The 115343-nt window shown below is 31.9% G+C and carries 109 protein-coding genes, 1 tRNA gene, 1 other RNA gene and 1 pseudogene (2 of these 112 running past the window's edge); 75 read left to right on the top strand and 37 right to left on the bottom strand.

Translation table 11 applies throughout. The features are described 5' to 3' along the window. Positions 1-79, top strand: the end of a protein-coding gene (locus KAR88_RS03620; RefSeq protein WP_002776186.1) for a hypothetical protein. Its footprint begins 197 nt before the window's first position; only the last 79 of its 276 coding nucleotides appear in the window; its start codon lies off the left edge, out of view; the stop codon is at positions 77-79. On the opposite strand, the gene rnpB is transcribed toward KAR88_RS03620, so the two are convergent. Then, positions 77-401: RNase P RNA component class A (rnpB, locus tag KAR88_RS03625), an RNA gene on the bottom strand. The genes KAR88_RS03620 and rnpB overlap by 3 nt on opposite strands. 106 nt (positions 402-507) lie before the next feature. Here rnpB and efp point away from each other — a divergent pair. Next, positions 508-1077, top strand: coding sequence for an elongation factor P (gene efp, locus KAR88_RS03630; protein WP_002776189.1), 570 nt, complete (start codon positions 508-510; stop codon positions 1075-1077). A gap of 161 nt (positions 1078-1238) precedes the next feature. On the opposite strand, the gene KAR88_RS03635 is transcribed toward efp, so the two are convergent. Together KAR88_RS03635 and KAR88_RS03640 are read right to left on the bottom strand one after the other, a co-directional pair. After that, positions 1239-2324 (bottom strand): FUSC family protein, encoded by a 1086-nt coding sequence (locus tag KAR88_RS03635; RefSeq protein ID WP_002788234.1) that lies wholly within the window; start codon positions 2322-2324, stop codon positions 1239-1241. Then, positions 2321-3553, bottom strand: a complete 1233-nt coding sequence (locus tag KAR88_RS03640) for a glutamate-5-semialdehyde dehydrogenase (RefSeq protein ID WP_002804775.1) — start codon at positions 3551-3553, stop codon at positions 2321-2323. Before KAR88_RS03640 ends, KAR88_RS03635 begins: the two co-directional genes overlap by 4 nt. 70 nt (positions 3554-3623) lie before the next feature. Here KAR88_RS03640 and KAR88_RS03645 point away from each other — a divergent pair, with 70 nt between their 5' ends. Together KAR88_RS03645 and KAR88_RS03650 are read left to right on the top strand one after the other, a co-directional pair. Continuing rightward, entirely contained in the window at positions 3624-4559 is a 936-nt protein-coding gene (locus tag KAR88_RS03645; protein WP_042962449.1) for an NAD(P)-binding domain-containing protein, read from the top strand. Between the two features lie 225 nt (positions 4560-4784). Further along, the gene (locus tag KAR88_RS03650) at positions 4785-6116 is read left to right on the top strand and encodes an MATE family efflux transporter (protein ID WP_192801263.1); all 1332 of its coding nucleotides are present in this window, start codon (positions 4785-4787) and stop codon (positions 6114-6116) included. 22 nt (positions 6117-6138) lie between these two features. Here KAR88_RS03650 and KAR88_RS03655 read toward each other — a convergent pair whose 3' ends face one another. After that, on the bottom strand, positions 6139-7068 hold the full coding sequence (locus KAR88_RS03655) for a DUF2860 family protein (protein WP_002782905.1): 930 nt from the start codon (positions 7066-7068) through the stop codon (positions 6139-6141). 141 nt (positions 7069-7209) lie between these two features. Between KAR88_RS03655 and KAR88_RS03660 the strand changes: the two genes are divergently transcribed. Further along, positions 7210-8583 (top strand): replicative DNA helicase, encoded by a 1374-nt coding sequence (locus tag KAR88_RS03660; protein WP_002780905.1) that lies wholly within the window; start codon positions 7210-7212, stop codon positions 8581-8583. A 133-nt stretch (positions 8584-8716) separates the two neighbouring features. Here KAR88_RS03660 and KAR88_RS03665 read toward each other — a convergent pair whose 3' ends face one another. The 4 genes from KAR88_RS03665 to KAR88_RS03680 all read right to left on the bottom strand — a co-directional run bounded on the left by KAR88_RS03665 (position 8717) and on the right by KAR88_RS03680 (position 10802). Next, positions 8717-8857: a hypothetical protein gene (locus KAR88_RS03665; RefSeq protein ID WP_032685905.1), complete on the bottom strand. Its 141-nt coding sequence runs from the start codon at positions 8855-8857 to the stop codon at positions 8717-8719. Next, entirely contained in the window at positions 8820-9056 is a 237-nt protein-coding gene (locus KAR88_RS03670; RefSeq protein WP_052780969.1) for an EexN family lipoprotein, read from the bottom strand. The genes KAR88_RS03665 and KAR88_RS03670 overlap by 38 nt, the downstream gene beginning before the upstream one ends. 518 nt (positions 9057-9574) lie before the next feature. After that, positions 9575-9651: transfer RNA gene (locus KAR88_RS03675), tRNA-Ile, on the bottom strand. Positions 9652-9701: 50 nt separating this feature from the next. Further along, positions 9702-10802 (bottom strand): FtsW/RodA/SpoVE family cell cycle protein, encoded by a 1101-nt coding sequence (locus tag KAR88_RS03680; RefSeq protein ID WP_002780911.1) that lies wholly within the window; start codon positions 10800-10802, stop codon positions 9702-9704. A gap of 78 nt (positions 10803-10880) precedes the next feature. On the opposite strand from KAR88_RS03680, the gene KAR88_RS03685 reads away from it, so the two are divergent. The 17 genes from KAR88_RS03685 (at position 10881) to KAR88_RS03765 (ending at position 30451) form a co-directional block, all read left to right on the top strand. After that, entirely contained in the window at positions 10881-11846 is a 966-nt protein-coding gene (locus KAR88_RS03685) for an RluA family pseudouridine synthase (protein WP_002776205.1), read from the top strand. Next, positions 11794-13026, top strand: coding sequence for a fibronectin type III domain-containing protein (locus KAR88_RS03690; protein WP_002776206.1), 1233 nt, complete (start codon positions 11794-11796; stop codon positions 13024-13026). The genes KAR88_RS03685 and KAR88_RS03690 overlap by 53 nt, the downstream gene beginning before the upstream one ends. Beyond that, entirely contained in the window at positions 13026-14222 is a 1197-nt protein-coding gene (trmB, locus tag KAR88_RS03695) for a tRNA (guanosine(46)-N7)-methyltransferase TrmB (protein WP_002790045.1), read from the top strand. Before KAR88_RS03690 ends, trmB begins: the two co-directional genes overlap by 1 nt. Positions 14223-14270: 48 nt before the next feature. Continuing rightward, positions 14271-14936: an ABC transporter ATP-binding protein gene (locus KAR88_RS03700; protein ID WP_002776215.1), complete on the top strand. Its 666-nt coding sequence runs from the start codon at positions 14271-14273 to the stop codon at positions 14934-14936. Next, a complete protein-coding gene (locus tag KAR88_RS03705; RefSeq protein WP_002776224.1) occupies positions 14923-15729 on the top strand; it encodes an FtsX-like permease family protein in 807 nt (268 codons plus the stop codon). Before KAR88_RS03700 ends, KAR88_RS03705 begins: the two co-directional genes overlap by 14 nt. Beyond that, a complete protein-coding gene (locus tag KAR88_RS03710) occupies positions 15726-16928 on the top strand; it encodes a M23 family metallopeptidase (RefSeq protein ID WP_002786036.1) in 1203 nt (400 codons plus the stop codon). The genes KAR88_RS03705 and KAR88_RS03710 overlap by 4 nt, the downstream gene beginning before the upstream one ends. Before the next feature lie 51 nt (positions 16929-16979). Then, entirely contained in the window at positions 16980-17696 is a 717-nt protein-coding gene (pyrH, locus tag KAR88_RS03715) for a UMP kinase (RefSeq protein ID WP_002776232.1), read from the top strand. 13 nt (positions 17697-17709) lie between these two features. Next, positions 17710-17934, top strand: coding sequence for a DNA-directed RNA polymerase subunit omega (locus tag KAR88_RS03720; protein WP_002776235.1), 225 nt, complete (start codon positions 17710-17712; stop codon positions 17932-17934). Then, on the top strand, positions 17918-20113 hold the full coding sequence (locus KAR88_RS03725) for a bifunctional (p)ppGpp synthetase/guanosine-3',5'-bis(diphosphate) 3'-pyrophosphohydrolase (RefSeq protein WP_004284955.1): 2196 nt from the start codon (positions 17918-17920) through the stop codon (positions 20111-20113). The genes KAR88_RS03720 and KAR88_RS03725 overlap by 17 nt, the downstream gene beginning before the upstream one ends. Before the next feature lie 15 nt (positions 20114-20128). Next, entirely contained in the window at positions 20129-21334 is a 1206-nt protein-coding gene (gene tyrS / locus KAR88_RS03730; protein ID WP_002786039.1) for a tyrosine--tRNA ligase, read from the top strand. Then, entirely contained in the window at positions 21331-22422 is a 1092-nt protein-coding gene (locus KAR88_RS03735) for a nitronate monooxygenase family protein (RefSeq protein ID WP_002776244.1), read from the top strand. Before tyrS ends, KAR88_RS03735 begins: the two co-directional genes overlap by 4 nt. Beyond that, positions 22422-24392, top strand: a complete 1971-nt coding sequence (locus KAR88_RS03740) for an N-acetylmuramoyl-L-alanine amidase (RefSeq protein WP_002776246.1) — start codon at positions 22422-22424, stop codon at positions 24390-24392. The genes KAR88_RS03735 and KAR88_RS03740 overlap by 1 nt, the downstream gene beginning before the upstream one ends. Continuing rightward, positions 24389-26224 (top strand): bifunctional tRNA (5-methylaminomethyl-2-thiouridine)(34)-methyltransferase MnmD/FAD-dependent 5-carboxymethylaminomethyl-2-thiouridine(34) oxidoreductase MnmC, encoded by a 1836-nt coding sequence (gene mnmC, locus KAR88_RS03745; RefSeq protein ID WP_002776248.1) that lies wholly within the window; start codon positions 24389-24391, stop codon positions 26222-26224. Before KAR88_RS03740 ends, mnmC begins: the two co-directional genes overlap by 4 nt. 132 nt (positions 26225-26356) lie before the next feature. Beyond that, positions 26357-27496 carry a hydrogenase small subunit gene (locus KAR88_RS03750; RefSeq protein ID WP_002776249.1) on the top strand — a complete coding sequence of 380 codons (1140 nt, stop codon included), beginning with the start codon at positions 26357-26359 and terminating at the stop codon, positions 27494-27496. 5 nt (positions 27497-27501) lie between these two features. Beyond that, on the top strand, positions 27502-29217 hold the full coding sequence (locus KAR88_RS03755) for a nickel-dependent hydrogenase large subunit (protein ID WP_002776252.1): 1716 nt from the start codon (positions 27502-27504) through the stop codon (positions 29215-29217). An 11-nt stretch (positions 29218-29228) separates the two neighbouring features. After that, complete coding sequence (cybH, locus tag KAR88_RS03760; protein WP_002787327.1) at positions 29229-29921, top strand: Ni/Fe-hydrogenase, b-type cytochrome subunit; 693 nt, start codon at positions 29229-29231, stop codon at positions 29919-29921. Beyond that, positions 29918-30451 (top strand): HyaD/HybD family hydrogenase maturation endopeptidase, encoded by a 534-nt coding sequence (locus KAR88_RS03765; RefSeq protein ID WP_002780939.1) that lies wholly within the window; start codon positions 29918-29920, stop codon positions 30449-30451. Before cybH ends, KAR88_RS03765 begins: the two co-directional genes overlap by 4 nt. Before the next feature lies 1 nt (position 30452). On the opposite strand, the gene recR is transcribed toward KAR88_RS03765, so the two are convergent. From recR to KAR88_RS03780, 3 genes are read right to left on the bottom strand one after another with little or no spacing between them, the layout of a single operon-like run. After that, positions 30453-31028 (bottom strand): recombination mediator RecR, encoded by a 576-nt coding sequence (gene recR / locus KAR88_RS03770; protein ID WP_002776257.1) that lies wholly within the window; start codon positions 31026-31028, stop codon positions 30453-30455. Beyond that, entirely contained in the window at positions 31018-32268 is a 1251-nt protein-coding gene (locus KAR88_RS03775) for an ArsS family sensor histidine kinase (RefSeq protein WP_002776258.1), read from the bottom strand. The genes recR and KAR88_RS03775 overlap by 11 nt, the downstream gene beginning before the upstream one ends. Then, positions 32265-32936, bottom strand: coding sequence for a response regulator transcription factor (locus tag KAR88_RS03780; protein ID WP_002776259.1), 672 nt, complete (start codon positions 32934-32936; stop codon positions 32265-32267). The genes KAR88_RS03775 and KAR88_RS03780 overlap by 4 nt, the downstream gene beginning before the upstream one ends. Before the next feature lie 146 nt (positions 32937-33082). Between KAR88_RS03780 and dnaJ the strand changes: the two genes are divergently transcribed. Continuing rightward, positions 33083-34207, top strand: coding sequence for a molecular chaperone DnaJ (gene dnaJ / locus KAR88_RS03785; RefSeq protein ID WP_057030687.1), 1125 nt, complete (start codon positions 33083-33085; stop codon positions 34205-34207). Between the two features lie 139 nt (positions 34208-34346). Here dnaJ and KAR88_RS03790 read toward each other — a convergent pair whose 3' ends face one another. The 4 genes and pseudogenes from KAR88_RS03790 to KAR88_RS03805 form a co-directional block, all read right to left on the bottom strand. Further along, positions 34347-35597: a major outer membrane protein gene (locus tag KAR88_RS03790; RefSeq protein WP_192801262.1), complete on the bottom strand. Its 1251-nt coding sequence runs from the start codon at positions 35595-35597 to the stop codon at positions 34347-34349. A gap of 281 nt (positions 35598-35878) precedes the next feature. Beyond that, positions 35879-37222: a sodium-dependent transporter gene (locus KAR88_RS03795; RefSeq protein WP_002790053.1), complete on the bottom strand. Its 1344-nt coding sequence runs from the start codon at positions 37220-37222 to the stop codon at positions 35879-35881. A gap of 50 nt (positions 37223-37272) precedes the next feature. Beyond that, positions 37273-37884: pseudogene (locus tag KAR88_RS03800) on the bottom strand (MOSC domain-containing protein); the annotation flags it as partial. Between the two features lie 15 nt (positions 37885-37899). Continuing rightward, positions 37900-39600, bottom strand: coding sequence for a protein-disulfide reductase DsbD (locus tag KAR88_RS03805; RefSeq protein ID WP_060785225.1), 1701 nt, complete (start codon positions 39598-39600; stop codon positions 37900-37902). A 94-nt stretch (positions 39601-39694) separates the two neighbouring features. Between KAR88_RS03805 and ppk2 the strand changes: the two genes are divergently transcribed. From ppk2 to KAR88_RS03830, 5 genes are all read left to right on the top strand, one after another. Continuing rightward, positions 39695-40576, top strand: a complete 882-nt coding sequence (gene ppk2, locus KAR88_RS03810) for a polyphosphate kinase 2 (RefSeq protein ID WP_002776266.1) — start codon at positions 39695-39697, stop codon at positions 40574-40576. Between the two features lie 4 nt (positions 40577-40580). Beyond that, positions 40581-41771, top strand: coding sequence for a M20 family metallopeptidase (locus KAR88_RS03815; RefSeq protein WP_057992405.1), 1191 nt, complete (start codon positions 40581-40583; stop codon positions 41769-41771). Positions 41772-41852: 81 nt separating this feature from the next. Continuing rightward, positions 41853-43025, top strand: a complete 1173-nt coding sequence (locus tag KAR88_RS03820) for an efflux RND transporter periplasmic adaptor subunit (RefSeq protein ID WP_002787335.1) — start codon at positions 41853-41855, stop codon at positions 43023-43025. Continuing rightward, a complete protein-coding gene (locus KAR88_RS03825; protein ID WP_002787343.1) occupies positions 43025-44950 on the top strand; it encodes an ABC transporter permease in 1926 nt (641 codons plus the stop codon). The genes KAR88_RS03820 and KAR88_RS03825 overlap by 1 nt, the downstream gene beginning before the upstream one ends. A 1-nt stretch (position 44951) precedes the next feature. Next, positions 44952-46316 carry a TolC family protein gene (locus KAR88_RS03830; RefSeq protein WP_002787345.1) on the top strand — a complete coding sequence of 455 codons (1365 nt, stop codon included), beginning with the start codon at positions 44952-44954 and terminating at the stop codon, positions 46314-46316. Positions 46317-46386: 70 nt separating this feature from the next. On the opposite strand, the gene KAR88_RS03835 is transcribed toward KAR88_RS03830, so the two are convergent. The 4 genes from KAR88_RS03835 to KAR88_RS03850 are packed head-to-tail and all read right to left on the bottom strand — an operon-like array spanning position 46387 to position 50453. Continuing rightward, entirely contained in the window at positions 46387-47556 is a 1170-nt protein-coding gene (locus KAR88_RS03835) for a GDSL-type esterase/lipase family protein (RefSeq protein ID WP_002787347.1), read from the bottom strand. Then, a complete protein-coding gene (locus tag KAR88_RS03840; RefSeq protein WP_002787349.1) occupies positions 47546-48526 on the bottom strand; it encodes a GDSL-type esterase/lipase family protein in 981 nt (326 codons plus the stop codon). The genes KAR88_RS03835 and KAR88_RS03840 overlap by 11 nt, the downstream gene beginning before the upstream one ends. Next, positions 48527-49903, bottom strand: coding sequence for an MBOAT family O-acyltransferase (locus KAR88_RS03845; RefSeq protein ID WP_060785224.1), 1377 nt, complete (start codon positions 49901-49903; stop codon positions 48527-48529). 49 nt (positions 49904-49952) lie between these two features. Further along, a complete protein-coding gene (locus tag KAR88_RS03850) occupies positions 49953-50453 on the bottom strand; it encodes a ferritin (RefSeq protein WP_002786063.1) in 501 nt (166 codons plus the stop codon). A gap of 338 nt (positions 50454-50791) precedes the next feature. On the opposite strand from KAR88_RS03850, the gene KAR88_RS03855 reads away from it, so the two are divergent. The 14 genes from KAR88_RS03855 to hypA all read left to right on the top strand — a co-directional run bounded on the left by KAR88_RS03855 (position 50792) and on the right by hypA (position 66215). Continuing rightward, complete coding sequence (locus KAR88_RS03855; protein WP_002776282.1) at positions 50792-51787, top strand: substrate-binding domain-containing protein; 996 nt, start codon at positions 50792-50794, stop codon at positions 51785-51787. A 9-nt stretch (positions 51788-51796) separates the two neighbouring features. Next, a complete protein-coding gene (gene pstC, locus KAR88_RS03860; RefSeq protein WP_052780064.1) occupies positions 51797-52711 on the top strand; it encodes a phosphate ABC transporter permease subunit PstC in 915 nt (304 codons plus the stop codon). Further along, a complete protein-coding gene (pstA, locus tag KAR88_RS03865; RefSeq protein WP_002791807.1) occupies positions 52708-53796 on the top strand; it encodes a phosphate ABC transporter permease PstA in 1089 nt (362 codons plus the stop codon). The genes pstC and pstA overlap by 4 nt, the downstream gene beginning before the upstream one ends. Continuing rightward, on the top strand, positions 53793-54533 hold the full coding sequence (gene pstB / locus KAR88_RS03870; protein ID WP_002776307.1) for a phosphate ABC transporter ATP-binding protein PstB: 741 nt from the start codon (positions 53793-53795) through the stop codon (positions 54531-54533). The genes pstA and pstB overlap by 4 nt, the downstream gene beginning before the upstream one ends. 71 nt (positions 54534-54604) lie before the next feature. After that, a complete protein-coding gene (locus KAR88_RS03875) occupies positions 54605-57049 on the top strand; it encodes a hypothetical protein (RefSeq protein ID WP_002816764.1) in 2445 nt (814 codons plus the stop codon). A 2-nt stretch (positions 57050-57051) separates the two neighbouring features. Then, on the top strand, positions 57052-58368 hold the full coding sequence (locus KAR88_RS03880; protein WP_032584688.1) for an MATE family efflux transporter: 1317 nt from the start codon (positions 57052-57054) through the stop codon (positions 58366-58368). Then, positions 58344-58991, top strand: a complete 648-nt coding sequence (locus tag KAR88_RS03885; RefSeq protein WP_002804646.1) for a M48 family metallopeptidase — start codon at positions 58344-58346, stop codon at positions 58989-58991. Before KAR88_RS03880 ends, KAR88_RS03885 begins: the two co-directional genes overlap by 25 nt. Positions 58992-59032: 41 nt before the next feature. Beyond that, a complete protein-coding gene (locus tag KAR88_RS03890; RefSeq protein ID WP_088569549.1) occupies positions 59033-60553 on the top strand; it encodes a hypothetical protein in 1521 nt (506 codons plus the stop codon). Further along, complete coding sequence (gene hypF, locus KAR88_RS03895; protein ID WP_057040302.1) at positions 60534-62723, top strand: carbamoyltransferase HypF; 2190 nt, start codon at positions 60534-60536, stop codon at positions 62721-62723. The genes KAR88_RS03890 and hypF overlap by 20 nt, the downstream gene beginning before the upstream one ends. A gap of 77 nt (positions 62724-62800) precedes the next feature. Then, positions 62801-63544, top strand: a complete 744-nt coding sequence (gene hypB, locus KAR88_RS03900; protein WP_002793335.1) for a hydrogenase nickel incorporation protein HypB — start codon at positions 62801-62803, stop codon at positions 63542-63544. After that, positions 63544-63825, top strand: coding sequence for a HypC/HybG/HupF family hydrogenase formation chaperone (locus tag KAR88_RS03905; protein WP_002796838.1), 282 nt, complete (start codon positions 63544-63546; stop codon positions 63823-63825). Before hypB ends, KAR88_RS03905 begins: the two co-directional genes overlap by 1 nt. After that, entirely contained in the window at positions 63809-64900 is a 1092-nt protein-coding gene (gene hypD, locus KAR88_RS03910; protein WP_002776343.1) for a hydrogenase formation protein HypD, read from the top strand. Before KAR88_RS03905 ends, hypD begins: the two co-directional genes overlap by 17 nt. Further along, positions 64897-65871: a hydrogenase expression/formation protein HypE gene (gene hypE, locus KAR88_RS03915; RefSeq protein WP_002829761.1), complete on the top strand. Its 975-nt coding sequence runs from the start codon at positions 64897-64899 to the stop codon at positions 65869-65871. Before hypD ends, hypE begins: the two co-directional genes overlap by 4 nt. Continuing rightward, positions 65871-66215, top strand: coding sequence for a hydrogenase maturation nickel metallochaperone HypA (gene hypA / locus KAR88_RS03920; RefSeq protein ID WP_002776349.1), 345 nt, complete (start codon positions 65871-65873; stop codon positions 66213-66215). Before hypE ends, hypA begins: the two co-directional genes overlap by 1 nt. A gap of 107 nt (positions 66216-66322) precedes the next feature. On the opposite strand, the gene KAR88_RS03925 is transcribed toward hypA, so the two are convergent. Continuing rightward, on the bottom strand, positions 66323-67288 hold the full coding sequence (locus tag KAR88_RS03925; RefSeq protein ID WP_002776351.1) for a DNA polymerase III subunit delta: 966 nt from the start codon (positions 67286-67288) through the stop codon (positions 66323-66325). Continuing rightward, a complete protein-coding gene (locus KAR88_RS03930) occupies positions 67281-69215 on the bottom strand; it encodes a ribonuclease R family protein (RefSeq protein WP_052777446.1) in 1935 nt (644 codons plus the stop codon). The genes KAR88_RS03925 and KAR88_RS03930 overlap by 8 nt, the downstream gene beginning before the upstream one ends. A gap of 122 nt (positions 69216-69337) precedes the next feature. On the opposite strand from KAR88_RS03930, the gene ilvC reads away from it, so the two are divergent. Genes ilvC through KAR88_RS03955 form a run of 5 tightly spaced genes read left to right on the top strand, consistent with a single transcriptional unit; the run spans position 69338 to position 73417 of the window. Continuing rightward, positions 69338-70360: a ketol-acid reductoisomerase gene (gene ilvC, locus KAR88_RS03935; protein WP_002776360.1), complete on the top strand. Its 1023-nt coding sequence runs from the start codon at positions 69338-69340 to the stop codon at positions 70358-70360. Positions 70361-70362: 2 nt separating this feature from the next. Then, entirely contained in the window at positions 70363-71415 is a 1053-nt protein-coding gene (locus tag KAR88_RS03940; protein WP_002776371.1) for a divergent polysaccharide deacetylase family protein, read from the top strand. After that, the gene (dprA, locus tag KAR88_RS03945; protein ID WP_002776372.1) at positions 71405-72175 is read left to right on the top strand and encodes a DNA-processing protein DprA; all 771 of its coding nucleotides are present in this window, start codon (positions 71405-71407) and stop codon (positions 72173-72175) included. Before KAR88_RS03940 ends, dprA begins: the two co-directional genes overlap by 11 nt. After that, the gene (gene ruvX, locus KAR88_RS03950) at positions 72172-72552 is read left to right on the top strand and encodes a Holliday junction resolvase RuvX (RefSeq protein ID WP_002776373.1); all 381 of its coding nucleotides are present in this window, start codon (positions 72172-72174) and stop codon (positions 72550-72552) included. Before dprA ends, ruvX begins: the two co-directional genes overlap by 4 nt. Next, a complete protein-coding gene (locus KAR88_RS03955; protein ID WP_002776374.1) occupies positions 72542-73417 on the top strand; it encodes an RsmB/NOP family class I SAM-dependent RNA methyltransferase in 876 nt (291 codons plus the stop codon). The genes ruvX and KAR88_RS03955 overlap by 11 nt, the downstream gene beginning before the upstream one ends. A 222-nt stretch (positions 73418-73639) precedes the next feature. Here KAR88_RS03955 and msrA read toward each other — a convergent pair whose 3' ends face one another. The 4 genes from msrA to aspS are packed head-to-tail and all read right to left on the bottom strand — an operon-like array spanning position 73640 to position 77039. After that, positions 73640-74140 carry a peptide-methionine (S)-S-oxide reductase MsrA gene (gene msrA / locus KAR88_RS03960; RefSeq protein WP_002776375.1) on the bottom strand — a complete coding sequence of 167 codons (501 nt, stop codon included), beginning with the start codon at positions 74138-74140 and terminating at the stop codon, positions 73640-73642. A 47-nt stretch (positions 74141-74187) separates the two neighbouring features. Further along, positions 74188-74706 (bottom strand): inorganic diphosphatase, encoded by a 519-nt coding sequence (gene ppa / locus KAR88_RS03965; RefSeq protein ID WP_002776378.1) that lies wholly within the window; start codon positions 74704-74706, stop codon positions 74188-74190. A gap of 9 nt (positions 74707-74715) precedes the next feature. Next, positions 74716-75291, bottom strand: coding sequence for an adenylate kinase (locus KAR88_RS03970; RefSeq protein ID WP_002776379.1), 576 nt, complete (start codon positions 75289-75291; stop codon positions 74716-74718). Next, on the bottom strand, positions 75288-77039 hold the full coding sequence (aspS, locus tag KAR88_RS03975; RefSeq protein WP_002784258.1) for an aspartate--tRNA ligase: 1752 nt from the start codon (positions 77037-77039) through the stop codon (positions 75288-75290). Before aspS ends, KAR88_RS03970 begins: the two co-directional genes overlap by 4 nt. 92 nt (positions 77040-77131) lie before the next feature. Between aspS and KAR88_RS03980 the strand changes: the two genes are divergently transcribed. The 12 genes from KAR88_RS03980 (at position 77132) to mrdA (ending at position 87927) form a co-directional block, all read left to right on the top strand. After that, the gene (locus tag KAR88_RS03980; RefSeq protein ID WP_002776381.1) at positions 77132-77992 is read left to right on the top strand and encodes an NAD(+) kinase; all 861 of its coding nucleotides are present in this window, start codon (positions 77132-77134) and stop codon (positions 77990-77992) included. After that, on the top strand, positions 77992-79515 hold the full coding sequence (locus tag KAR88_RS03985; protein ID WP_002784256.1) for an AAA family ATPase: 1524 nt from the start codon (positions 77992-77994) through the stop codon (positions 79513-79515). Before KAR88_RS03980 ends, KAR88_RS03985 begins: the two co-directional genes overlap by 1 nt. Before the next feature lie 88 nt (positions 79516-79603). Beyond that, a complete protein-coding gene (locus tag KAR88_RS03990) occupies positions 79604-80848 on the top strand; it encodes a diguanylate cyclase (protein ID WP_002781652.1) in 1245 nt (414 codons plus the stop codon). Next, positions 80839-81651, top strand: coding sequence for a TatD family hydrolase (locus KAR88_RS03995; protein WP_002792206.1), 813 nt, complete (start codon positions 80839-80841; stop codon positions 81649-81651). The genes KAR88_RS03990 and KAR88_RS03995 overlap by 10 nt, the downstream gene beginning before the upstream one ends. Positions 81652-81653: 2 nt before the next feature. Further along, entirely contained in the window at positions 81654-82787 is a 1134-nt protein-coding gene (locus KAR88_RS04000) for a lytic transglycosylase domain-containing protein (RefSeq protein WP_002776385.1), read from the top strand. Next, complete coding sequence (locus tag KAR88_RS04005) at positions 82732-83571, top strand: septal ring lytic transglycosylase RlpA family protein (RefSeq protein ID WP_002776386.1); 840 nt, start codon at positions 82732-82734, stop codon at positions 83569-83571. Before KAR88_RS04000 ends, KAR88_RS04005 begins: the two co-directional genes overlap by 56 nt. Before the next feature lie 3 nt (positions 83572-83574). Beyond that, a complete protein-coding gene (locus KAR88_RS04010; RefSeq protein WP_002776387.1) occupies positions 83575-84063 on the top strand; it encodes an HAD-IIIA family hydrolase in 489 nt (162 codons plus the stop codon). Further along, the gene (locus KAR88_RS04015; protein ID WP_002776388.1) at positions 84054-84566 is read left to right on the top strand and encodes a hypothetical protein; all 513 of its coding nucleotides are present in this window, start codon (positions 84054-84056) and stop codon (positions 84564-84566) included. Before KAR88_RS04010 ends, KAR88_RS04015 begins: the two co-directional genes overlap by 10 nt. Positions 84567-84577: 11 nt before the next feature. Beyond that, positions 84578-85009, top strand: coding sequence for a lipopolysaccharide transport periplasmic protein LptA (lptA, locus tag KAR88_RS04020; RefSeq protein ID WP_002776390.1), 432 nt, complete (start codon positions 84578-84580; stop codon positions 85007-85009). Continuing rightward, the gene (gene yihA, locus KAR88_RS04025; protein ID WP_002781644.1) at positions 85006-85596 is read left to right on the top strand and encodes a ribosome biogenesis GTP-binding protein YihA/YsxC; all 591 of its coding nucleotides are present in this window, start codon (positions 85006-85008) and stop codon (positions 85594-85596) included. Before lptA ends, yihA begins: the two co-directional genes overlap by 4 nt. A 1-nt stretch (position 85597) precedes the next feature. Then, positions 85598-86092 carry a hypothetical protein gene (locus KAR88_RS04030; RefSeq protein WP_002784250.1) on the top strand — a complete coding sequence of 165 codons (495 nt, stop codon included), beginning with the start codon at positions 85598-85600 and terminating at the stop codon, positions 86090-86092. Continuing rightward, the gene (mrdA, locus tag KAR88_RS04035; RefSeq protein WP_192801244.1) at positions 86092-87927 is read left to right on the top strand and encodes a penicillin-binding protein 2; all 1836 of its coding nucleotides are present in this window, start codon (positions 86092-86094) and stop codon (positions 87925-87927) included. Before KAR88_RS04030 ends, mrdA begins: the two co-directional genes overlap by 1 nt. 32 nt (positions 87928-87959) lie before the next feature. Here the strand turns inward: mrdA and KAR88_RS04040 are convergent, their stop codons facing one another. From KAR88_RS04040 to KAR88_RS04075, 8 genes are all read right to left on the bottom strand, one after another. Then, complete coding sequence (locus tag KAR88_RS04040; protein ID WP_002781637.1) at positions 87960-89747, bottom strand: aminopeptidase P family protein; 1788 nt, start codon at positions 89745-89747, stop codon at positions 87960-87962. A gap of 84 nt (positions 89748-89831) precedes the next feature. Beyond that, entirely contained in the window at positions 89832-90389 is a 558-nt protein-coding gene (locus KAR88_RS04045) for a hypothetical protein (RefSeq protein ID WP_002776400.1), read from the bottom strand. Continuing rightward, positions 90389-91462, bottom strand: a complete 1074-nt coding sequence (locus KAR88_RS04050) for a hypothetical protein (protein WP_002831422.1) — start codon at positions 91460-91462, stop codon at positions 90389-90391. The genes KAR88_RS04045 and KAR88_RS04050 overlap by 1 nt, the downstream gene beginning before the upstream one ends. Continuing rightward, positions 91452-92327 (bottom strand): GTPase Era, encoded by an 876-nt coding sequence (gene era / locus KAR88_RS04055; protein ID WP_192801243.1) that lies wholly within the window; start codon positions 92325-92327, stop codon positions 91452-91454. Before era ends, KAR88_RS04050 begins: the two co-directional genes overlap by 11 nt. Further along, entirely contained in the window at positions 92324-93643 is a 1320-nt protein-coding gene (gene hslU, locus KAR88_RS04060; RefSeq protein WP_002776406.1) for an ATP-dependent protease ATPase subunit HslU, read from the bottom strand. The genes era and hslU overlap by 4 nt, the downstream gene beginning before the upstream one ends. Continuing rightward, complete coding sequence (gene hslV / locus KAR88_RS04065) at positions 93640-94182, bottom strand: ATP-dependent protease subunit HslV (protein WP_002776411.1); 543 nt, start codon at positions 94180-94182, stop codon at positions 93640-93642. The genes hslU and hslV overlap by 4 nt, the downstream gene beginning before the upstream one ends. Next, positions 94182-94625 carry a 50S ribosomal protein L9 gene (gene rplI / locus KAR88_RS04070; protein WP_057991517.1) on the bottom strand — a complete coding sequence of 148 codons (444 nt, stop codon included), beginning with the start codon at positions 94623-94625 and terminating at the stop codon, positions 94182-94184. Before rplI ends, hslV begins: the two co-directional genes overlap by 1 nt. 15 nt (positions 94626-94640) lie before the next feature. Further along, entirely contained in the window at positions 94641-95861 is a 1221-nt protein-coding gene (locus KAR88_RS04075) for an argininosuccinate synthase (RefSeq protein ID WP_002776416.1), read from the bottom strand. Between the two features lie 139 nt (positions 95862-96000). On the opposite strand from KAR88_RS04075, the gene KAR88_RS04080 reads away from it, so the two are divergent. The 5 genes from KAR88_RS04080 (at position 96001) to KAR88_RS04100 (ending at position 100232) form a co-directional block, all read left to right on the top strand. Then, positions 96001-96246 carry an RNA-binding S4 domain-containing protein gene (locus KAR88_RS04080; RefSeq protein ID WP_002776417.1) on the top strand — a complete coding sequence of 82 codons (246 nt, stop codon included), beginning with the start codon at positions 96001-96003 and terminating at the stop codon, positions 96244-96246. Then, positions 96243-96650 carry a tRNA (adenosine(37)-N6)-threonylcarbamoyltransferase complex ATPase subunit type 1 TsaE gene (tsaE, locus tag KAR88_RS04085; RefSeq protein WP_057037151.1) on the top strand — a complete coding sequence of 136 codons (408 nt, stop codon included), beginning with the start codon at positions 96243-96245 and terminating at the stop codon, positions 96648-96650. The genes KAR88_RS04080 and tsaE overlap by 4 nt, the downstream gene beginning before the upstream one ends. Further along, entirely contained in the window at positions 96643-97371 is a 729-nt protein-coding gene (lptB, locus tag KAR88_RS04090; RefSeq protein ID WP_002776419.1) for an LPS export ABC transporter ATP-binding protein, read from the top strand. The genes tsaE and lptB overlap by 8 nt, the downstream gene beginning before the upstream one ends. After that, positions 97371-98621, top strand: a complete 1251-nt coding sequence (locus KAR88_RS04095) for an RNA polymerase factor sigma-54 (RefSeq protein WP_192801869.1) — start codon at positions 97371-97373, stop codon at positions 98619-98621. Before lptB ends, KAR88_RS04095 begins: the two co-directional genes overlap by 1 nt. 186 nt (positions 98622-98807) lie before the next feature. After that, on the top strand, positions 98808-100232 hold the full coding sequence (locus KAR88_RS04100; RefSeq protein ID WP_002776421.1) for an anaerobic C4-dicarboxylate transporter: 1425 nt from the start codon (positions 98808-98810) through the stop codon (positions 100230-100232). Positions 100233-100266: 34 nt separating this feature from the next. On the opposite strand, the gene uvrB is transcribed toward KAR88_RS04100, so the two are convergent. After that, positions 100267-102240, bottom strand: coding sequence for an excinuclease ABC subunit UvrB (uvrB, locus tag KAR88_RS04105; protein WP_057037150.1), 1974 nt, complete (start codon positions 102238-102240; stop codon positions 100267-100269). 153 nt (positions 102241-102393) lie between these two features. Here uvrB and KAR88_RS04110 point away from each other — a divergent pair, with 153 nt between their 5' ends. Genes KAR88_RS04110 through ispG form a run of 5 tightly spaced genes read left to right on the top strand, consistent with a single transcriptional unit; the run spans position 102394 to position 106270 of the window. Continuing rightward, a complete protein-coding gene (locus tag KAR88_RS04110) occupies positions 102394-102624 on the top strand; it encodes a hypothetical protein (RefSeq protein ID WP_002776426.1) in 231 nt (76 codons plus the stop codon). Further along, positions 102614-102859, top strand: a complete 246-nt coding sequence (locus KAR88_RS04115) for a hypothetical protein (RefSeq protein WP_002776428.1) — start codon at positions 102614-102616, stop codon at positions 102857-102859. The genes KAR88_RS04110 and KAR88_RS04115 overlap by 11 nt, the downstream gene beginning before the upstream one ends. Then, entirely contained in the window at positions 102856-103302 is a 447-nt protein-coding gene (locus KAR88_RS04120) for a type II secretion system protein (RefSeq protein ID WP_002776437.1), read from the top strand. Before KAR88_RS04115 ends, KAR88_RS04120 begins: the two co-directional genes overlap by 4 nt. Further along, on the top strand, positions 103299-105137 hold the full coding sequence (locus KAR88_RS04125) for a primosomal protein N' (protein ID WP_002776439.1): 1839 nt from the start codon (positions 103299-103301) through the stop codon (positions 105135-105137). Before KAR88_RS04120 ends, KAR88_RS04125 begins: the two co-directional genes overlap by 4 nt. A gap of 59 nt (positions 105138-105196) precedes the next feature. Further along, positions 105197-106270: a flavodoxin-dependent (E)-4-hydroxy-3-methylbut-2-enyl-diphosphate synthase gene (ispG, locus tag KAR88_RS04130; protein ID WP_002776443.1), complete on the top strand. Its 1074-nt coding sequence runs from the start codon at positions 105197-105199 to the stop codon at positions 106268-106270. An 83-nt stretch (positions 106271-106353) separates the two neighbouring features. Here ispG and flgH read toward each other — a convergent pair whose 3' ends face one another. Then, the gene (flgH, locus tag KAR88_RS04135; protein ID WP_002787400.1) at positions 106354-107052 is read right to left on the bottom strand and encodes a flagellar basal body L-ring protein FlgH; all 699 of its coding nucleotides are present in this window, start codon (positions 107050-107052) and stop codon (positions 106354-106356) included. Between the two features lie 101 nt (positions 107053-107153). Between flgH and pta the strand changes: the two genes are divergently transcribed. The 3 genes from pta (at position 107154) to KAR88_RS04150 (ending at position 110428) form a co-directional block, all read left to right on the top strand. Beyond that, positions 107154-108659: a phosphate acetyltransferase gene (gene pta, locus KAR88_RS04140; RefSeq protein ID WP_072212063.1), complete on the top strand. Its 1506-nt coding sequence runs from the start codon at positions 107154-107156 to the stop codon at positions 108657-108659. Positions 108660-108672: 13 nt separating this feature from the next. Further along, complete coding sequence (locus tag KAR88_RS04145; RefSeq protein WP_002781587.1) at positions 108673-109863, top strand: acetate kinase; 1191 nt, start codon at positions 108673-108675, stop codon at positions 109861-109863. Between the two features lie 73 nt (positions 109864-109936). After that, positions 109937-110428 carry a hypothetical protein gene (locus KAR88_RS04150; RefSeq protein ID WP_002776453.1) on the top strand — a complete coding sequence of 164 codons (492 nt, stop codon included), beginning with the start codon at positions 109937-109939 and terminating at the stop codon, positions 110426-110428. Here KAR88_RS04150 and KAR88_RS04155 read toward each other — a convergent pair. Together KAR88_RS04155 and rsmH are read right to left on the bottom strand one after the other, a co-directional pair. Further along, positions 110416-111303, bottom strand: a complete 888-nt coding sequence (locus tag KAR88_RS04155; protein WP_002789913.1) for a hypothetical protein — start codon at positions 111301-111303, stop codon at positions 110416-110418. The genes KAR88_RS04150 and KAR88_RS04155 overlap by 13 nt on opposite strands. Then, positions 111303-112238, bottom strand: coding sequence for a 16S rRNA (cytosine(1402)-N(4))-methyltransferase RsmH (gene rsmH / locus KAR88_RS04160; RefSeq protein ID WP_002781583.1), 936 nt, complete (start codon positions 112236-112238; stop codon positions 111303-111305). Before rsmH ends, KAR88_RS04155 begins: the two co-directional genes overlap by 1 nt. A gap of 152 nt (positions 112239-112390) precedes the next feature. Here rsmH and KAR88_RS04165 point away from each other — a divergent pair, with 152 nt between their 5' ends. The 3 genes in view from KAR88_RS04165 to ftsZ are tightly spaced (at most 16 nt apart) and all read left to right on the top strand, a layout consistent with a single transcriptional unit that may run on beyond the window. Beyond that, complete coding sequence (locus KAR88_RS04165) at positions 112391-113878, top strand: peptidylprolyl isomerase (RefSeq protein WP_002781581.1); 1488 nt, start codon at positions 112391-112393, stop codon at positions 113876-113878. Beyond that, positions 113875-115263 (top strand): cell division protein FtsA, encoded by a 1389-nt coding sequence (gene ftsA / locus KAR88_RS04170; protein WP_072212064.1) that lies wholly within the window; start codon positions 113875-113877, stop codon positions 115261-115263. Before KAR88_RS04165 ends, ftsA begins: the two co-directional genes overlap by 4 nt. A 16-nt stretch (positions 115264-115279) precedes the next feature. Continuing rightward, a protein-coding gene (gene ftsZ, locus KAR88_RS04175; RefSeq protein WP_002781577.1) for a cell division protein FtsZ crosses the window boundary here: on the top strand, positions 115280-115343 show its start. 1049 nt of this gene lie beyond the right edge of the window; the window shows 64 of its 1113 coding nt (coding positions 1-64); it begins with the start codon at positions 115280-115282; its stop codon lies beyond the right edge, outside the window.

The raw sequence follows: 115343 nt of genomic DNA on the forward strand, positions 1-115343 counted from the left end.
ACTGATTGAACAAAAGAAAAAAACAAAAGCTGTTGAAATTCAAAAATTTCAAAAAGCGTTGACATATTTTAAATCTTAAAAAAGCATAGCGATAAGCCGAGTTCTGTCTAGAATGCTCATTTATCTAGTTTTGTTTTTGCAAACAAAATCAAGCGAAGGGTTAAAACAAAGACCTTAACCATCCCTTCTTGCTGCACATTGGGTTTACATAGCCGAAATTGTTGCCAAAATCGCTGGTAAGCTTTTACCTCACCGTTTCACCTTTTCCACTTTTGTGGTAGTTTTCTTTCTGTTGCACTGTCCCTTAGGTCGCCCTAGCCATCTGTTAGATGGAATGTTTGTCTTTTGCAGCTCGGACTTTCCTCTTCTTTTTTTAAAGAAGCGAGCATTTACTATGCTTTAAAGCTAAATTCTAACAAAAAAATGCTTATTTTATTATCAATTATATTGTGATATCAAATAATTTTTGTTAGAATTATAATTTATTTTTAATATAAAAGGAAAATTATGGCATCTTATTCAATGGGTGATTTAAAAAAAGGGCTTAAAATCGAAATCGATGGAATTCCTTTTAAAATAGTTGAATATCAACATGTAAAACCAGGAAAAGGTCCTGCTTTTGTGCGTATAAAAATCAAATCTTTTATTGATGGTAAGGTTTTAGAAAAAACTTTTCACGCAGGAGATAAATGCGAAGCTCCAAATTTGGAAGAAAAAACTATGCAGTATCTTTATGATGATGGAGAAAATTGTCAATTTATGGATACAGAATCTTATGAGCAAGTTGCAATCAGTGATGAAGATGTAGGCGAAGCAAAAAAATGGATGCTTGATGGTATGATGGTGGATGTACTTTTTCACAACGGCAAGGCTATTGGCGTGGAAGTTCCGCAAGTTGTAGAACTTAAGATTGTAGAAACAGCTCCAAATTTTAAAGGCGATACTCAAGGTTCAAACAAAAAACCTGCTACACTTGAAACAGGTGCAGTTGTGCAAATTCCTTTCCATGTTTTAGAGGGTGAAGTTATACGCGTTGATACAGTGCGCGGAGAATATATCGAAAGAGCTAATAAATAAAATTTTTACGCGTACAGATTTTTTTAAGCGCGTTTGATTTTATCGCAAAAAATAAATATCAAATTCAGCAAGTTTGTATAAATTAAGATATTTATGTAAGATTTTAAAATATATTATTTCAGCTTTTAATGCATGCAAGCTTAAAAGCTGAATTTAAAGAATTATTTACTTGTCAATTTTACTCTAAAAATGTATTTTGCAATGTATTTAAAATATTTTCTTAAATAAGCCCTATGAATAACAAAACCTCCTAAAAGTCCTAAAAGACTGCCTATGATAATATCTTGTAAGCGAGCGTGTATTAACATATCAACACTTAAGTTTCCAAAAGAAGCCGCCTCGGCCAAATAGGTCACATAAGGTGTAAGAAAAATGACAGCTAAGGCATAGTTTCTAACTACTAAAAATTCAATTATAAAGGCTAAAAACATCATTAAAAAGATAAATTCTAAAGGAGTGAATTTAATTCTTAAAAGCCACCATGCAAATAAAATTCCAACTGTTGTTCCAAGAATGCGTTGAAGTTGTTTTATCCAAACTGAATTTAAATTAGTCCCTTGTAAGATAACCGTTGTGCTAACTGCAACCCAATAACTTCGATCAAGTTCTAAAAATGTTCCTAAAAACACAGCAAAGCCAACAAAAAAAGCAATAATTATAGAATCCACAAAGATAACATCAAAACCTAAATTTCCATTTTTTAAAACGGGTTTGGGTGGAGAATTTTTAAAAATATAAATGACAGATACAGAGTATAAAAAAGCAGTTATATTAGCAATGATACCGCCTATACAGATTAGTCCCACTAGAAAAATATAATCTTTTGGCGGAAAAGGAAAAAATGAAGCTAGTAAACAGGAAAAAACGAAGAAAAAATATCCTGGCGCGCCTATATTATAATAGCGTATCAAAATAGAGCTAGCCATAGCTACTAAGCCAACTACAAGCGGAGAGAATGCAGGAAAAAAATGCGTGCAAAGTCCTATTAAAAAAGACAAACACAAACCAAAAGAGCAGCACATTGTAACAGCCATTCTATGATACATAGGTGTATTGGTTGTATAAACAAAAGCCATGATTCCTATTATAGCAATTAATCCTAAGTCCATACGATCATAATATGCAGCAATACTAAGCGCAAATCCAACTGCTAAGGCAAAGAAAAAAGGCATTTGCCAAACTCTTTCGGTTGGATTAAGTTGTATGATTTCTTTACATTGTTGTTTTAAAATTTTTCTTTTACTCATTTTCTTATCTGTCCTTCTCCACTGATTAAGTATTTATAGGTGCAAATATCTTCAACTCCCATAGGACCTCTTGCATGAAGTTTGCTTGTGGAAATTCCTACCTCTCCACCAAAGCCAAATTCACCCCCATCACTAAAACGAGTCGAGGCATTGACATAAATACAAGATGAGCGTAGAAGGCGTTGAAATTTGCCTATGTTTAAAGCATTGTTTGAGATTATGGTTTCAGAGTGTAAAGAGCTGTGTTGGTTGATATGCTCTATAGCCTCATCACAATCTTTTACCGATTTTATACTGATAGCATAATCAAGCCATTCTGTATCAAAAGTGCTTTCATCAGCCTTTGAAATTTCTAATTTTGAGTTTTTAAAATGTTCTAAGATATTTTCATGTGCGTGAATTTTTACCTTAAATTTTTCAAATTCAGGGATTAAAAGCTTTATAAAATCTTTAGCAATTTTTTCATGGATTAAAAGGGTTTCTAGAGCATTACAAACGCTTACTCTTTGGCATTTTGCATTAAGGATGATTTCTAAAGCCATATTTAAATTTGCACTCTCATCCACAAAAGCATGACATAAGCCTTTATCTTGTTTAATGAGTGGAATTTTTGTATGACTAGCAATTTCTTGTATCATGTTTGAACTTCCACGAGGGATGATCACATCAACCAAATCATCAAAAGCTAAAATTTGCATGATTTCATTTCTTTCATAAAACATAGCAAAACAATCTTGCAAATTAAACTCTTCTAACACTTTATAAACAAGATCAAATATGGCCGAATTTGTAAATTTTGCCTCACTGCCTCCTTTAAGTACGCAAGCATTGGAGCTTTTTATCATTAAAGCGATGATTTCAGCACTTAGGCTTGGTCTTGCTTCATAAATCACACTGATTAATCCTATAGGAATGCTGATTTTTTCTATCTTTAAGCCCGCATAATTAACCCAGCCTTTAGAAATTTTACCTATAGGATCTTCTAAATAAGCAATCTTTTCCAAAGCATCGCAAAGAGAAAAAATGCGTTTTTCATCTAGCAAAAGTCTATCTCGCATTGCTCCGCTTTTGGTAAAATTTGTCATGTCTTTTTCATTGGCTTCTAATATGATTTTAAAATTCTCTCTTAAAGCACAAGCTAATTTCAATATAATATTTTCTTTATCCTTGGGAGTTAAATTGAGCAGTTTTTGAGAATTTTTCTTAATATTTTCAAGTAAATTTCGCATTTTTAATCCTTTATTTACAAAAAACTTGATAAATTATACAAAAAATTTTAGAATTGAAAGGTAAATTTGAATGAAAAAAGTAGATTTAATTGTAGTAGGTGCAGGGCCGACAGGAATTGGTTGTGCGGTTGAAGCTAAGCTTAAAAATAAAGAAGTTTTGGTATTAGAAAAATCAAACAATATTTGTCAAACTTTGATGCAGTTTTATAAAGATGGCAAAAGGGTTGATATGGCTTATAAGGGTTGTGAAGGCACAAATCACGGACATGTTCCTTTTCAAGATGGAACCAAAGAAAGCACTATAGAGACTTTTCAAAATGCTTTAAATGAGCATAAAATAGAAGTTGAGTTTGGCTCTGAGGTAGAGAGTGTGAAAAATGAAAATGGAGTATTTTTAGTAAGTACAGGCAAGGGTGTTTATGAGTGTAAAAATATCATCGTAGCTATAGGTAGAATGGGTAAGCCTAATAAGCCTGATTATAAACTTCCTGGAACTTTAACAAAGATTATTAATTTCAATGCTAATTCTGTTTTAGGTGATGAAAAAATCCTTGTTGTAGGAGGTGGAAATTCAGCTGCAGAGTATGCAGTAGATTTAGCTAATTCTAATAAAGTAAGCCTTTGTTATCGCAAGAAAGAATTTACAAGATTAAACGATATCAATCTTAAAGATATTCACGAAGCTGGAAATTCAGGCAAAGTAGAATTAAAACTCGGTATAGATATAGAAGAACTTGAGGATGATAATGGTAAAGCTAAGGTGAAATTTAACGATGGCAGCAACGAAACTTATGATAGAATCATTTATGCTATCGGTGGTTCTACTCCTCTTGATTTTTTACAAAAATGCGGAATCAATGTCGATGATAAAGGAGTTCCTTTAATGGATGAAAATAAACAAAGCAATGTAAAAGGTATTTTCGTAGCAGGGGATATCGCAACTAAAAATGGCGCAAGCATAGTAACAGGCTTAAATGACGCTGTAAAGATACTTGCCGTAATTTAATCAAATTTGGCCCTTGGGCTGAATTTGACTTATTAAACTTTCAATATTATAATTTCTTTATTATATTTTAATTTTTAAATATTATCATGCAAACACAAGATAAAAACAATAAAAAAATCATACCGATAGAAACCTATCGCTTAGCTTTCTACATACTAGGACTTCAAACACTCTATTAGCTCCTTTTAAGATATTTGTATTGTTAAATATTTTAAAGGATTTTTTATGTCAAATATTTTTAGCACCTTAAGCCCTTTTAGGCTTTTTGTTAAATGTGCTGTGCCTAATGTAATAAGCATGGCATTTATTTCTTTTTATTATATTGTTGATGGAATTTTTGTTGGAAAATATCTAGGAAATGACGCTTTAGCAGCTTTGGCCTTGATTATTCCTTTTATTATGATATCTTTTGCTTTGGCTGATATGATAGCCATTGGTTCAGCTGTGCAAATTTCTATGCATTTAGGACTTGGGAAGAAACATTTAGCTAGAAAAATCTTTAGTTCTAGTATGTTAATTATCTTCCTTATTTCATGCTTGGTAGGTATTTTAGAATATCTTTTAAGTCCTGTTTTGATCGATTTTTTAGATGTAAATGAAGATATCAAATCAATGGCAAAAGAGTGTATGCTTGTATTTGCTTTGTTCGCCCCCTTTACTATGTGTTCTTTTGCTTTGGATAATTATCTTAGAATTTGCGGAAAAACAACTTATAGTATGACAATGAATGTGATTATAGCATTGAGTAATATAGTGCTTGATTATATTTTCATCGTTGTGTTGGGTTGGGGCTTGTTTTCAGCAGCTCTTGCGACTTGCTTGGGGCTTATGCTAGGCGGTATTTTTGGAATTTTTCCTTTTTTATTTCAGAATTTAGAGCTTAAATTTTCAAGTTTGTATATGAATATGAAGATTTTTAAAAACATAGTTTATAATAGAAGCAGTGAATTTTTTGGCAATATCTCGGGTTCTTTATATGGTATATTTGCTAATTTAGTTTTGTTAAAAATTTCAGGCACTCAAGCAGTTGCCGCTTTTTCTATCGTTTCGTATATTGATAATTTTATCATTATGCTTATTATCGCTATGGGTGATGCGATGCAACCTGCATTAAGTTATAATTATGCTAAAAAAGATTTTTCAAGGATTAAAGATATTTTAAAGGTAATGTTTTTTGCAGGTGCGATTTTATCTTTATTGTCTGTTGCAATGATATTTGTTTTGGGTAAGGATTTAGTAGGATTATTTACTCAAGAAAATGATCAAGAATTTATCATTTTTGCTTATATGGCTTTGATGTTGTTTTCTTTTAATTATCTTTTTGCGTGGTTTAATGTTTTAAGTGGTTCTTTTTTAACAGCGAGCAATAAAGCGAGTTTTTCTTTGATTTTAAGCTTGAGTCAAAATCTTTTTATTCCTTTATGTTTTCTTTTGATTTTATCTTCTATCATGGGCTTAAAAGGAGTGTGGCTTAGTCCATTTTTTGCTGAATTTTGTGTTTTGGTTTTAGCTTGTATTTTTGTTAGAAAAGTCTTTAAGAAACTATCGTTTTTATAAGGATAGTTTCTTTGGATTGATTTTAGAATTTATATCCTACACCTGCAAGTAAGATGTGATATGTTTCATCGTAAAAATCTATATCGCTATTTCTTTTTTCTAAGCCATAATTTGTAAAACCATAAAGTGAGTTATAGCCTAAGAATTGATTTTTTACGAGCTTGAGATTGAATTTTGTAATGCTACCATCTTGTTTTTGGTTAAAAATAGGATCGGTGCCATCTGTTTTGTATTGATTTAAGCTTAGGCTTGGAGTTAGGATATAATTTCTTGCAAAAACCAGATGTGTTCCTATTTTAAAGCCATATCTTGAGTAGCTTTGAGCCTTTCCATCAGCATCATTATAATCATAGTTTAAGCCTAAATTTAATAAAGAATAATTATAGCTTAATTCTAACTCATGATAATTTCCCTCTCGTTTAAGAGAAGCAAATTCTATACTTTCTTTATCTAATTTATTTTTTGCAAAAACATAAGAAGCGTTGAATTTTCCAAAATCACTTTCATAAAGTTGTGAAATTCTAAAGCCGTATTTACTTACATCGGTTTCTTCACGATTGCCTATAAAATAAGGATTAGCATAAGCTTTTTCTCTTAAAGATGAAATGAAAGAAAAAGAAGTGCTAAAGCGTTCTAAATAAGCTCTTTCATAACCCAAAGCAATACCGCTTAAATCCCTTCCGTTGTAGTTTTTAAGAAATACTCTATCATTATCGATTAAATTGCCATAATAAAGCTCAAGACCTATAAAAGGGATAGCAGCTGTATCAGAATTATCGGCATTGTATCCGCTTAGATAGTCACTATTTGCTAGAGGTGAGATATTGCTCTTAACATCTCTTACACCTACTCCTAGGCTTAAATTTCCGCTAAGACCACTTTGAAATTCTATGGATGAAGCTTGACTTACAAATAAAGAGGCCAAAGCAAAAGAAAATAAGGTTTTTTTCAAGATAAACTCCTTGATAGTTTTTATAATTAGAAATTTTATTGTAACTAATATTACTTTAATTTTTTATAAAAAGCTTATGTGAATTTTTAGATTCTTTTAGATAAAATCTTTCAATAAATTTTACTTAAAAAAGGAAAATAGGTGCAGCAAGAGCATTTTGATTTGGATTTAGAACGTGCAATCTTAAGTAGTTGTATTATGAGTGAGGATGCTTATTCTAGTATAGCAGGAGATATAGAACCTAAGGATTTTAGTCTTAAAGCTCATCAGGATGTTTTTAAAGCTATTATTGCTTGCGTGAATGCTGGAGAGCCTATATCGATTAGCTTTTTAAAAAAGCATAAAAAAATAGACGAGCAAATTTTAACCGAGATTATCGCAACTCCTTCGATAATAGATCTTCCCGCTTACGTCAATGAACTTCGCGAAAAGTCGATTAAAAGACAGCTTTTAAGCTTTGCCCATCTTTTGCCAACAAGGATCAATGATAATCGCGCAGTCAGTGAAATTTCTGATGAAATCGGCAAGGAAATTTTTAACATCACCAATCGTGTAAACACCAACGATATCAAAGATATAGAAATAGTCTTAAGTGAGCTTTTGGAAGAATTTAAAAAACAAAAAAGCCTTGAAAACAAATCCGTGATAGGACTTGATACAGGATTTGAAGATCTAAATACTATGACTAAGGGTTTTAAAGGCGGGGAGCTTATCATCATCGCAGCGCGCCCAGGTATGGGAAAAACAACTTTGTGCTTAAATTTTATAGAAAAGGTTTTAAGACAGGATAAAGGAGTGGTGATGTTTTCGCTTGAAATGCCTGCTGCTCAAATCATGCAAAGAATGCTTTCGGCAAAAACTTCCATTCCTTTGCAAAAAATCTTGACTGCGGATTTAAATGATAACGAATGGGAACGCATTGGCGATGCTTGCAATTATTATTCTAAAAAGAAATTATTTATCTATGATAGTGGTTATGCGACTATTACAGATGTAAGAGCGATTTTAAGGCGCTTAAAGGCTCAAGAAGAAAGTATAGGGCTTTGCGTGATCGACTATATAGGGCTTATGATGAGTAATTCTAATTTTAATGATAGACATTTGCAAGTCAGCGAAATTTCAAGAGGGCTTAAGCTTTTAGCAAGGGAGCTTGATATGCCTATCATCGCGCTTTCACAGCTCAATCGTTCTTTAGAACAGCGTGCAAACAAGCGTCCTATGATGAGTGATTTACGTGAAAGTGGGGCTATAGAGCAGGATGCGGATACGATTTTGTTTGTATATCGTGATGAGGTTTATAGGGAACAAGATGAAAAAGAGCGTGAAAATAAAGCGAAAGCCGAAGGCAAGCCTTATCAAAGAAATTTCATTCCTAATCCTATGCAAGAAAATGCTGAAATTTTAGTCGGCAAAAATAGAAATGGTCCTGTAGGGGTTGTCGAGGTTTTATTTTTAAAAGAAAAATCTTGTTTTGTGGATAAGCCACGATTTGAGAGTGTTGAATTTCAGGAGTAGGGATTAACTCTATAGGTCGAGCTTAATTTGCCATAAAGAAATTTAGAAAGAGAACAAAGTCAAAAGTCTAAACTAAATCAATAATAACTAAAGTCCAAAATACCCATAAACAAGCGGTTTTAATAAGAGGCATTCAAGATAAAAGCCCATTGTGTATTATGCTTAAAACGCCTTCTCCACTTTCAACCCCAAAAGCTAAATTTGGAGCAAGAAAAATTAAAAAAATAATCGCTAGTTTATTTCCATTTAAGAGCGTCTTTGTTGTAATTTTCATTTTTTCCAATTCCGTAAGGAACACGATTGTCGGTTTGCATTTCAACTGCCCATTTTGCATTAGAACAATCCCTTTGTTGAGTTTCATTCATTTTCTCCATTTTTTTACATTCTGCAACTCTAGCTTTAGCCTCATCTAAGTGTGCTTTATAATAATCGCTTGTTTTTGCTTTATCTCCACAACCTGCTAAAAAAGCCAAAGCGCCTAAACCAATTAACTTACTAAAATAAAATGTTTCATTGTTCTTCTCCTTGATTTGATATAGAAACAAAATATTTTAGCATTATTTTATTTCTATTTAAGAGCGTCTGAGTTTGATTTACTTCAAGTTTTTTTAATACAACCTGCATCTTTTATAAATTTATCCATTTTTACCTGTTGCATTATTCTTTGATTGCTAAGTAATGAGTAGATATGTTATTTTAATCTATAATAAGTGATTTTGATTTTTTGAGTGGTTTTTACAGTCTGCAATTTTTCATCAGGGTTTTGTTTAAGTTTTGCAATGAGTGTGGCTTTGTTTTAGAAAACTTTATATTGAAGTTTTAATTGTTGTTATGTATCATTAAATTTTTATCATAAAGAATTTTTAAAAAAGAGATTAAATTCTACTTTAGATTTGGAGTGTTAAATAAGTAAAGTATTTGTTTAAAATATTATTTGTTAATTGAATAAGTTTGATTTGTTTTTGGATTATATATGAAATAATTAAAGTAATGGTGGATTTAGCAGGACTCGAACCTGCGACCAACCGGTTATGAGCCGGTTGCTCTAACCAACTGAGCTATAAATCCGCCTTAATTTTTAAAGATAAAATTATATCTTATTTTTGCTTAAAATTATTTTATTTATTTTTATTGTCTACCCAAAAGTATCTAAAGGTAATCAAATGCTGTAAAATTCCAAAGAAAATCATAAAAATCGTAAAAGAACTTCCACCATAGCTAAAAAAAGGCAAAGGGATACCAACAACAGGCGCAAACCCTATAGTCATCGAAATATTTACCGCAGCATAAATAAAAATAAACAATGCTACGCAGTTTATAGCAACTCTAGCAAAATAATCATCCTTAAGCTTTTGATTTAAGCTTAGTAAATGAAAGATGAGTAGAGTATAAAGTAAAATCAATACAAATCCCCCCAAAAAGCCAAATCTTTCTATAAGATATGCAAAGATAAAATCACTTGTAGAGATAGGCAAAAAGTTAAAATGCGTTTGTGTAGCTTCATCTTGAGATTTTCCTATAAGGCCGCCATTGCCTATGGCTATCATGGATTGTGCGACTTGATAGCTTGGTTTTTCGGAGATAAAATCATGAATTCTTTGTTTTTGGTAGGGCTTTAACAAATGCGTATAAATGATGGGAGAGCTTATACCGATGGCGATGATGATACTAAGCCAAATTTTATAATGCACACCCATGATAAAAAGCACGCCAAAACCTACGATTAAAAGCACCATAGCACTTCCTAAATCAGGCTCTTGAGCGATCAATAAAAAAGGCAAAATGATAAAAAAACTAAGCTTTAGAAATTGTTTTAGTTTATAGCCATTTTTAGGCGGTGGATCTTGATAGATGAGATAAGCAAGCATTAAAATAAAACTAGGTTTAAAAATTTCAGAGGGCTGGATGGTAAAATGAGTAAAAGGAATTTCAAGCCATCTTTTAGCACCCAACTTTTCAACACCAAAAATATCTGTACTTAAAAGCAAAAAGATATTGACCCAATAAGCTATGGGTATAAGCCACATCAGTTTGCGAATAGGCAATAAAAAGAATACGCTAAATGCGGCAATTCCTACACAGGCATAGACAAATTGTTTTTCGGCTAAAAAAGCATTGGCTTCAAAGATTAAAAAAAACGAAATTAAAATAATAGGTACAAACAAAATAGGTTGCATATAATCAAAATGTGTTAAAATTCTTCTATCAGGTATAAACAAAATTTGCCTTCAATTTGTAGTATTAAAATATAATTATAAAATAAAACTCTAAATTATATAAAATTTTATAAGGAAAAAATGCAAACTTTTTTGGTTGATGAACCTTCAAGGCTCGATATTTTTTTAGCTAAAAATCTTCAGCAAAGTCGCAATCAAATAGCCTCGATGATAGAAAAAAACTGCGTTTGGGTTAATGATAAAATTCAAAATAAAAATTCATTCAAGTTAAAAGTCGGAGATAAACTTGTTTTAAATTTGCCACTTGTAGAGGAAGCTAAGCCTAAATTTGATATAGATTTTGATATAGAAATTTTATACGAAGATGAGGATTTGTTGGTTTTAAATAAACCTTCAAATTTGGTTGTTCATGGAGCAAAAAGTGTTAGGAGTGCGACTTTGGTGGATTGGCTTATAGAAAAACAATACACCCTTTCTACCTTAGGCGGAGAAGTGCGCGCAGGGCTTGTTCATAGGCTTGATAAGGAAACAAGCGGAGCTATATTGATAGCAAAAAATAATTTTACTCATCAAAAGCTTAGTGAGCAGCTTAGTGATAAAACTATGGGAAGAATTTATCTTGCGTTAATTGATTTGCCACTAAAAGAGGATAAAATTATCATAGATAAAGCTTTGATTCGATCCAGTGCTAATGCTATTAAAAAAATAGTTACAAATAGCTTTGTTAAGGGTTCTAAGGAGGCTAAAAGTGCTTTTGTTAACTTGGCAAAAAGCGAGGAAGTGAGTCTTATTGGGGCTAAGCTTTTTACGGGTAGAACGCATCAAATTAGAGCACATTTAGCTAGCATAAATCGTCATATTTTAGGAGATGAATTATATGGCTATAGGGGGAAATACGAGTGTAGGATTATGCTGCATGCGTATTTTTTGTATTTCATTCATCCTAGAAATGGAGAAAAAATATTTATCCAAGCTCCATTAATGGACGATTTTAAACAAATTTTAGAAAAAAAATTTATTTTAGGAGAGCTTAATGAAAAAATTTCACTTGAGTCTTTGCTTGGGTGCTTTGACTCTTTTATTTAGTGCTTGCAGTGTTTCGCAACTTTCTAATATAGGTTCAAATAAAGAACTTTTAGTCAATGAAAGCTTGCCAAAGATTAACAATCTTAAAAGTCTTAGTGATATTAGCAATATAGCGTTTGAATGGGATCCTTTATATGATGATAATATCAAAGGATTTTATTTATATCGCTCAAATGATGCAAATCCTGAATTTAAACTTGTAGGAACGATTAAAAATAAATTTCAAACCCATTATGTAGATGTTAAGCTTGAGCCAAATACAAAATATTACTATATGATGAGAAGTTTTAATGATCAAGGTCATATTTCAGAAGATGGAAAGGTGATTGAAGTAAAAACTATGCCAAGATTAGAGGCTATTCCTTTTGCACAAGCTATCACCAATCTACCAAGCCGAATTAAATTGATTTGGCGTCCACATCCAGATCCAAGAGTTGCTTCTTATATCATAGAAAGAGCTAAGGCAGATGGACAAGAATTTAAAAAAATTGCCGAGGTGAAAAATCGCTTGAATGCTGAATTTATAGATGAGGATTTAAAACCGGAGGAGAGTTTTAATTATAGAATTATTGCTGTTGGATTTGATGGGGTGCAAAGCCAGCCAAGTTCTATTTTAAATTCTACAAGCAAGGCCTTACCTCCTCAAGTTGAGCATTTAAATGCGAGCTTAGATGGAGCCAATAAAGTAGTTTTGACATGGGACGCTCCTAAATACAAAGATTTTTCGTATTATAAAGTTTATTCTACAAGTTCAAGTTTTCTTCCTTACACTCTTTTGGCTAAAACCGAGCAAAATTCTTATGAAGATATAGTTGAAGGTGCTGCAAAGAGTAAATACTATAAAGTAACCATGGTAGATATAGACGAGCTTGAAAGTCCTATGCCTAAAGATGGGGTAGAGGGTAAAACTTTAGGAATTCCATCTTCTCCTAGTATTATTTTGGCTCAAAGTACGAGTGATGGTATTGATTTAGAATGGGTGGATAATGACTCAAGAGCGGTTGAATACGAAGTTAGACGCTATGGCGGTGATCAAAATGCTATTTTTAAGGGTGTAAAAGAAAAAAGATTAAAAGATATTAAAGCTTTACCGGGTGTAGAATATAGCTATGAAGTGATAGCGATTGATTCTGTTGGTCTTCGTTCAGAGCCTTCAAAGAAAGTTAAGGCGAAGCAATAGTGCCAAATTTTAAAACTAGAAAACTTAAAGAAATCATTCTACCCTTTGAAAAAGATGGGATAGAATTTGTGTGGATGGCACATAATGATAATGTGAATTTAATCTACACAAGGGTCGAGGAAGAAAGCTTTTTTCTACAGATTAAAAAAGGAGAAAATGAATTTGTAGTTAAGGTAGATAAGCATACCAAACCTTCTAAAATAGCCTATTTACATAAGGCTTTATATATTTTTAAGCAATATTTTTGCGAGGATGTTATCAGCGAGGCTTTTGGTATAAAAAATAATGCTTTAGCCGAAAAAACTCCTTTGATTGCTAATGATTTTGAAGAAGTTTTAGAAAGACTTGAGGGAAAAATTTACATCGAAATTGGTTTTGGTTCAGGAAGACATTTTCTTTACCAAGCTAAAAACAACCCTCAAATTTTAATCCTTGGGATAGAAATTTATAATCCAGCCATCACGCAGGTAGCCAAGCTTGCACGCGCTCAAGGTATTGATAATATCTTATTAGTTCAAAGTGATGCTAGACTTTTGTTGAGTGTTCTTCGGTCTGATTCTATAGAAAAAATTTTCCTACATTTCCCAGTTCCTTGGGATAAAAAGCCTCATCGCCGTGTTGTTTCTAAAGCATTTTGCAAAGAATGTGCAAGAGTGCTTACAACCCAAGGGGTTTTTGAGCTTAGAACGGATAGTTATGAGTATTTTGACTTTACTTTTAAGGAATTTTTAGAATTCTCATCACCGCAATTTAGCATTAGAAAAAATGAAAATTTAGAAATTTCTAGCAAATACGAAGATAGATGGAAAAGACAAGAAAAAGATATTTATGATCTTTGGGTGTGGAATTTAGATAAAGAAGAAAAGAATGTTTTATCAGAAGAATTTGATTTTTCAGATATACATTTAAGTAAAAATGATCTGATGCTTTTAGAGAAAAATTTTGAAAATTTTACTTTAAAAAAAGAGGATTTCTTTTTGCATTTTGAAAATATTTATAAGCAAGGGGAAAGTTTATTATTAAAAATAGCTTTTGGTGCTTTTAATAAGCCTGAGCATTGTTATTTACATATAGGAGAGGCGATTAGTTTTGTTTTTAAAGAGCCTTTTAAGATACAAGAAAATTTAAAAGCTATAAAAGAGCTTAAGAAAAGTGTTAAATTTCACTTTAATATGAAACATTTTCTTGAAAATTAAGCAAAAATAAAGCATAATTTACGAATTTTGAAATTCAAAGAGGATGGGATGTCAAATTTAATTCAAGCGCATAAACTTTCTTTAGGTTATGATGAATTGGTTATTAAAGAAGCCAGTTTCACTTTTAAAGATGATGATTTTGTTTTTATTACAGGTAAAAGTGGAAGTGGAAAAAGCACTCTTTTAAAATCTTTTTACGGGGACTTAGAACTCCTTTCAGGGCAGCTTGAAGTATGTGGATCTTTCATGCGAAAGATTGGAAATTCAGAGCTTTTAAAATTGCGTCAGCAAATTGGTATTATTTTTCAAGATTATAGACTTATACAAGAATACAGCGTAGAAAAAAATGTGATGCTTCCTCTTATGATTAAAGGTTATAGTAAAAAAGTTTGTCATGATCAAGCAAGTAAGCTTTTAAAGCATGTAAATTTGACATTTAAAGCGGATAAATTGCCCAATCAACTAAGCGGAGGAGAGCAACAAAGAGTAGCTATGGCTAGAGCTTTAGCACACAATCCTAAGCTTTTGCTTTGCGATGAGCCTACAGGAAATTTAGATGAGTATTCTTCAGATATCATTTGGACACTTTTAAAATCAGCTAGAGAGCTTTTAGGTACTTGTGTTGTAGTGGTTACGCATAGAATTCCGAGCAATTTAAGACTGAATTATCGTCGTTTTAATATAGAAAATGGAAATATGAATGAAATTTTTTAAAACCCACTTATCTTTGATTTTGCCTTTGCTTTTTATGATGTTTGCTTTTGAGTTTATTTTACTTACAAATGCTACTTTAAGACATTATGAAGAGCTTGTCAATAAGGACTATAATATCATCGTTGCAAGCTCTGCTGAGCTTGATAAGAATGTTATCAAAACCAAACTTTCTTCCTTTTCTAGTTTGGAGCCATTAGATCCTAAAGATTTGATAGATCGTTTAAAAAACGATATTTCTGATAAAAATTTAAAAGTTTTACGAGATTCTTTACCTAAATTTTATAGCATCAAGCTTGATTATTTGCCTACACAAAATGAGCTTAATACCATTAAAAACCAGCTTTTAAGCATACCAAGTATTAGTAAGGTCGAGACTTTTGCTAAAACGCATGATAAGGTTTATTCTTTGCTTGTTTTGATGAAATTTGTATTTTGGTTGTTTTTATTTATCATTATCTTGCTTTCTTTTGTTTTGTTTTTAAAACAAATGAGAATTTGGCTTTTTGAACACACTGAACGCGTAGAGATTATGTGTTTGTTTGGTGCGCCTTTTTGGTTTAGATCTTTTATGCTATATAAGATTGTGGTTTTGGATTGTTTTATTGCTTTTATTATTTTATTTGTATTTTTTACACAAATTTATAATCTTTCTATAGTCCAAGATAGCCTAAAAGCGGTTGATATTATCTTGCCTCCTATTAATTTTATCGTGCATTTGGGCGTGATTTTTTTAGTGACTTTGTTTATATGTTTATTCTGTGTAAATTCGGTGATGTTTAGGGTGAAAAAATGAGAAAAATTCTAATTTTTCTTTGTTTTTTTTTATTGTCCAATGAAATGCATGCTAATGCCATTAGTGAAAAAACTAAGAATTTAGAAGAAAATAAACGCATTCAAGAGCAGGTAAATAAAAAGCTTGAAGATTTAGCCAATGATATATTAAGTGGAGAAAAGAGCTTGAAAGAGTTAAGTGCTCAAATTGAAACTCTTAATTCTCAAACTCTCAAGCTTGAAGCTCGAGCCAAGGCACAAAATAAAGACTTAAATTTACTCACAAGTCAAAACACAGATCTTTTGAAAAATAAAGCCAATATGGAAGGCAAACTTATAGCCTTGATGGCTAAGGATTTTGCCTATGATTTGCCTATACCGCAAGGTTATGTTGAAAGCAAGGAAAGTTTTATGGCTTTTGAGGTTTTGGGTGGCTTGGATAAAATTTTGCAAGATGAAATTTTTAAACTTTCTAAGGATTATGAAGATATAAGTAAATTAATCGATGATAAGCAAGAACAAATTAAAAAAATTAATGAAGATTTAAAAGATTACAATACCCAATTAGCAAAACTTCAAAATTTAAGACAAAAGCAAGTCAGTGAGATTAAAAAACAAAAAACCGATCGGGCAATTTATGCTAAAAAACTTGAGAATTTGCAAGATCAGCAAGATGAATTAAGAAAAACCTTAAATCAATTAAAAATTATAGAAAGCAAGCAAGAGGATAAAAAACAAAGTCAAAAAACTGCCAGCGATAGCAAAATTGTCAATAATACTCAAAAAATTCGCCAAATTGGATCTAGCTACCAAGGAAGCTCTACTAAGCGTTATACAGGTAAAAAAACTATAGCCCCTTTAGAATCGTTTACCGTAAAACAAAAATTTGGAAATTATATCGATCCTGTTTATAATATTAAAATTTTCAATGAAAATGTTGTTTTAAGAAGCAATAAAGCCGATGCTGTAGTGAAAAGTGTTTTAGATGGAAAGATAGTTTTTGCCAAAGATACAAGTATGCTAGCAAGAGTTGTGATAGTCGAACATGATAATGGAATTCATACTATTTATGCACACTTAGATAAGATAGCACCTAATATCAAAGTCGGTAAAAATGTAAAAAAAGGTGCGGTAGTGGGTAGGATAAAAAATGATTTAACTTTTGAAGTAACACAAAAGAATTTTCATATCAATCCTTTAGAACTTATTAGTTTAAATTAGCTAATTTTAATGCAATTTTCAATATAATTTCAAGTTGATTAAGGAGAAAAAATGCAAGAGAGAAAAAGAGTTTTAGTAAAATTTTCAGGAGAAGCTTTAGCCGGAGAAAATGGTTTTGGTATTGAAAATTCTATTTTAAAATTCATAGCAAATGAGATTAAAGAACTGGTTAAAAACAATATAGAAGTAGGCATAGTGATAGGGGGTGGAAATATCATTCGCGGTGTTTCAGCAGCCAAAGGCGGTCTTATCAAACGCACAAGCGGCGATCACATGGGAATGCTTGCGACTGTTATTAATGCTATTGCTATTCAAGAGGCTTTAGAAAGTTGCGGACTTGATGTGAGAGTACAAAGTGCGATTCAAATGGAAGCTTTTTGTGAAACTTATATTATGAGAAGAGCTCAAAGACATTTAGAAAAAGGTAGGGTTGTAATCTTTGCCGCAGGAACGGGAAATCCTTATTTTACAACCGATACAACAGCTATCTTAAGAGCGGTTGAGATTGATGCACAAATGGTTATTAAAGCAACAAAAGTAAACGGAGTTTATGATAAAGATCCTAATAAATTCGATGATGCAGTATTTTTACAAACCCTAAGCTATGATGAGGCAATGCAAGATAATATTAAAGTTATGGATGATACTGCAATCGCTCTAGCTAAGGATAATTCTTTGCCTATAGTTGTATGTAATATGTTTGAAGAAGGAAATTTGCTTAAAATTATACAAGGCGATAACAGTCTTTGTTCTATAGTTAAAAATTAATCAAGGAGAACTAATGGAAAACAGAATCGAAGAAATAGCAGCTAAAGCTCTAGAAAGAATGGGAGATGATCGCTACCGTCTTTCTTTGGTTGTTGCAAAAAGAGCAGAACAATTAGCCGATGGTGCAGCACCTTTAGTGGATATTGATAAAAGTAAATTAAAATTTGCAGATATTGCTTTATATGAGATAGCAGAAAATAAAATCACTTTAGAGGGTCTAGTTGAAACCAGTCGATGAGGAATTATTGCTCGAAAAACTCATTGAAGATATTAAAAATTGTAGAGATTTAACAAGAGCAAAAGAACTTCTTTTTAGCATTTGTCAAGAGGATGCTATTGTAGAAAAAGCTGTGGATTATTGCATAAAGTCCCACGAAGGTCAGGTTAGAAAAAGCGGAGAACCTTATGCAGTTCATCCCATCTTGGTTGCAAGCTTGGTTGCTTTTTTAAGTGAAAACAAAGCCACAATTTTGGCTGCGCTTTTACATGATGTGATCGAAGATACGCAATGTACCGAAGAAGAACTTAGGGATCAGTTTGGATCCGAAGTTTTAAAGCTTGTTTTAGGTCTTACAAAGATTGTAGAAATCAGAGAAGATAATCTCATTCCTTCAAAATCAAAAAAAAGTTTAACCAAATCCGCTCTTACATTTAGAAATATGCTTTTAGCAAGTATTGAAGATGTCGGGGTTTTGGTGGTAAAACTTTGCGATAGACTTCACAATATGCTAACCTTAGATGCTTTAAGAGAAGATAAGCAAAAGCGTATTAGCGAAGAAACTTTGGTCGTTTATGCACCCATAGCACATAGACTTGGAATTTCTAGTATTAAGAATTATTTAGAAGATTTAAGCTTTAAGTATTTGATGCCTGATGAGTATAAGCTTATCGATAATTATATTAATTCAAACGACCAGCAAATGCAACTAGGACTTAATGAATTTATTTCTAAAATCGAGCTTTTATTTCTTAGCAATGGCTTTAGGCAAGGAAGTTTTCAAATTCAAAAACGCATCAAACACAGTTATTCTATCTATCTTAAAATGCAAAGAAAAGGTGTGGGTATAGAAGAGGTGCTTGATTTGCTTGGTGTACGAATTTTGGTTGAAAATGTGAGCGATTGTTATTTGGCTTTAGGGGTTTTGCATACAAATTTTAATCCCTTGGTTTCGCGTTTTAAAGATTACATAGCTTTACCAAAACAAAATGGCTATCAAACTATACATACCACTCTTTTTGATACAAAAAATATTATCGAAGCACAAATTCGTACTTTTGATATGCATAAAATCGCTGAATTTGGTATAGCTGCACATTGGAAATACAAAGAAGATGGGAGTGTTGTAGCTCCGCGACTTGATTGGCTTACTGATATTTCGATGCAAAGTACGAACAATCTTGAAAACGCAGAAGATTATAATGCTATCGAGCTTTATGAGTATGCAAAAGATAGTCTTTATGTAGAAGATGTGGCTGTTTATTCTCCAAAGGGTGAAATTTTTACTTTGCCAAGAGGAGCTACTGTGCTTGATTTTGCTTATGAGGTGCATACTAAAGTAGGACTTCATGCAAAAAGTGCTTATGTTAACCGTGTAAAAGTCCCTCTTTTAACCGAGCTTAAAAATGGAGATATAGTAAGGGTTGTAACTTCCAATGATAGGTTTTATCGTTGTTCTTGGGTTGATAGTGTAAAAACAGGAAAAGCAAAAGCGAGCATAAGAGAATTTTGTAAGCAAAAAATGAGAGAAATCAATCTTTTAAGCGCGATTAATATGTTAAGTTTTATTTTTAGTGTAGATAAAAACAAGATAGAAAATTGGATTGAAAGAGAGAATTTAGGCAGACGCATACGACAAGTAGCCAGTGATAGTGCTTATTTGAAAGATATAGTCAATGGGCTTAAAAAATACGCTAAAAAATCTTATTGGTTTGACAAATACGAAATCAAAGAACAAAAGATTGGGAATTTTTTATTGTATTCTAATCATAAAATTGCTAATGTGGATTTTGATTACTGCTGTCATCCAAAAAGAGGCGATGCTGTACTTGCATTTATTGAAAATGGAAATGCTATAGTTCATCATAAACTCTGCGATAGGGCAGATAAGATGATAGACAATAATAAAGACATGGTTTTGATTAAATGGGATTCTAATATCCCTAAATCATACAAATTAATCTTTTCTTTAGAAAATAAAAAAGGAATTTTAGCAGAGTTTTTGGCAGTTTTGGCTAAAATGCAGATTAATTTATTAACGATTAGTTTGTCAAGTGATATTAATACAGTGGTGGATTATTTTGAGATCACGATAGAAATTCCTGACAATATAAATCCTGATAATGTCCGAGACAGGTTGAAATCTTATTGTAAAATTTTAGATTTTACTTCATTAAATGACGCTTATAAAGAAGCTTAAACTAAAAGGTAGAAAATGGATATAAAAAATATACTTGCAGAAATCAAACGAGGGTGCGCAGAAATCATCGATGAGGAAAGAATTGAAAATTTGATTAAAAATTATTACGAAAAGGGAGAAAATTTTTTCGTAAAAGCAGGATTTGATCCTACAGCACCTGATTTGCATTTAGGTCATAGTGTGGTTTTAACCAAAATGGCATATTTGCAAAAACACGGAGCTATAGTTCAATTTTTAATCGGTGATTTTACAGGACAAATTGGCGATCCTAGTGGAAAAAGCGTTACGCGTAAAAAACTTGATAAGGAACAAGTATTACAAAATGCTAAGACTTATGAGGAGCAGGTATTTAAGATTTTAGATCCGCAAAAGACACAATTAAAATTCAATTCTCAATGGCTTAACGAACTAGGAGCTACTGGGATAGTAGAGCTTACTTCGACCTTTAGTGTAGCAAGAATGCTAGAGCGTGATGATTTTACGAAGCGTTTTAAAGAGCAAAGCCCTATTTCTATATGTGAGTTTTTATATCCTTTACTTCAAGGATATGATAGTGTTGCTTTAAAATGCGATATAGAAATGGGCGGAACAGATCAAAAATTCAATCTCTTAATGGGAAGAACCCTGCAAAGAATTTACAATATCGGAAAAGAACAAGCTGTGATGATGATGCCTCTTTTAGAAGGCTTAGATGGTGTAAATAAAATGAGTAAAAGCTTAGGGAATTATATCGGCGTTACAGAAAAAGCTAATGATATGTATGCTAAAATTCTAAGTATTAGTGATGAGTTAATGTGGCGTTATTATGAGCTTTTAAGTACTAAAAGTTTAGAAGAAATTGAAAATATGAAAAAAGAAATTTCTAGTGGCAATTTACATCCTAAGCTTGCTAAGGAAAATTTGGCGCTAGAGATTACTACGCGTTTTCACAATGAAGAAAGCGCTAAGGCTGCAAAAGCCGAATTTGACAGCGTACATAGCGGAAATGCTTTGCCAAGCGATATAAAAGAATTTGAGATAGAGGGTGAAATTTGGCTTGCTAAAGCTTTAGTAGAATGCGGTTTGGAAAATTCTACCTCTGCAGCAAGAAGAAGCATTAATGCAAATGCGGTGAGTGTAAATTCACAAAAAGTAAGCGATGAGCAAATGCAACTTGGCACAGGGGAGTATATTTTACAAGTAGGTAAGAGAAAATTTGCAAAATTAAAGGTGAATATATGAGTTTAAAATCCCTTCAAATAGGAAAACACACTATAAAATATCCCATTTTTCAAGGTGGAATGGGGCTTGGTATAAGCTGGGATAAATTGGCTTCAGCAGTGTCATTAAATGGCGGTCTTGGTATCATCTCATCTGTTGGAACAGGATATTATGAAAATCGCACCCATATTAGCAAAGAATTGAATGCTAAGCCTTATGGTAGTGAAAATTTTTATTCACGAGAAGGCTTGCAAACTTTGATAAATAATGCAAGAAAAGTTTGCGGTGATGCGCCTTTGGGTTGTAATATTTTATGCGCAAGTAATGATTATGCAAGAATTGCTCGTGATGCTTGTGAAGTGGGTTTTAATATTATAGTTTCAGGTGCTGGACTTCCTACCAATTTACCTGAATTTACAGCAGATTTTCCTGATGTTGCTTTAGTTCCTATAATCTCTTCACCTAAGGCTTTAAAAATCATCTGTAAAAGATGGCAAAGTAGATACAACCGTCTGCCTGATGCTGTTGTGCTTGAAGGACCTAAGAGCGGCGGACATCAAGGTTTTACCTATGAGCAATGTTTAGATCCTAATTATCAACTTGAGAATTTAATCGCACCTGTGGTTGAAGAGGCTAAAAATTGGGGTTCTTTTCCAGTGATTGCAGCGGGTGGAATTTGGGATAAAAAAGATATAGAAAATGCCATTTCTTTAGGTGCTAGCGGGGTTCAAATGGGAACTCGTTTTATAGGTACTTTTGAATGCGATGCAAGTGATGAGTTTAAAAATGTATTGCTTGCATGTAAAAAAGAAGATATAGAACTTATCAAATCTCCAGTGGGATATCCTGCAAGGGGAGTAAGGACTAATTTACTTGATTTAGTCGATAAAAGAATGGGACCAAAGATCAATTGTATCAGCAATTGTGTAGCGCCATGTGGCCGAGGCAAAGAGGCGACAAAGGTGGGTTATTGTATAGCAGATAGGCTTTTTGATGCATGGTCGGGAAAAAAAGAAACAGGATTATTCTTTACAGGAGCCAATGGCTATCGTTTAGAAAAATTAATCAGTGTTAAAGAGCTTATGGATAAACTCGTCAATGGTGAATAATGTTTAGAATTTTAGTTTTTTGTATCGCACTTTTTAGTATTTGTTTTGGGGCATATGAAAATGAGCTTGCTAATTTTGATAAGAATTTTATCGCGTCAAAAAATGATGCTCAAGTTAAGTTCCATCATCAGCTAAAAAGTCTTTATATACAAAGTGTGATCAATGAAGATGAAAAAACTAAAATTGAAATTTTAAAAAGATTGATTATAAGTTCTAATGCTTTAAATTTGGATGATAAATCTTATGCGAACGAATTAGAAGAAAGCGGAGTGAGTAAGGCTAGCATCAATGCTTTAAGAAAAGCTGTGATTAAGGATAAGCAAAAAGTTCAGCCTGATTCTAAAAATGTCGAGGTTTCAAGCTTTGAACCTCCTAAAAGTACTTCAAAACCCCCACAAACCAAACAAGAAAGCACAAAAACACAAAACAATAAACCCCAACAGACAAAAAAAGTAGATAAGGTTTATGTTTTAAAATCAAGTAAGACAAGTCAAGGAGTGGTACTTGATTTAAATACCAATTTAGAGCAAAAAGATATAAAAAGTTTTGCCTTGGATGAAAAAGGAAATTATCGTTATATCAGTGATTTTGAGGGTATTTTAGAAGGCGGAAGAAAAGAATATAAATTTGATGATTATCGCATAGTAATTTCACAATACAATCCTAAGATGATTCGTATCGTTGCTTATGCTAAGGAAAAAATTCCTCTAAACTTTGATTTTGAAGATGAAAAAATAAGTATTTCTAAAAAATCACAAGCTATACAAAAAAGTACTCCGAGTAAGCAAGAGTCAAAAACAGCAGCAAAACAAGAAAGTGAAAAAGTAGTCGCAAAACAAGAGTCCAAACCAGTTAAAACTCAAGAAGCTAAAACAAATACCAAAAAAGAACAAGAAAATGATGAACCTTTATATGTTTTAGATGTAGATAAAAGTTCTAATTCTGTTGTTTTAAATTTAAGCGATGAGCTTGATGAAAAAGATATTACAAGTTTTAGCACAAAAGATCAAAAATTCTTTAGACAAGTAGTGAGCTTTCAAGGAATTTTAGAAGGTAGTCGCAAGAATTTTACTTTTGGGCAAAATGCTGTTACAGTTACTCAGTATAATCCAAAAACAGTTCGTATTGTACTCAGCTCAACTAAAGAATTTAAGCTTTTTAAAGATTTAGATGATAAAAGTTTGACTTTAGGTTTTAGTGGCAGTACAAGCAAAAGCACTTCTACTTCAAGCAAAAGCACTTCAAAAACTGCTAGTAAAAATGTTTTAAATTCTAATTTCAAATCCGATAAACTCATAGTCTTAGATGCAGGACATGGGGGTAAGGATAGCGGTGCTTTAAGCGATAAAAAAGGGAGTTTAAAAGAAAAAGATATAGTTTTAAGCACGACCTTAAAGCTTGGAAATGAGCTTAAAAAACGCGGTTATAAAGTACTTTATACAAGAAGTTCAGATAAATTTATCAATCTTAGAGATAGAACAAAATATGCCAATGATAAAAGAGCGGATTTGTTTTTATCTATCCATGCAAATGCAGCGCCTAGTGCATCAAAAGCAAAAAGCAGTGAGGGTGTGGAGACTTTTTTCTTAAGTCCTGCTAGAAGTGAAAGAAGTAAAAAAGCTGCTGAAAAAGAAAATCAGGGTGATTTTGAAGAGATTAATTATTTTTCAAAGCAAAGTATTTTGAATTTTTTAAACAGAGAAAAGATCGTGGCTTCAAACAAACTTGCTATAGATGTGCAAAAAAATATCTTAACCCAAACTCGTAAGAAGTATAAAATTGTCGATGGTGGAGTAAGAGAAGCTCCTTTTTGGGTTCTTGTTGGAGCTCAAATGCCTGCTATTTTGATAGAAATTGGATATATCACTCATCCAAGTGAGGGAAAAAGAATCGCAAATAAAAGTTTTCAAGACACTTTGGTTAAGGGTATAGCTGATGGTGTGGAGAATTATTTTTATAACAATAGATGAAAAAAGCTAATTTAATCTTTAAAGACAATACCCCATTTTCTTTGGATTTTGATGATTTTTATTTTAACTCAAAAGATGGTTTAAATGAGAGCAAATTTGTTTATAGTGAGGCTTTTGAATTTGAAGAAAATGATACATTTATCATTGCTGAAAGTGGCTTTGGTATAGGGCTTAATTTCTTTTTAACCCTTAAAAGATTTCTTCAAGCAAAGAAGCGTCCTAAAAAATTATTTTACACCAGCATTGAGGGTTTTTATATTGAAAAAGACAAGCTTAGAGAAATTTATCAAAAGCTTGGATTTTATGAAGAATTTAAAGAAATTTTAGAAGCTTTTTTAAAGTTTTATCCTAAGGCTAAAAAAGGGTATTATCGTTTTTATTTTAAAGATTGTTTTTTGGATTTAATCTTTGATGATATTGCTATTCTTAGAGAGCTTGATTTTAATGCTGATGTTTGGTTTTTAGATGGTTTTTCTCCGAGTAAAAATTCAGCCATGTTTGATGAAAATTTCATAGCTCAAGTTGCTCGACTTTCAAAGACTAATACCCAAATTTGCACCTTTTCTGCTTCGAGTGCTTTGCAAAAAAATCTTATAAAATATGGCTTTGAAATCCAAAAAACCAAAGGTTTTAGAAAGCGAGAGATGATCAAAGCTTTTTTACGCAAAGAATATCCAACCCTAGATAAAGAAGCTTATTTTCAAAGAATTCCAAGTTTATATAAAAATAAAAAAGTAGCCATCATAGGTTCGGGCATATGTGGTGCAACTTTAGCTTATGAGCTTTCTTTGCGTGATTTTGAAGTCAGTGTTTTTGAAAAAAACGATAGTTTAGGATGTGGCGCAAGTGGCAATGAAAGTGGAATTTTAAGCTCTTTGATTTTAAAGCCTGATGTTGCTTTGGGTGAATTTTCTCAACTTGCTTTTATCGAGGCGAGTCGTTTTTATAAGCAAATTTTAGATTTAAATCTAAAAGGAGTGATAGAATTTGCTCATACTCCTTTGATGCAAGAGCGTTTTATAAGCCAAAAAGATAATATTTTATTTAAGATTGATAAGAATGAAGCTTTTTTAGAAGATGGCGGATACATCAAGCCTAAAGAAATTTTAAAATCTCTTTTTGAAAAAAGTCAAGCAAAAATGTATTTTAATCACGAATATGATTTTTTTCAATACCAAGAAGACAAATTTATTTTGCATTTTAAAAACCAAAAAGCAATGCAAGATTTTGATATTTTAATCTATGCTATGGGTGCTGATACTAAGGATTTTTTAGTTTATGATGGAATGCTTTTAAGTAAGGTTAGAGGACAGGTTACTCATCTAAAACCTTTTTTGGATAATGCATTTGCCCTTTCTTCAAAAGCTTATATTTGTCCTAGTGATGGGGATTTGCAAGTTATTGGCGCAAGTTATGATAGGCTGAATTCAAATCCAAATCCACAAAAAGCCGATGATGAAGAAAATTTGCAAAACATACAAGAGTTTTTAAAAGGCGATGAGGAAATCATCATCAAAGGCTCTAGAGTAGGTTTTAGATCTTATTCTAGCGATAGGTTTGCTATTGTGGGAGCAGCTTATGATGAAGCTTTTTATAAGCAAGAATATAAAGCTTTATTATGGACAAAAAACAAGGCGCAAGTTCTGCCTCAAAATATCCCTAATTTATATCTTAATCTTGCTCATGGCTCAAGAGCTTTTAGCACTTCTGTTTTGGCTGCAAGATATCTTTGTGCTTTGATTAACGAGGAGCCTTTGGGGGTGTTTAAAAATTTTATTCCTTGTATACATCCTGCAAGATTTTTGATCCGCAAGCTAAAGAAAGGGATATAAATTTTTTAGCTTTTATTAATATATCTTTAAGTTTTGTTTATATTTTTCTATTGAAATTTAAATTTTAATACATTTTTAATTTGCTTTGTTTTATTATTAAGTGGAATAAATTACATTAATTAAGGAATTTCAATGATTGATTATAATCAAATAGAGTCCCGTTTAAGCGCACTTGAGAAACTTCCTTCTTTAAATCCTGAAAATTCTATACCAAAAGCTTTGGAAAGATCTGGCTTTACTAGAAGAGATTTTATGAAATGGGCAGGGGCGATGACAGCATTTTTAGCATTGCCAGCGAGTTTTACCCCTATGGTGGCAAAAGCTGCAGAACTTGCAGATAGACTTCCTGTGATTTGGCTTCATATGGCTGAATGTACGGGCTGTAGCGAGAGTTTATTAAGAAGTGATACTCCAACTATTGATAGCTTAATATTTGATTATATTTCTTTAGAATACCATGAAACCGTTATGGCTGCAGCGGGTTGGCAGGCTGAAGAAAATTTAGAAAGTGCCATTGAAAAATATAAAAACAAGTATATTTTAATGGTTGAAGGTGGTATCCCTATGGGAGATACAGAGAATTTTTTAACCATAGGGCCACATGGAAAGAGTGGATATGAGCTTTCTAAAGTAGCGAGTGAAAATGCTTTGGCGATTTTTGCGATAGGAACCTGTTCGAGCTTTGGCGGAATTCAAGCTGCAAGACCAAATCCAAGCAATGCTCAACCTCTAAGCAAGGTAACAAGCAAAACCGTTATCAACGTGCCAGGTTGTCCGCCAAGTGAAAAAAACATAGTAGGAAATGTTTTACATTATCTTCTTTTTGGTGAGTTACCTGCGCTTGATGTTTATAATAGACCAAAATGGGCTTATGGTTTAAGAATTCATGATCTTTGTGAAAGACGCGGACATTTTGATGCGGGTGAATTTGTACAAAACTTTGGCGATGAGGGTGCAAAAAATGGTTATTGTCTTTATAAAGTAGGTTGTAAAGGTCCTTATACTTTTAATAACTGCTCTAGAGAAAGATTTAACCAACACACTTCTTGGCCTATCCAAGCAGGACATGGCTGTATAGGTTGTTCTGAGCCAAATTTTTGGGATACTATGGGACCTTTTGAAGAGCCTATGGCAAGTCGTAAATTTGATACTGTTTTTGGATTAGGAGCTGATAATGTATCAGATAAAATAGGCATAGGTGTTCTAACGCTTACAGGCGTTGCTATCGCAGCGCATGCGGTGATCGCATCCATGAAAAAGAATGAGGAATAAAATACATGAGTCAAAAGATAATAGTAGATCCAATTACAAGAATAGAAGGACACTTAAGGGTTGAAGTTGTTGTTGATGATAACAATGTGGTAAAAGAAGCTTATGCGGGCTCTACTTTGTGGCGTGGTATTGAAACCATTGTTAAAGGGCGTGACCCAAGAGATGCGGGTTTTATGACGCAAAGAATTTGCGGAGTTTGTACTTTTTCACATTATAAAGCAGGTATAGTTGCTGTTGAAAATGCTTTAGGTATTACTCCGCCTTTAAATGCGCTTTTAACAAGAACTTTAATGAATGCAGCGCTTTTCTTACACGATCATATCGTACATTTTTATCAACTCCATGGGCTTGATTGGGCAGATGTTGTAAGTGCTTTAAGTGCTGATGTTAAAAAAGCAAGTGATGAGGCTTTTAAATACACTTCAAATCCTTATGCAACAGGTGCAGATAAACTTCTTGAAGTGCAACAAAGACTTAAAACTTTTGTAGATAAAGGAAATTTAGGACCTTTTGCAAATGCTTATTATGGTCATCCTACTTATCGCTTAACTCCAGAGCAAAATTTGATCGTTTTATCGCATTATTTAGAGTGTTTAAGAATTCAAAGAATCATAGCTCAATGTATGGCTATTTTTGGTGCTAAAAATCCACATCCACAAAGCTTAACCGTTGGTGGTGTAACTTGCGTTATGGATTTGCTAAGCCCTGCTAGAATGGGTGAATATATGGAAAAATTCAAAGAAGTGCAAGACTTTGTTAATCGTGCGTATTATCCTGATCTTGTTATGGCGGGAAAAGCTTATGCAGATGAACCTAGTGTGCTAAATGATATTGGGGTAAACAATCTTTACACTTTCCAAGAATTCCAGCTTGGTAGAGATGAGTGGCTATTTGAAAGCGGAATCATCAAAAATGGCGATTTAAGCAAGGTATATGAAGTAGAAGAAGATAAGATCACTGAAGAAGCGACCCATTCTTGGTATGCAGATAATGAGCCTTTGCATCCTTATGAGGGTAAAACAAATCCAAATTATACAGGGCTTGTAGAGGGTGAAAGTGTAGATCATCATGGAAATACAGTGCATTCTAAGGTATTTGATACTAAGGGTAAATATAGCTGGATTAAGGCTCCACGCTATGAAGGAAATCCTATGCAAGTAGGACCTTTGGCTAATATCGTTGTAAATTATGCTAAGGGTAATCAAAATGTTGTTCCTGTGGTAGATGAGTTTTTAAAAGAAACAGGACTTCCTTTAAATGCTGTATTTAGCACTCTTGGAAGAACTGCTGCGCGTTGTTTGGAAGCAAAAATTGTGGCTAATAATGCTTTAAAAGCCTTCCGTAATTTAGTAGAAAATTTAAAAGTAGATGAGAGCACTTGTGCGCCTTATGTGATCGATAATTCTAAAGAGTACAAAGGACGCTATATGGGGCATGTACCACGCGGAACGCTAAGTCATTGGTGCAGGATTAAAAATGGAGTGATAGAAAATTGGCAAGCAGTTGTTCCTTCTACTTGGAATGCAAGTCCAAAAGACGCAAATGGCGTAGGCGGAAGCTATGAGCAATGTTTGATAGGATTAAAAATTGCTGATGTAAAACAACCACTTGAAATCATTAGAAAAATTCACTCTTATGATCCTTGTATTGCTTGTGCGGTGCATGTAATGGATACTAAGGGAAATAATCTAAGCGAATATAAAGTAAACGCGAGTTTATAAAAGGGGCTTTTATGCAAAATAAAGAAGAAAAATTGCAAAGAAAGGCTGAATATGAATTTAGCATAGGTTTGCGTTTAACACATTGGGTAAGAGCTTTTGCTATAGTGGTTTTGGTTATAACAGGATATTATCTTTCTTATGTTTTTCAAAATCCTATAAGTAATGGTGAGCCAGTTAATTTCATGCAAGCAAAATACAGAATGGTGCATCAAGCCGTCGGCTTTGTTTTGATTGCTTGTGTGATTTTTAAAGTTTATCTTTTCTTTTTTGATAGGATAAGTCGTAAGGAGCGTATCAGCATAGTAGATGCATTTAATCCAAAATTATGGATAGAGCAGATTAAATTTTATCTATTTTTAGGTAAGCATCCACATCTAAAAGGTGTTTATAATCCTTTGCAGTTTGTAACCTATATATTTTTCTATATTGTTATGGTGGGGATTATTTTAACAGGATTGATTCTTTATACTCATACTTACCATGAGGGTTTGGGAGGATTGTTGTATGAAGTGTTAAGACCTTTAGAAGCCGCACTTGGAGGCTTGGCTGATGTTAGAACTTATCATAGAATTTTAATGTGGGTTATTTTAATCTTCGTACCCGTTCATATCTACATGGCATTTTTCAATGCGATCAAAGGTAAAGATGGTGCGATTGATGCTATAGTTAGCGGTTATAAATTTGTTAAAGAAGAGAAAAATTGAAATTTCTTGTCCTTGGTATAGGAAATATTATGTTTGCAGATGAAGGCATAGGCGTTCATCTTTGCAAACTTTTAGAAAAAAATTATAAATTCACTCATTCAAATCACAGCTTAGATTTTGTCGATGGAGGCACCTTGGCCTTGCAACTTAGCTATATTATCGCAGAGTATGATAAGATGATAGTGCTTGATTGTATAGATGCAGATGATTCAAAAATCGGCGATGTATTTTTCTTTCCTTATGATGCAATGCCTAAAAAGATCAATTGGAGTGGTAGTGCGCACGAAGTAGAAATGCTTCAAACCTTACAATATATGGAGTTAATGGGAGATTTGCCTCATACACAAATTTTAGCTTGTGTTCCAAAGCGTATCAAGCCTATGAGTTTTACTCTATCGCAAGAGATTGTTAGCGCGGGTGAAATTATGGAAAAAACTTTGCTTGAGTATTTAACTAAAGAGGGTTTTAGTTATGAAAAAATAGCAAATCATTCTTTGCAGGAATTAGCTGACATTTCTTATAAAAACTGATTTAAACTTTGGTGCGAAAATTGATGGCTTTGTTTAGAGATATAAAGTCAACATTTTCTAAATTTACTCCACTTGGAATACCTTGTGCGATTTTGCTAAATTGTAAATTTAAATCTTTAAGCCTATCTTCTATATAAAAAATCATTGCATCGGAATTTAAATTATGAGTGAAAGCAAAAATGAGTTCTTTGCTTTGTAATTTTAGTATCATTTGTCTTAATTGAGCAAGCTTTTCATCGTTTAATTCATCTAAAACAAAATACAAGCCCCCATAACTTTTACTCTCTTCTATAACCAAAACATCTTTAGGGCTTTGCACTATACATAAGCAATTTTTATCCCTTTCATCATCGGTGCAAATTTCACAAAGTTCGTTTTCGCTTAAAGACCCGCATTGTTGACAGGGTTTTATAAAACGTATAGCATTTTCTATATTGTGTGCGAGCTTCATACCTTCGAGTTGATTTCCTGTGCAAATATGATAAGCAAGGCGAATAGCAGTTTTTTTACCGATAGTGGGTAATTTTGCAAAACTTTCTACAAGTTCGTTAAATTTTTCTATACCCTTATGCGTCATTGTTTGTTTTTACTCCGAAAAAAATTTTAAAACAATGCTTACCTTCTTCGTAAAAATAAATAATATCAAAATTATGCAGTTTGCATACTTCAAAAACGATATAAAGTCCTAAGCCCATACCTTTGACTTTCTGATATGGTTCGCGTGTAAAAGCCTCAAAATAATGCTCTATAGGTTCTCTTAATGGATTGCCAGGATTTTTTATCACAAAACATTCTTTACAGCAATAAAGCTCACAAGTTCCATTGCTAGAATATTTTAAAGCATTATCAATGAGATTTTTTAAAATCAAAGGAAAAATTTCCATATCTACATTAATCAAGGCATCGTGTTTTAAATTGAGCTTGACGACTCTATTAAAATCATCACGCATCAAATAATCTTTAGCTTCATTGAGTATGGTGCTAAAATGCACAGGTTTAAACTGAAGATTGTAGTTTTTTGAAAAAAGATTTTCAATTTTGGCAAATTCATTAATCAACGAATCCATTCTTAAAAAAATATCGATCAATCTTTCTTTCTGCTTTTCTTCTTGCAGCATTTCAGATATAATCCTACCTTTTCCAATAGGCGTTTTAAGCTCATGCATGATGGTGCGTAGAAAAAGTTGTCTTGATTGTATGAGTTCTTGATTTTTCTTAAAAGCTTTTTGAAATTCAAGGGCTATTTTACCTACTTCATCTTCTTGATAATTCTCAAAATCAGCTTTTCCGCCATTAGCCACTTCTGCGACCTGTTTTCTTAATTTTTTAAGTGGTTCAAGGGATTTTAATACTGAAAAATACATAAAAACAACCAAAAAAGAAAAAAAGAAAAAGCCTATCAACAAAAGATTATAAACTCTATTGTTAGTATCTTCTTCAAATAAAGCGCTAAAGTCTTTGCATTGGACATCAAGATAGAGTTTGTTTTGATATTTTAAAGAGGTGAGAGTGCAGGCATTTTCTCCATTTCCTGCGCGAAAAAGGCTTTGTCCTTCTAGTCTTGCGATTTTTACAAAATAATCATTTTGTATAGCAACAAAGCCACTATTGTTAAGATGAGCTCCTATATCCACTCCAGAAGCATTGCCATAAGAATTGATGATATTTTTTATAAAACTTTCTTGTTTAAAACCTTCTTCTTCGCTGTAGGTATTGCTTTCTATTTTTAAAAGCACGATAAATAAAACGCAAACCAAAAAGAAAGTTACAACAAATAAAATAACAAGTTTGGTATAAATAGAATAATTTCTAGTCATCCTATAAGCTTATATCCTATACCTCTAACTGAAAATATATGTTTTGGAGCTTTAGAGCTATCATTTATCTTAGTTCTTAAGCGACCGATGATAACATCAAGGCTTTTAGAATCTTTATCTTTAAGATTTTTACAGCGACTTACAAGCTGTTCTCTAGATACACTATAGCCGTGTTGCTGGATGAGATATTCTAAAATTTCATATTCCGCAGGGGTTAGAGTTAAGACTTTGTTTTGATAAGTGATTTCGTGTTTTCTTTCATCGATTTTAAAAGCTGAATTGATATTTTCATTGTTGGTATTTTCAGCTCTTTTTGTGCGACGAATAAGACTCATGATTCTTGCGTGCATTTCTTTTGGATCGTAAGGTTTTGGTAAATAATCATCCGCGCCAATTTGGAGCCCTACAACCTTATCGCTTAAATCTCCTCTAGCAGATGAAATGATGATAGGAATATTGTATTTTTGTCTGATTTCTCTACAAACTTCAAGGCCATCAATTCCAGGTAAGGTTAAATCTAAAATTAAACAATCATAGCCTTGTATACCTACATTTAAAGCTTCTTTAGGATTTTCAAAATTTGTGATTTTGATATTAAACTGAGTTAAATATTCTGACAATAATTGGGCAAAATCAGGATCATCTTCTATCATCAACACATTAATCATTTTGTTATCCTTTATTATTTATGGTAAGATTTATATATTTACATAATTTTATTTAAATTTTGATAAATTATTGAGTTTATTTTTGCTAAAATTATATTTTTTATTTTTACAAATTTTATAAATATTTTATTATTTAAAGGAAAAATATGGAGTTAAGCTACTATGAAATTTTAGAAATTACTCAGAGTGCTGATAAAGATACCATTAAAAAAGCTTATAGAAAAATGGCTTTAAAATACCACCCTGATAGAAATCAAGGAGATAAAGAAGCCGAAGATAAATTCAAGCTTGTAAATGAAGCTTATGAAGTTTTAAGCAATGAAGAAAAACGCGCTATTTATGATAGATATGGCAAAGATGCTTTAAAAGGCGGTGGCTTTGGATCAGGGGGAGCAGGTTTTGGTGGCTTTGAAGATTTGGGTGATATTTTTTCTAGTATTTTTGGTGGCGGTTTTAGTGGAGCATCGCAACGCCGCAAAAAATCAAGTGATGAAAAATTTCAAGCTGAACTTGTAGTAAATTTAAAACTTAGTTTTAAAGAAGCGGTATTTGGCTGTAAAAAAAATATAGATTTTACTTACAAATCTTCATGTAAAACTTGTAGCGGAACAGGAGCTAAGGATGGAAAACTTCAAACTTGTCCAAAATGTAAGGGCAGGGGACAAGTAGGAATTTCTCAAGGTTTTATCACTTTTGCGCAAACTTGTCCTGATTGTAAGGGGAGTGGAGAAAGTGCAAGTGAGAAATGTAAAGATTGTAAGGGTAGGGGCTATGAAGAGCTTAAGGATAGTGTAGAAGTAAACATCCCTGAAGGTATAGACAATGGGATGAATTTAAGAGTTGCAGCTAAAGGCAATCTTAGCAAAAGTGGCAATAGAGGGGATTTGTATGTAAAGGTTATCGTTGAAGAGGATGATACTTTTATAAGAGATGATGAGGATATTTATATAGAATTTCCGGTATTTTTTACCCAAGCTATATTAGGACAAAGTATAAAGGTGCCTACGATACGAGGGGAAGCGACTTTAAATTTGCCAAAGGGTGCAAAGGATGGGCAAAGATTTGTGCTTGAAAGAGAGGGTGTAAAAGATGTGCATTCTTCTCGCATAGGCAATCAAATCGTGCAAATTGCTATCAAATTTCCAAATTCACTCAATGATGAGCAAAAAGAACTTTTAGAAAAACTCAGCGAAAGTTTTGGGATAAAAGATGGTATGCATCATGAACAAAAAGGATTGTTTGAAAAAATAACTCATTGGTTTAAATCTTAATTTTCTTCAAGCTTTTTAGCTTGGGAAAATTCCTTTGAATTTAAGTTAGAAAGATATTTTATATAAATTTAAGTTTTAAAAATAAGGCATAAAAAAAGGTGGAGTAAAACTCCACCTTGAGCTTAGACTTTAGAGCTTCTTAGAATTTGTAAAGAGCTTGAAGTCTTACAGCATCATGATGAGTGCTATCTGTATCTTTATCAACATTTACATAAGAATAGAATGCTGAGAAGTTAAGTTTTGGAGAGTATTTATAATCTACTCTTGCAACTGCTTCAAGTTTGTCTCCACCAGAACGATTTTCTGTTTTAGTTCCACCGTATACGAAGTCAGCACCTAAACGAACTGTTTCGTTGAAAGTATAACCTGCTTTAACAAATCCGAAGATATTTCTACCAGTGTCACCATTTAGTTTTGAACCATTTGTATAGAAAATTTCCTCACCTGCAAGTAAAGAGCCAAGATTACCTTGATCTTCGATTACAGTTACGGTAGCTTTATCTTTTTTACCGTAGTATAAACCACCAAGAGTTGCATCCCAACCATTTACTTCAATACTACCGTTTAAAGCAAAGAAGTTACCATTTCCATTTCCAAGATCTTTGCGCTCATTATCAAGACTGTTTCCTAAATAAGCACCTTCAAGAGTCCAATTTACCCCATCAAAGATAGTAGTGTTATAAGCTGCATCTAAGGCATAGAAGAAAGCATTGTCAGTCATATAAGCTAACCATAATTGTGGGTTTAATTGACCATTAAATACTTCATAAGAACCGATAGCTGCAGCACCATAAAGATTTTCATTGAAATTTAAAACTCTGCCTAATTCTCCACCTTGCTCATCGCTGTTATAGCTATCTACAGCAAAAGCAGCTAGGGTTAAACCATCAATGCTGTTGTTTACTACTTTAACACCTGTTCCTACTAAACCATCGATTGCATTATCAGTCCAGATAGTGTTGAGTTGTTGTTTACCTAGGATTACACTTGTAGCTACATTTTCATCTGTGTAAGTTAAGTATAATTGGCGAACATTCAATGTTGATGAATTATCTGCTGTATACGCACGAGTTGTAGAATCATTATTTGTTCCATAACCACCATCTTTTGCATTGTAGTCAAGTTGAACGAAAGCTTTGAAGTTGTCTGCTATAGCACCGCTGAAGTTAAGTTGAGCTCTGTATTTGTGATCTTGTTTTCCAGAGATACCGCTACCTTCATTTTGAGCTACACCATTGATATCGCTCCACTCATTGCTTGTTTCGTATCTATATCTTAAAACACCTGATACATCGATATCTTTGATCGCTTCTTCAAGTGGAGTAGCATTCGCCACTGAGAAAGCACCTGCAGCAAGAGCTGCTACTAAACTAAGTTTAACTAGTTTCATGAGAATTCTCCTTGTTTAAAATTAAATAAAACGCTGTAATTGTAGCACATAAATCTATAGTTTTTTCTTAAAAAGCACTTAAAATAATAAAAATTCTAAATTTTTAGAGTGGAAAATATAATAAAAATAGGCCTAGCTTGGTATTTACTAGGCCTATATTAAGGAGTTTTTCTTATGAATGTTTTCGGTTCATTTGGAAGTATAAGTCTTAAAAGTAAATGAGAAGTAATCAAACATAAAAGATGAAAATTTAATTCTCTTATGTTTATATTTATAAAAAATTAATTCGCAATTCCATAAATGAAAATCGCAAAAATGATCAAAGGTATGATGAATTTAATATAATAAAACCAAATTTTAAATCCCATGCTTTTTAATTTACCTTCATTGCTAAGCTCTTTTATGCTTTGCTCTTTGCCAAGAACCCAGCCCACATAAATGCAGCAAAAAAAGGCTGTTAAAACAAATAAAATATTTCCACTGATAAAATCAAAACTATCAAAAATATTTTTCCCTTTGATAAGAGTAATATCTCTCCAAGGTCCATAAGTGAGTATACAAGGAATGTTTCCTAGTATGAAAATCGAACCTAGGGTTAAATTAATAGCTGTTTTTTTAGAAAGTTTGAATTTTTCTTCTAAAACACTGATGATAACTTGGTATATAGGCAAGCTCGTTGTTAATGCTGCGATGAGTAAAAGTATAAAAAATAAAATGCAAATGATAGTCCCAAAGTGGATATGAGAAAATGCAATAGGCAGGGTTTGAAACACTAAAGAAGGTCCTTTATCGGGCTCAAGTCCTGCTGCAAAAAGTGCAGGAAAGATCATAAAGCCTGCTAGTACGGCGATAAGAGTGTTTAAAACTCCTGTATAAATGGCGGTTTTTGCCATGTTTTCATTTTTGCTAAGATGAGATGAAAGGGTGATCATCACGCCAAAACCCAGAGAAAGTGCAAAAAAGACTTGTCCTAGAACATCGATGAGTAGTTTTGGGGATAGAATTTTGTCAAAATCAGGCGTAAGATAAAATTTTACACCATTTATAGCACCTTCAAGGCTTAAGTTGCGTCCTACAACCAGTATAAGACAAATGAAAAGCAAAGGCATGAGGAATTTAACTGATTTTTCTATACCATCTATAATGCCACGCCTTAAAATGATATAATTAATAAGAACAAAAAGTGTAGTAAAAATTCCTACGCCTAAAGGATTGAAAGAAATTTTTTCATTAAAAAAATACTCGGTAAAATCTTTGGTTATGGTATGGGAAAGATTGAAATTCCCTATGATCAACTCAAAAATATAAACAAAAACCCAGCCGCCTAAAACCATATAATAAGCCATGATACCAAAACTACCCAAAAGCCCCATATAGCCTACAAATTTCCATTTGCCCTTAAAAGCGTCGACGCTGTTTGTCATGGATTTTCTACCGATGACATTTTCAGCTAAGATAACAGGAATGCCAATGAGTATCATTGCTACGCAAAATACTAAAACATAAGCACCACCCCCATTTTCTCCTACAAGATAGGGAAAACGCCAAGTCGCACCAAAACCTATGGTTGCTCCTGCGACGGTTAAAATATAAGTAAGAGTGCTACTCCATGTTTGTCTTTGCATGCTTATCCTTTCAAAAAAATTAAATTGTAGCCTAAGAATACTTTAAAAAATTATAAATTTTGCATATAGTCTAAATCATAGGTATTTTTTAAGCGTTTTTGTATAGTTTCGTGCCAATTTTGTGAAATCAGTGTATCGAGTTTGCTTAATTTTTCAAGCAAGCTTGGATTTTGTTTGAGTGCTTGATGGGGGTTGTAAAATAAATGATTGAGTTCTAGGACGCTTAAATTTATAGGATTTTTTTCTATAAGCTCGATTTTAGAATGAGCATGGATTTTTTTACCCTCTAAAACACGATAATACCACCCACTTAATCCTGTTTTAAAAATTTCTTGTGTGAAATTTGGATTTTGATGGACTTTTGAAATTTTAACACAAGGTTTGCGCGGTTCGCTTACTTGCAAAATAGCATTTTCAAATCGGTGTATATCGCCTATACAAACATTTTGTTCGTGTAAATTTTCAAGGGTTAAATTTTCTCCCATCATACCGCATGCAAGTTTTTTTCCAAGAAAATTTTCCCAAAGGGCGTAGTTATGATAAGAATTTGCAAATAAGGCTTTATTTTTTCCGCCGTGATGTTTTGTATCGGCTATGTTATCGTTAAGAATACCTAAAGAATTGATATCTACTTCTTCTAAATAAAGATCTTTTATAAAAGCACAAGCTTTTGAGTTTCATTTTTCTAACTTTTGTAACAAATCATGTGCACTGATAAAACCAGTGATTCTAAGATTTTCTTTGCCTTTTTCAAAAAATATCAAAACCGGTGGGCCAAAAACACCAAATTCTTTCATAATTTCTAAGTCTTTGTCGCTGTTTTGAGTGAGATCAATTTTGATTAAATGAAAATTTTTGAGTTTTTCTTGAATTCTTTCGTCGCTAAAAGTAAGCTCATCTAAGAGTTTGCAATTTTCACACCAAGATGCTGTAAAGTTAAACATGATAGGGCGGGTGCTAGTTTTAATCTCTTTTTGAAGAGTGTCAAGATTGTTGATAAAATTATAATTTAATTTTAAAGAATTTAAGGGCATGTTTTGGTTTAAATTTAAAGGATTTAAGAAATTTTTTGCGCCAAAGATTCCGCCTAAAAATATACTTAAAGAATAAGCCAAAACCAAAATCAATAAGCTTTTTTTAATCTTAGCTACTGCATTAAAAGCTTGTTCAAAAATTCCCATAAATACACTAAAAAATACGCCCAAAATTCCAAAAGCGATCAAAATATATCTTGTTTCAATGATACGAGAAAGTATCCAAATAGCCATAGCTAGCATAACAAAGCCAAAGAAAATTTTTACTTTTTGCATCCAAGCTCCCGCCTTTAAAAAGCCAAGACCTAAACCAATGAAAAGCAAAGGAATTCCCATGCCAAAGCTCATGATAAAAAGGGCACTAGCTCCTAAAAGTGCATCGCCTGTGTTGGCTATGTAGATCAAAGCACCGGTTAAAGGAGCAGCTACACAAGGACCTACGATAAGAGCCGATAAAAAGCCCATGATGGCTATACCTAGCACTCCTTTGCCTTTTTCACTTTTTTTGTGGAGAAAATTTTGAAATTTTAAAGGCAGTTCAAAGCGAAAGCTTTCAAACATTGCCAAAGCAAGCAATACAAAAATTAGCGCAAAAAAGATCAAAACACTAGGTTTTTGCAAAAGTCCTTGAACGCTTGCTCCTAAAAAACTCGCTATAACTCCGGCAATAGCATAGGCTAAAGACATAAAAAATACATAAATAAAAGATAAAAAGAAGCTGTGCTTTTTAGAAAATTTTGTTTCGCTTTTAGCTACGATGAGTGAAGATAATATAGGAATCATCGGCAAAATGCAAGGAGTAAGTGAAAGTAAAAGTCCATAGCCTAAAAAGCTTAGTAAGATCCAAAAAAGATTATCTGTGGCTAAGAAATTTGCAATCATACTTTCTTCGGATTTTGCACTCAAGGTTTTTTGCTTTTCTTTATAAGGGGCTGAAATTTCAAATTTATTATCTTTGTGTTTTAGATCAAAATACCAAGTTTGAGGATTGTAGCATAAGCCTTGTTCGGAGCAGCCTTGGAATTGGAGTTTGATTTGATTGTTTTGATTTTGTGCAAAACGCTCAAGTAGTAGGTTAGGCAAGGCTAGATTTAAATCTTGATAATACACTTTTTCATTGAGTCTTTGGGTGCTAGGTGGGAGATTGATTAAAGAGCTGATATCGTTTTGATTGAGATAGAGTTTAAGTTGATTAGAATAAAGATAAATATCTTTTCCTAATTTGATATCGATTGATACAGCGCTATCATAAGAACTCGATTTTACTTCAAAGGCTTCATTTAAAGATAAAACAGAGGCAAATAAAAAATAACAAGTGAATAAAAGTGTAAAAATAAAACGCATTGTCATCCTAGGCTTAAATGTAAAATTTGTGATTTTAATGTGAATTATAGTTTGTTATGGTAAATTTGCTTTAAATATTTTATAAAGGTTGCTCATGCAAGAAAAAGTTCCAGCAAAGATTCAAGAGGAAACAAAAAAGGATGAAATTTATGTTTCTGTTAAAAAGAAAAAAAGCACTATAGAATATGAAAAAGATTTAAAAAATCTACAAATCGAGCTTTTGAAATTTCAAAATTATGTAAAAGCAAAGGGTTTAAAAGTGCTTATACTTATAGAAGGACGCGATGCAGCAGGCAAGGGCGGTGCGATAAAGCGTTTGATAGAGTATTTAAATCCTAGGGGATGTCGTGTGGTAGCTCTTGAAAAACCTAGCGATGTTGAAAAAACGCAGTGGTATTTTCAACGCTATGTAACGCATTTGCCTTCTGCAGGTGAGATTGTGATCTTTGATAGATCTTGGTATAACCGCGCAGGAGTAGAGCCTGTAATGGGTTTTTGTACTCCACAGCAACATAAAGACTTTTTAAGAGAGGTGCCTTTGTTTGAAAATATGATATCAAATAGCAATTTGATGTTTTTTAAATTTTATTTTTCTGTTTCTAAAGAGGAGCAAAAAAAACGCTTTGAAAAACGCCGCATTGATCCTTTAAAACAATACAAACTTTCTCCTGTGGATCAAAAATCTCAAGAATTATGGGATAAATACACCTTAGCAAAGTATTCCATGCTTTTAGCATCCAATACCCCAACCTGTCCATGGACTATCATTTCTTCAGATGATAAGAAAAAAGCAAGGCTTAATTTATTGCGTTTTATATTGTCAAAAGTGGATTATGCGGATAAAAAAATTGGAGATTTTTCAAAGATTGATCAAGATTTAGTAAGAAGTGGCGAAGAAGAAATTCGTAAAATGGAAGCAAATTTGGAAAAAATAGACAATAAAAAAGCAGATGAAAAAATAAAGGATTTGGACTAAAACTATGTTAGAACGCGTTAAAAATTTAAGTGATAAATACTATGAAAAAATTGTCAATTTAAGACATCAAATTCACATGCACCCTGAACTTGAATTTGAAGAGGAAAATACAGCAAGATTGGTATGTGAAATTTTAGATGAATATGGCATTAAGTATGAGAAAAATATAGCTAAAACAGGAATTTTAGCAAGCATAGAAGGAAGAAAACCAAGCACTAAAAAAGCTCAATGCGTGCTTTTAAGAGCGGATATGGATGCTTTGCCTGTGCAAGAGCAAACAAATCTTAGTTATGCTTCAAAAATCAATGGAAAAATGCATGCATGTGGTCACGATGGACACACAGCAGGGCTTTTAGGAGCGGTTTTGATCTTAAATGAATTAAGAGATGAATTTAGTGGAACGATTAAATTTATGTTTCAGCCTGCTGAAGAAGGAAGCGGGGGTGCTAAGCCTATGATAGAAGCAGGCATACTTGAAAATCCTCATGTGGATGCAGTTTTTGGATGCCATTTGTGGGGGCCTTTGCTTGAAAATACTGCTCAAATTGTAAGCGGTGAGATGATGGCAGGGGTTGATGTTTTTGATCTTGAATTTATAGGGAAAGGCGGACACGGAGCGCACCCTCATACGACTATCGATCCTATAGTAATGGCAAGCAAATTTGTCAGTGATGTACAATGTATCATTTCAAGGCGTTTAAGACCTGTGGATGCAGGGGTTATCACCATAGGGAAATTTCATGCGGGGACAACCTTTAATGTGATCCCACAAAATGCTATCTTGCAAGGAACGGTGCGTTTTTTAAGTGATGAAAATCAAAAACTTTTACAAAGTTCTATAGAAAATACAGCTAGAGCTGTTGCTTTAGAATTTGGGGGTGATTTTAAGCTTGATTATAAAAGAGAATATCCTCCTTTAATCAATGATGAAAATGCTGCAAAAATAGCTAGAAAAGCTTTTGGCAAGGTATTGGGCGAGCAAAATATCATTAGCGTAGCTAAGCCTGATATGGGAGCTGAGGATTTTGCTTTTTTAACGCGTGAAAGAATGGGTGCTTATGTTTTTGTGGGTATTTCAAAGGATTTGAAAAATCCTACCTTACACCATAGCTCTACTTTTTGCTGGGAAGATGAAAATTTAAAAGTCTTAATGCAAGGCGATAGTATGATGGCTTTAGAATTTTTAAATTCTTAAAAATATGAATTTAAAAATTCACAAAAAATTCACTTTGTATAGATACAATTGCGAGATTTATTTTTTAATTTAAGGTTTAGAATGAAAAATAGGGTCGTTTTGATTGTGGTGATTTTAGCACTTTTTGGAGTGGGCGCTTATTTTATATTTTTTAATGATAATGAAAAAATCACCTATCTTACCCAAAAGGTTAAAAAAATAGATATTTCTCAAACTATAGAAGCAGTGGGGAAGGTTTATGCTAAAGATCAAGTTGATGTGGGTGCTCAAGTAAGCGGGCAAATCATTAAGCTTTATGTGGATGTGGGTTCGCATGTAAAACAGGGTGATTTGATCGCGCAAATTGATAAAGATAAACAGCAAAATGATTTAGATATCACAAAGGCGCAGCTTGAAAGTGCTAAGGCTAATCTAGAAAGTAAAAAAGTCGCCCTTGAAATCGCAAGTAAACAATACCAAAGAGAACAAAAGCTTTATGCTGCTAAGGCAAGTTCTCTTGAAAATTTAGAAACTCAAAAAAATAATTTTTACACTTTAAAGGCAAATGTTGCAGAACTTAACGCTCAAGTAGTTCAGCTTGAAATTACTCTTAAAAACGCTCAAAAAGATTTAGGATACACAACCATCACTGCGCCTATGGATGGAGTTGTGATCAATGTGGCAGTTGATGAGGGGCAAACTGTCAATGCAAATCAAAATACCCCAACCATAGTCCGCATAGCTAATTTAGATCAAATGGAAGTAAGAATGGAGATAGCCGAAGCGGATGTTGGTAAGATAAAAATCGGCACGGAGCTTGATTTTTCTTTGCTTAGTGATCCTCAAAAAACCTATCAGGCAAGTATAGCAAGTATAGATCCTGCAGATACTCAAATCAGTGATTCAAGTACGAGTTCTGGCTCTTCAAGTTCTAGCTCTTCAAGTTCAAGTTCTAATAATGCGATATATTATTATGCTAAATTTTATGTGGCAAATAAAGACGATTTTTTGCGTATTGGTATGAGTATACAAAATGAAATTGTTGTTGCAAGTGCTAAAGATGTTATTGCTGTGCCTACTTATGCAATCAAAAATGACGCAAAAGGGTATTATGTTGAAATTTTGCAAGATCAAAAAGCAGTAAAAAAATATGTTAAATTAGGCATTAAAGATTCTGTAAATACTCAAATTTTAGAGGGTTTAAGCGAGGGTGAATTACTAGTAGTAAGTTCAAGTGGTGATAATGCTGCTCCTAAGTTAAGATTGAGATTTTGATGATTTTCTTAAACAATATTTGTAAAAATATAGGCGAGAATGCCATTTTAAAAAATGTAAGTTTAAGTATAGAAAAGGGTGAATTTGTCGCTATCATCGGACAAAGTGGGAGCGGAAAAACTTCACTTTTAAATATCATAGGCACTTTAGATGAGCCAAGTAGTGGGAGTTATATTTTTGATGATTATGAAGTAACCCAGCTTAATAGCGATGAAAAAGCGAGATTAAGACGCGAAAAAATAGGCTTTATTTTTCAACGCTACAATCTTTTAAATCTTCTAAGTGCAAATGATAATGTCGCATTACCTGCTGTTTATGCGGGTAAAAAAGTACAAGAAAGAAATTTTAGAGCCCAAGAACTTTTAGGCAATTTAGAGCTTGAGCATAAGATAGAATCAAAGCCCAATGAGCTAAGTGGAGGACAGCAACAGCGTGTTTCTATAGCTAGAGCTTTGATGAATGGAGGAGAGCTTATTTTAGCTGATGAGCCAACAGGGGCTTTAGATAGTAAAAGCGGTATTATGGTGCTTGAAATTTTAAAAAAATTAAATACACAAGGGCATACCATAGTGCTTGTAACACACGATCCAAAAATCGCAGCACAAGCTAAAAGAGTGATAGAAATCAAAGACGGCGAGATTTTAAGCGATAGCAAAAAAGATAAGATTGTTTATCAAGGACAGGTTAAAAGTATGCCAAAAGAGAAAAAAACTCTTACCTTGCTTAAAAATCAAGCCTTTGAATGTTTAAAAATAGCTTATTCTTCCATACTTGCACACAAACTTCGTTCCATTTTAACCATGTTAGGGATTATTATAGGTATAGCTTCGGTTGTGTGCGTAGTAGCTTTAGGGCTTGGCTCTCAAGCTAAGGTTTTAGAATCCATCGCAAGACTTGGGACTAATACCATTGAAATTCGTCCTGGTAAGGGATTTGGGGATTTGCGTTCGGGTAAGACAAGGCTTAATTTTAGTGATTTAGAAACGCTTAGAAGTTTAGATTATTTAGAAGCAGTAGATGCACACTCTAATACTTCAGGCGTGGCAACTTACACGAATATTTCTTTAAGCGCTAGAGCTGAAGGAGTGGGAGTAAATAATTTTGCTATAGAGGGTTTAAAACTTCAAGTGGGTAGAATTTTAAATAATGAAGATATAGAAACTAATGCTAATGTAGCGGTGCTTGATTTTAATGCTAAGAAAAATCTTTTCCCTCGCCAAAAGAGTGAAGATGTTTTAGGGCGTGTGGTGATTTTTAATTCTCAACCCTTTAAAATCATAGGAGTTTTACAAAAAGATACAGAAAAGCCTATAGAAGATAATGTAGTGCGCCTTTATATGCCTTATACTACGCTGATGAATAAGCTTACAGGCGATAGAAATTTGCGTGAAATTATAGTAAAAGTAAAGGATGATGTGAGTTCTACTTTGGCTGAAAATGCTGTCATTAGAATTCTAGAAATCAAACGCGGACAAAGGGATTTTTTCACTTTTAATTCTGATACCTTTAAGCAAGCTATCACAGCAAATAAACGCACGACTACCATACTTACGGCTTCGGTGGCGGTGATTGCTTTGATTGTTGGGGGTATAGGCGTGATGAATATCATGCTTGTTTCGGTGAGTGAAAGAACAAGAGAAATAGGAATTCGTATGGCAATAGGCGCTAGAAGAGAGGATATCATGATGCAGTTTTTAATCGAAGCGGTGATGATATGTTCTATGGGTGCGATTTTAGGAGTTTTGCTTTCTGTTTTTGTGATTTTTGGTTTTAATACTCTAAGCACTGATTTTCCTATGATTTTAAATGCGTATTCTGTGCTTTTGGGTTTATTAAGTTCTGTTTTAATTGGGGTTATTTTTGGATTTTTCCCTGCAAGAAATGCAGCCAATTTAAATCCTATTAGCGCCTTATCAAAGGAATAAAATGAAAAATTTATTGAGTATTTTACTGGCATTTTTTTTAAGCGCCTGTGGTGTAAAACTTAGCTTGCCTAAAGAGCCTACAATGAGCGAAGAGAGCTTTAAAGACTTAAATATCACTTATGATTGGTATAAGGCTTATGATAATGCTAAATTGAATGAATTTTTAAATTTTGTTTTGTTAAATAATAGCGATATAAATATAGCTAGAAGCACTTTGCTGACAGCTTTAGCAAGGGCTGATTTGATAGATTATGATTTTTATCCGACTTTAAGTGCAAATTTGGGGCTTAGTGGAGAAAAGAATTTAAATTCTGGAGTCCAAAGTAAGAAATTTAGCAATAGTCTTAATTTAAGCTATGAGCTTGACATTTATGGAAGGATAAGGGATAGCTCAAGTGCGAGTGATTTTAGTGCAAAGGCTAGTGCTTATGATCTTGAAAATTTGAAAATCAGTATGATTAATACGGCTTTAAATGGTATTTTTGAACTTGCTTATTTTAATGATGTGGATAATTTACTTAAAGAGTATCTAGCTAATTTAGAACAAATGAGAGAGCTTTATGCTTATAAATTTGAGCTTGGAAAAATCGAAGAACTTGATTTGCTTAATATAGAGCAAAATTTATTAAAGGCAAGGCAAGATTTATTACGCAATGAGCAAAATCGCAATTTACTTATAAAAAATTTACAAGATTTGATAGGAAAGCAAGAGGGCTTTGCGTATATTGATTATTTTAAAGCTTTAACTCTTTCTGATTTTAAGAATTTAAATCCTAATTTTAATATTCCTTTAGAAGCTCTTGTGTATCGTCCTGATGTGCGTTCTAAGCTCAATACCCTTAAATCCGCTTTTAAAGACTATACTTCGGTGCAAAAATCAATCTTTCCAAGCATTTCTTTAGGCGGGGCTTTAAATGGCAGCGATAAGCAATTTGATGATAGTTTTAAATTTGAAGTTTTGAGTGGCAATATAAAAATTTCCTTACCTTTCTTAGACTATGGCAGAGTAAAGCAAAATATCAAAATTTCGCAGTTTGATTATGAGAGTGCGCTTGTTAATTACGAGCAGAGTTTACAAAGTGCTATGAATGAATTTGCCTTAAATTATAAAGACTATCAAAGCAATACTATGCTACTTCAAATTTTAAAAGATACTAGCTTTAAGCAAGAGTTGATCACTCAAGCTTATTGGGAAAAATATAATTTGGGTAAAAGTGAATTAAAAGATTATTTAGATGCTTCTAATACTTTAAATTCCGCTAAGCAAAGTTTGCTAGGAGCTAGGTTTAATCTTCTTAAAACCATCAATTCTTATTATCAAATCACAGCTTTAAGCTATGATGAAAGAAATTTGGAAATGCCTTAATTTGTATCGCTTTATCTGCTAAAATATCAAGTAGATAAGGCTTTTTTAATTATATTGATAAAATTAAAAATCAATAATGCACATATTTTTTTAAATCATCAAGCAATTTTTTAGCCATTAATTCATAGCCTTTAATGGTTAAATGTACATCTTGCAAAGAGAGTTTTTGCTCTATCCATTTATTTTTTCCACCGCTATCTTGCATGAATTGGTGCATATCAAAAAGAAGGGTTTTTTCTTCTTTGGCTACCTCATAAAGTGCTTGCCTTATAGCAAAAAAATCAGGAGCCAGGGTGTATTTTTTACCTTGTTTTTTTACTACAGTAGGAGGAGAAACAAGCATGATAAGGGCGTTTTTATTGTAAGTTTTGAGTGTGTGAATCCAATCTTTTAAATTCTTTTTAAATTTGTTTTTTTCAAAACCTTTAAAAAGTGCGTCATTAGAACCATAAGCAAGTAAGATTAAATCATTAGATAGGAGTTTTAATTCTTGCTCGCTTACTTTTTTATTCCACGACATCCAAAGATCGCTTTTTGCCCCATTGATCGCTATGGTATCTAAATAAGCATTATCCTCTTTGCTGGTGATAAAATATCCTCCTAATTGAGCGTTTTTTTGTAAGGCAGAAATTTGCAAAGGAAAAACAAGTTCGTATTCTTTATATGACCATTTATTGGCTACTGATCTTAGCTCATAGCTTTTGTTTTGAGCGTCTTTAATGCTAAAGGCATTGGTGTTATTTGGAGCTTTAAAGACAAAACCTACTTTAAATTTTTTCTTGTCTAAATTAGTATCAAGGGTGATTTTTGCACCCTTTTCTTTAGCCTTAGCTATTATCCCACCTAAAGGAAAATCAATACCTGCGGTGTCTGTATTTCTTGAATTTAAAATTTCATAATCTTTATAAGAATAATCAAGATTTAAATTTTGTTGATATTTGGGTTGCAAAGGGTAGGCAAAGCCTATGGAATTTGATTTTATCAAATATCCTCTAATAACACGCGGAAAAAAATCTGCTGCCGTGTGAGAATCTCCATAAATTCTAATACCTATGTTTTTATGCTCTTTAAGTTTTTGCTCCAAAAGCTTTAAGTCTTTTTTGGAAGCATAATTGCTTAAAGCACTTTTGTTTTTGGTTTGGCTTAGAATTTCATCTATGGTATGGTTTGTGTTATTTGCGTATAAATTGATTGAAAATATAAGAATTAATAATATAGCTTTAAATTGCTTAATTTGCATTTTCTTCCTTGATTGTTATATGTTGAAGCAAGAGTTTTGACATCTCTTTTGCTCCGTTTGAGGTAAAATGAATTCCATCGTCTGTTCTCATTTTTATACTTTTGTTGTTTTCATTTTTAATATAGGTTGAAAATTCATCATTAACGCTAAAAAATAGTTTTGTATTGATAAAAATTTGTTTATTTTTGAGAATTTCTTCGCTATAAATTTTGTTTAGAATTTGTATTTTTTCATTGAGTTCATTTTTTTTAACAGGAGGAATTTCAAACCAAAGAATTTTTGCATGATGTTGTTTAGCTATATTGATGATTTCATTTACTCTATAGGTGTAGATGTCAATCCAGCTATCTGAACCAAAGCGGTGATAAACTCCACCTTTTTTGATATCCCAAGGATCATTTGCCCCTAGTAAGACAACTAGATATTTAATGTTGGGATTTTTTGCAAAAGCTTCTTTGGTTGCTTTTGCCCAATCAAAATAAGATTTGTAAGAAAGTCCTGTATTTTGCTTGCTAAGATCATTAGCTTTTAAACCTAGATCAATTAAATCACGATTGAGTGCAATTGCAACGCCTTGCATTAAAGAATCGCCTATAAATAAAAATTCATCACCTTTATGAACTTCTAATTTGGTATTGTCAATAAAACTGACATTTTCGTCTTCTGTTTGCTGTATATCTTCAATAGTGGTGTTTTTATCGATAAAATCATTACTTGCATTAAGCTCATCCATATCTTCTTGAACCATGATATTTTCTTCTATATTTTGAGGTAGAGGCTCATTACTTAGTATTGCACGGATTTGTTCTAGTTTATTTTTAAAACCATTGGCCTCTTGCAAAATATCGTTTTTAGGATAAAATGTAAAGTGATATTTTTGCTCGATATAAGAAAAAATGCTTTGATTCATCACAAGGCAAACCAGTACAAAAACTATAATCAAAATAAAGAAGAATTTAATCATTTTCATTTAAAAACTCGAATAAATAAAATCAGGAATGCCATTTGGCATAAAAGCAAACACTAAAAGCAAGATAAAAGTGATTACAAACGGCTTGAGTAAAAACGGCGTAAGATTTAAAATCCTTACGCAATATTCTCTAAAATTAACAAATAAAGGATAAATCATAAAAAGCACAGCAAAGCTTGCAAGCATATAAATATCGTTATAGCTAGGAATTTGGAAGAAATTATTATAACAAGCTTTGAAGTATTCTAAGGCATCTTCTAAATTTTTATTATAATAAAAGAAAATCCAAGTAAAACATACAAATTGAAAGGTTAAAAATCTTCCTAAAGCTGGAATTTTTTGAAGGCTGAATTTGCTTAAAGCAAGTAAATGGATAAATACAATACCCAAGCCATGCAATAAACCCCAAACCCCAAAAGCCAAAGTACTTCCATGCCATAAGCCCGAAAGAATAAAAGCGATGAGTATATTAGCTACAGTGCGAGGCATTCCTTTTCTGTTGCCTCCTAAAGGAATATAGATATAATCTCTTATGAAAGTTGAAAGGCTGATGTGCCATCTAGCCCAAAATTCTTTAAGATTTTTAGCTAGATAAGGCATATTAAAATTCGGTGGCAAGGTAAAACCTAACATTAAAGCAAAAGCACAAACTAGATCTACATATCCACTAAAATCGCAATATATTTGCACCGCATAAGCGTAAATTGCACTTAGAAGTTGTATAAAATTATAAGATTGTGGAAAATCTAAAATATTTTTGGCATAAATTCCTAAGTAATTAGCAATAAGAACTTTTTTCACTATACCAAAAATAAGCAAAATGATGATCAAATTTGTATGTTTAAATTCGCGTTTTTGATAAGCTTGTTCGAAAAAAAACGCACTACGCATAATCGGCCCTGCAAGTAGGGTAGGGAAAAATGATAAAAAGGTTGCTAAATTTAAAAAGCTTTCTAAATGATGTTTTTTGTATACATCTACAAGGTAAGTAATAGAAGCAAAGGTGTAAAAACTAATGCCTATAGGCAAGATAAGTTCGATATTTAAAAAATCAAGCCCCAAAAAGCTTAGCACTTGATCAAGACTTCCTTTGATATTTGGAAAATATTTGAAAAAACATAAATTTAATATTATAAAAGTTATACAAGTAGCAAAAATATATCGTTTTCGACGCACAAAGATAAGCAAGGCAAAAAAATGTATAAAAAAAGTGTAAATAAATAAAATTAAAGCAAAATAAGGATTAATCAGTATATAAATAAGATATGAAAAAGCCAAGATTAAAATATTTTGTATTTTATAATTATCTTTAAATGCCCAATATATGGCAAAAAATACAATCATTAAAATACTAAATTCTAAAGAAAAATAAGTCATACGCTACCTAAGATGAAATTATAATTTTGCCTTTTTCAAGGCAAAAATATTATTTTTTAGACAAAGCTAAATTTTTGATATATTGATCAGCTAGATATAAGCCGTTTCCATTGTCACTGATGAGTTTGATTTTATCTACTATACCACGGAAAAGTGCTTCTTCTTCGTGCTGTTCGCTTACATACCATTGAAGAAAATTAAAAGTAGAATAATCTTTATTGGCTAGCATGTGCTCTACAAGATCGTTGATTGATTTTGTAATGCTTTGTTCATGCTCGTAAGTTTTTTCAAAAACATCAAGTAAAGATTTGAAATTTTGTTCAGGTTGCTTCACTTCTTTAAGCTCTACATGTGAATCTGTTTCATTAAGATAAGTTATAAGTTTTCTTGCGTGTTCGCTTTCTTCGCTTGCGTGTTGAAAAAGAAAGAGCCCAGCTCCATCAAGACTATTTTCATAGCACCAAGAACTCATACTTAGATATAAATTAGCTGCATACATTTCTTTGTTGATTTGCTCGTTTAATAAATCAACTACTTTTTTTGAAAGCATTCTATCTCCTTATTTTTATTTTTAGAATGTTTTTAAAATGATATATTGATTTTTTTAAAACAAGCTAAATTTTTAAAGGATTGAAGTTAAAATATATAAAATAAAAATAAAATGTTTCTAAATGAAATTAAGCTTTATATTTTATTACAAGTATAGATTTTATTTTAAGGCTGAAAATCTGCAAAGATTTTTAGGTGGGCGTGCCTTTAGAGGTTTCAAAAGGACTAAGTCCTTTGTCGCAAGACGGAATTTATTTCCGTCGCGAAGTAAAAAATGTTTCCAAAATGTTTCCAACTTTTTCTAAACTTCCGTTACTTTTTTAAAAGTAAGGAGAAAAAATGAAAAAAATTCTAGCTTTAAGTGTTGCAAGTTTTGCTTTAGCGGGTGCTTTAAATGCGGCTGATTTAAAAATCGCAGGTTCATCAACCGTGTATCCATTTACTTCTTTTGTAGCTGAAGAGTATGCAGCGATTCACAATACAAAAACTCCTATTGTAGAGAGTTTAGGAACAGGGGGTGGATTTAAAGTATTTTGCGAGGGCATAACTGACATTTCTAATGCTTCAAGAGCGATGAAATTTAGCGAATTTGAAACTTGCAAAAAAGCGGGAGTTACTGATATAGTAGGGATTATGGTAGGTTATGATGGTATAGTTTTAGCGCAAAATAAAGCCAACGCACCTTTAAATATCACTAAAAAAGAACTTTTCTTAGCATTAGCAAAAGAAATTCCACAAAATGGAAAACTTATACCAAATCCTTATACAAACTGGAATCAAATCAATAAAAATTTACCTAATCGTAAAATCAGCGTTTATGGTCCTCCATCAAGCTCAGGCACAAGAGATACTGTAGAAGAACTTGTAATGAGTGATATTTCTAAAAAAATTCCTGAATACAAAGGCGAGTATAAAACCATACGCCAAGATGGAGCTTATATTCCAAGTGGTGAAAATGATAATCTAATCGTTTCAAAACTTACTATCGATAAAGATGCTTTTGGGCTTTTTGGTTATGGATTTTTAGTAAGCAATGTGGATAAAATCAATGCAGCAGATATTGATGGTGTAAAAGCAGATGAAAAAAATATTGCTGATGGAAAATACGATCTTGCAAGAAGTTTATTTATCTATATCAATGCAAAGAAAAATCCTAAAGAAGCCTTTGAATTTGCAAAAATTTATATGAGTGATGATTTGGCAAAAAGTGGTGGAGAGCTTGAAAAAATAGGACTTGTTCCTTTAAGTGATGATAAATTAAAAGCTTCTCAAAAACATGTAGAAGATAGAAAAATTTTAAATGATGAGCTTGTAAAAGCTGGAAAAGTTTTTTAAGGAAAAACTTTGTTAAAAGAAAAAATAATCAAATTTGCACTTTTTTTATGTGCTTTTGTAAGCGTGATAGTAAGTTTTGCTATCATGCTTACAATTTTAATTGAAGCTTTAAAATTCTTTCAAAAAGAAAGCGTTGTTACCTTTTTATTCTCAAGTCAGTGGGCAGCTGATGCAGCTTTTATGAATGCAGATGGCACGAGTAAACAAGGTGTTTTTGGGGCGCTATCGCTTTTTTGGGGAACTTTTTATATTTCATTGATTGCTATGCTAACGGCTTTACCTTTAGGGGTTATGTGTGCTATATATTTAGGTGTTTTTGCTGGCAAAAAATCTAAAAATTACTTAAAACCTATTTTAGAAATCATTGCAGGGATTCCTACTGTTGTTTTTGGATTTTTTGCGGCTATAGTTGTAGCGCCTTTTATAGTGTGGTTTTTTTCTTTATTTGGGATACAGGCAAGTTTTCAAAGTGCTTTAGGCGCAGGTTTTATCATGGGGATCATGATAGTACCTATAGTGGCTTCTTTATCTCAAGATTGTATTGAAGCAGTAAGCGAGAAAAGGATTAATGGCGCTTATGCTTTAGGTATGACAAAAAAAGAAGTGGTTTTTGCTGTGATTTTACCTGAGGCTATTCCTGGTATAGTTGCAGCTTGTCTTTTAGGACTTTCAAGAGCCTTAGGTGAAACCATGATAGTGGTAATGGCAGCTTCTTTGCGTCCAAATTTAACGATGAATTTTTTAGAAGATATGACAACAGTAACGGTAAAAATCGTAGAAGCTTTAAGTGGAGATCAAGCTTTTGATAGTTCTTTGGCTTTAAGTGCTTTTTCTTTAGGTTTGGTGCTTTTTGTCATCACTTTAATCATCAATATGTTTAGCGTTTATCTTATCAATCGCTTTCACAAAAGGAAAAATTTATGAAAAAACTTTTTAAAAAAAGACAAAAAGCTTCAAAGTCTTTTAAAAGACTTTGTAAAATGGGGCTTTATATTAATTTAATTTTTCTTTGTATCTTTTTAGGAAGTGTGGCTTATCTTGGATTTCCTGCTTTTAAGCAAACCTATATTTTTGTAGAGGCTAATAGAAATTCTCCTGCTTATGATCTTTTATCTCGCGCAGAACAAAGAAAAATAAGAACAGGACAAATCACTGAAAAATCTTGGCTTTTGGCAAATTCAGAAGTAGATCAATATATGAAGCAAAAATATAATCGCCTTAGTGAAAAACAAAGAACTTTAGTCGATGATCTTGTGCAAAAAGGCGAGATAGAGCTTAAATTTAATAGCAATTTCTTTTTAAATGGAGACTCAAAATCTCCTGAAAATTCAGGAATTTTATCTTCAGTTGTAGGGACTTTGCTTGTTATGCTTGTTTGTATGGTTGTGAGTGTTCCTATAGGCGTTGCAGCGGCAATTTACTTAGAAGAATTTGCACCACAAAATATCCTTACGCATTTTATAGAAGTGTGTATTAACAACCTTGCAAGTATTCCTAGTATCTTGTTTGGACTTTTAGGACTTGGAGTGTTTATCAACCTTTTTGGAATGCCTCGTTCAAGTGCTTTAGTGGGTGGGCTTACTTTGGCGATCATGAGTTTGCCTATTATCATTGTTTCAACCAAAGCGGCCTTAAAAAGTGTGGATATCAATATGAAAAATGCTGCTTATGCCTTAGGTATGACAAAGGTTCAAATGGTAAAAGGCATTATGCTACCTTTAGCTATGCCTATGATTTTAACAGGTTCTATTTTGACTTTAGCAGGGGCTATAGGCGAGACTGCACCTTTGATGATTATCGGTATGATAGCATTTATCCCTGATGTAGCTAGTTCGATTTTTGATCCAACTAGCGTTTTACCTGCTCAAATTTACTCATGGTCGGCTATGCCAGAGCGTGCATTTTTAGAAAGAACAGCAGCGGGTATTATTGTGCTTTTAGGACTTTTAGTTGTGTTAAATCTTAGTGCAATATTATTAAGAAAATATTTTCAAGGAAAATTAAAGTGATAGCAAAAACAACAAATTTAAATTTATTTTATGGAAAAAAACAAGCTTTATTTGATATCAATATGCAAATAGAGCAAAACAAAATTACTGCACTCATCGGTGCTTCAGGATGTGGTAAATCCACTTTTTTGCGTTGTTTTAATAGAATGAATGATAAAATTGCAAAAATCGATGGTTTAGTGGAAATTGAAGGAAAAGATGTTAAAAATCAAGATGTAGTAGCCTTGCGTAAAAATGTAGGCATGGTTTTTCAACAACCCAATGTTTTTGTAAAAAGCATTTATGAAAACATCTCTTATGCACCAAAACTTCACGGTATGATTAAAAACAAAGATGAAGAAGAAGCTTTGGTGGTGGATTGCTTGCAAAAAGTGGGGCTTTTTGAAGAGGTTAAAGATAAATTAAAGCAAAATGCCCTAGCTCTTTCAGGTGGACAACAACAACGCCTTTGTATCGCAAGAGCTTTAGCAATAAAACCTAAGCTCTTGCTTTTAGATGAGCCAACTTCCGCACTTGATCCTATTAGCTCAGGTGTTATAGAAGAGCTTTTAAAAGAATTAAGTCATAATCTTTCCATGATTATGGTAACGCACAACATGCAACAAGGCAAACGCGTGGCTGATTATACTGCATTTTTTCATCTAGGCGAGCTTATAGAATTTGGTGAAAGTAAAGAATTTTTTGAAAATCCAAAACAAGAAAAAACTAAGGCTTATTTAAGCGGTGCTTTTGGCTGAGATTTATACAAAAACAAGTATCTTTGTATTAAAATTATATCCTTAAAAAAGAATTTTATAAGGATATAGTTTTGTTTGAAACACTTTTAAAACTAAGCGAAGAACCTTTAAAAAGCAAGATTAAGGATTTGTATTTTTCTAAATTTAATTATGTAGGTGCTAAGATTGATTTTTGTATCACTCAAAATTTAGGACTTTTAGGTGAAATTAATTTGCTTTGGGCTGAAGCCAAACAAGGAAAAAGTGAGCTTAAAAAATCTTTTGTACAGCTTGTGCTTACCATAGGAAAATATAAATTTTATACAGAGCAAACTCCAAATTTACTTTGTGCTTTTGATGGAGAAAAGATAGCTTTTTTACCCTTTGCTTGTTTGCAAGAAATTTTTTATCAAAGCGATATAAACTTTAGTGTAACGCCTAGCAATCATACAAGTGAGCAATTTTTAAAACTTCTAAAAGAATTAGATAGTATTTTAAATACAGCGCAAATTTTTTATTATGAAAAAAATGATGAAGAATTAAAAACTTTCATAAAAGAAAATCTTACAAGCGAAAATATAAGTAAAATTAAAATCGATAAAAACAATTTTGTAAGTATTTATCATAAATGGAATAAAATGGTTAAAGATACTATCAGTATTGATTGGAATTTGGCTAAAAAAAGCGGGATTATAGATGCTGATTTTTATTTGGCTGATTTGCTTTCAAGTGAAAATGAAACTATCAGTCAAAATTTATTTGCCATTCTTAAAAAAGATTATTATGAGTTTAATAAAACAAAAAGTGATTTAGGCTCTATCATTAACGAACGCACTTCTTTTAAAGATAATCAAAAAGCTCATCATGAATTTTGGGCGATTTACGAGCGTCCTCCAAGGGAAGAATTTTGGGATTATATTATAAAACGCAGAGATTTGCTTGTAGATCAAGATGTAAGAGAGCGAAAAGGAGCATTTTTTACCCCAAGAATTTGGGTGGATAAAGCTTGTGAGTATCTTTCTAAAACTTTTGGGGAGGATTATGAAGAGGGATATTATATATGGGATTTAGCGGGTGGAACAGGAAATTTACTAGCAAATTTTACAAATAAAAAAAATATCTTTTGTTCTACTCTTGATAAAGCCGATATAGATGTGATACATGAGCGTATAAAAAATGGTGCGAATTTGTTTGAAAATCATGTTTTTCAATTTGATTTTTTAAATGATGAATTTTTTGATAAGTGTGATGATAAGGGTAAAATCATCCAAAAATCAAAATTACCTTTAAATTTGCAAGAAATTTTAAAAGATGAAAATAAACGCAAAAAATTAATAATCTTTATAAATCCACCTTATGCGGAGGCTACAAGCGCTACACAGGTTACAAATACAGGAAAAAATAAAGATAAAGTAGCAAGAGAAAATAAAATTTGTGAAAAATATAAAGACATTTTAGGAAAAGCGAACAATGAGCTTTTTGCACAATTTTTTATCAGAATTTATTGTGAGTTAGAAGATTGTTTAATGGCTAGTTTTTCTAAATTAAAATATGTAAATTCTACCAATTTTATAAAATTTAGAGAGAATTTTAAGGCTAAATTTTTAAAAGGTTTTATGGTGCCTGCTGATACCTTTGATAATGTAAAAGGAAAATTTCCCATAGGATTTTTGATATGGGATATGAGTAAAAAAGAAGAAATTAAAAAAATAAAACTTGATACATTTAATAAAAATGGGAGTTTTTTAGGAATAAAAACTTTTTATAATGATCAAAAAGAAAGTATTAATAAATGGATCAAGATTTTTGATGATAAAAAATCACAAGAGAAATTTGGATTTATGGGAAACCCAAGCCCAGATTTTCAACATAATAGCCAATTATATCTTTCTCTTAACAAAGGAATAGAGCATTTTAATTTTTACATATTCTCGCTAAAAAACCTGTTAAATGGTGCTGTATATTTCTCTGTTCGTCATGCTATAAATGCTACTTGGATAAATGATAGAGATCAGTTTTTATATCCTAATGATTTATATAAAAATGATGATGAGTTTAAAAGTGATTGTTTAGCTTTTATGCTTTTTCATGGACAAAATCGCATAAGTGCAAAAGAAGGGATAAATCATTTCATACCTTTTAGTGAAAAAGAACTAGGTATCACAAAAGAAGCTTTTGAGAGTGATTTTATGTATAAATTTATAAAGGGCAAGATAAAAGATGAAAACTCACTTTTTGGTGATGAGTTAGTAAAGATAGAATTCAGTCTTGAAGCTCAAGAGCTTTTAAAAGCAGGAAAAGAACTTTTTAAGTATTATCACACACATAGCGAGGATAAAGGCTATCTTGTCAATGCTTCGTTTTATGATATCAAAGAATTTTTTCAAGGTAGGGATGAAAAAGGTAGGATGAATCGTCCTAGCCAAGCAAAAGACGAGCATTATAAAATTTTACTAAGTGATTTAAACATAGCTTTAAATGCTTTAGCTAAAAAGTTAGAGCCAAAAATTTATGAATACGGCTTTTTAAAAGAGTAATCATGGCAAAAAAACAACTCTCTTTAACAAGACTCAGTTTTCCTATATTTTGGGATTTGCTTTCTAAGTATTTAACCGTGATTATCAATACCGCTATGGTGTCGCATTATTCTAATTTTCTTGTTGGTGCTATGGGCGCTGGAAATCAAATTTTAGATCTTTTTATCACTATTTTTTCATTTTTAAGTGTGGGTTGTAGTGTGGTGATCGCACAAGCAATTGGTGCAAAAGATCATGTTTTAGCAAGAAAAGTGATTCATCAAAGTTTGTTCTTAAATGCACTTTTAGGCTTTGTATGCGGTGTGCTTATTTTATGGCATGGGGAGTATTTGCTTTATCTTTTAAAAATTCCACAAGAATTGCTCAAAGATAGCGAAATTTACTTACATATGCTTGCAATTTGTTTGTTTTTTGATGCCATAGGTATTGTTTTAGCTGCTATTGTAAGGGTTTATAATATGGCTTATTGGGTCATGTTTATAGGTTTTTTGATGGATATAGTGGTGATTTGTGGAAATTATTATGTTTTGCATTATACAAAGTCAGAACTTTTTGGAATAGGGCTTAGTAATATTTTTGCTCGCATTGTTGCTATAGTTGCTTTGTTTGCGATACTTTTTTATAAACTTAAAATTCATCTTAAAATCAAAGAAATGATAAAACTTGAAAAAGAAGTTTTAAAAAAGGTTTTAAATATAGGAGGATTTTCAGCAGGGGAAAATCTTTTGTGGATAGTCCAATATACTATAGCTTTTGCTTTTGTAGCAAGCTTAGGTGAGGCGAGTTTGAGTGTGCAAACGATTTATTTTCAAATTTCAATGCTTATCATGCTTATAGGACAAGCTATAAGCATAGCTAATGAAATCATAGTAGGTAAATTAGTCGGTGCTAGGTATGAAAATATCGCTTATAAACACGCTTGGCGTGCTTTATATTTTAGTGTAATAGCGAGTGCTTTAGTGGCGTTTTTAAACTATCTTTGTCAAGATTTTACTATGCAAATTTTAGGGCTTAAAGAAGAGCTAAAAAATTTAATGATACCTTTATTTGCTCTTTCAATCTTTCTTGAAATTTCACGAACTTTTAATATAGTTATGGTTAATTCCTTGCGCGCAAGTGGCGATGCTAAGTTTCCATTTTTTAGCGGACTTGTTTTTATGATGGGGGTATCTTTGCCTGTGGGTTATGTGCTTTGTTTTCATTTTAATCTTGGAATTTTAGGGGTTTGGATAGGATTTTGTGCAGATGAATTTTTGCGTGGAATGGTAAATTCATACAGATGGAAAAGTAAAAAATGGCAAGGCAAAGCTCTAGTTTAAAATCATTTATTTATAAAGATGAGTGCTATTTTTATTCTAAAAAACGCATAAAAACTTTAAGATTAAGGATCAATGAAAGGGGTGAATTTGTTCTTAGCATTCCTTATTTTTGCACCTTTAAAAGTGTTTATGAGTTTTTAGATAAATCAAGTTCTTGGATGAATGAGGCAAAAAAAAGATTTGAAAAAAAAGTTTTAAAAGATGATGAGTTAATCTTTTTAGCTAAAAAATATAAAATTATTTTTGATGAAAATGTCAAAAAAACTTATTTTGATAAAGATAAAATAATTTGTCAAAATAAAGCAAAATTAGATTTATTTTTAAGACAAAATGCTAAAAAGATTTTTACTTTTTATCTTAAAAAATGGAGTCAAAAAACAGGTTTATTTTACACGCACTTAAGCATTAAAAATATGAAAACGCGTTGGGGTTCTTGCAATCATAATAAAGCTTATATTAATTTAAATTTAAAACTCATTCAAAAGAGTTTAAGGGCTATTGAATATGTGATTTTGCATGAAATATGCCACTTAAAATTCCCTAATCACAGCAAAGAATTTTACGATTTTATTGAGTATTTTATGAGTGATTTTAGGCAAAGAGAGAAAGAATTTTTAAGTTAAAAATGTTATATTTATAGTTTATTTTTCAAAAAAGGCATAATATGACTTTGGATTTTGATTTTATTTATAATGCGGATAATGATATTTTTGAATATTTATTGCGTTTTTATGCGAAAAATTATAATTACACCCTTAGTAAAGAAGAAAATACTTATCATTTTTCTATCGATGCAGATGAAGAAAATTTAAAGACTTTTTGCGATTCTTTGAATTTCATGAGTCATAGCGTTTTTTTGAAAAAATTTGATGTAAAAGCGGGGCAGGGTTTTAACCCTTGTATACCAGAAGATAAAGAATTTTCAAGATTTTCTTATATTACTCATTTAAATTCTAATGCTTATCAAGAAAAAAAACTTTTAAACAAAAACGAATGGGGCGTGTTTTGTGAGTGTGAATTTTCAAGCAATTTATCAGAATTTGAAAAAATCAATGAAGAAAATTTCAATACTTTTTTAAATCTTGCCTTTGATTTGTTAAGTCAAGAAAAAAAGATTTATTTGAAAGATAAAAACGGCATTTATGAATTTTCTTTGTTTAAGAACGAATTTATAGGAGATTTTTTACTTCCTTGTGATATTAAAGCTATAAATTCAGTTTTTGTTTGTTCAAATGAAAATTTAAAACTTCTTGCAAGTTTAGAAAAACCTTTGATGAAGCTAAGGCTTAATGCTATGTTTAGAAAAAATCACAATCTTGATTTTAGTGATTTTAAAATCAGACTTGCTAGAGATTTGTTTTGCTTTGCTTTAGGTTTGAAACTTTTTGAAAATGAGTATAAATTTTTAAGCGTAAAAAAGATAGAAGAGTATCAAAAAGATTTTTATATCAGTGCTTTAGATGAGCAAGTGGTGGTTTTGGAAGGCTTTGAATTTATCAATGCTAAGGCAAGAGAGCTTGTTTTTTCTAAAGAAGATAAAAATATGGCAAGAATTTCTTATCTTGTAAGCCGTTATAAAGAAAAGGCTTTTATTTTAGAGCTAAGTAAAGATGATGAAGATATTTTGCTTATCAACAAAGAGCTTAATTTGCTTAAACTTTGCTTACCAAAACACAGCAAAGAGCTTTATGAAGAGATACAAAAAGATGAAATCGGCGCAAGACTTTTAGAAAATTTTGCCAAAGAATTTCCGCTTTTAAATGAGAGTTTTGAACTTAAAAACAATTTTTATTCTTTACTTTGCTTGGTGGGTAGGGTGTTAAATTTGGATGAAAATTTACACAAGGCAGGAGAAAAACTTTTAAAAATCGCAGACGAATCTAAAATGCCTCGTGGAGTAAAGATTGATTATCGTTTGAAAGAAGATAAAAGTTTTGATTATACAAGAACTTTAAGATCTGCTATGAGTTTTATGTTAGCAGGTGTGGATAGTGCTAATATAGCTTATGGAGCGGTTGAGAGTTTGGCTTATTTCTTACGTGATACTTATGATGAATTAAGAGAGAAAAAGCAAAGTGATTTAGCACTTATAAGTGGATCTTTGTTTGAACATAAATCTTTGCTTAAAAATACTTTAAAACATCTTAAAAATTGTCAGTTAAGCGATGTGCCACTTAGGGTATAAGATCAAAATTTCAGGACTTGTTCAAGGCGTAGGTTTTCGTCCTCTTGTCTTTGAGCTTGCCTCTGAATTAGGACTTCATGGAGAAGTAAAAAATGATGGTTTTGGGGTAGAAATTATCCTTGCTTGTACCAAAGAAGAATGCGAGAATTTTATCTATAAGCTCAAAGAGAAGCTCCCACCTTTAGCAAGGATAGATAGTATTGATATCACAGAGCAAACGACTACAAATTATACCCATTTTAGCATAGGTACTTCTTTGCAAAATGCAAAAACTACTCCAATGCTTAGTGATTTTGCACTTTGTAAAGAGTGTAAAAAAGAATTTTTTGATGAAAAAAATCCGCGTTTTTTATATCCTTTTATCACTTGTACACATTGTGGGCCAAGATTTAGCATCATTAAAAATCTCCCTTATGATAGGTGCAATATCACAATGGAAGCATTGAAAATGTGTGAGTTTTGCAAAAGTGAGTATGAAGATCCTAAAAATAGGCGTTTTCATGCCCAGCCTATAAGTTGCCCTCAGTGTAAAATCGATGTTTTTTTAAAAAATAAAAAGGGTGAAATTCTAGCTCAAGATGATGAAGCTTTTAAGACCTGTGCTAAGCTTTTAAAGCAAGGAAAAATTTTAGCTATCAAAGGCATGGGGGGATTTCATTTGATGTGCGATGCCTTTAATCTTGAAGCTATAAAGGAGCTAAGACTTAGAAAAAACCGCCCCAAAAAACCCTTTGCCTTAATGTGTAGAGATATGAGCGATGCTAAAGAGCTTTGTTTTGTGGATGAAGAGGAAGAAAAACTGCTTGGTTCTATTTTAGCTCCTATCGTGATTTTAAAAGCTAAAAAAGCCTTTTCTTTAATCGCTCCTGATGTGGATAAACTCGGCATTATGTTAGCCTATACTCCACTGCATCTTTTACTTTTTAGATATTTTGATGGGATTTTAGTAGCAACAAGTGCAAATTTAAGTGGTGAAAGTATTATTAAAGATGAGGATAATTTGCTTAAAAAGCTTGGCAATGTTTTTGATTTTTATCTAGACTATGCAAGAGAAATTCACAATCCAAGCGATGATAGCATTGCTCAAGTTGTAAATGGAAAAACTATGTTTTTACGCACTTCAAGAGGTTTAAATCCGACTTATTTGGAAATTAAAAGCGATAAAAAAGGAGTTTTTTTAGCTTTGGGTTCGGAGTTAAAAAATGAATTTGTGATTTTTTATGAAAATAAACTTTTGATTTCTCCTTATATAGGAGATTTAAAAAGTGTTGATGTGCACGAGAGATTTTTTTCTTTGCTTGATTTTTTTAAACAAAGTTATGATTTGAGTTTTGATCAAATACTTTGCGATAAGCATCCTAATTTTAGCTATACAAAAGAATTTTACAATACTTATAAAATTCAGCACCATTACGCACATTTTTGCGCACTTTATTTTGAATACGAAAAAGAATTTAAAAAAGATGAAAAAGCTTTGGGTTTTATCTTTGATGGCACGGGTTATGGTGATGATGGAAGAATTTGGGGTGGCGAGATTTTTATAGGGAATTTAAAACAATACGAAAGAATCGCGCATTTTGAAAATTTCACCCTTATCAATAGCGATATAAAAAATATACAAAATTTAGCTTTGAGCTTGATTTGGCATTATGATTTAGAAGATGAGGCTAAGATATTTTTATCTAAAATTCCAAAAATAAAACTTGAAAATCTTAAAAAAATTCACACCCACTCTACACTTCAAACAAGTTCTTTAGGACGCATTATCGATGCTTTTGGAAGTATTGTTTTTAACTTAGAAAAAAGTTCTTATGAAGCTCAAGTTGGCTTAATGTGTGAAGCTTTTTATGATAAAAATCTTGATTTTTCTTATAAGCTTTTTGTAGAAAAAGGGCAGGTTAATTTTAAAAATTTAATCCTAGGGGCTTTGCAAGATGAAAAAACTAAGGCGATTACAGGTATGTTTAATGCCTTGGCAAATTTTATCATAGATTTTAGCAAAGATTATGATTTAAAAGTGCTTTTAAGCGGAGGGGTTTTTCAAAACAAAACCTTGCTTGAAATTTTAAAAGCTAAAAATTTTGATTTTTTTATACCTTTAAAGTACCCTTGTAATGATAGCTCCATAGCCTTAGGACAAATGGTGCATTTTTTAAATTTAGAAAAATAAAGCAAATATTCTAAAAACTCATAATTTTTTAATGCTTTTAAGGTTAAAATGAAACAAAAAATATATAAGGAAAGAAAATGTGTAAAGATTGCGGCTGCTCTATAAATTCAAGCCATACGCATGGTCATCATCACGACCACCATCATGAAAATCCAAGTTTAAAAGAAAGCAAAACCATAGAAGTGATTTCTAAAATTTTAAGCAAAAATGATGAAGAAGCTAAGCACAATAGAGCGCATTTTAATGAAGCTAACACGCTTTGTATCAATTTAATGAGTTCTCCAGGTAGTGGAAAAACTACGCTTTTAGAAAGCACGATTAAGGCTTTGAAAAATGAACTTAAAATTGCTGTGATTGAAGGGGATTTAGAAACCAATAATGACGCTCTAAGGGTAAAAAATGCCGGAGCTTTGGCATATCAAATCACTACAGGGCAAAGCTGTCATTTGGATGCTTTTATGGTGCATGAGGCTTTGCATCATTTAGCCATTGATGATGTGGATTTGCTTTTTATAGAAAATGTTGGAAATTTAGTCTGTCCTGCAAGTTATGATTTAGGAGAGCATTTAAATGTGGTTTTGCTTTCTGTTACCGAAGGAAGCGATAAACCGCAAAAATATCCTGTGATGTTTAAAAAGGCTGATATAGTTTTAATCACAAAGGCAGATTTAGCTCATCATTTTGATTTTGATGTTAAAGAGGCGACTAGGTTGATTAAAGAATTAAATCCTAGAGCAGATATTATCACCCTTGATGCAAAAAATGGCACCAATATGGAGCTTTGGTATAAGGTGCTTAAACTTAAAAAGGAGCTTTTTTAATGTGTTTGTCTATACCTTCTGAAATTTTAGAAATCGATGAGTTAAACAATGCTTTAGTACAAACTTTAGGCGTGAAAAGAAAAGTTAATTTGGATTTGATTGATGAACCTTTAAAACAAGGCGATTATGTATTAATCCATGTAGGCGTTGCTATGGAAAAAATCGACAAAGAAGCTGCACTAGAAAGCATTAAAACCTATCAAGAAATAGTAGAAAAAATGAATAGTGGAGAGATAAAAAGTGATGAAGGAGATTTGGGTTTAAATGAATTTTATCGATGAATTTAGAGATAAAGAAAGCATTTTAGCTTTAAAAAAACTCATAGAACAAGAACTTAAAAATCCTATTAATATCATGGAAATTTGCGGTGGGCATACGCATAGTATCATGAAATATGCTTTGCCTTCTATTTTGCCAAAGGAAATTAACTTTATCCATGGGCCAGGATGTCCTGTTTGTGTTATGCCAAGAGTTCGCATTGATACAGCTATCAAGTTAGCCTCCATGAAAGATACGATTTTTTGTACTTTAGGGGATCTTTTAAGGGTGCCTGGAAGTGAAATTTCTTTACTGGATTTAAGAGCTAAAGGGGCTGATGTTAGAGCGCTTTATTCTCCGCTTGAGGTTTTGGAAATTGCTAAGCAAAATTTAAACAAAAATATCATCTTTTTTGCTATAGGTTTTGAAACTACTACGCCTATGAGTGCTTTACTTCTTCAAAAGGTTATAGAAGAAAAAATAAATAATGTCTTTTTTCATATCAATCATATCACAGTTCCAGCACCTGTAGAAGCGATCATGAATGATGAAAATGTAAAAATCAATGCTTTTTTAGGTCCTTCTCATGTGAGTGTGATAACAGGTTATGGTATTTATGAGCCTTTAGCAGCAAAATTTAAAACCCCTATAGCGGTGAGTGGTTTTGAGCCAGTTGATATTTTAGAAAGTGTGTTAAATATCATAAAACAAAGCAATGAAGGCACTTTTAAAGTGTATAATCAATACAAAAGAGCCGTAAGCAAAGAAGGCAATGTTAAAGCACAAAATTTAGTAAAAAAATACTTTAGGGTGTGTGATTTTGAATTTCGTGGCTTAGGACTTATTAAAGATGGAGGCTTGGAGTTAAAAGAAGAATTTAGCGCTTACGATGCGAGTAAAAAATTTGATTGTACGGTGCAAAGTAAAAATGAAAGCAAAGCCTGTATTTGTGGGCAAATTTTAAGAGGTTTGGCCAAGCCTTATGATTGTAAAGTTTTTGGCAAGGCTTGTACGCCAAGAAGTCCTATAGGAAGTTGTATGGTTTCTGGCGAGGGTGCTTGTGCGGCGTATTATAAATACTCAAAGGTGAATGCATGAAAAATATTTCCTTAGCCCACGGAGGCGGTGGAGAAGAGATGAATGAGCTTTTAACTAAGCTTTTTGAGATCTTTGATAATGAAATTTTAAACGCAAATAATGATGCAGCGATTTTGGGAAATTTGGCTTTAAGCACAGATTCTTTTGTCTTAAGTCCTATCTTTTTAGATGATGAGGTAAATATAGGTAAGCTTTGCGTTTGCGGTTCTGTTAATGATGTTTTAATGGTAGGGGCAAAACCAAAGTACCTTAGCCTAGGACTTATTTTAGAAGAGGGTTTTGAGCTAGAAAAATTAGAACGCATTGTAAAAAGCATTAAAGAAGAATGTGAAAAATGTGGAGTTATGTTAGTTTGTGGCGATACTAAAGTTGTTCCTAAGGGCAAAGCAGATGAAATTTATATCAACACTACTGCTTTAGGTGAAATCATCGCTAAAAAAGAGAGTAAAAATATCAAAGCAGGGCTTAGCATACTTCTTTCAGGCGATATAGGAAGGCATGGAGCCAGTGTTTTAATCAAAAGAAATGAGTTAGAAGCTGATGTTAAAAGTGATTGTAAGGCTTTGGATAAAGAGGTTTTAGAGCTTTTAGAAAAAGATATAAAGGTTGTAGCAATGAGAGATGCTACTCGTGGGGGGCTTAGTGCGGTTTTAAATGAGTGGGCAAAGCAAAGCGGAAATGATCTTTTGATCTTTGAAGAAAAAATCATCGTTCAAGATGAGGTTTTAGGACTTTGCGAGCTTTTTGGTTATGAAGCTTATGAGCTTGCAAATGAAGGCACTTTCATACTGTGCGTGGAAAAAGAAGATGAGTTAAAAGCCTTAGAAATTCTAAAAAAATACAATGTAAATGCGAGTATTATAGGAGAAGTTTTAGAAGAGAAAAAAGCACGCGTGATCTTACAAAACGCTTATGGGGCAAAACGCTTTTTAGAAAGCCCTAAAGGCGAACTTTTACCAAGAATTTGCTAATGCACGAATTAAGTATAGTAGAATCTTTAATCGAACTTTGTGAAGAAAATGCCTTAAACAATAAGGCTTGCAATGTACAAGAAATTTATGTAAAAATTGGGCGTTTAAGCGGTATAGAAGTGGATCTTTTTAAGCGTTGTTTTGAAACTTTTAAAGAAAACTCAAATATTTGTAAAAATGCTAAACTTTTTATAGAACTTGCCCCACTTGAAATTTTATGCTTAAAATGTGATCAAACAAGCATTTTAGAAGAAAATGTTTTTAAGTGTCCTAAATGTCAAAGTATAGAATACAAAATCACACAAGGTGAGGATTTACACCTTATGCGACTTGTGATGGAGTGAATCAAAAAATTGATTTTTTGCAAAACGATAATCTCTTAAATAAAGAATTTTAGGGAAATTTTACAAGAAATTTAAAGAGCAAAATAAGAAATGAGATTGTCAATAATCTAACTTTTTATAATCCTTGCAAGCTTTAGCAAAGTGGCGATTAGAAATTCTTTTTTAGCAAGTTTGGAATTGGTTTTAAGTTCGTATTCACTTTTAAGCAAAAGGTTAAAAATTTCTTTATAATGTTTGATTTTTAAGCTAAAAGCTTGTTCGTTTAAATTTTGTGCTACTTGAGGCGGAGGAGTATAACCTAAGAGTTCTTTAAAATCCACTTTCCCATAAATTTTAGCATAAAGAGCAATTTTAAAAAGACGGTAAAAGGCAGAACTTAAAGAGTTAATCAAAGCAATTTCATTAAAATTATCCAAAATCTTCTCAAGCTCATTTTTAAAATCGGCTCTTTTTAAAATCTTTTCAAAGAAGCTTTCAAAACTTCCTATGTTTAAGCTATAACAATATTGCTCTATGGTTTTTTCATCCACTCTTAAGCCGCTGAATTTATTAAGCTCGCTAGCAGCAAGATACAAATTCTCATCAAAGCTTGTAAAAAGGGTAAATAAAGCATTTTGAGTGATTTCTATATGGAGTTGTTTTGCTTTTATGCTTAAAAGCTCTATCCCTTCTCTTGCGTTATTGGCCTTGAAAAAACGCACAAAATTAGGAGAAAAGATTTTTTCTATATCGCTTTGTTTAGAGCTTTCATCGTAAAGTTCTAAAAGTAAGAAATTGTCTTTATTGTTTTTACAAAGCTCAACTAAAACTTTAAGTTCTTTTGTGGGAATTTTTTTAGAAGTTTTGATTTCTAAAAGCTTTTTTTCGCTAAAAAGCGAACCTCCGCTTAGAAAATCACTTGCACGAGTAAAGCTGTATTCTTCAAAAAATAATTTTAAAATTTCATCCGCTTGGTATTTTTCCTTGATAAAATCAGCATAAAGCTCACTTTGAAAATTATCAGCTCCATAAAGAAAGAAAAAATTATCAATTTGATTTTTGGAAAGTAAATTTTGAAGTTCTTTTCTATACATTACTTTCCTTTCTAAGTCTTTGGGTGATTTTTGCATAAATTTTTGCCATGATGATGTCAGCTTCTAAAATTTGCACTTCTACGCTTTCTAGTAAATTTACCCGCGTATCATAAAGGATGATATCAGCTCCTTTGATCTCATCATCAAGTTTTGCTATACAAATTCCATCATTTTGCACTACTAGGGCTTTAAATTTTTTGCCTATATTTTTAGCTGCCCATCTCGCAAATTTTCTATCCATAAAATCATAAGCGACTTTATCAGCCTCTCTTTCAAGCACGCTAAGGTTTTCGCAAGTGCTTTGTATATTTAAAAGTAGGTAATTAAAAAGTTTTTCATCTTTTTTTTGTTTAGCTTTTAAAAGTCTATGTAAGATAAGATCAGAATACCTGCGTATAGGACTTGTAAAATGTGAGTATTTGTCAAAACCTAAACCAAAATGCCCCCCGTTTTCGCTAGAATACTCTGCCTTTTTTTGAGCTTTAATGATGAGTTTATCCACTTCCGCTCTTAAGCCAAGCTCATCGGCTAAAGCTTGTATATCGCGTATAAGCTCAGGCAGGTTAGGTTTTAGTTTTACATCGATTCCAAGCTCTAAAAGTTCATTTAAAAGTCTATCTATCTTTTTCATATCTGCACTAGAGTGATTTCTAAAAACACCTACATCGATGAGTTTTGCTGCGGCTTTATTGGCTAAAAGCATACAATCTTCGATCAAATTATGCGAAGGCGTGTCTTTTTCAAAAACTGTGCTTTTTAGACTTAAGTTTTCATCTAGATTCATTCTTAATTCTTCGGTGCGAAATTCAAAGGCATTTTTAAGACGCATTTTGCGTAAATTTTTTGTGATTTCAAAAAGCTCATAAAGCCATGAAAGCTCTTTTAAATCAGGTTTTTGTATCAAAATTTCATCAACTTCATCATAATTAAAACGGCGTTTTGAGTTGATAATACCTTCAAAAAGTTCTTCTTTTATGACTTTATTTTCATGATCGAGTGTGATTTTAAAACAATACACTAAGCGATCTAAATGAGGCTTTAAAGAACAGATATTTTCACTCAAAGGACGAGGTAGCATAGGTATAGCAATATGTGGAAAATAAATAGAAAATCCACGATTTCTTGCTTCTTTATCTATAGCGCTATAAGCATGAACATATTCGCTAACATCAGCAATAGCTACATAAATTTCTCGTTTTTGAGTGTCAAAATAAATCGCATCATCAAAATCTTTTGCATGTATAGGATCTATGGTGCAAAAAGGCAAGGCTCTTAAATCCATGCGATTTTTATACATGCTTGCATCAACGCTATCGCCGTTTGCTAGAGCTTCTTTGATGCAAGCGTCGCTAAATTCGTTATTTTTATTAAAAAGAGCTAAGGAGATTTTTTCATCTACGCTTTCATCATCGATATGTCCTAAAACTTCTATGATATTGTTATTTTCATTTTCTATTTTTAAAATTGTCCCTAAAGGTAGTGCTTTTAAGGATTTTTGAGAAGCTTTTAAGGTGGTGCTTAATCCTGTTTTGATATTCATTCCAAGAACTGCTTCGCCGTATCTTTTGGTGATAACAAGTGAGGTTTCATTAGCTCTTTTTAAAACCAAAACCACTTTAGCACTAGGGCGTTTTTTCTTTAAGGGGAGTAATTTAGCAGCAACGATATCTTTGTAATTTGCTCCTTTTAAATTTTTATTTTCTATAAGCAAATCTTTTTTAAAACTCTCATCAAAACACTGTAAAAATCCTGTGCCCTTGCTCGAAATATCAAGGGTTCCAAAAACATAGCCATTATTAAGATAGTATCTATTTTTGTGTTCTTTGATGATGTTATTAGCTAGAAGCTCTCTTAGAATTTGTTTAAATTCATTGCTAACTTCATGAGCACTTATGCCGTAATTAAGATTGTTTAAAAATTCTTTCACTGCTTTACTTTATGTAAATTTTCTTGAGAATTCTTGCATAAAGTTTATAAAAAAAATATGAAATTTAAAACTTTATTGTTATAATAAGATCTTTAATTTTGAATTTATTAAGGAGTAAAATAATGGCTGTTACAGTTTATTATGACAAAGACTGTGATTTAAGTTTGATTAAATCAAAAAAAGTGGCAATTATAGGCTTTGGATCTCAAGGACATGCCCATGCTATGAATTTAAGAGACAATGGGGTTAATGTTGTCATCGGGCTTCGTGAAGATGGGGCAAGTTTTTCTAAAGCAAAAAGTGCAGGTTTTGAAGTGATGAGCGTAAGCGAAGCTTCGAAAGTAGCAGATGTGATTATGATTTTAGCTCCGGATGAAATTCAAGCTGATATTTTCAATGCGGAAATAAAACCAAATTTAAGTGAAGGCAAGGCTATAGCTTTTGCACATGGTTTTAATATACATTATGGTCAAATCGTAGCTCCTAGAGGTATAGATGTAATCATGATAGCCCCAAAAGCACCTGGGCATACAGTAAGAAATGAATTTGCTATAGGTGGTGGAACTCCTTGTTTAATAGCGATTCATCAAGATGAGAGCAAAAATGCTAAAAATTTAGCTTTAAGCTATGCAAGTGCGATCGGGGGTGGACGTACAGGTATTATAGAAACAACCTTTAAAGCCGAAACAGAAACAGATCTTTTTGGTGAGCAAGCTGTGCTTTGTGGTGGGCTTAGTGCTTTGATCCAAGCAGGATTTGAAACTTTAGTTGAAGCAGGATATGAGCCTGAAATGGCTTATTTTGAGTGTTTACATGAGATAAAACTTATCGTAGATTTGATCTATCAAGGTGGAATTGCAGATATGCGTTATTCTATTTCAAACACTGCAGAATATGGCGATTATATCACAGGACCAAAAATTATCACTGAAGAAACTAAAAAAGCTATGAAGGGCGTTTTAAAAGATATACAAGATGGAAATTTTGCTAAAGATTTTATTTTAGAACGCCGTGCAGGTTTTGCAAGAATGCATGCAGAACGCAAAAATATGAACAATTCTTTAATCGAGCAAACAGGCCGCAATTTACGCGCAATGATGCCTTGGATTAGTGCTAAAAAATTAATCGATAAAGATAAGAACTAAAATTGTCAAAAAAACTGATTCAAATCAAGCGTTATTTAATCATCGCTATACTTTTTTTAATATGCGTGATTTTATTTTTGGGAATTTTGATTCAATATCAAGATTCTCAAAATGCATTAAAATTCGCTCAAAATTCTAGTAAAAATATAACAATAGAACCCAAGCAAGAAAATATATCCAATGAAAATCATTTGGGTATTTTTAAAGAAATTCCTTATAAAGACGAAAATGATAATTTTCAAGAAAACAATCAAAGCATTTTAGAAGAGCAAATAAAAGATTTAAATTTAAGTAGTATTATAGATGGAAATTTAAGCAAAATAGATGAAAATTTAAGCCTTGTAGTAGAACAAAATTTAAGCAAGGAAGAAAATCTTACAAAAGATATGAATTTAAGTAAAACAAAACAAGCCCGCCTTGCTATCATTATAGATGATATGGCGAACATAAGTCAAGTTAGGGCTTTACAGGCATTAAAACTCAAACTTATCCCTTCATTTTTTCCACCCGATAAAAATCATATCGATACCCCAAAACTTGCTCTAAAATTTGATTTTTATATGGTGCATTTGCCTTTAGCGGCGATGAATTATACTAAGCCTGAGCTTGATACCTTAAATCCAAGCGATAGTGAAAAGCGTATTTTTAAAAAAATACAACAAGTGAAAAAAGATTTTAAAGATTTAAAATTTATCAACAATCATACAGGAAGCTTATTTACAAGTGATGAAAAAGCAATGAAAAAACTTTATAAAGCCTTTGAAAAAGAAGAATTGATTTTTGTAGATTCTAAAACCATAGCAAGCTCTAAAGCGCCTAAAGTGGCTAAGGCTTTGGGGCAAATTTATATACAAAGAGATGTGTTTTTAGACAATCGCGATGATGTTGCTTATATCAAAAATCAACTCATAGAAGCGGTAAGGCTTGCTAAGCAAAAAGGCTTTGCGATAGCTATAGGACATCCTAGAAAAAATACTTTTAAAGCCTTAGAGCAAAGCAAAGATTTGCTTAAAAGTGTTGAGTTGGTGTATTTAAGTGAGATTTATGCAAAGTGAACTACCAAGCGCTTATCTAGAGCTTTTTAAAGAGTTGAAAAATCCTCCTAAAAAACTTTATTATAAAGGAAATTTAAAACTCTTAGAACAAAGAAAGATAGCCATTATAGGCTCTAGGCGTATGAGCACTTACACTAAAAATTGCGTTTTTGAGCTTTCAAATTTGCTTAAAAATTCAAAGATAAGTGTTGTAAGCGGAGGTGCTTTGGGTGTTGATATCAGTGCAAGTATGGCGGCTATGCCAAACACTATAGGGGTTTTTGCCAATGGTCTTGATGAAATTTATCCTAGAAGCAATGAAAAAATTATAAAACAAATTTATGAAAATGCTTTGGCTTTAAGCGAAAACGAATCCTACTATAAGCCTAAGCCTTATGATTTTTTACTTAGAAATAGGCTGATTGTCGCTTTGAGTGAAGCCGTTGTTGTTGCGCAAGCAGATTTGCAAAGCGGCTCCATGCAAAGTGCAAGACTTGCTTTGGAGCTTAATAAACCTTTATATGTTTTACCCCAACGCAAAAATGAAAGCGATGGGACAAATTTACTCTTACAAGAAAAAAATGCGAATTTGCTTTTAGATTTTAAAGAATTTGCAAGTTGTTTTGGGGTTATAGAAGAAGAAAAGGATGAATTTTTAGACTTTTGTAGACAGGGCGTAAGCGTGGATGAGGCAACTCAAATTTATAGAGAAAAAGTCTATGAGTACGAGCTTGAAGGAAAAATTTCCATAGAAGGTCTTTTTATAAGGGTTTTGGTATGAGAGCTTTGGCCTTAGATGTGGGTTTAAAGCGTATAGGCGTGGCGCTTTGTATAGATAAAATCGCCATTCCTTTAGAAGGTATAATCAGAAAAAACCGCAACCAAGCTGCAAATGAAGTTAAAAATTTACTTCAAATTCATGATATTTCTTTATTGATTGTAGGTATTCCTAAGGGAGGATCGAGCGAAGAAGAAATGACAAGGCGTATCAAGCATTTTGTATCTTTGCTTGAATTCGATAAAGAAATTCGCTTTGTAGATGAAAGCGGAACAAGTAAAGAAGCTTTAGGATATGGTGTGGCTAATACACGCAAAAAAGATGCCAAGCTAGACTCTTTAGCAGCTTTAATCATGATAAAGGATTATTTTGGAATATAATCTAGCCAGTATTTATAATGATAAAGAACTTGAAAATCTTAAAAATTCTTTTAAATTGCCCAAAAAAATATGCTGTTTTATAAATCGCCTAAAATGTGATAATTTAACACTTGAAAGAGAATTTCAAGATTTGAATTTAGAGTATAAAAAGCTTAATGAGTACTGCTATCTTTTTAAGGCTTGTGATAAAAGTATTTTAAGCTCTATGCAAGCTTTTAATGAATTTAAATTTTATATACAAAATTATGCTTCTTATTTGTGCGCTTTAAATTTGGATGTAAAGGCAGGGCAGAGTGTTTTAGATATGTGTGCAGCACCTGGTGGAAAAAGTATCAATCTTGCTAATTTTATGCAAAATGAAGGTTATCTAGCTTGCAATGAAGCAAGTAAAGATAGGTTTTTTACCTTGCAAAAGAATTTGAAAAATTATGGAGTAAAAGCTCGAGTTTTTATGAAAGATGGTAAAAATATAGGAAATTTATGCCCTTTAAAATTTGATAAAATTTTACTTGATGCACCTTGTTCTACTTTAGCAAAAATGGGTTTAGAATTAGAAAAAAGTTCTAAAGAGATTAAAAACATAGCTAAACTTCAAAAAAAACTTTTACATTCTGCACTCAAGGCTTTAAAAGTAGGCGGAGAGCTTGTTTATAGTACTTGCACTTTTACCAAAGAGGAAAATGAAGAAGTGATAGAAAATGCTTTAAAAAGTGATTTTGATATAGAGCTTTTGGATATAAATTTAGAAAATGCTTTGGCAAAAAATGGGCAAAGTAGCGAATTTGAAGCGATTTCTAAATGTAAACGCATTTTACCTTGTGAAGAATACGACGGATTTTTTATCACTAAATTAAGGAAAAATTGATTTTAATTCTTTAAGGCTAAGTTCGCATAGAAGCTAAAATTTCATTATATATTAAAATTATTCACATCTTCAAGTAAATTCACAAAAAAACTTAAAAAACAATAAATGTTTTTTTGGAAAATTTAAAACTTAAAGTCCTATTTTTAGGGCTTTGAAAAGAAAATCACATCGTGAAAAGCCTGTGAATAAAAAATAAATTTTTTAAAACTTAAAAAGATAATTTCACTCGTAATTTCTAATTTTTTCTAGTTTAGGTGCTATAACAAAACGACAATAGCTTTGATTGGGATTGTGTATAAAATAATGCTGATGATAATCTTCTGCTTTGTAATATTTTTGAAGTTTATAAATTTGTGTGACAATCGGAAGTGAAAAATTAACTTGTTCTTTTTTTATAAAATCTTCTATGGTATTTTTATCGCTTTGGTTTTCATAAAAAATTGCCGAACGATATTGAATTCCTATATCAGCTCCTTGTTTGTCAAAGCTAGTTGGATCATGAATTTTAAAAAATAAGCTTAAGATTTGTTCTAAGGAAATTTTGGCTTCATTGTAAATGATTTTAACCACTTCTATATTGCCATCGCCATTGCAAACACTTTCATAGCTAGGATTGTCATTTCCACCTGTGTAGCCTACTTCAGTGTGTATAATGCCTTCAAAATTTTCAAAAGCAGCTTCTACACACCAAAAACATCCACCACCTAAAATGATATTTTTCATAAAGAATTTCCTTAAAGATTTAGCCTATAAAAGGCTAAATAAAGAATTTATTTGTAGTTTTTAATCGCTTTTTCTAAAATTTCAACAGCAGCTTTTTCATCTTTGAAATCTTGCACTTTTACCCATTTGTTAGGTTCTAAGATTTTATAAGTTTCAAAGAAATTTTTGATTTTATTTAGAGTTGCTTGTGGTAAATCAGTATAGGTTTTGATATTGTCATATCTTGCGTCGATTTTAGAATTTGGCACAGCAAGAAGTTTTTCATCCATTCCACTTTCATCTTCCATGATTAAAACACCGATTAAACGACATGGAATAACTGCGCCTGCTTGGATAGGGTATTCATTTAAGACTAAGATATCCACAGGATCGCCATCATCAGCTAAGGTATTTGCGATAAAACCATAATTTGCTGGATAAAACATCGCGCTAGCCATAACGCGATCCACCATGATCGCACCGCTATCTTTATCGATTTCGTATTTAATACTTGAGCCGTATGGAATTTCAATTACAGCATTGATTTTGTTTGGAATATCTCCGATTTTGATTTTGCTTAAGTCCATTTTTTATCCTTATATACTTTGAATTTTTTTAATCAACTCTTTCATATCAGCAACGATAGGTTCGATAGTGCGTTCTCCATCGATAATGAAATGAAGTTTTTTCTTTTGGTAAAAAGAAATGATTTCTTCTAGTGGCTCGGTATACACTTTCATTCTATTATAAAACACTTCTTCGTTGTCATCTGCGCCACGACTTCTTCCTAAAACGCGATCTTTAGCTACTTGTTCACTCACTCTTACTTCGATTACGCCTTTTAGACAAATTTCATTTTGCTCGCTTAAAACTTTATCAAATTCTACCATTTGCTCCACACTTCTTGGATAGCCATCGATAATAACTGTTTTTGTAGGAGCAGCTTTTAGCGCTGAAACTATAGTATTTATAACTACATCTAATGGAACTAAATTTCCCTTAGAAATAAAACCATCTATGGTTTTGCCAAGTTCACTTCCGCTTGCTACTTCCGCTCTTAAAAGATCTCCTGTAGAATAATGAGTAACATCCGCATCAGCTTGTGCAATCAAACTAGCATCTGTAGTTTTTCCGCTTCCTGGTGCACCTATAATTAAAAATAATTCTTTCATTTTATATTCTCCCTTAATTTGATTCCTAATTCTCTCATGGTTTCATTGCTAGCAGCTGAAGGAGCATCCGTCATCAAGCATTGTGCTCTTTGAGTTTTTGGGAATGCTATAACTTCTCTTATGCTATTTGCTCCTGTTACTAGCATGATAAGTCTATCAAGCCCTATAGCAATACCTCCATGTGGTGGAGCGCCAAAACTTAGAGCATCAAGTAAAAATCCAAATTTTTCTTTTTGCTGTTCTTCATCGATATTGAGTAATTTAAAAACTTTTTGCTGGATATCATTTTTATGAATTCTTATACTACCACCACCCAGTTCAACGCCATTAAGTACAACATCATAAGCGATAGATGATATTTCTTCTAAGTCGGCCTCATCGATATTTTTTGGCATAGTGAAAGGGTGGTGCATTGCAGAATAACTTCCATCATCATTTTGTTCAAACATAGGAAAATCAACTACCCATAAAAATTCCAAAGCATCAGGGTTGATTAAATTAAGTTCTCCAGCTAGGAAAATTCTAAACCTTCCCATATAATCAAGCACAGTTTTTTTAACCCCTGCGCCAAAAAATACCACATCGCCTACTTCAAGTTCACAACGCTTAATAAGTTCGTTTAAATCCTCTTCGTTAAAAAATTTGCAAAGTGGACCTTTAAGCCCATCTTCTTTAACTTGTATAAAGGCTAAGCCTTGAGCTCCAAATTTGCGTACAAATTCTTCAAATCTTTGCATTTGTCTTTTTGAAAAGATAGTATCACCCTTTGGAACGCGTAAAGCTTTGACACGATTTTTTTTGCTATCTTTGGCAATATTTGCAAAAATTTCATTATTTGACTTTGCAAAGATATCTATAACATCGATCAGTTTTAAATCAAAACGCAAATCAGGCTTATCACTTCCGTAGTTTTCCATAGCCTCTTTGTAAGGCATTTGTCTAAAAGGGATTTGAATTTCTTTACCACAAGCTTTAAAAATATCTTTTAAAAAGGTTTCAGCCGTAGCAATCACATCTTTTTGCTCGCAAAAACTCATTTCAACATCAATTTGTGTAAATTCAGGCTGACGATCTGCTCTTAAATCTTCATCTCTAAAGCATTTAGCGATTTGAAAATAACGATCAAAGCCGCTACACATTAAAAGTTGTTTGAAAAGTTGTGGGCTTTGAGGAAGAGCATAAAATTCTCCTTGATGTACGCGTGATGGTACAAGATAATCTCTTGCTCCTTCTGGAGTGGCTTTGGTTAAGATAGGGGTTTCAACTTCTAAAAATCCCATATTTGCTAAAGAATTTCTAGCAGCTATACAAGCTTTGGAGCGTAGAGCAAAATTTTCATAAAGCTTAGGATTTCTTAAATCTAAAAAGCGGTACTTAAGGCGTAATTCTTCATTTACACTTTCATCACCTATGCCAAAAGGAGGGACAGCACTTTCATTTTCGATAATGAGCTTGCTTACTACTACTTCAATTTCACCGGTTTTTAATTTAGGATTTGTAAGTCCTTCTCCTCGGGGTCGAATTTTTCCTTCGGCTATTAAAACAAATTCATTTCTTGTGCGAGAGGCTATTTCATGAGCTTCTTTGCTATCATTTGGATCGCATACAAGTTGGATAATACCACTACGATCTCTTAAATCAATAAAAATTACGCCGCCATGATCTCGGTAGCTATTAACCCAGCCGCAAAGTTTAACCACTTCGCCTATGTGGGTAGAATTTAAGTCTGTATTGTAATGACTTCGCAAAATTTTTCCTTGAAAATTAATTTTTTTAACATATAAGTTAAAATTATAATATTTTTATTCTTTTGCTTAGCTAAGATTTGTTATAATTTTTTATGCAAAATAAAATAGATTATAAAAACATTAAAAAAATCGGACTTGCGGCGCGTCCTAATTCAAATTTAGACAAGGAAATTTTGATTCTAAAAGAAATTTTAGAAAAAAAAGGTGTGGAGCTTTTGCTCTATAAGGAAAGTTCTGAAATTGTAAAATTACCAAAATACGACCTTGATACATTGTTTGAGCTTTCAGATTTTGTAATTTCTTTGGGTGGTGATGGAACTTTGATTTCTTTATGCCGAAAAGCTTGCGAGTATAATAAAGCGGTTTTAGGAATTCATGCGGGTCATTTAGGATTTTTAACAGATTTTAAGGTGGATGAAGCTGAAGTTTTTTTTGAAGCTTTTTTCAGGGGAGAATTTAGGGTAGAAAATCCTTTTTTATTGAGTATTATTTTAGAAAGTAATGATGGTCAAATCATGCAAAAATTTGCTTTTAATGATGTAGTGATCAGCAAGGATAGAAAAGCTTCTATGGCGCATATAGAGGTATTTCGCAAAGCTAAAAAATTTAACGAATATTTTGGAGATGGTCTTATAGTAGCCACTCCAGCAGGTTCTACAGCATACAATTTAAGTGCAAATGGGCCTATAGTTTATACTTTAGCGCAAGCTTTTATACTTACGCCCGTTTGTTCGCATTCTTTAACCCAACGCCCTATAGTACTGCCTAAGGGCTTTGATCTTGAAATAGGCGCAAAAGATTGTATTTTTAGTATAGATGGACAAGAAAATTATAAAATGAATGATTTTAAAAGCGTTAAAGTGGGGCTTAGTGATAAAAGTGTGGCACTTATACATCCTAAAAATCGAGATTATTTTCAAATATTAAGAGAAAAATTAAATTGGGGACATTGATGATAAATAGAGTTTTGATGAAAGAAAATCTTGGCTTTAAAGAGGTTGAGCTTGAAATTTCTCAGGGACTTACAGTCTTTACGGGTTTAAGCGGGGCGGGAAAGTCTGTACTCTTTAAGGGTATATTGTCTGCTTTTGCATTAAGCGAGAGTGAGGCAAAGCTTGTTGAGATTGAGCTTGATGATAAGATAGATTTAGAAGAATACGGCATAGAAGGTGAAGAGGAAAATGTTTTTAAGCTTTTAAAGGATAAAAATACAAAATATTTCATCAATAATCAAAGTATTTCAAAAAAAAGTTTGATTCATTTGAGTAAAAAATTTATTAAATATCTAAGTGCTAAAGAAATCAATGAATTTAGCAATGAGAAATTTTTAAATCTCTTAGATGCTTTAGAATGTGCGAAAAATCCTGAATTTGAAGATTTTTTATCTCATTTTAAAGATGATTATAAACAATGGCTTCAAATTTCAGAAGAATTGACTACAATTTTAGAAGAAGAAAAAAGGATTGAAGAGCTTAAAGAATTAGCAAGCACGCAGATTGAAAGAATTTCTAAAATCAATCCTAAAGTCGGAGAATACGAAGAGCTTTTAAATCTTAAAAAGAAATTATCAAAAAAAGACAAAATAGAAGCAGCTTGGGAAAAGGCAAGTGCTATTTTTGAATTAGAAAAAGTAGTTATTGATGCTTTAAATCTTAGCGAAAAAGATACGAGTTTTTTTAGTGAATGTTTAAACGAACTTCGCATCATAGCTGAAAATGAAAAAATCGAAGATTTGGATTTTGATATAGAAGAAGTACTCAATAGAATCGAGGATTTATCCTCTTTAATCAAGCGTTATGAGAGTATAGAAAATGCTTTAGAGGTATTGGAAAATAAAAAAAATGAACTCGCTCATTATGATAATTTAAGCTTTGAAAAAAAAGAACTTGAAAAAAAACTAGAAAAAATCGAAAAGAAAATCAATCAAAGTACTCAGTTATTAACTCAAGCTCGTATGCAAAATTTAAAAACTTTAGAGGATTTTTTAAACGATTATCTAAAAAACCTTTATATGAAAAATGTAAGTTTGGAATTAGTAGATACTTCAAAAATCACTTCTTTGGGAAAAGATGAGATCAAATTAAGTATCAATGCTGCAAATTTAAAAAATTTAAGTTCAGGTGAGCTTAATCGTTTAAGACTTGCTTTTATCGCGACTGAGTGTAGAATTTTAAATTCAGGCACAGGGATAATATTTTTAGATGAGATTGATGCTAATTTAAGTGGCAAAGAAGCGATGAGTATAGCCAATGTTTTAAATGAGCTTTCTGCTTTTTATCAAATTTTTGCTATATCTCACTTACCGCAGCTTTCTTCAAAAGCTCATAATCATTTTTTGGTTGAAAAAAATGCTTCTTGTAGCACGGTTAAAAAACTTAAAGATAAAGAGAGAATTAAAGAATTAGCAAGAATGATAAGTGGCGAGACTATTACAGATGAAGCTTTGGAATTTGCTAAAACTTTGTTTAAAGCTTAAGCGGAATTTTTATTTGTTTGTGTTAGAATTGGGATTTTTTTAATTTTATTATAAAGATTTAGTTTTAAAAAAGGTATTTTTATAGATTATGAATAAAAAAATTTTGCTGATCGATGATAATAAAATGCTTGGAAAGCTTTTAGCTAAAAAGATACAAACTACTTTAAATCATGAAGTTGATATTGTTTTTAGCCTTGCTGAAGTTAAGGCATTGCCCAATGATGAGTATTTTTTAACTTTTGCAGATTTATGCTTGCCTGATGCACCTAATGGGGAAGTGGTGGATTATGTTTTGGCAAAAAATTGGCCTGTTATTGTATTAACCGCGAGCAACGATAAAGCTACAAGAGATAAATTTATGGATAAAGATATTTTAGATTATATCTTTAAAGAAAGCGATACCTGTATAGATCAGATTATAGATTCTATTGTCAAGCTTGAGCGTTATGCTAAGACTAAGGTTATCTTAGCCCTAAGTAAACTTCCTGAACGTAATGAAATAAAAAAAATTCTCACACAAAGAAAATTTAATGTTTTGGCCGCTGCTCATGGTGAGGAAGCGATGAGTTATTTAAATGACAATAGCGATGTGAAGCTTATTATCGCTGATGCGAACATGCCTGTTATTAGCGGAAGTGAGCTTTTAAGCGAAGTAAGAGCGCGTTTTAGTGATGATGAATTGGGTGTAATTATTTTAGGTGATAAAGATGATGCTTTAGAGGCTAGTTTGCTTGTAAGTGGAGCTAATGAGTATTTGGTAAAACCCTTAAGTAAAGAAAGTTTAAATTGTCGCTTGGATAAATGTCTTCATTATATGGCCAATATGCAGTTTTTAAGCATTTATAACAATCTTGATCCTATTTCCGGGATAAAAAATTCCAATGCTTTATTGAGTTGCGTTGAAGATTATTTAAATGAAATTGTAAGCAAAGAAGAAGAATTTGCTTTTGCATTCTTAGATATAGATAATTTAAGAAATTTAAACGAAGAATACGGCTATGAAGTAGGGGATAAAATTATTAAAATTTGCGCTGATGAGATTGTTAATGAAACCAAAGGGCGTGATATTGTGGGTAGATATAGTGCTGAAAAAATTTGCATAGTATTAAAGAATATTTCGCAAGAAAGGGCGATTAAAATTCTTTCTCGTATTCGAGTCAATATAAAAAAAGTTGGAATTTTAGTCAATTTAGATGAAGTCTTTTTTACTGCTTCTATAGGGGTAGTTTTTGCTAAGAGTGGAGATAAATTTGAAATCTTAGTCGATAAAGCTTCAAAAGCACTTTCGCAAGCTAAGGCTAATGGTAAAGATAGAGTAGAAGTATGTTCTTAAATCTTGAATTTAAAGATGGTCTAAAGATCATCGATACTCATTGTCATTTAGATAGTGAAGTATTTAAAGAGGATTTAGATGAGCTTTTAAAGCATTCATTTGATAATGGTATAGAAAAAATCATCATACCAGGTGCAGATATTAAAGATTTACCTTATGCAGCAGAACTTGCTAGCAAATATGAAAATGTATTTTTTGCCGCAGGTGTGCATCCTTATGAGCTAGAAGGTTTTGATGAGAAAATTTTAAGAGCATATTTGCAAGACGAAAAATGCGTGGCCGTAGGTGAATGTGGACTTGATTATTTTCGTTTTAAAAGTGAAGATTTAAAAGAGAGAGAAAAAGAAAAAGAGGAGCAAAAAAGGCTTTTTGTAGCTCAACTTGAGCTAGCTAAAGAATTTAAAAAGCCTGTTATTATCCATTCTCGCGAAGCAAATAACGATACTTATGAAATTTTACACGAGCATTCTAAAGATCTTGTTGGAGGGGTTTTGCATTGTTTTAACGCAAGCGAACATTTATTGCGTCTTAGTGATGATGGATTTTATTTTGGAATCGGTGGTGTTTTAACATTTAAAAATGCTAAGAATTTAGTAAATATTTTACCACAAATTCCAAAAGATAGATTGTTGCTAGAAACCGATGCTCCCTATCTTACTCCAGAGCCTTATCGTGGTAAAAGGAATGAGCCTTTATTGACTCAATTTGTAGCCAATAAAATGAGTGAAATTCTTGATTTACCAAAGCAAGAGCTTTTAAGGATTTGCTTGGAAAATTCTTACAGATTATTTTTTAAAGGTTAAATATGAAAAAAATTATATTTTGTTTTATTTTATTTTATAACTTTCTTTTTGCACAAACTACCACTCCTGAATTTTATGAAAGACAAATGAGTGTTTTAAGAAATTTAGACATTGATCCAAGTTTTATCAGTGATTTAGCTTTTGTGCAAAGTCAGCAGGATTTAAGATCAAAGCATGCTCCGACTTTGATTGATGGTATACAAAATTTCTCAAAAGTTACTCCTATGATAAGAAAAATTCTAGCACAACAAGAAGTTCCTGAAGAAATTTTATATCTAGCTATGGTAGAATCAGGATTAAAAGCGCATAGCGTTTCTAATGCTAAGGCAGTAGGTGTGTGGCAATTTATGCAACCCACGGCAAGAAATTTAGGACTTAGGATTGATGCTTATGTTGATGAAAGACGCGATCCTGTAAAATCTACATATGCCGCGGTTCATTATCTAAAAAGCTTAAAAGAAGAATTTGGGAAATGGTATTTAGCACTTTTAGCTTATAATTGTGGAAATGGGAAATTGCGTCAAGCAATAAAGCAAGCAGGAAGTGATGATTTAAGAGTATTAATCGATCCTGATAAAAAATATCTTTCTTTAGAAACTAGAAATTTTATACGCAAAATTTTAACTTTAGCTTTCTTGGCTAATGATAGGGATTTTTTACTTGATAAAGATGGAGCTTTGGTTAATTATGCTTTAAATAACGATTTTGCAAAGGTTGATGCTCCTTCTTCGGTCGCATTAAAAGATTTGGCTAAAAATTTAAATATGGATTTGGCAACTTTTAAAAAATATAATCCACATTTTAAACATGGTTTTACTCCTCCAGGTAAGGGGTATTATATGTATATTCCTTTAAATAAAGTAGCTTTTTTTGATAAAAATTTTAAAGTTGAAAAGCTTGCAAAAGTAGATACAACCATACCTATGACTAAAATTTATGTTGTAAAATCAGGCGATTCTTTATATAAAATCGCTAAAAAATATAATACTAGCGTAGAGCAAATTCGAGAATTAAATAAAATTGCCAAAAATCACTTAAGTATCAATCAAAAATTAATCATACCTATTAAGGAGAATAAAAATGCAAACTATAAAACAAAAGCTAAAGAAAACTTTACCCAAGTTGTTAGCCGCTAGTTTAGTTGCAACTTTTTCTAGCGGATGCTTCGGAGGTCTTTTTTCTAGCGTAGGTTCAGCACAAATATATTATCCAAGTAATGATTTTCATAGTAGTCCTTCAGGATCCGGAAGTAAAGGGACTATGAAACCTTATACTATAAATGGTAAAACTTATTATCCAACTGTTGTATCAGTGGGTGAAACAGCAGATGGTATAGCAAGTTGGTATGGACCGGGCTTTCATGGTAAAAAAACTTCTAATGGTGAAACTTATAATCAAAATGGTTTAACCGCAGCTCACAAAACTTTACCTATGAATACCATTTTAAAGGTAACTAACCTAAACAATAACCGCCAAGTTACCGTGCGTGTTAACGATAGGGGTCCTTTTGTAAATAACAGAATTATAGATCTTTCTAAGGGTGCTGCAAGTCAAATCGATATGATTGCTGCAGGAACAGCTCCTGTGAGACTTGAGGTTATAGGTTTTGGTTCGGCTAATTCAGGTAATAATGTCGTTCATTCAAATATAAATTATGGAGCTAGTGGCGGAATTGCAAATAATGGTCAAATTTATGAAGGTGGAAATTTTATGGTGCAAATTGGAGCGTTTAAAAATCCATCAGGAGCTCAAACTATAGCATCTAGATATAAAACTTATAGAACCTATTCTTCAACCATACGCAAAAGTTCGGTTGATGGCTTGAGTCGCGTTTTCTTGACAGGATTTAGAAGTGAAGAAGAGGCAAGAGATTTTGCAGCAAGTGGTGCATTTGCTGGTGCTTTTGTTGTGCGTGAGTAAAAAATGATAGAATTGATATTTTTAGATGTAGATGGTTGTCTTACAGATGGTAAAATCATCTACACTTCCAATGGAAGTGTGATTAAAGAATTTGATGTTAAAGATGGTGCAGCTATAGAAGCTTGGATTAAGCTGGGTAAAAAAATTGCTATTATCACTGGAAGAAATTGTCCTTGTGTGAGTGCTCGTGCTAAGGATTTGAAAATAGAAATTGTACATCAGGGTGTTAAAGATAAATTAACTTGTGCTAAAAAAATTTTAGAAGAGCTGAATTTAGATTTTTCTCAATGTGCGGCTATAGGGGATTATTTTAACGATAAAAATTTACTTGAAAATGTTGGCCTTAGTTTTAAGCCTAAGGATGCACATAGGGATTTAAAAGTTGATATCACACTTGATAAAAAAGGCGGAAAAGCAGCTGTGGCTCAAATGATAGAGTATATTATAAAGAAAAATGATATGCAAGAGGAATGGGATAAGCTTTGGCTATAAGAATTTTTGGAATTTTGATCGCTCTTTTTACTATTACTTTTACAATTTTAAGTTTGCAAGATCCTTATTCTTTAAATATTAAATCCTATGCTTTAAATTTTAAAAATATCGAAGCTTCCGATTTAAATGCTTACGAGCTTAATGCAAGCAATGTAAAATCATACTATAAAGCGCAATCTTGGGCGCGTTATACAGACAAAGATGAGTTTGATAATTTTGTCAATTTTAATTTGGATTTTAATTTAAGTGCAAATAAATTGGAACTTAAAGGCAAGGAGATGGATAAGGTTTTGCTTGAAGGCAATGTTACCTACATAGGTTTAAATAATACAAAAATTTTTGCTGATAAAGTAGAGTATGCGCCTAAAAATAAAATTTTAAGCACCAATACAGGATTTAAAGCTTTGATAAATGGAAGCATTATTAACGGAAATACTTTAAACTACGATGTAGAAAAGAAAATTTTACAAGTTCAAGGAGTGAATGCGTGGTTAGAAAGATAATTTTATTTTTGATGAGTATCAGTATATCTTTAGCTAGCCAGATAGAGGTTAAGGCCTTAAATTTTTATTCGGATGAAAATAAGGGTGAAAGCATACTCAGTGGCAATGTTGAAATCATAAGAGGTGATGATATTTTAACTGCTGAAAAAGTGATTATATATACAGATAAAAATCGCAAACCTATGCGTTACGAAGCTGTGCAAAATGCTAATTTTAAAATTGTTTTAAAGGGAAAAACTTATAAGGGGAGTGGAGATAAATTTATTTATAATGTGGCTAAAGATATTTATGAAATTGATGGAAATGCTTTTATTAATGAACTTGAAAGTAATCAAAAGCTTTATGGTGATAGGATAATAGTAGATAAGAGAAATAATGTTTATCGTGTTGAAAGCAAGGATAAAAAGCCTGCTCGATTTATATTTGATTTAGAGCAAAAATGATAATAAGTGCTAAATTTATCACCTCTTTAGACAAATTTGATAAAAATTTTGCATCCCATTTTAGTGAAGTGGCATTTTTAGGAAGATCAAATGTGGGGAAAAGTTCTTTAATTAATTCTTTATGTAAGCAAAAAAAGCTTGCTAAGAGTTCTGCTACACCTGGAAAAACGCAATTGATTAATATTTTTGAAGTTTTATGTAAGAAGGATGAGGATAAATTTAGTATCCATTTTATTGATTTACCCGGTTTTGGTTATGCGAAAGTTTCAAAAAATCTAAAAGAAATATGGAATAAAAATTTAGATGAGTTTTTAAAATTAAGAAGTTCGATTAAACTTTTTGTGCATTTAATTGATTCAAGACATACAAATTTGGATATTGATTTAAATTTGGACAAGTATTTAAAAAGTTTTTTAAAACCTGATCAAAGAGTATTAAAAGTGTTTACAAAATGCGATAAACTCAATCAAAGTGAAAAAGCTAAACTTAAAAATAGTTTCAAAGACGCTATTTTAATATCCAATTTAAACAAAATGGGTCTTGATGATTTAGAACATGAAGTTATTAAGCAAACTTTAGGTTTATAAAATGAGAAAAACTATCAGTGCTTATAAGGTAAAACTGAATGGAAGTTATGTTTTTTTAGGTTTTTTGTGTATCTTATATCAAATTTTAGGCTCTGTTTTTCTTTATATGCCTTTGCTTTACGGTGTATTTTTTTGTTATATGTATTTTCTTTTAGAAGAAAGGCAAAAAACCTTTAACAAACTTGATTTTAGGTGGTATTTTTCTTTATTTTTTTTATTTTTTACAGATATAACTTATGATTTTTTTCTCTTTTCTTCTTGGCTTGCCTTTGTTATTTTTTATTATACTTGCGCAGATTGGATTAAAACAAATTTAAAAATAGGAAAAATTATTCCTATCATACTTGTCCTTTGTGTTTATGCTTTTATTTTTATTTTAGATGCTATTTTTTCGTATGTAGGAGATCAAGAGTTTAAAATGCCAAATTTTGGCTATATGATATCGATTATGTTTGAGTGTTTGTTTGCTTATATGTTATATAGGAGTAAGTTCTAATGAGAATGCGTTTGGTTGTTGGCTTTATATTATTGTTTTTTATATTTTTATTAAGCCGTGTGTATTATTTAAGTATAAAATCAAATGTGTATTATGAAGAACTTGCCAAACAAAATGCTATAAAAACTGAATTTATAGTCCCAACTCGCGGACAAATTTTAGATCGCAATGGCACTCCTTTGGCGATTAATGATTTGGGTTTTAGTATTTCTATTAAGCCTTATTTAACTCTAAAAAGGGCAAATAGAGGTGTATTAGAAAAAGAATTAAATCAACTTCAAGGATTTTTTCCTGATTTAAACACTACTAAGCTTGCTGAATTTTATAAGAGGAATGACTCTTATTATAATCAAGATTTTATTAAAATCATAGACTTTATACCTTCGCAAGAAATGATGAAGCATTATTCAGAACTCAATTTAAATCAAAACATACGCATAGATGCTGCAGTGCAAAGAAAATATCCTTTTGGAAAACTAGCTTCGCATATCATAGGCTATGTAGGCAAGGCAGATTTGCAAGATATTAAAGAAAATGAAATTTCAAAGCTTACCAATTTTACAGGAAAGAGTGGGATAGAGCGTTATTATAATGATGTTTTGCAAGGAGAAAAAGGAACTAAGATTTATAAGGTTAATGCCTTAAATCAAGAAGTGGAGCAACTCTCCTATACTTCGGCACTTTCTAATGATATAGAACTTACCATAGATATAGAACTTCAAAGCTTTTTAACGCAACTTTTTGAGGGTAATGCGGGTGCTGCTATTATTATGGATATTAGCGATGGTTCTATTTTGGCAGCAGGAAGCTTTCCTGAATACGATTTAAATCCTTTTGTAACCGGAATTTCTTATAAAGAATGGGACGAGCTTTCTAATAATCTTGATCATCCTTTTACAAATAAACTTATCAATGGATATTATCCTCCAGGTTCTGTTGTTAAAATGGGTGTTGGTTTGTCTTTTTTAAATTCAAAAAGTATCAATCCCTCAACCCAATTTTTTTGTAATGGTAGTATAGAGCTTGGCGGGAGATTTTTTCGTTGTTGGAATAGAGCAGGGCATGGAGCTGTAGATTTAAAACATGCGATAAAAGCAAGTTGTGATGTTTATTTTTACGATGGAAGTTTGCAAGTGGGTATAGATCAAATAAGTCGTACTTTATCACGCATAGGCTTTGGAGCTAAAACCGGTGTGGATTTACCTAATGAATTTGTGGGAATTTTGCCAAGTAGAGAATGGAAAATGCAAAGATATAAGCAAGCTTGGTTTCAAGGTGATACCTTAAATACTTCCATAGGGCAAGGAAATTTCTTGGCTACACCTATGCAGATTGCTAGATATACAGCTCAAATTGCAAAAGGTGCTGAAGTTGTACCTCACTTTCTAAAAAGTGTAGAAAATAACAATACTATCACAGAAGATAAAGCGCAAGATAGTAATGAAATTTTCACCCTTTTTGAAAAAAGTCAACTCCCCTATATAAGAGATGCGATGTATGCGGTTGCTAATGAGCAAGGAGGTACTTCTTATCATTATTTGCGCAATTTAGAAGTAAAAGTTGCTGCTAAAACAGGAACTGCACAGGTGGTGGGTTTTTCTCAAGCTGATAAAAATAGGGTTGATGAAAAGCAACTTAGATATTATACAAGATCGCACGCTTGGGTAACTTCTTATGCACCTTATTCTAAACCGCGTTATGTGGTTACTGTTTTAGTAGAACATGGTGGAAGAACGATAAGCTCAGGTGTTGCTACAGCAAAGATCTATCAAAAAATGATAGAACTTGGATATTTTAAACCAGAAAATAAAGCTAATAGCCCAAAAAAGAACTAGAAAAAATATTATTTTTCTAAGATTTCTTTTTGTTAAACCGCTTTAGTTCTTTCTTTGAGCCATTTTAAAGCTTTTAAATTATCATGAAGCTTAGGAGAGAGTTTTTCATAAACTTCTTTATGATAAGTATTAATCCACGCTTTTTCTTTGGCATCTAATAAGGTTTTATCGATACAACTGATTTCAAAAGGGCAAAGCGTTAAGGGTTTAAAATATAAAAATTCACCAAAATCTTTGTTTTTGGGATTTTCTATTTTTGCATTAACAACCAAATTTTCAAGCCTAATACCCCATTTTCCTGTTCTATAAATTCCAGGTTCTATAGAAGTTAACATACCTTCTTTAGCCTTTGTTTTTTCAAGCACAGGGCTAAAATAAGAAAGAGTTTGCGGACCTTCGTGAACATTTAAAAAATAACCCACCCCATGACCAGTGCCGTGTGTATAATCAAGCTGTTCTTGCCACAAAGGAGCTCTTGTGATAGCATCAAGCAAAGGCATGGCAATATCTTTTGGAAAAATAGTACTTGCTATGGCTATGTGTGCTTTTAAAACTAGGGTATAATCATGAATTTGTTCCTCGTTTAACTCACCTATAGCTACAACTCTAGTAATATCCGTGGTGCCATTTTTATATTGTCCACCCGAATCTATAAGCAATAATCCATTTTTTTGGATATAAGAAAAGCTTTCTTTTTCGGCTTTATAATGCGGTAAAGCTGCATTAGCGTTAAATCCTGCTATGGTAGAAAAACTATTGCTAATATAATAAGGACTTTGAGATCTAAATTCAGTGATTTTAGTATCGATATCAAGCTCGCTGATTTGTGTATTATTTTTGATATTTTCTTCAAGCCAAGTAAAAAATTTACATAAAGCCACTCCATCTTCTATCATGGCATTTTGTATATGTGCGATTTCCTTATCTGTCTTGATAGCTTTTAAATGGGTGCTAGGATTGATCTCTTCTAAAATTTCAACGCTTTTATCTAAAATTTCAATGAGTAAAGTAGTTGTTTTTGAAGGCTCAATGAGTAAATTTGTATTTTGGAGTTTTTTAAGCTCATCTTGAATTTTATTATATTCCTTAAGACAAATTCCATCTAAATTTAATTTTTTTTCAAGTTCAAAGTCAATTTTTTCCCTATCTATAAAAAGCAAAGCCTTTCCTTCCAAGATTAGTAAATGACTTAAAAATATAGGATTATAGCATACATCATTTCCTCTTAAATTAGTAATCCATGCTATATCATCAAGACTGGAAATAAGATGATTTTTTGCTTGTAGTTTGTTCATTTTTTCACGCACTAATAATAGTTTTTCTTTTCTAGAATAGGAGCAATATTCTAATTCATGTTCATAAACCTTATTTTTAGGTAACGCAGGACGATCTTCCCAAATGAGGCTGATTAAATCGATATTTTTTAGCTCGGCTTTGCAGTTTTTTTGTATTTCTTTTTGTAAAGATAAGGATAAAACTGAAAAATCTATACCTAAATTTTGCTCCTCATTTAAATTTTCTTTTAGCCATTTTAAAAAGGTATTATTTGCATCTTGTTTTTGTAAAAGTATGCCACTACCTTCTAATTCCTTTTGTGCTTGAATCCAATACCTTCCATCTGTCCATAAAAAAGCATCTTGAGAAGTGATGATTAAGCTTCCAGCAGAGCCCTTAAAGCCACTTACAAAAGCTCTGCTTTGATAAAAGCTAGGCAAATACTCATTTAAATGCGGATCAGCACTTAGTATCAAATAAGCGTCAAGTTTTTCTTTTATCATAAATTGTCTGATTTTTTCAACTCTTATTTTACGAATATTCATTTTTTTCCTTTTAAATTTGCATTATTTTATAAATCTTTTTATCAAAATAACATTATAGCCTTTATAGATAAAAAGCTATAGTATTTATTTTAGTTTTGCTAGGGAAATAAAAGAAAGCGTTAGTTTTAAATGAAGATTTAAACTTGTTGTATTGTCAATTTCAAATTTGTGGATTTGATAGTGCAAGTCTGAATTTTCTAATTGTTTCATAAAGGAAAGTATTGGACTAAAATCACCAAAAATATTGAGTGAAATTTTACGATAAGAATTTTCTTCTGATTGCAACCACTCTATATTAGAGATCCAAAGATTATTTTCAAGAGCTAGATTTTGCAAATTTTTAATGTATGTTTCATGGTTTTTATTAAAAACATTAAGATAGTTTTCATAACTTTTTATTTTATCTTGGATAAAAACAAGCTCTTTTTCAAGTTGTTTTATTTGTTGGTTTAAATCTTGATTTGTCGTGATTATTTTATCCATATCATTACTTTGAATGAAAAATTCATGATTAAAAAAGCTTTTTAAGTAAGAATGGTAAAAATGAAAAGAGAGTAATATTGCTAGGAGTATGGTTGTAAGATATATTAAAATTTTCTCCCTAGAACTTAGATTTTCTAAAAATTGCTCAATTTGATTCATTATAATGCTCTTAAAGTGATTTCGTGCAAGGATTTATCTTGTGAGATAAGACTAAATTGGGGACTTGTAAATTGAAGTGCTTTATTAAAATCCTCTTCGTTGCTAAATTTTATAGTGATAAGGGTTTTATTTATCATGAGATTAGAAATTCTTAAAGAATGATGATTTAGCCATGCAATAGCCTTTGTTAAAATCAAAATTGTATTTTTATCCGCTTTAAAATTTTGCGTAATTTTAGATAATTGTTCAGAGTATTTTTCTAATAAAAGATTTTGAGTTTGAATTTCTAATTGAAGTTGTTCTATATTGGCCTTAAGTTTTTGGCTTTGTTTTTCTTGAATTTCATAGATTTTATTTTGTGAAATTTCATTTTGTATATGTGTTGTTTTGGCATTTTGGTATTGCGCAAAGTCAATTAATGATAAAACTACAATACTGATTATAAAACTTAGAGCAAATAAGAAAATAAATTTAAAATACCAAGGAAGATATTTTTTATAGTGTTTGATAAAATTAGCATTTTTATCAAGATGGTGAATGCTATGTTTTGAAAGTGCGATTTTATCTTCTTGAATCATTTTAAAAGGAAGTTTTGCTTTTGCACTTATAAGATTGAAAATTTCATGAGCTTTTGTGCTTAGCAGTATTTTACTTTCATAGTGTTGTAAAAGCTCTAAAATACGGCTTTTGTTTATAAATTCTTCTATATTATCACAAAAATCGAGTGTTTTAAAAGTTTTAAATTTACCTTGCTCGTAAAAACATAAAAATACTTTTTGCGGTTTTATTTCCAAGATACAAAAATTCTCTTCTTTGATTTTATTTTCCAAAAATAAGCTTTGAAAGACGAGGGGTTGGGGAAAACAAAATTGAGTTTTGGGTAGTTTTGCAACCCGTGCTAAAAAACAATGATAAATTTGATCTTGTTTTAAAAAAGCCAATTGATATTCAAAAGGATTTTGAAGATCGCATTCTTTTGTTAGCTCTTTAAAAAGGTCATCTTCTTCAAAATTGCCATTTTTTTGTTTGTAAATAAGATTTTCAAAACTTATAAAATGAGCTTTATTCTTCATAATTTAGAATTTTTTTAAGAAAAATTTCATCTTTTTGCCAATTTTTCTTTACAATGACAAAAAGCTTTAAGAGTACTTTGTTTTGAATGAGTTTTGAAATTTTAAATCTCGCATCTTTTCCTATTCTTTTAAGCGTCGTTCCATCTTTTCCTATAAGCATGGCTTTATGGGAATTTGTATCGGTGATAATTTGCGCATCAATGATAAAAAGATTGGATGTTTCTTTGGTATTTTTTATCATAATTTCATAAGAATAAGGCAATTCTTCGCTTAAATTTTCATAAATACTTTCAAGTATAAATTCTCTAAAAATATCTTTTTGAGAACTAGGTGTTAAAAATTCACTATCATAAAAATACTCATGTTCAGGTAAGAGCTTGCACAACTCATTTAGCAGTGGTTTTTGGTAGTTTTTTTTCTTGCAAGAATAGGGCAAGATAGCTTTAAAATACTTGCTAAATTTTGCATATTCATTGAGTTTTTTTAAAAGTGTGCCATTATCAGCTAGATCTACTTTGTTAAGAACGATGATATGAGGAACTTTAGGGTTTAAGCTTAGGAAATTTTCATAATCTTTTACACTATCAAAAATACTAGCAACAAACAAGATAACATCGCAATCACCCATAGATTTTATAGCGCTTTGGATAAGAAATTGATTAAGCGTTGCTTTGCTTTCATGAAGACCAGGTGTATCTATAAAGATGATCTGATCTTCACCATTCATGACTATAGCTTTAATTTTACGCCTTGTGGCATTTTGTTTGTGAGAAACTAGGGCGATTTTTTCTTCTAGCAAGGAATTAATTAAAGTGCTTTTTCCCGCATTGGTACGCCCTATGATGCTAACAAAGCCACTTTTCACAAAATATACCTTGCAAGATCTTTATTTTCTATAATATCTCCAAGTTTTTCTTCCACCATTTTTTTATCAACTACGAATTTTTTACCCGCATACTCATCTGCTTCAAAGCTTAAATCTTCAAGCAATTTTTCTATAACTGTATGCAAGCGTCTAGCACCTATATCTTGCATTTCTTCATTGGCTTTAGAAGCAATTTTTGCAATCTCTTTAATCGCTTCATCATCAAATTCAAGTTCTAAATTCTCAGTTTTTAAAAGCTGTTCATATTGTTTTAAAAGTGAATTTTTAGGGCGTGTTAGAATTTCATAAAGTGCTTTATCATCAAGACTATCTAGCTCTACTCTTAAAGGAAAACGACCTTGAAGTTCAGGGATTAAATCGCTTGGTTTGCTAAGATGGAAAGCTCCTGCTGCGATAAAAAGGATATGATCGGTTTTTAAAGTGCCGATCTTTGTTTGTACGCTTGAGCCTTCAACTATAGGAAGTAAATCTCTTTGAACACCCTCTTTGCTTGGATCTTGGCGATTTGAATTTCCACTTGAAACCGCAATTTTATCAATCTCATCTATAAAAATAATTCCTTCATTTTCCGCTCTTTTTAAAGCTTCACTTTTGATGCTTTCTTGATCTAAAATCTTCTCTGCTGCTTCATTTTTAAGGGCATTTTTAGCATCTTTAATTTTCATTTCTTTTTTGACTTTTTTACTGCCAACGCCTATAACCTTAACTATATCTTGCATTGCTCCCATTTCAGGCGGTAAATTAGGATTTGTATCAAACATGCTTTGTGAAATTTCTATCTCTATCACGCTTTCATCTAAATCCCCATTTCTAAGTTTTGTCCTCATTTTTTCAAGGCTATTTTTATATTCTTCTTGTTTTTCATCACTGATGCCTTTAGGTAAAGGGGGAAGAAGTTTTTCTAAAATTTTATTTTCTATAAATTCATCGATTTTATCTTTATTTTTTTCTCTTTGTTCATTTTTTACCAAATTTAAAGCTGCATTTGCAAGATCTCTTACCATGCTTTCTACATCACGACCTACAAAGCCTACCTCTGTGTATTTACTCGCTTCGATTTTAATAAAAGGAAAGCCCATCATCTTAGCCAAACGCCTTGCAATTTCAGTCTTGCCCACACCCGTTGATCCTATCATAAGGATATTTTTTGGCACTATATCATCTTGGAGTTCAGGGCTAAGCTGCATTCTTCGGTAGCGGTTTCTTAGGGCTATTGCTATAATTTTTTTAGCTTTTTTTTGCCCTATGACATAATCATCTAAAAATTTAACGATTTCTTTAGGAGTTAAATTCATTTTTCATCCTCAATTACATAAGTTTTTATATTGGTATTGGTATAAATGCAAATTTCGCCCGCGATTTGAAGACTTGATTTGACTAGTTCTTCTTCATCCAAATTTGCATGTTTTGCCAAAGCTCTAGCTGCTGAAAGCGCGTAATTTCCACCGCTTCCTATGGCAGCAATTTGTCCATCTTCAGGCTCGACTACATCGCCTGTGCCTGAAAGTAAGAAAATATGATTTCTATCAAGTACTAGCATCATAGCTTCGAGTTTTCTTAGATATTTATCCTTTCGCCATTCTTTAGAAAAATCAATCGCTGCTTTTAAAAGATCACCCTTAGAGCTTTGAAGTAGATTTTCAAACATATCAAAAAGATTAAAAGCATCAGCTGTTGATCCTGCAAAACCTGCTAAAACTTTGCCGTTGTTGAGTTTTCTTATTTTTACTGCATTGCCTTTTAAAACAGTATTACCAAAGCTTACTTGGCCATCTCCACCGATTACGGATTTGTTTTTGCCTTTGTAAGCTAAAATAGTTGTTGCATGAAACATTATTCAGCCTTTATGTTTATATTAAATTTTGCGTGGATAGCATGACCTAATTTAACGCTGACTTCATGAGTGCCAAGGCTTTTTAGGGTATCACACTCCAAGCTTTTTTTATCGATTTCTATATGGCTTTGTTCTTTTAAAGCATGGGCGATTTCATCTTTAGTTACCCCGCCAAATAAACTTCCATTAGCTCCTACAGGCTTTGAAATTTCAAGTGTAACTTTACTAAGCTCTTCTTTTAGCTTTTCTAAGCTTGCAAGTTCGAAGCGTAAATTCTCCGCTTCTTTTTTCTTGTCACTTTCATATTTTCTTAAAACTTCGTTTGTTGCTGCCTTAGCAAAGCCTTTAGCAATGAGAAAATTTTGACCATAGCCATCTTTTACTTCTTTGATTTCACCTGCTTTTCCAAGAGCTTTAACATCTTTGATTAATAATACTTTCATTTTTTTAATCCTTGTTTAAAATTTTCTTCCATTTTTTCCTGCAATAATAAAACGCAAAGCATTCAGTTTGATAAAACCTGCTGCGTCTTTTTGATTATACACTTCATCTTCTTCAAAGGTACAATAAGCTGCATTAAATAAACTATCATTAGCACTTTCTCGGCCTATAACCATTACATTACCTTTGTAAAGTTCAAGTTTTACTCTACCATTGGCATGTTTTTGAGATTCGTCGATTAGAGCTTGAAGCATCATTCTTTCAGGCGAGAACCAATAACCATTATAAATCAAACTTGCATATTTTGGCATAAGTTCATCTTTTAAATGCGCAGCTTCTCTATCTAGTGTGATGCTTTCAATTGCACGGTGTGCTTTTAAGAGTATAGTTCCTCCTGGTGTTTCATAGCAGCCACGACTTTTCATTCCTACATAGCGATTTTCTACTATATCAAGGCGTCCTATGCCATGTTTTGCACCAAGCTCATTAAGCTTGCTTAAAAGCCCGGCAGGGCTTAAATGCTCTCCATTGATGGCAACTAAATCTCCCTTTTGAAAATCAAGTTCTATAATCTCACTTTCATTCGGTGCTTCTTTTGGACTTTTACTCCATCTCCACATATCCTCTTCAGGTGCGTGTGCAGGATCTTCTAAAACAAGTCCTTCATAAGAAATATGAAGCAAATTTGCATCCATAGAATAAGGAGATTTCCCTTTTTTCTTAGAAATATCAATACCATGTTTTTGCGCATAAGCTAAGAGTTTTTCGCGGCTATTTAAATCCCATTCACGCCAAGGAGCAATGATTTTTAAGTCAGGATTAAAGGCTAAATAACCTAATTCAAAACGCACCTGATCATTTCCTTTTCCCGTAGCCCCATGACTTACCGCATCAGCTCTTGTTTGCAGGGCAATTTGTGCTTGAGTTTTTGCAATCAAAGGTCTTGCTATGCTAGTTCCAAGTAAGTATTCACCCTCATAAATAGTATTGGCTCTAAACATAGGAAATACATAATCTTTAACAAATTCTTCTCTTAAATCTTTAATGAAAACATTTTCTTCTTTAATCCCTAATGAAAGAGCTTTTTTTCTAGCAGGTTCGAGCTCTTCGCCCTGTCCAATATCTGCTGTAAAAGTTACTACTTCGCATTTGTATTCATCTTGAAGCCATTTTAAAATAATACTTGTATCAAGTCCGCCAGAATATGCCAAAACGACTTTTTTTACTTCATTTTTCATAGAGTATCCTTTGTTAATATTGATTTAATTGTCAAATTGTATCTAAAATTCATTAAAGAAAAGTTTTTAAATTGATGAAGAAAAGTTAGTCAAAGCAAAATGGGTTTCAAAAATTTAATTTTTTTGGTAAAATTCCATTATGAGAGTAGATAAATTTTTAAATGCGGTTAATATTACTAAAAGAAGAGCTATTTCTGAAGATATGTGTAGAAGTGGTGTAGTGGGGATTAATGGAGTGATAGTAAAGGCGAGCAAAGAGGTTAAGGTAGGAGATATTATCAGTTTGCATTTTACTGATTATACGCAAGAATATAAGGTTTTAGCTTTGCCTACTACTAAAAATATTCCAAAAAATGCACAAAGTGAATATGTGGTGAAGTTATGAAAGAATTTATTCTAGCTAAAAATGAACTCAATACCATGCTTCAAACTTTACCAAAACAAGGTGTTGTTTTATTACAAGGAGAATTAGCTAGTGGTAAAACAAGCCTAGTGCAAGCTTGGGTTAGTTTTTTAAATTTAGATGAGAAAGTAGATTCTCCCACCTTTTCTATCATGCAAAAATATGAAAATCAAGATATATGTATTTATCATTATGATATATATCAAGAGGGTTTAGAAGGACTTTTAAAAAATGGTTTGTTTGAGAATTTTTTTGAAGAGGGTTTACATTTGGTTGAATGGGGAGATGAGAATTTAAAAAAAGCTTTGCTAAAATTTGGAATTCCTAGCTTGGAAATAAAAATCAGTGTAGAAGATGATAAAAGAAAGTATGTAATTCATGAGTAAACTAGAAATTGTAAATTTAGAAAAAATTATTAAAAAAACAAAGATTATCCAAGGCATATCCTTAGAATTAAATAGTGGTGAGGTTGTGGGACTTTTAGGGCCTAATGGAGCAGGAAAAACAACTACATTTTATATGATATGTGGACTAATATCTCCAAGTAGTGGAAAGGTGCTCTTAGATGGTTTGGATATTACTAAAGAGCCTTTAAATAAACGAGCAAGGCTAGGCATAGGTTACTTACCTCAAGAAAGCAGTATTTTTAAGGATTTAAGCGTTGAAGATAATTTGCTTTTAGCTGCTCAAATTTTTTACAAGGATAAGAAAATTTTACATGAAAAAGTGGAGCAAATGCTCGAGCTTTTAAGCATAGAACCTATTCGCTTAAGAAAAGGCTTAAGCTTAAGCGGTGGAGAAAGAAGACGATGTGAAATTGCAAGATCTTTGATGTGTGAGCCTAAATTTTTGCTTCTTGATGAGCCTTTTGCGGGGGTGGATCCTATTGCAGTGGCTGAAATTCAAAGTCTTATCAATGAGCTTAAAAAGCTTGATATTGGAATTTTAATTACTGATCATAATGTTCGCGAAACTTTAGCAATTTGCGATAGAGCTTATGTAATAAGATCAGGCTCTTTACTTGCAAGCGGAAATGCTGAAGAAATAGCAAATAATAAAGATGTTAAAAAATATTATTTAGGAGCGGAGTTTAAACTCCTTGATTGATGTTAAGGCAAAAGACTACCCAGGCTCCTAAAACTAAGATTTCTCAAACTCTGCGTTCGTGGTTGCCTATATTACAAGCAAATATAGAAGATTTAAAAGAAAATTTAGACAAATTCGCAGAAGAAAACCCTTTTTTAAGCGTTCAAGAACCCATTCAAACACACGAGCATAATAAAAATTATTTTGATTCTTTTTATAAACGCAACGCAAATTCGGCATTTGTGGATAATAAAGGTCTTGCTACAAAAAGCGTATATGAACTTCTTAATGAACAGATTATACCCCCTCTTTTTCCTACAAGTAAATCTCAAGAACTTGCAAAAAAAATTATAGAATGCTTAAATGAGGAAGGATATTTTGAATACGATGAAGAATTTTTAAAAGAGTATTCCTTAGAAGAAATTGAGCGAGTAAGAGCAAGATTTAAATTTTTAGATCCTGTAGGAGTGGGAGCTAAAGATTATAAAGAAGCATTTTTATTTGCTCTTGAAAATATGGAATTAGATGAAGATATTGATGAGTTTTGTAGAATGTTGATTATGGATTTTGAAAATATACAAAACTATACCAAAGAGCCTTTATATAAAGAAGCATTAGCTGTACTTAAGCGTTTTAGCACTCCTCCTTTTTTGGAATATTTTGAAGATTCTCGTATAATTGTTCCTGATATTTTTGTTTATAAAGAAAATGGTGAAATTAAAGTAAAAATCAATGATGATTATTATCCTGAAATTTCAATCCAAACTGATGGTTTAGAGCATGATTTTTTAAGTCATTACATCAAAGAAGCAAAAAATTTAGTTGATGCTTTAGCGATGAGAAAAGCTACTCTTTATAAAATAGGGCTTATGATAGTAGAATATCAATATGATTTTTTCATGGGAAAAGAGATAAAACCTATGACTTTTAAGGATTTAGCACTTGATTTAGAACGCAATGCTTCAACTATATCAAGAGCTGTGGCAAATAAATATTTAAGTTGTGAAAGAGGACTTATTCCCTTGCGTGATTTTTTTGCTTTTGCTCTTGATGAAGAGGGAGAGACTTCAAATGTAGGTGTTAAAGAATTTGTGGCAAATTTAGTAAAGAATGAAGATCGCAATAAACCTTTAAGTGATAGTAAAATCCTAGAGTTGATTAAAAAAGAATTTAAAGTCGATATAGGACGACGCACTATTACTAAATATCGCAAACACTTAAATATACCAAGTTCAACGGATAGAAAAAAATTATACGAACTTGAAGGATAATGCTTAAATTTATCATTTCTTTAATCTTGCAAATCAAAAATATAAAAATACACTGAATTTGTATGAATGTTATTTTAATGTATATTTTAATATTTATTGGTATATTATTTTAACTATATGTTTTTTTATTTAAAATTGTGTTATAATCACAATAATTTTTAAATTTATTCCATAAAAGGAGTTAAAATGGACTTTTTAACCAGTCTAGATGAGAGTATTCAGTTTTTGATACAAATCATCATTGTTTTAATTTGTCTTTTTTACGGTGCAAAAAAAGGTGGTATAGCTCTTGGCTTACTCGGTGGTATAGGTATTTTAATGCTTGTTTTTGCTTTTCATATAAAACCTGGAAAGCCCGCTATAGATGTAATGCTTACTATCTTAGCTGTGGTTGTTGCAAGTGCGACTTTACAAGCAAGTGGCGGTCTTGATGTAATGCTTCAAATAGCTGAAAGAATTTTAAGACGCAATCCTAAATTCTTAACCATTTTAGCTCCCTTTGTAACTTGCTTTTTAACCATACTTTGTGGGACAGGACATGTGGTTTATACTATTATGCCTATTATTTATGACATAGCGATTAAAAATGGAATTCGTCCAGAACGCCCTATGGCAGCAGCTTCTATATCTTCACAAATGGGTATTATTGCAAGTCCTGTTTCTGTTGCAGTTGTGAGTTTAACAGCTTTGCTTTTAAATGCAGAACATAAATTAGCAGGTTTTGATGGCTATATCAATCTTCTTCAAATTACTATACCTAGTACGCTTTTTGGTGTTTTATGTGTGGGAATTTTTTCTTGGTTTAGAGGAAAAGATTTGGATAAAGATGAGGTTTTTCAAGAAAAACTTAAAGATCCTGAATTTAAAAAATATGTTTATGGTGATTCTAAAACACTTTTAGGTGTTCAACTTCCAAAAAGCAATTGGATTGCAATGTGGATTTTCTTAGGAGCTATTGCTTTAGTGGCTTTATTAGGTATATTTGATTCTTTACGCCCAAATTGGGGACAAGTTGTAAAAAATGGTATTCCTCAAGTAGATGCTTTAGGCAATCCTAAAATGGATATTTTATCTATGGTTTCAGTGATTCAAATGTTCATGCTTTTAGCAGGTTCTTTGATTATTATCTTTACTAAAACAGATGTAAAAAAAATCGGCTCAAATGAGATTTTTAAATCCGGTATGATAGCTCTTGTTGCAGTTTTTGGAATTTCTTGGATGGCTGATACTATGTTTGCTGTTCATACTCCTATGATGAAAAAAGCTCTTGGAGATGTAGTTGTAGATTATCCTTGGACTTATGCAATCATGCTTTTACTTATTTCAAAATTTGTAAACTCTCAAGCAGCAGCTATTGCAGCTTTTGTTCCTTTGGCCTTAGGAATAGGTGTTGAACCAGGTGTGATTGTGGCTTTTGCGGCAGCTTGCTATGGGTATTATATTTTACCAACTTATCCAAGTGACTTAGCGACTATACAATTTGATAGATCGGGTACGACTCATATAGGTAAATTTGTTATCAATCATAGTTTTATTTTACCAGGTCTTATAGGTGTGATTAGTTCTTGTGTTGCGGGATATTTCTTAGCTTTAGCAGCAGGATATCTTTAATATTTTGCAGGATTTTTCCTGCAAAATAAAAATACTATAAATCTTTTAATTTATTGATCTCATCTCTTAAAGTCGCTGCTTTTTCAAATTCGAGCGCTTTAGCAGCTTCAAGCATTTGTTTACGAAGCTCTTTTACGATTTTAGTTCTTTCATTAGCAGGCATTTTTTCAATTTTTTTACCTTTGCGATAAATTTCTCCTAAGTTTTCTTCATTTTTTAAACTTTCTTCGATGTGTCGCTTGACTGAAGTTGGGGTGATGTTATGTTTTTGATTGTAAGCTTCTTGAAGTTTGCGACGCTCATTTGTAGTATCCATAGCTTCTTGCATGGATTTTGTAATCTTTTTGCAAAAGAGTAAAACTTTACCATTGACATTTCTAGCAGCTCTTCCCATGGTTTGGATTAAACTTGTAGTGCTTCTTAAAAAACCCTCCTTATCTGCGTCCATAATGGCAATAAGCGAAACCTCAGGCAAATCAAGTCCTTCTCTAAGTAAATTTATACCTATTAACATATCAAAAGCACCGCTTCTTAAGCCTCTTATGATTTCATTGCGTTCTATTGCATCAATATCTGAATGCATGTATTTTACTTTAATACCAAGTTCTAAATAATACCTTGTAAGCTCTTCAGCTAGTTTTTTAGTCAACACAGTAACTAAAACGCGTTCGTTTCTTTGTATAACTTTTTTGGCTTCATCAAATAAAATTTCAACTTGATTATCGCTATCTTTAAGTTCTATCAAAGGATCAAGTAATCCTGTTGGACGCATAATTTGATGAAAGATATTTTCCTTGCTAAGTTCAAGCTCAAGCGGGGCAGGGGTGGCTGAAACAAAAAGAAACTGACAATCTTTATGGATAAATTCATCAAACATTAAAGGACGATTATCAAGAGCTGATGGAAGACGAAAACCATAATCTACTAAAGTTTGCTTTCTACTTCTATCTCCTGCAAACATACCGCGAAATTGTGGTAAAGAAACATGGCTTTCGTCTACAATAACAAGAAATTTCCTATTTTTAATAGCAAAATAATCAAAAAGTGTATAGGGCGTATCGCCTTCTTTAAGCCCTGTTAAATGTCTAGCATAGTTTTCAACCCCTTTGCACATCCCTGTGCTTGCAAGCATTTCAAGATCAAATTCAACGCGTTGTTTAAGGCGTTGGTATTCTACGAGTTTATTTTCATGTTCAAAATAAGCAAGGCGTTCGTTAAGTTCTGCTTTTATGTCTTTTATCGCTTGTTTTAGTCTTGTTTCACCTACACTAAACTGGCTTGTAGGATAAAGTATGAAGCGTTTTAAATCTTTGCCTTTTTTATTTTCTAAAACATTATAATGATACATTGCATCCAGTTCATCACCAAAAAATTCAAGTCTTACTACTTCATCTTCGTAATAAGCAGGATAAATATCTATAATATCACCTTGTACGCGAAAATCAGCACGATCAAAGAAATTATCATTTCTTTTATAACCCATGTCTACAAGTTTCTTTAAAAGTTCTTTTTGTGAAATTTGCATGTCTAGTTCAAAGATTAAAACCATTCCTATGTATTCATTTGGATTTCCAAGTCCATAATTAGCCGAGACACTAGCGATACAAACCACATCCTCATAGCTTAAAAGCGAAGCAGTTGCGCTAAGTCTTAAGCGTTCTAGATCCTCATTTGTGGAGCTATCTTTTTCTATAAAAACATCGGTGCGCGGTATATAAGCTTCAGGCTGATAATAATCATAATAAGAAATAAAATATTCCACATGGTTCTTAGAAAAAAAACCTTTAAATTCGCTATAAAGCTGGGCGCAAAGGCTTTTGTTATGACTCATGATAAGGGTTGGCATATTGAGTTCTTTTATGACATTTGCCATGGTAAAAGTCTTTCCGCTTCCTGTTACGCCGAGTAGGGTTTGATATTTATTACCTTTTTTTATGCTTTTGACAATACCTTGTATTGCTTGTTCTTGATCAGGACTTGGTTTAAAATCGCTTGTAAGTTCTAACATTTTCCCACTTTTTGAAAGTTTTTTAGAAAAATTCTAAAAGAAAATGCTTTAATTAAAAATTAATTGACTATAAAAAACCTAAATTTAAATTTTTTTCTGCTACAATTACAAAAAATATTTTTATTTTAAATTTCTATAGCAGAAGGCAAATTTATGTTTGATGAAAAAATTATTAACACAATGTCAGATAAAGTCAATGAGTTGATTGAAAAATACAACGAAGTGTGCGAAGCAAATGAAAATTTAAGAAACGAACTTGTAAGCGTAAAAGCGCAAAATGAAGCAAAGAGTAATCAAATCATGCGTTTGGAAGAAGAGCTTAAGTCTCGCAATATAGAAAGTGAAGATATTTTCAAAAAAATAGAGGCTGTACTTGGCAAGTGATAATTTAAAACAAGTTATTATCAATGTTTCTGCAAAGGATTTCATTGTTAAATGCAGTGGAGAATTTGCAAATTTTTTAGAAGATGATATTGCTCTTATTTCTGGTGGGACTAAAAAAATAGAATTAAAGCGTTTCGTCGATGCTTTTGTAAAAAAAAGCTATGAGAATTATATCTTAGAAAGAGAACTTAAAAAACTTATAAAAGCGATCAATGAAGAACTCCCTGTAAAATGAAAAAGGCTTTTACTCTCTTAGAGCTTGTTTTTGTGATATTGATTTTGGGGATATTGGCAAGTTTAAGCTTCTCTTTTGCCAATCAAAATAAAAACGATGCGAAATTATTAAAATTGAAAATAGATTATGAAATGCTAAATTCAGCCCTATCCCTTATGCGTACTCAAGTTGAACTCAAACAAATCAGTTCTTTTTCTCCTAATCTTGATGAAGCAAAAATCAACACTCAAAAAGAAAAACTTTTTTACTGCCAAACTAGTCAAAATTGCACCTATTCTTTGCTTCATACACCTATTTATTCTAGTTTTAATGCTTGGATGAAAACAGCACCCAATCGATATAGATTTTTTTTAAATACAAAAGAATGGGTTGATTTTTTTTATAATGCTGATTTTGCTATTTTAGAATGTTTGAGTGAAAAATATTGTAAAGAATTATTATGAGATATTATGAATTAGCGGTTTTTGGATTTTATTTGCAAAATTTAACCTTTCATAGCAAGGAAGAAATTCCAGCTTTAAGAGAGGTGATTATTGATTTAAAAAATAAAAAAAATCTTAGAGCTTTAGTATTGAAAGAATGCCAAAAGCCCGAATTTCAGACAAAAGAGATTAAAGAAATTACATCTTTTTCATTAAGCTGTGTACAATTTGAATTGGCGAAATTTATTTCGTATTATTATTCTTCAAAGCTAGGTTTTGTATTAGGACTTTTTTCTACTTATCAAACTTACACTTGTGATCTGATTAAAATAGAAAATGAACCCAAATTAAGCCAAAAACAAAAAGAAGCTTTGAAATTTATAAAAGCTAATCCCACTTCTTTGCTTTTTGCAGATACAGGTAGTGGAAAAACTGAAATTTATATTTGCTTAATAAAACAATATTTAGAGCAAGGAAAACAAGTTTTACTTTTAATGCCAGAAATTTCTCTTACTCCACAGATGCAAAAGCGTTTAGAAGTGTATTTTAAAGATAAATTTTTTCTATGGCATTCTAAAATTTCAAAGAAAAAAAAGCAAGAAAATTTAGAGCGTTTTTGTAAGGGTGAAGCACTTTTGGTCGCAGGAGCAAGATCGGCTTTGTTTTTGCCTTTTGTAAATTTAGGGCTTGTTATAGTGGATGAAGAACATGATAATTCTTACAAAGCGTCTAATCAACCTTATATTAATGCTAGGGATTTAACACTTTTTTTAAGCTCAAAATTTGACATTAAGGTGCTTTTAGGTTCTGCTACTCCTTCTTTAACGAGTTTTTACAAGCAAAAGAGTTTTAGACTTAAGGGTACTTTTTTTGAAAGTAAAAAACACTTTTTATATGATGAAAACGAATTGGGCGTAACTCCTATGCTTTTGGGCGAGTTGCAAAAAAGCTTGGAAAATCAAAAACAAGCTATCATTTTTTTGCCCACTAAGGCCAATTTTAGACAAATTGTGTGTAAAGATTGTGGGCAAACTATAAAATGTCCTTTTTGCTCTATTGCTATGAGTTTGCACAAAAAAAGAAATGTTTTAAAATGTCATTATTGTAATTACACTTCTTTAATAGAGCAAAATTGTCCTAGCTGTCAAGGTGTGATGCTAGAGGCTAGGAAGATGGGCACAGCAGAATTACAAGAACTTTTGCAAGAGGCTTTGCCTTTAGCAAGGATAGCTAAATTTGATAGTGATGAGATTACGAGTATTCGAAAGCTTAATGCTATTTTAAAAGATTTTAATGAAAATAAGATCGATATACTTATAGGAACTTCCATGCTTGCTAAAGGACATGATTATCATAGTGTAGATTTAAGCGTTATTTTAGGACTTGATGAGTATTTGTTTCGTCCCAATTTTAAGGCAAGCGAAGAAACTTTGGCTTTGGCTATGCAAGTGGCAGGAAGAGCAGGACGCAAAGGTGAGGGAAGGGTGCTTTTGCAAACTAAAAATAGGAATTTTTTTGAAAGATATATAGAGGATTATGATAGCTTTTTGCAAGATGAATTAGAAAATAGAAAAGATCTTTATCCTCCTTTTAAACGCCTTTTGAGAATTGTTATCGAGGATAAAGAACAAAAGCAAGCTCAAAATTTGTGCAAAAAATTAGTTGATCAAATTAGCCACATTTTAAAAGTTGAAATTATAGGCTATGGAGCTTGTAGTATAGAAATGCTCAAAGGACAATATCGTTTTTATATATTGCTTCGTAGCGATTTTTACAAACCTTTAATCAAGATACAAGAATATGCCTTAAATTTTAAAAATGTTAGCGTAGATATAGATCCTATTGATTTTTTATGAGGAATTAAAGCAAAAAATAGCTAGAATTTTAAAAATTATTTATAAAAAGAAGCTTGAAAATGGAATACAAAAGATTTAAAACAAGACAAATTAAAGTGGGTGATGTTTTAATAGGTGGCGATGCGCCTATTTCAGTGCAATCTATGCTCTTTACCAAAACAAGAGATATTGAAGGTTCTTTAGAGCAACTCAATCGGCTTTATTTTGCAGGAGCTAATATCGTGCGTTTGGCGTGTTTGGATATGGCGGATGCAAGGGCTTTAAAGGAGATTAAAGCAAAAAGTCCCTTGCCTTTAATTGTAGATATACATTTTAATCACAATTTAGCTGTATTTTGTGCTGAATTTATTGATGGGGTTCGTATAAATCCAGGCAATATAGGCTCAAAAGAAAATGTTAAAGAAGTAGTAAAAGCTTGTAAAGAGCGAGGCATTCCTATACGCATAGGTGTAAATCACGGCTCTATAGAAAAAGAATTTAGTGATAAATATGGATATGGTGTAGATGCGATGTTAGAAAGTGCATTGTATAACATTAAACTTTTAGAGGATTTGGATTTTTTTGATATAAAAATTTCGATGAAAACTTCTGATACTCAAAAGACCATAGAGGCTTATGAAAGATTAAGACCACTTTGTGATTATCCTTTTCATTTGGGAGTAACAGAGGCAGGGACTAAATTTCATAGCACGATAAAAAGTTCTATTGCTTTAGGAAATTTGCTTCTTAAAGGCATAGGTGATACCATGAGGGTTTCAATGACGGGCGAACTTGAAGAAGAAATCAAAGTCGCAAGAGCGATTTTACAAGATAGCGGGGTGCAAAAAAGTGGAGTAAACATTATCTCATGTCCAACTTGTGGAAGAATTCAAAGTGATTTAATCAGTGCTATTAAAATCGTAGAAGAAAAGACTAAACATATCAAAGAGCCTTTAAATATCAGTGTTATGGGCTGTGTTGTAAATGCTTTGGGTGAGGCTAAGGGCGCTGATGTGGCTATAGCTTTTGGAAAAAATCAAGGACTTGTTATAAGACATGGAGAAGTGGTGGCAAAACTCAAAGAAAACGAGCTTGTGGATAGATTTTTAGCTGAAGTAGAAGATGAGGTTAAGAGTAGAGAGATAAAAGAATAGATTTTATTTTAATTATAGATATTTAAAATAAAATCGCAATAAAATTTAAGTCCTTATTTTAAGGACTTAAATTATAAGTTTATTTAAAAAGGCCATATAGCTTCTATGACTTTGCTTCCCCAAGGTTTTCTAGTGCTTCTATCCACTTCACCTTCAGTTTTGTAAAGAATTTTTGCATCTGCTATATATCTACTATCTATAGTATTATCTTGACCGATATCATAAGGACGAATCACACCGCTAAGTTGTATGATTTGTTTTTCTCCATTGATCAAAAGCTCTCTTGAACCCTCAATAAAATAATTACCATTAGACAAAATTTTAATCACGCGAGTTGAAATCGTAGTGTTAAAACTTTCATTGCGACTTTGAGTGCCTGTTCCTTGGTAGTTGTTAGCACTATTGGTTTGAAAGCCTATATTAGAATAAGCATTTACTTTATCGATCGCAGTTCCAAGTAAGCCACTTCCACCTGTTAAAGCTCCTCCTCCTAAATTGGAAGTATTGGTTCTACTTGTGGCCTTATTGGCTTGAGTGCTTTGAGTAGTGCTTTCTTGGATAACCACAGTAACTAAATCATTTACATTCATTGCTTTTTTATCAGAGAATAAAGGATTATCGCCTTTTCCAAAAAGCGATCCAGGAGAAGTTTCTACATTGTTGCTTTGTTTAGGTGCAAGCTCTTCTACATAAGCAGGAGGTTTCATAGAAATTTGCGGATCTACTGTTGCAGAACATCCAAAAAATGCAAAAGGTAACACATAGAATAAAACTTTTTTCATTTTCGTCCTTTAAATGATGAAATTTCATTTTTATTTGTTAAAATAGTTTTTCAAGTAAGTATAAAGCAAAGAGTGTTCCACTTTTTAAAACCAAGGAGAAAATAATGGCAAATCTTTATTTGATGAGATCTAGGAGTGATGAGTTAAATACATTAGTCACCACGAAATTATTGAAAAACTATAGCAAGATATATAAAAATATAGCTATTTACTGTCCTGTGATTTATGTACATCGTATCCCTGTTTTGCAAGGATGGCTTGAGGAATTTGATATTAAGCAAACTTTGAAAAATGCTTATAGTTTTACTTTTAGAGAAGCTATGGAAGAATTTAGCAAAGATCCGCATAGTTTTTTCAATACTATCTTAGAAGAGTATGAGGAATTAAATCGTAAATATGATTTTGTTCTTGTTAATAGTTTTTGCGAATTTGGAATACTTGATGGTTTTGATTTGAGTATAAAATTGGCTAAAAATCTTAACACTCCTATAGCGGCTATTATTAATAATGAGGATAAATTAATAGCTCAAAAATATTTTGATGAAGCTTTAGATGGTAGAGATTATGCTTTGATTAATGAAAATTTTAATTTTGAAGAAATGCATAAGTTGCAAGCTTATGATTTTATGACTCCGCATCGTTTTAAATATGAACTCATTAAAAAAAGTGTTAAAAATAAAAAAACCGTTGTTTTACCAGAAAGCAATGATGAAAGAATTTTAAAAGCAGTTGAAATTTTACTTAAAAGTAGTGTAGTGGATCTTATTTTATTGGGTGATGAGCAAGATATCAAACAAAAAGCCGATGAATTGGCACTTGATTTAACCGCAGTAAAAATACTCAATCCGCTTCATTCAGAATATAACGAAGAATTTGCCACTTTGTTATATGAAGCAAGAAAATCTAAAGGAATGAGCCTTGAAGAGGCTAAAGAATTGGTTAAAGATAGGACTTATTTTGGAACCTTGTTGATACATAGTGGGAAAGCTGATGCTATGGTAAGTGGAGCATCTACTACGACAGCTGAAACTATTCGTCCTGCGCTTCAGATTATCAAAACTCAAGAGGGTGTTGACTCTGTTTCGGGAATTTTCTTTATGGGGCTTGATGATAAGGTTTTAGCTTTTGCAGACTGTGCTGTAAATCCAAATCCAAATGCCGAGCAACTCGCCGCTAGTGCTTATGTAAGTGCTATGACTGCAAAGTCTTTTGGTATCGAGCCAAGGATAGCTTTGCTTTCTTATTCTAGTGGAGATAGCGGTAAGGGTGAGAGTGTAGATCTTGTTAAAGAAGCTTTAAGAATTGCTAAAGAAAAATATCCAGAATTAAATATCGATGGCCCTATGCAATTTGATTGTGCTTATGATCCTAAAACTGCTGCTAAAAAAATGCCAAATTCTAAGATAGCAGGTAATGTAAATGTATATATCTTTCCTGATCTTGACGCTGCAAATATTTGCTATAAGGCTGTGCAAAGAACGGCAAATGCTTTGGCAATCGGTCCTATTTTGCAAGGACTTAAAAAACCTGTAAATGATTTAAGTCGTGGATGTTTGGTTGATGATATAGTAGATACGGTTATTTTAAGTGCTATACAAGCACAATAAGAAAGGAAAGTGAATGAAGATTTTAGTTTTAAATTCAGGCTCTTCATCTATTAAATTTAAATTTTTTGATGATAAAGTGGTTAAAGCCAGTGGTTTGGTAGAAAAAATTGGAGAAGAAAAATCAAAAGTCATACTAAAAAATGCCTTAAATGATGAAACATTCGAAAGAGAACTTCCTATAAAAAATCACGAACATGGATTGCAAATTGTCAACGAGCTTTTTAAAGAATCTGGAATTTTGGAAGATTTAAATGCTTTAGATGGCTGTGGTCATCGCATAGTGCATGGAGGAAGAAATTTAAGCGAGCATTGTTTAGTGGATGATTATGTTCTTAAAGAGATAGATAGGGTTAGTATTTTTGCTCCTTTGCATAATCCTGCGCATTTAGCAGGTATAAAAACAATGATCAAAGCTGCACCTAGTGTTGCTAATGCAGCTATTTTTGATACAGCTTTTCATCGCACTATGCCTGATTTTGCTTATATGTATGCTTTGCCTTATGATTTTTATGATAAGCACAATATAAGAAGATATGGTTTCCATGGTACTTCTCACGCTTTTGTGAGTGCTAGGGCAGCCCAATTACTTGGAAAAAATAAAGAGGATTTAAACGCAATTTCAGCACATCTTGGAAATGGTGCGAGTGTTTGTGCTATTGAGGGAGGTAAAAGTATAGACACTTCCATGGGTTTTACTCCTCTTGAAGGTCTTGTTATGGGAACTCGCTGTGGTGATTTAGACCCTGCAATTTTGCCATTTATTAGCCATCTTAAGGGTTTAACAATAGAAGAAATTGATACTTTGCTTAATAAAAAAAGCGGACTTTATGGAATTTGCGGTTCTAACGATTTTAGAGATATAGGAGCAAAAATCGAGCAAGGTGATGATAGGGCACGTTTAGCTTTTGATATGTTTTGTTATCGCCTTTTAAAATATATAGGGGCTTATTTTACGGTTTTACCTAGAACTGACGCTATTATTTTTACAGGCGGTATAGGTGAAAATGCTGCTTTAGTTCGCCAAAAAGTTTGTGAAAGATTATCTCATCTTGGTGTTGAGCTTGATATAGAATTAAACAACAAAAAAGCAAGCTGTGAAAGAATGATTAGTACTGCCAATTCTAAGGTAAAGATTTTTATCGTTCCTACAGATGAAGAACTTGAGATTGCCAGAATCACAGAAGAGTTGATAAACAAAAGCTAAGAGCTTTTGTTTTAACCCAAATTTAATTTTCTTTAGATAGTATTTTAAACTAAAAATTTAAAAGTGTAAAAATATGAAAAAATTTAAAGATTTTAGTTGTAATTTTCTTTTTAAGATATCCGATCAACCTGTTCTTTTGCGTGATTTGCTTGAGGCTAATGCTTTGTTTAATGATGGAATGCTTGTGGATCCTTCCAAGCTTAATTTTAATTTTAAAATTTTAAATTCTTATATATATTTTGGAATTTTTTGTGCTTTGGTTTTATTACCATTATTACTCATTACGCATTATCTTTTTACTCGCCTTGATTTTCATATCAGTATTATCAGCGCTGTAGCGGTTACCGCATGTGTTTTTATTTCTTATGATATTTTTAAGGTTTATGCTCGTAAAATGATTTCAAAAAAATTAATACAAAAAGCATGGGCTTTGCACTTTCCTTATTTTTCATATGAAAAATATTCTATTATGGCTGGAAATTTTTATAAAGAAGCCTTAAAAGAAGAAATTCCAAAGGCAAATTTAGAACAATATGTTTTAGAAAAAATCATTCATTCTAAATAATCTAAAATTTGATTTTGAAAGCGCATGATTTCTAAGCGTCTTTTTAAATCTTTATTTTCTTCATCAAGTACGCTTTCTTCTACTCTTAAAGTGGCAATTTCTCGGCTAAGATAGTAAATTTGATTTCTTATATAAATTTGTGGTACAAATAAAACAAGAGCAAAGCTGACAAATAATACGGCAAAAAGTAAGTGATTGAAATTGAGATTTTTATCTTCTTTAGTAGCATTACTAAATCCTTCTAGTAATACATTTTTAACCTTTTGTGTATCTTCATCATGTTCTGTTTTAATGGGTTGAATTTCGGATTTTTCAATCTCTATTTTTACTTCTTGAGTTTGTATTTTTTTTTGTAAATTTTCTAGACTTTGTTTTATATCGGGTTTTGGGTCAGTTTGCGTGGGTTGAATCTTGTTATTTTGTATTTTTTTGATTTCTATTTGCTTGTCTGTATGCAAATGTTTTTCTTGAGTATTGTGTGTGTTTTTATTTTGTATACCTTGAATTTCTTTTTTTTTCAGAAAAGAAAAAAGTTTTTTTGTTTTTTTCTTTTTTGATTCTTGATTTTTGTTTTTTTCTTTTATTTTGGAAAAAATTTTTTTAGCTAAAGACTGCTTTTCTTCCAATTTAACATTTATCAAATCTTCTTTTAAGTATATATTTGATTTTTTTGTATATTCTAACTTATAGTCTTCTTCTGTTTCATCCAAGAAATGATTTGAGCGTTTTTTAAAGCGGCGTCTTAAAATATCATCACTAGAGATTTCTTCTTTTAAATCATCATCTAAAGGCTTACCTTGATTAACAGCGCGAGAAAATTTAAGCATTTTCTGGCGTATGTTTTGCTTTTCTTTTAAAAAATCATCATCTAGCATTATTTTTCCATATTTTTAAAATGAAACAGGCGCATTTTTGCACAACTTGAACGAGAATTAATCATAATTTCTTCTTTGCTTGGAGTTATAGCTTTTTTGCTTATAATTTCTCCTAAAGAATGATTGTTTCCACATTCGCACCTAAAAGCTCTTTCATCACAGATACAATTTTTAGCCCATTTTTTAAAATAGTTTTTTACTATCCTATCTTCTAAAGAATGAAAGCAAATGATAGCTAGAATACAATTTTTTAATTTAATTTTTTCTAATTTTTCTAAAAAATTTTTTAAAACTTCAAGTTCTTGATTGACTTCTATTCTAATAGCTTGAAAAACTAGGGTTGCTTTAGAAACACTTCTGTGATTTTGTTTTGTTTTTCCTATTATTTCGTAAAGTTCTTTAGCACTTTTTATTTTATTTTTTTGTCTTTCTTGGCAAATTTTTTGAGCGATAAAGTACCCATCATTTAATTCCCCATATTTTTTGAAAATATCACTCAATTGCTCTTGGGTATAATTATTAATAATCTCAAAAGCTGAAATTTTAGCATCTTGATTCATTCTCATGTCTAAAAAATCAGAATGAAGATTAAAGCCTCGTTTGTTATTGTCAAGTTGATAAGAAGATACTCCAATATCAGCTAAAATGCCTTTGAGATCGTTCAGTTTATCGTGTGAAATTTGGTCTAAAATTTGACTAAAATTACTTAATACAAATTCTGTTCTATCTTTAAAATCATGAAGACGCTTTTTAGAAAATTCAAGCGCTTCTTTGTCTTGGTCGCATGCTATAAGTTTAAGGTTTGGATGATCTTTAAGTAAGGATTCGCTATGGCCACCAAAACCCAAAGTACAATCTAAAAAATATCCTGAGTTTAGTTTTTCAAATGCTTGATTTACCTCATTGAGCAAAACGGGAATGTGTGGAATTTTCAAATCCTATATCCTATAAAATTTTTATAAGCTATAATTATAACGAAATTTTAACTAAAATCAAAATGAAAATATTTAACAAAAAACCACTAATTAAACTCTAATTAAACACTTCTGCGATAAAATATGTAGTTTAATTTTTATCAAGGAATGATATGCTTACTTGGATGCAACATCACAAAAAATATCTTGTTGTTACTATATGGATTAGCACCATAGCTTTTGTTGGAGCTGGGTTTTTAGGTTGGGGTGCTTATGATTTTAATCTTAATAGAAGTTCGAGTGTTGCTGTAGTTGGAGATGAAAAAATCAATTATAATGAATTTAATGTAAGATATAATCAGATTTTTAATTATTACAATCAAATTAGCAACGGTGGCTTAAATGAGGAGAGTGCTAAGCAATTGGGAATTGAAAATGCTGCATTAAGCTCTTTGGTTGAAGATAAGCTTTTGTTAAATTTTGCTAAAGATTTGGGATTAGGTTCAAGTGAAAATGAAGTTATTCAAGCACTTGCTGAAACTAAAGCCTTTCAAGATCCTTCAGGTGATTTTAATAAAACAATTTATTATGAACTTTTGAATGCAAACAATATGACTCCAAAAGAATATGAGAAAACTCTTTCAAATGAAATTATTATCGGCAAACTAGAACAAATATTCAATCTCCCTCAAACAGATGAAGAGTTGAAAATGCTAGGAGCTAGTTATTTTATGCAAGATTCTTTAAATATAGCAAAACTAGAGCAAGATAAAGAAAATATAAAAGTTAATGAAGAAGAGCTTAAAAAGCTTTGGAATGAACACAAAGAAGATTATAAGACAAAAAAAGTATATGAGATTTCTACTTATTATCTACCGGTGGATATGCAAAAAATTGATGATAGTAAGCTAGAAGAATTTTATAATAATGAAAATAATAAATTTAAATATAAAGATTTTAGTGGCAAAATCATGAGTTTTGAAGCTGCTAAAAAGGATGTTGCTAAAGATTATGCTTTAGCACAGCTTAAAAACATAGCTAATGCTAAATTTTTGGAATTGAAAGAAGGTAAAGATAAATTCCAAAAGGATGAAAATATCACAGATTCAGATGTTTACTATCCACTTGAGGCTTTATCTCGGGTAAAAAATGGAGATGTGTTAAGACCGAGTGAATATCAAAATGGTTATATTATTATCAAGCTTAACAAAACCAATCCTGTAAGAACTAAGACTTTTGATGAGGCTAAAGAAGAGCTTATGCCTATTTATATCAGCGAACAGGTGAAAAAGAATTTAGAAGAAAAAGCTAAGCAAAATTTAGAAAATTTTAGCGGAACTAATATAGGTTTCGTAAGCAGGGATACTGTAAGAAATGATGCTAAAATTAGTAATATATTAAATGAAGCAGAATTTAGTTATTTTCTAATGAATGTTTTTAATTCTGATCAAAATCGTTCTTATGTTATTTTAAATGAAGATAAGGCTATGCTTTATAAAATTAATAAGCAAAAGCTTGATATGAATCCTGAAAAATTTCAGCAATATCGCATAATGCTTAATCAAAATTTACAAAGTTTAAAAGCTAATGAAATGAAGCAGGAGTTAATCGAAGAGCTTAAAAAAACATATCCAATAAAAATTTATTATAAAGGTAAATAATTTTGAATATATTAGGAATTGACTTAGGTTCAACACAAACTTGTGCCATTGTCGCTCAAAAAGATGAGGAAGGTTTAAAAATTATTGGTTTTGCAAAAGCAAAAACCAATGGTGTAAAAAAAGGCGCTATTACCAATATCGAGCTTGCTTCAAAATCGATCGAGGAAGCAGTTAGAAATGCAGAGATGATGAGCGGTGTTCATTATGATAAAGTAGTGGTTTCTATTTCGGGCGCTTATACTAAAAGTGTTGATAGTATAGGTGTAGTAAATATACCAAATCATGAAATAGGCATCAAAGAAATTCATCGTGCGGTAAGCACAGCCAAACACACTGCAAATCTTCCGAGTGGTTATGAAATTATTCATGTTTTACCTTATAATTTTAAGGTAAATGATTTAGAACATGTAGATGATCCTTTGGGTATGAGCGGAAATCGCTTGGAGGTTTCGACTCATATAGTTATTTCTCAAGAATCTCATATTAAAAATTTAAAAAAAGCTGTTGAGTTGGCTGATTTAAGAGTTGATAATATAGTCCTTTCTGGCTATGCTTCAGCTATAGCTTGTTTAGATGATAGTGAAAAAGAACTAGGTGCTGTTTTGATTGATATGGGTGGAGCGATCTGCGATATGGTTGTTCATACTGGAAATTCAATTCGTTATAATGATTGCTTGCAAATTGGATCGATTAATATTACTCAAGATTTATCGATGGCTTTGCACACTCCTTTAAAAGAAGCTGAGAAAATTAAATTAAATTATGCAGCCCTTTCTCAACAACCTAATGCATTGATACAAATTCCTTCTATGGGAGATGAAAGAAAAGTAAATGAAGTTTCTTTAGATATCATCTCAAATGTAATCTATGCAAGAGCTGAAGAAACTTTAATGATTTTAGCCAAAATTTTAAGCGACAATCGTTATGCAAATAGCATAGGGGGTGGCGTTGTATTAACAGGCGGAATGACTAAATTAGCAGGTATTGATGAATTAGCTCCTGCAACTTTTGATAATCGTTCTGTTAGACTTGCTACTGCTAGAAAAGATTTAATTACTGGGTTTAGTGAAATTTTTAATGATCCTGAAAATACTTGTGCTATAGGACTTTGTTTATATGGTGCGGGTTATTTTACGCCTTATGAACTTGATTCAAATGAAAAGTTAAGATATAAAGGGGAGATAGAAAATTATAACCGCCAAATTAGACAAGAAATAATTCCACAAAAAGAAGTGGAAAATGAAACAAAATCTGATTTTTTTGGCGAAAATTTGCAAGAAAATGATACAATAATAATACAAGAACAATTAGATTTTAAAGAGCCAAAAGAGAAAAAGCCTAGTGTTTTTTCAAATATTTGGCATAAAATAATGAATCAATTTTAACAAGGAGAAAGTTTTTATGAGCGAATTTTTAGTAGAAGAGATGCAACATAATAAAGGCGCTAAAATTAAAGTTATAGGCT

The sequence above is a fragment of the Campylobacter sp. JH23 genome, assembly GCF_017846595.1.
Lineage (GTDB): Bacteria > Campylobacterota > Campylobacteria > Campylobacterales > Campylobacteraceae > Campylobacter_D > Campylobacter_D coli.

What these genes read in the sequence shown, in the direction of transcription:
- efp (WP_002776189.1), top strand. Translation starts at nt 508, where the DNA reads ATGGCATCTTATTCAATGGGTGATTTAAAAAAAGGGCTTAAAATCGAA.
- KAR88_RS03635 (WP_002788234.1), bottom strand. Translation starts at nt 2,324, where the DNA reads ATGAGTAAAAGAAAAATTTTAAAACAACAATGTAAAGAAATCATACAA.
- KAR88_RS03640 (WP_002804775.1), bottom strand. Translation starts at nt 3,553, where the DNA reads ATGCGAAATTTACTTGAAAATATTAAGAAAAATTCTCAAAAACTGCTC.
- KAR88_RS03645 (WP_042962449.1), top strand. Translation starts at nt 3,624, where the DNA reads ATGAAAAAAGTAGATTTAATTGTAGTAGGTGCAGGGCCGACAGGAATT.
- KAR88_RS03650 (WP_192801263.1), top strand. Translation starts at nt 4,785, where the DNA reads ATGTCAAATATTTTTAGCACCTTAAGCCCTTTTAGGCTTTTTGTTAAA.
- KAR88_RS03665 (WP_032685905.1), bottom strand. Translation starts at nt 8,857, where the DNA reads ATGAAAATTACAACAAAGACGCTCTTAAATGGAAATAAACTAGCGATT.
- KAR88_RS03685 (WP_002776205.1), top strand. Translation starts at nt 10,881, where the DNA reads ATGCAAACTTTTTTGGTTGATGAACCTTCAAGGCTCGATATTTTTTTA.
- KAR88_RS03690 (WP_002776206.1), top strand. Translation starts at nt 11,794, where the DNA reads ATGAAAAAATTTCACTTGAGTCTTTGCTTGGGTGCTTTGACTCTTTTA.
- KAR88_RS03700 (WP_002776215.1), top strand. Translation starts at nt 14,271, where the DNA reads ATGTCAAATTTAATTCAAGCGCATAAACTTTCTTTAGGTTATGATGAA.
- KAR88_RS03705 (WP_002776224.1), top strand. Translation starts at nt 14,923, where the DNA reads ATGAAATTTTTTAAAACCCACTTATCTTTGATTTTGCCTTTGCTTTTT.
- KAR88_RS03710 (WP_002786036.1), top strand. Translation starts at nt 15,726, where the DNA reads ATGAGAAAAATTCTAATTTTTCTTTGTTTTTTTTTATTGTCCAATGAA.
- pyrH (WP_002776232.1), top strand. Translation starts at nt 16,980, where the DNA reads ATGCAAGAGAGAAAAAGAGTTTTAGTAAAATTTTCAGGAGAAGCTTTA.
- KAR88_RS03720 (WP_002776235.1), top strand. Translation starts at nt 17,710, where the DNA reads ATGGAAAACAGAATCGAAGAAATAGCAGCTAAAGCTCTAGAAAGAATG.
- tyrS (WP_002786039.1), top strand. Translation starts at nt 20,129, where the DNA reads ATGGATATAAAAAATATACTTGCAGAAATCAAACGAGGGTGCGCAGAA.
- KAR88_RS03735 (WP_002776244.1), top strand. Translation starts at nt 21,331, where the DNA reads ATGAGTTTAAAATCCCTTCAAATAGGAAAACACACTATAAAATATCCC.
- KAR88_RS03740 (WP_002776246.1), top strand. Translation starts at nt 22,422, where the DNA reads ATGTTTAGAATTTTAGTTTTTTGTATCGCACTTTTTAGTATTTGTTTT.
- mnmC (WP_002776248.1), top strand. Translation starts at nt 24,389, where the DNA reads ATGAAAAAAGCTAATTTAATCTTTAAAGACAATACCCCATTTTCTTTG.
- KAR88_RS03750 (WP_002776249.1), top strand. Translation starts at nt 26,357, where the DNA reads ATGATTGATTATAATCAAATAGAGTCCCGTTTAAGCGCACTTGAGAAA.
- KAR88_RS03755 (WP_002776252.1), top strand. Translation starts at nt 27,502, where the DNA reads ATGAGTCAAAAGATAATAGTAGATCCAATTACAAGAATAGAAGGACAC.
- cybH (WP_002787327.1), top strand. Translation starts at nt 29,229, where the DNA reads ATGCAAAATAAAGAAGAAAAATTGCAAAGAAAGGCTGAATATGAATTT.
- recR (WP_002776257.1), bottom strand. Translation starts at nt 31,028, where the DNA reads ATGACGCATAAGGGTATAGAAAAATTTAACGAACTTGTAGAAAGTTTT.
- KAR88_RS03775 (WP_002776258.1), bottom strand. Translation starts at nt 32,268, where the DNA reads ATGACTAGAAATTATTCTATTTATACCAAACTTGTTATTTTATTTGTT.
- KAR88_RS03780 (WP_002776259.1), bottom strand. Translation starts at nt 32,936, where the DNA reads ATGATTAATGTGTTGATGATAGAAGATGATCCTGATTTTGCCCAATTA.
- dnaJ (WP_057030687.1), top strand. Translation starts at nt 33,083, where the DNA reads ATGGAGTTAAGCTACTATGAAATTTTAGAAATTACTCAGAGTGCTGAT.
- KAR88_RS03790 (WP_192801262.1), bottom strand. Translation starts at nt 35,597, where the DNA reads ATGAAACTAGTTAAACTTAGTTTAGTAGCAGCTCTTGCTGCAGGTGCT.
- KAR88_RS03795 (WP_002790053.1), bottom strand. Translation starts at nt 37,222, where the DNA reads ATGCAAAGACAAACATGGAGTAGCACTCTTACTTATATTTTAACCGTC.
- KAR88_RS03805 (WP_060785225.1), bottom strand. Translation starts at nt 39,600, where the DNA reads ATGCGTTTTATTTTTACACTTTTATTCACTTGTTATTTTTTATTTGCC.
- ppk2 (WP_002776266.1), top strand. Translation starts at nt 39,695, where the DNA reads ATGCAAGAAAAAGTTCCAGCAAAGATTCAAGAGGAAACAAAAAAGGAT.
- KAR88_RS03815 (WP_057992405.1), top strand. Translation starts at nt 40,581, where the DNA reads ATGTTAGAACGCGTTAAAAATTTAAGTGATAAATACTATGAAAAAATT.
- KAR88_RS03820 (WP_002787335.1), top strand. Translation starts at nt 41,853, where the DNA reads ATGAAAAATAGGGTCGTTTTGATTGTGGTGATTTTAGCACTTTTTGGA.
- KAR88_RS03825 (WP_002787343.1), top strand. Translation starts at nt 43,025, where the DNA reads ATGATTTTCTTAAACAATATTTGTAAAAATATAGGCGAGAATGCCATT.
- KAR88_RS03830 (WP_002787345.1), top strand. Translation starts at nt 44,952, where the DNA reads ATGAAAAATTTATTGAGTATTTTACTGGCATTTTTTTTAAGCGCCTGT.
- KAR88_RS03835 (WP_002787347.1), bottom strand. Translation starts at nt 47,556, where the DNA reads ATGCAAATTAAGCAATTTAAAGCTATATTATTAATTCTTATATTTTCA.
- KAR88_RS03840 (WP_002787349.1), bottom strand. Translation starts at nt 48,526, where the DNA reads ATGAAAATGATTAAATTCTTCTTTATTTTGATTATAGTTTTTGTACTG.
- KAR88_RS03845 (WP_060785224.1), bottom strand. Translation starts at nt 49,903, where the DNA reads ATGACTTATTTTTCTTTAGAATTTAGTATTTTAATGATTGTATTTTTT.
- KAR88_RS03850 (WP_002786063.1), bottom strand. Translation starts at nt 50,453, where the DNA reads ATGCTTTCAAAAAAAGTAGTTGATTTATTAAACGAGCAAATCAACAAA.
- KAR88_RS03855 (WP_002776282.1), top strand. Translation starts at nt 50,792, where the DNA reads ATGAAAAAAATTCTAGCTTTAAGTGTTGCAAGTTTTGCTTTAGCGGGT.
- pstA (WP_002791807.1), top strand. Translation starts at nt 52,708, where the DNA reads ATGAAAAAACTTTTTAAAAAAAGACAAAAAGCTTCAAAGTCTTTTAAA.
- KAR88_RS03880 (WP_032584688.1), top strand. Translation starts at nt 57,052, where the DNA reads ATGGCAAAAAAACAACTCTCTTTAACAAGACTCAGTTTTCCTATATTT.
- KAR88_RS03885 (WP_002804646.1), top strand. Translation starts at nt 58,344, where the DNA reads ATGGCAAGGCAAAGCTCTAGTTTAAAATCATTTATTTATAAAGATGAG.
- KAR88_RS03890 (WP_088569549.1), top strand. Translation starts at nt 59,033, where the DNA reads ATGACTTTGGATTTTGATTTTATTTATAATGCGGATAATGATATTTTT.
- hypF (WP_057040302.1), top strand. Translation starts at nt 60,534, where the DNA reads ATGTGCCACTTAGGGTATAAGATCAAAATTTCAGGACTTGTTCAAGGC.
- hypB (WP_002793335.1), top strand. Translation starts at nt 62,801, where the DNA reads ATGTGTAAAGATTGCGGCTGCTCTATAAATTCAAGCCATACGCATGGT.
- KAR88_RS03905 (WP_002796838.1), top strand. Translation starts at nt 63,544, where the DNA reads ATGTGTTTGTCTATACCTTCTGAAATTTTAGAAATCGATGAGTTAAAC.
- hypD (WP_002776343.1), top strand. Translation starts at nt 63,809, where the DNA reads ATGAATTTTATCGATGAATTTAGAGATAAAGAAAGCATTTTAGCTTTA.
- hypE (WP_002829761.1), top strand. Translation starts at nt 64,897, where the DNA reads ATGAAAAATATTTCCTTAGCCCACGGAGGCGGTGGAGAAGAGATGAAT.
- hypA (WP_002776349.1), top strand. Translation starts at nt 65,871, where the DNA reads ATGCACGAATTAAGTATAGTAGAATCTTTAATCGAACTTTGTGAAGAA.
- KAR88_RS03925 (WP_002776351.1), bottom strand. Translation starts at nt 67,288, where the DNA reads ATGTATAGAAAAGAACTTCAAAATTTACTTTCCAAAAATCAAATTGAT.
- ilvC (WP_002776360.1), top strand. Translation starts at nt 69,338, where the DNA reads ATGGCTGTTACAGTTTATTATGACAAAGACTGTGATTTAAGTTTGATT.
- dprA (WP_002776372.1), top strand. Translation starts at nt 71,405, where the DNA reads ATGCAAAGTGAACTACCAAGCGCTTATCTAGAGCTTTTTAAAGAGTTG.
- ruvX (WP_002776373.1), top strand. Translation starts at nt 72,172, where the DNA reads ATGAGAGCTTTGGCCTTAGATGTGGGTTTAAAGCGTATAGGCGTGGCG.
- msrA (WP_002776375.1), bottom strand. Translation starts at nt 74,140, where the DNA reads ATGAAAAATATCATTTTAGGTGGTGGATGTTTTTGGTGTGTAGAAGCT.
- ppa (WP_002776378.1), bottom strand. Translation starts at nt 74,706, where the DNA reads ATGGACTTAAGCAAAATCAAAATCGGAGATATTCCAAACAAAATCAAT.
- KAR88_RS03970 (WP_002776379.1), bottom strand. Translation starts at nt 75,291, where the DNA reads ATGAAAGAATTATTTTTAATTATAGGTGCACCAGGAAGCGGAAAAACT.
- KAR88_RS03980 (WP_002776381.1), top strand. Translation starts at nt 77,132, where the DNA reads ATGCAAAATAAAATAGATTATAAAAACATTAAAAAAATCGGACTTGCG.
- KAR88_RS03985 (WP_002784256.1), top strand. Translation starts at nt 77,992, where the DNA reads ATGATAAATAGAGTTTTGATGAAAGAAAATCTTGGCTTTAAAGAGGTT.
- KAR88_RS03990 (WP_002781652.1), top strand. Translation starts at nt 79,604, where the DNA reads ATGAATAAAAAAATTTTGCTGATCGATGATAATAAAATGCTTGGAAAG.
- KAR88_RS03995 (WP_002792206.1), top strand. Translation starts at nt 80,839, where the DNA reads ATGTTCTTAAATCTTGAATTTAAAGATGGTCTAAAGATCATCGATACT.
- KAR88_RS04000 (WP_002776385.1), top strand. Translation starts at nt 81,654, where the DNA reads ATGAAAAAAATTATATTTTGTTTTATTTTATTTTATAACTTTCTTTTT.
- KAR88_RS04005 (WP_002776386.1), top strand. Translation starts at nt 82,732, where the DNA reads ATGCAAACTATAAAACAAAAGCTAAAGAAAACTTTACCCAAGTTGTTA.
- KAR88_RS04010 (WP_002776387.1), top strand. Translation starts at nt 83,575, where the DNA reads ATGATAGAATTGATATTTTTAGATGTAGATGGTTGTCTTACAGATGGT.
- lptA (WP_002776390.1), top strand. Translation starts at nt 84,578, where the DNA reads ATGAGTATCAGTATATCTTTAGCTAGCCAGATAGAGGTTAAGGCCTTA.
- yihA (WP_002781644.1), top strand. Translation starts at nt 85,006, where the DNA reads ATGATAATAAGTGCTAAATTTATCACCTCTTTAGACAAATTTGATAAA.
- KAR88_RS04030 (WP_002784250.1), top strand. Translation starts at nt 85,598, where the DNA reads ATGAGAAAAACTATCAGTGCTTATAAGGTAAAACTGAATGGAAGTTAT.
- mrdA (WP_192801244.1), top strand. Translation starts at nt 86,092, where the DNA reads ATGAGAATGCGTTTGGTTGTTGGCTTTATATTATTGTTTTTTATATTT.
- KAR88_RS04040 (WP_002781637.1), bottom strand. Translation starts at nt 89,747, where the DNA reads ATGAATATTCGTAAAATAAGAGTTGAAAAAATCAGACAATTTATGATA.
- KAR88_RS04045 (WP_002776400.1), bottom strand. Translation starts at nt 90,389, where the DNA reads ATGAATCAAATTGAGCAATTTTTAGAAAATCTAAGTTCTAGGGAGAAA.
- KAR88_RS04050 (WP_002831422.1), bottom strand. Translation starts at nt 91,462, where the DNA reads ATGAAGAATAAAGCTCATTTTATAAGTTTTGAAAATCTTATTTACAAA.
- hslU (WP_002776406.1), bottom strand. Translation starts at nt 93,643, where the DNA reads ATGAATTTAACTCCTAAAGAAATCGTTAAATTTTTAGATGATTATGTC.
- hslV (WP_002776411.1), bottom strand. Translation starts at nt 94,182, where the DNA reads ATGTTTCATGCAACAACTATTTTAGCTTACAAAGGCAAAAACAAATCC.
- rplI (WP_057991517.1), bottom strand. Translation starts at nt 94,625, where the DNA reads ATGAAAGTATTATTAATCAAAGATGTTAAAGCTCTTGGAAAAGCAGGT.
- KAR88_RS04075 (WP_002776416.1), bottom strand. Translation starts at nt 95,861, where the DNA reads ATGAAAAATGAAGTAAAAAAAGTCGTTTTGGCATATTCTGGCGGACTT.
- KAR88_RS04080 (WP_002776417.1), top strand. Translation starts at nt 96,001, where the DNA reads ATGAGAGTAGATAAATTTTTAAATGCGGTTAATATTACTAAAAGAAGA.
- tsaE (WP_057037151.1), top strand. Translation starts at nt 96,243, where the DNA reads ATGAAAGAATTTATTCTAGCTAAAAATGAACTCAATACCATGCTTCAA.
- lptB (WP_002776419.1), top strand. Translation starts at nt 96,643, where the DNA reads ATGAGTAAACTAGAAATTGTAAATTTAGAAAAAATTATTAAAAAAACA.
- KAR88_RS04095 (WP_192801869.1), top strand. Translation starts at nt 97,371, where the DNA reads ATGTTAAGGCAAAAGACTACCCAGGCTCCTAAAACTAAGATTTCTCAA.
- KAR88_RS04100 (WP_002776421.1), top strand. Translation starts at nt 98,808, where the DNA reads ATGGACTTTTTAACCAGTCTAGATGAGAGTATTCAGTTTTTGATACAA.
- uvrB (WP_057037150.1), bottom strand. Translation starts at nt 102,240, where the DNA reads ATGTTAGAACTTACAAGCGATTTTAAACCAAGTCCTGATCAAGAACAA.
- KAR88_RS04110 (WP_002776426.1), top strand. Translation starts at nt 102,394, where the DNA reads ATGTTTGATGAAAAAATTATTAACACAATGTCAGATAAAGTCAATGAG.
- KAR88_RS04120 (WP_002776437.1), top strand. Translation starts at nt 102,856, where the DNA reads ATGAAAAAGGCTTTTACTCTCTTAGAGCTTGTTTTTGTGATATTGATT.
- KAR88_RS04125 (WP_002776439.1), top strand. Translation starts at nt 103,299, where the DNA reads ATGAGATATTATGAATTAGCGGTTTTTGGATTTTATTTGCAAAATTTA.
- ispG (WP_002776443.1), top strand. Translation starts at nt 105,197, where the DNA reads ATGGAATACAAAAGATTTAAAACAAGACAAATTAAAGTGGGTGATGTT.
- flgH (WP_002787400.1), bottom strand. Translation starts at nt 107,052, where the DNA reads ATGAAAAAAGTTTTATTCTATGTGTTACCTTTTGCATTTTTTGGATGT.
- KAR88_RS04145 (WP_002781587.1), top strand. Translation starts at nt 108,673, where the DNA reads ATGAAGATTTTAGTTTTAAATTCAGGCTCTTCATCTATTAAATTTAAA.
- KAR88_RS04150 (WP_002776453.1), top strand. Translation starts at nt 109,937, where the DNA reads ATGAAAAAATTTAAAGATTTTAGTTGTAATTTTCTTTTTAAGATATCC.
- KAR88_RS04155 (WP_002789913.1), bottom strand. Translation starts at nt 111,303, where the DNA reads ATGCTAGATGATGATTTTTTAAAAGAAAAGCAAAACATACGCCAGAAA.
- KAR88_RS04165 (WP_002781581.1), top strand. Translation starts at nt 112,391, where the DNA reads ATGCTTACTTGGATGCAACATCACAAAAAATATCTTGTTGTTACTATA.